The following is a 115,343-nucleotide window of genomic DNA, read 5'->3' on the forward strand; positions in this document are numbered from 1 at the left end:
ACAGGAGTCTGGACTTGACTCTAATGTTCGATTCAAAATATATATATATATAATGAATAAATCATAATACAAAAAACTCACCTCCAAACATTCGTTGTTTAGAAGTGAGTGAATTAAATTTTTATACAAATTGAGAAGTTAAGTTGTTGAAATCTTCTTCAGTTATATGAATATCTCGCTTAGATAATGCACTTTCATTTAGTTCTTCTATTTGAGATTCATATGACGGGGTTTCAGTGTCTTGATACACGATACCTTTTACTAAAGACTCATGATCTAAAACAGTCTTCATAGCTAATTGTTTATCAGACGTATCATAGCCTTCTATGTCATCTAAGCTTGTTAAATGTTCTTTAAACCAATCATACGTATTTACTTTGTTATAAGTTACACAAGGTGAAAAGACATTTACAAATGAAAAGCCATCATGATTAATCGCATCTTCAATGAGCTTAGTTAACGCTTTAATATCACTCGAGAACCCTTGGGCTACAAATGTTGCACCTGATGATAATGCTAATTCAAGTGGTGCAACATTCTTCTCAATATTACCTTTAGGCGTAGATTTTGTTATGAAACCTACTGCAGATGATGGAGAGGTTTGCCCTTTAGTTAAGCCATAAATTTGATTATCCATAACAATATACGTCATGTTCATATTACGTCTTAATGCATGAATAGTATGTCCCATACCAATAGCGTATCCATCACCATCACCACCAGAGGCAATGACAGTTAAATCCTTGTTCGCCATTTTAACCCCTTGTGCTAGTGGTAATGCGCGTCCATGTATACCATGTACGCCGTATGAATTAATATAACCAGATAATCGGCCTGAACAGCCAATACCAGTAATGATTGCTACTTCCTCAGGCTCTAATCCGACGTTGGCAGCTGCTTTTTGAATAGCTGCTTGAACTGAGAAATCGCCACAACCTGGACACCAATTTGGCTTCACATTATTACGAAAATCTTTAAATGTAGCCAATTATACCAACTCCTTAATTTCACTTACTACTTCTTGCCCTTTAGATTCAATTTCATGAGGTAAGAAAGGTGTACCATCATATTTAGTTTGATTAATCAATTTATCTTGAATTGTTGTATTCATTTTAAGGATATTTGAAAGTTGTCCTTGATAATTATGTTCAACAACAATGACTTTAGATGCTTTATTAATAGCTGATTGAATAACATCTTTCGGCATAGGATGAAGTTGACGAATCTGCATAGTATTCACTTTTAAACCTTGCGCATTAAGTCTTTCAGCACCTTCTTGAATCGCACCTTTACTAGATATAAATCCAATAAATAAAATATCGGCTTCTTCGTGTTGTTCATTTAATTCAACTGGTTTTTCAATTAATAGATTTGCTGTTTTACGCATTCTCTTGTCCATTTGTTGACGTCTATTTTCAGCCGCTTCACTTGGTTTACCTTCTTCATTGTGTTCTACGCCAGTTACATGATGTATACCGCCTTTAACTCCAGGTATAGGTCTAGGTGATACACCATTTCCTGTTAACGCATATCTTCTAAAGTATTGTTTGTCATCCTCTTCACGTTCAATATCAGATTGCAATAATTCGCCTCGTTGAATGTGAATTTTATTATAATCAAGATGTTCAACCGTTTGTTTACCTAATGATAATTGTAAATCACTCAATACGATTACTGGACATTGATATGCTTCAGCTAAGTTAAACGCTTCAATCGTTAAATAAAAAGCATCTTCAGCATCGGTAGGCGCTACTACAATCTTTGGTATATCCCCATGCGTACCATAAATCATTTGCATTAGATCAGATTGTTCTTGTTTAGTTGGTAAACCCGTTGATGGTCCACCACGTTGTGTATTAATAATTACTAATGGTGTTTCCGTCATACCTGAAAGGCCTATAGCTTCCATCATAAGTGAAAGACCTGGTCCTGCACTGGCAGTAAATGCTCTAACACCTGCATAATTAGCACCAATTGCCATATTAGCTGCAGCAATTTCGTCTTCAGTTTGTACTACTGTACCGCCTACTTTAGGTACGTTCGCAATCATATATTCCATTATTTCAGATGCAGGTGTAATTGGATAGGCAGCCATGAAACGAGAGCCCGCTGAAATAGCACCTAACCCTATTGCATCATTACCAATCATATATAAATGAGGATCTTTATCCGTTGGTTGCAATTTAAAATCTAACTGTAAATCATTTATTTGTGCTTTCATCAATGCATAACCTTGATTTAAAGCTTCAATATTCATTGCTACAACGTTTTCACCTTTTTTAGTAAACATATTTGTTATAAGCGTTTCGAATGTAGTTGTATCTAAATCCATGATGGCACACGTTGCACCAACAGCAACCATATTCTTCATAAGTGCAGTACCTAGTTCTTTAGCTGTGCTAGTAAATGGTAATTCAATAAGTTGAGCACGACACGCTTCAGGTTTCGTCGGTTTCGCCTTTGCATCAGCAATAATAATACTATCTTCACGCATTTCATGATGGTTCAATTCAATTGTTTCTTGGTCAAAAGCCACCAAAATATCCAAATCATCACTAATTGCATGTACAGGTGTAGTGGATACTCTAATTTTATTATTAGTGTGTCCGCCTTTAATACGGCTTGAGAAATGTCTATATCCGTATAAATAATAACCTTTACGGTTCATCGCTGTGGCAAAAATTTCTCCTGTCGATTCGATACCTTCACCTTGTTGTCCGCCCACTTTCCATGATATTTGTGATTTCATATCATATGCCTCCTGTGGAATTAATTCATAATAAATCATAACAAAAATAACCACCGTCTTACTATGACAACAGTGGCAATTATTTAAATTCATACTAATGGACTATATCCAATCGTCTATGAATGGTTTCAAATTATTTATTAAAAGGATGATCGTCGTTGATGAGTATTCTTTCAATATGCTTAGTTTTTCCTTCTTTATCTAAATCTATAATAACACCTGAAAGAACACTTCTGCCATCATTCGGCACAACATGACGTTGTGGCAAGCTTGTGATAAATCGTTCAATGACTTCATCACGATTAATTCCGAGTATTCCGTCATAATACCCTGTCATACCTACATCTGTGATATAACCCGTACCATTAGGAAGCACACGTTCATCCGATGTTTGAATATGTGTATGCGTTCCAACTACCGCACTGACTCTACCATCTAAATACCATCCCATTGCGTTTTTTTCTGATGTCGTTTCCGCGTGGAAATCTACAAAAATGTAATTCGTTTCTTTTTTAGCTTCTTCAATTAGTTGATCAGCTTTTTTAAAAGGGTCATCTATATCTTGCATAAATGAACGTCCTTGTAAATTTATAATCGCTAATTTAATATCATTAATTTGAATAAATCTCATACCTACACCAGGTGCTTCACTAGGAAAATTTGCTGGTCTAACCATTCTATTTGCATTATCAATAAAATCATAAATTTCACGTTGTCCATATGTATGATTGCCCATTGTCATGAAATCTACACCATCTCTTAATAATTGCTTATACAATTTTTCAGTTAAACCTTTACCATGTGCTGCATTTTCAGCATTAACGATACTTACAGTTGGTCTATAAGATTGTTTAATTTTAGGTAAATATTCAGCAATCGCATTTCTTCCAACTTTTCCTACGATATCGCCAATAAATAATATTCTCATTGAATGTTCATCCTCTCATAAAAATAGTTTAATTCATATAGGGCTATAATAAAAGAGGATATTCTCACTCTTTTTAAATTAGATATCTATTTACTTTAGCATGTATACAACATATGTTAAGATAGATTTAACAAAAATAATAGGAGTTGTAAAATTTACATGTCAATTAATATTGATCCAGAGAAGTTTGCAGAATTAGTGGTAAAATCTAATCCGTCTAAATCAGAAGATGCAGAAGACATTGCTAAAGAAAGTCTTGAATTATACATCAATGCTTATCGTTTAGCGGAAAGATACTCAAATATTGCTACTAATTGTTATGATACAGCAGAAATTATTTCTGAATTGAAAAAAACTGATTTACAACTTAAATAATTTATTAAATCATCAATTAAGTAAAACACAAAAATATTTTAAGTTTACATTTAACAATTATTATAAGCGATTGAATTTTAAGTGTTAAGTTGTTCATTTACATTAATGTTCAATCATTGGCTCGGAGTGAGATAAAGAAATTTATCTTGCTCCTTTTTATTTCTTAAAATTGAAGTATGACAAATGGTCATTTAATTTTCAAGTTCTCCCTTTCATATATTAAAGTTCACCTGATACTTCTTTTACGGTATGGCCTCATTTTTAACTATTAAATGACACTTTAAAGGCATAAAAAAACAGATCCAAAAATTGGATCTGTTAAAAATTATTTCGCATACTCTACTGCTCTTGTCTCTCTTACAACTGTCACTTTGATGTGACCAGGATATTGTAGTTCATCTTCAATTTGTGATTTAATGTCTCTAGCCAACCTGTGTGACTTCAAGTCGTCTATTTCCTCAGGTGATACAATGACTCTTATTTCTCGACCTGCTTGGATTGCGAATGCTTTTTCAACACCATCATAACCTTCAGAAAGTGTTTCTAAACGTTCCAATCTACGAATATAATTCTCTAATGTCTCTTTACGTGCACCTGGTCTTGCTGCAGATAATGCATCAGCAGCTGCTACCAAAATAGATATGATTGACGTAGGTTCTACATCACCGTGATGTGAATGAATTGCATTAATGACAGTGTCATTTTCTGCATATTTCTTAGCTAGTTCAACACCAATTTCTACGTGACTTCCTTCAACTTCATGATCGATGGCTTTACCTACATCATGAAGCAATCCAGCACGTTTGGCTAAGCTGACATCTTCCCCTAGTTCAGCAGCTAACATTCCTGATAAATGCGCTACTTCAATTGAATGTTTTAAGACGTTTTGACCATAGCTTGTTCTATAATTAAGACGACCTAAAACTTTAACTAAGTCTGGGTGCATGTTATGAACATTAATTTCAAATGTGGCTTGTTCACCAGCATCTCTTATAATGTCATCTACTTCTTTTCTAGCTTTATCAACCATTTCTTCTATTCTGCCTGGATGGATACGTCCATCTGAGACTAAATTAACTAATGCAGTACGCGCGATTTCACGTCTAATTGGATCAAAACCAGATAAAATGACTGCTTCTGGTGTATCATCAATGATTAAATCAATACCTGTTAATGTTTCTAAAGTTCTAATATTTCTACCTTCTCTACCAATTATGCGACCTTTCATCTCATCATTTGGTAAATTAACTACTGAAACTGTTGATTCTGTCGTATGATCAGCAGCTAAACGTTGTACGGTAGTAGCCAATAATTCTTTTGCTTTTTTATCAACTTTTTCTTTAGCTTCTTTTTCTTTTTCTTTAACAAGTACAGCAATATCTTGTGACAGTTCTTGTTCAACCCTTTGAAGTTGTTCATTTACAGCTTCTTCTTGAGTGAGACCGGAGATGCGTTCTAATTCTTGTTCATGCTTCATTATTAATGTCTGAACACTACTCTCTTTTGCATCTACTTGTTGTTGTCTTTCTTCAAGTTTAGATTCTTTTTGTTCTAAAATCTCATCTTTTTTATCAAGAAGATCAGATTTTCGATCTAAATTTTCCTCTTTTTGAAGAAGTCGGGCTTCTTGTCTTTGAAGCTCACCACGTCTTTCACGTAGTTCTGATTCAGTTTGTTCTCTTATGATTTGGTTTTCTTCTTTTGCCTCTAATAATTTTTCTTTTTTGATATTATCAGCTTCTTTTTGACCTTGCTTAATAATATCATCAGCAGTTTGTCTAGCTTGTAATTGCTTTTGATGCAATAAATTTCGGGCTACAATATACCCCACAACAACCCCTAGAATAATCCCCAGCAAAATGAGTAGGAGGTTTAATAAATTCACATAAACACCTCCTTTTTCTAGGTATTTGCTTTGTATATCAAAATCTCTTCATGATTTTTATGAATGTATAATAATTATACATATCAATTGTACGTTTATTAACTTGTTAGTGTCAAGATATGAAATTCCACTGGTGTGGTGTTCATTCATTCCAAGCCCCGATCCCCACCTTGCTTTGCTTGTTGAATTTCTTGGTGTGATTTCTTGTGTTGGGTCATATACAACCGGGATATCTATTTAATTGAATTCATTTTATTTAAGTGTTTGCTAAATTCAATGCCATACAGCAAATTGCTATCACTATTTATAACGCTTTCTCAAACTATGTATTCATTGAAAGTTCTATTTTTATATAACAAAAAAGTCTACTACATTTTCACTGATACACTACTTCTGTTGACACTTTTTTCATTGTCCATAACGAAAATAGCTTATCAAATGTAGAAGACTCTTTTCATGTTTCAAGCAACTATTTAAATGAATCGTTTTGTTTACTCATACGTTTCAAGTAAATTAATATACATGTGTTTAATTCAAAATTAAAGTTTTAAACGCTATTCTTCATCAAATAATGTTTGAGGGGCATCTTCTTCTTTATCCTCAACATCACCATCAAAAATACCAAGTTTTTCTCGTAATTTACGATCAATTTCTTCTTTAACTTGTGGATTTTCTTTAAGATACGTTTTTACATTTTCTTTACCTTGACCCATGCGATCACCGTTATAAGAATACCATGCACCTGATTTATCTACGATATCATTTTCAACACCAAGATCAATCAGTTCACCTTCTTTAGAGATACCTTGACCATACATGATGTCTACTTCAGCAACTCTAAATGGAGGTGCAACTTTATTTTTTACGACTTTAATCTTAGTTCTATTACCAACAATTTCTTGTCCTTGTTTTAACTGTTCAGCACGACGAACTTCTAAACGTACAGAGCTATAGAATTTTAACGCACGTCCACCTGGTGTAGTTTCAGGGTTACCAAACATAACACCAACTTTTTCACGTATTTGGTTAATGAATATAGCCGTAGTATTCGATTTCGAAATGGCACCAGATAATTTACGTAGTGCTTGTGACATTAAACGGGCTTGAAGTCCCACATGTGTATCACCCATCTCACCTTCAATTTCTGCTTTAGGTGTTAATGCTGCAACAGAGTCAACTACTACTATATCTACTGCACCACTTCGAACAAAAGCTTCGGCAATTTCTAAACCTTGTTCACCATGGTCTGGTTGTGATAGATATAAATTATCAATATCTACACCTAGTGCTTCAGCATATACTGGATCCAATGCGTGTTCGGCATCGATGAATGCAGCAACGCCACCATTCTTCTGTACTTCAGCAATAGCATGTAAAGCTACTGTAGTTTTACCAGAACTTTCTGGACCATAAATCTCAATGATTCTACCTTTAGGATAACCTCCTACACCAAGTGCATTATCTAAAGTAACTGAGCCACTTGATACACTTGAAACACGACGTCCTTTGTTGTCGCCTAGTTTCATAACGGCACCTTTACCGAAAGATTTTTCCATATTTTTTATAACTGTATCTAAAGCTTTTTGACGATCATTATCCAAAGCGAAACCTCCTATTAATGAGTTAATCCTCGTATTAATATCTTAACTAATACTATACATTCATTTGAATCTAATTACAAGTTTTTTGCGAATATTTGTTCGCTTTTATTGAAGTGTCTTATCACAAAATCGAACAAATGTACTCAATAAGCGCTCATATTTTCAAAAAGAAACATTATTTAAACCAATTTAATAATTTTATCATGGCATAATTTTGACTTCTGTTTTGTAATATATTTCGTTTTAACGGCATTTTAAATGTTTCAAATTTAAATATACGTTCATCGCTATACCCAAGATAAACTTGCTCTTGATCATGTAATAACGCTATACCCAATTTAGTTTTATATAAATCTTTTACATATTGTGTTGCGTATTTAAGTTTATCTTCAATATTATCTATCTCAGAGATAAAGACACGTGAATCTGGTAATTGTCCCTCTAGAAGATGATTGGTATCATAATTTTTTAATCGTGTGTACAGTGCGCCATTAGTCACACCATCATATAGACTAAAGCGTGTATCCATAGCATTCATTAGTGCTTGTTCAATTACAATATCATCTGAACCATAATAATATTTACCAATTCTATCAAGAATTGCATTCTTAGTAGGTTCAATTAAGTTTTTACACTCATTTTTCGTATCGGCATTGGCAGTCAATCTTATATATACTTCATGCGTACCAGCTAATGGTGCGATGGTTGGGTTATCTTGATGATCAATTAAATCCATTAATTCAGTTTCAACTTTAGATTCTCCAATTCCAGCAAATCTCAATTGTTCTGAAAAAATAACGCTATCATCATCCATTAAACAAGGTAATAATTCATTTTTGGCCATTGGTTTCATTTCACTTGGCGGACCAGGTAACAAAATAACTTTCTTATCTTCTATTTCCACTAACATACCTGGTGCCATTCCATAGTGATTTTGTAATACTTTAGCACCTTCAATAACTAACGCTTGTTGTTTATTATTCGGCGTCATTTCTTGACCTTGTTCTTTAAAATAATTTTCTATATATTCTAATGCTGTAGCATCAGTTACTAGATTTTTACCAAGCACTTTTGCAACAGTATGCTTTGTTAAATCGTCTTTCGTAGGTCCTAATCCTCCAGTGAACACAATTGTGTCATATCGTTTTAACCCGTTTTTAATCACACGTTCTAATCTTTGCGGATTGTCTCCAATAACCGTATGTTCAACGACACTTTTTCCAATACTGTTAAATAATCTTGATAAATATTGTCCATTTGTATTGGCAATTTGACCCAATAAAAGTTCTGAACCTACAGCAATAATTGAAATATTCATGTTCATTTCTCCCTATAGTGATAATTCTTACACGACATCTATTATTATAATGCATCGAATGACGCTTATTCTAAAATTTGAACTTAAAAAACCAAGAATAACTAGGAATAGCGTTGTCTTTCTATTCACTAGTATTCTTGGTTATATTTTCACTAATTTAATGTTTAAAAACATCTCTACCTTTATAAAAGTATTCAATTCCAGATAAAATCGTAAATAAAACACCAATATAAAGTAATACTTGACCTATTTGAATGCCTATCCAAGTTGCTAATAAATCACCCATTAAAATCCAGATAATTGCAACCATAGTCACAGCAGTTTTAATTTTGCCTAATTGTCCTGCCGCACTTACAAAACCTTGCTCAATTTGTAATAATCGTAATCCTGTAACTGCAAATTCACGTGCGATAATAATAATGGCTACGACAGAATTCGTAAGTCCTAATTGGACCATAACAATTAATGCACTTGAAACAAGTAATTTGTCAGCTAAAGGATCTAAAAATTTACCCATATTCGTTACAAGTTGCCATTTTCTAGCTAAGTATCCATCAAGAAAGTCACTTAAAGAAGCTACAATAAAAATAATTGCAGCAATAAGTTGCTCAATGCGAATGTCAAATCCACCTAAAATAGATACATTGCCAAATCCAAAGTTCACTAGAGCAAATAAAATAAAAACTGGAATTAATATTACCCTAAAAATCGTGATTTGATTTGGTATATTCATGTTAAAGCCTCATTTCTAATTTTATCTCTTACTTTATAATAGTAACACAGCTAAGACCCATAAGATAAACGTAATTACAATGATACCGCCAATTAATATCATTAATTGTAGAGGTTCTTTATCTTTAGTGCGATATGTAGGTGCTTCATCGTTATGGTATCTGTTCAGAAGTTCATTTAATTGATGTTGACTATCCGGTATTTCCTCACGATGCGCTTGTATCAATTGATATGAATCTATATTTACTACACTCGCATAACGGCGAATAAATCCCTCTGCATAGTCCACTTTTGCTAATTCATCAAAGCGGTTTTCTTCGATTAATTTAAGCGTATCACGTTTAATTTGAGTACGCTCTTCTAACTCTGCTAAAGTCATACCTAACCTTTCGCGTCTACCTTTCAATGTTTCACCAATTGTCTTCACTTTCAAAAGCCTCCACAACCACTATTCAAAAAATCCAAAACCTCCGCCAAACATGTCTTCTCCAAAGTCTAGCGAATTTTTACTTTTAACTGTTTGTTGCTTCATTTGATCATATTCAATTTCTTGATTTTCATTCTCTCTCAATTCAATAATATAATCAAAATCATCCATGCTATAGTTCCCTGATTCTACAAATAAATCAGGATGTTCAACCACCTTAATTGATGGTAATGTCATGACTTCACGAACTAATTCTTGATGCTTAGGATTTGATTCTCTAGCAGTGACAGCGCCATCAATAATATAGACATGATTTGAATCATATTCCCCTTTAATAAGTGAACTGCGAACAGTTTGCTTAATTAAAGTAGAGCTTATAAATAACCAACGTTTATGAGCACATACGCTTCCAGCTACTATAGATTCTGTTTTTCCTACACGTGGCATCCCTCTGATACCAATCAACTTATGACCTTCCTCTTTGAAAAGTTCAGCCAAAAAATCAACTAATAATCCTAAATCTTCACGTTCAAAACGAAATGTCTTTTTATCATCAGCATCTTGTTCAATATAACGTCCATGCCTTACAGCTAATCTATCACGCAATTCAGGTACTCTTAATTTGGTTATTTCTATTTCACTCAGTTCATTGATTATATGTTCAAAGCGATTAACTTTTTCGAGACTATCTGTTTTAATTAACAAACCTCGTCGGCCTTGATCTACCCCATTAATCGTAACAATACTTATGCCTAACATGCCAAGTAAACTTGAAATATCACCTAGTAACCCTGCTCGGTTAACCGTGATTTCATACTCAAGATACCATTCTTTTTTTTCGGCTACTGTCATCAATATCCGCCCCTTGTTTTAAATGGTAACCTACCATTGGAATATTAAAAATTAGTAATCATATTATAGCATTTAGAACTTAATACAAACACTAATTTTTTCATTCTGCGTTTTCAATCTGTCTCAAATTAGATATACCAAGCACCATTGACTTTTTGAATTGTTCCAGTAACACTTTTTGCAAGTGGACTCCACAAATAAGCACATGTATGAGCAATTTCATCAGGAGTTATCATTCGCTGTTGTGGTAACTCTGCTAAAATAGACGACATATCTTCTGAATTAAATGATTGTGCCATATTACCACTTACAAAACCAGGCGTAACTGCATTGACAGTGACATTCGTCATTGCTAATTCCTGGCTTAGCGCTTTAACAAAGCCAATTTGAGCACTCTTCATTGTAGAATAAATGGTCTCCATACTTGCACCTGTTTCCCCCCAAATGGACGAAATAACAATAATTCGACCAAATTCACTATGACGTATTGTATCTATAAAATAACGACAACATCGAATTAATTGCTTAACATGAATATTGTAGCTATGATCAATATCTTCATCAGACATATCTTGTAATAAGCCGTACAAAGCTGTACCACTACTATAAATCAAGCAATCAATATGTTTCACATGGCCAAAAGTTTCTTCCAAATCAATATCTTGTGATAAATCAGCTTGTATAAATTCAACAGCTTCTCCTTCATACTTAGCTTGTAACGTACTTATATCAGATTGAAAATATTGAACAATGACTTCGTTACCTTCCTCTAATAACCGTTCTACAATTGCTGTACCAATACTTCCTGAGCCACCAAGTACTAATGCTCTCATTAAGATTTAAGCTCCAAACGACTATCAACCATATTATCAATATTTAAAAACTTAGATGCTGTTTCATTAATACTATCTAATGTTATATTCTCAATAATATCTAACATATCGAACACACTGACACCCTCAAAATATAATTTAGCATATTGATTCGCTATATATTCAGGAGAATTTAAACTTGAAATATATTCACCAATAAATTGTTTTTTCAATAAATCAAATGCTTCTTGGTCTTTCAATTTACCGCGATGCATGTTGAGTTCATTTAATAACACTTCTTTCAACTTATTTGGATGTTGTGTCGCACTCGTAATGATTGAGAAACAATAGGTAGGTTCGAGCACAAATTGATAGCCAAATGATTCATCAATCAAATCTTCATTCAATAATGTTTGATAGAAATCCGTTTCTTCACCAAATACTAATTCGAAAAATAGCGTCATTTCTAAATCATGTTGTACATATTGTTGTGGCGATGCCTTAGTTGGTTCATTTTTAAATCCTAACATTAACCTAGGTGACTGTAGCTTCATTTCTTCAGTTACAAATGGTGTTATCACTTTAGTTGGCTCATCAATAGTTGCTCTTTCAATTTTAGGTTGATTCGTTTTATCTCTTTTATTTTCATGCGTTTCAACAATATCGCGTATATTTTCTGGATTCACATCGCCAACTACAAATAACACCATATTCGATGGATGATAAAATGTTTCATAACATAGATATAAGTCATCTTTTGTAATATTATAGATACTCTCTACGCTACCAGCTATATCCACTTTAATTGGATGATTTTGATACATCGCACGTAGCGTATTAAACATAATTTTATAGCCAGGTTGTTCTTGATACATTTTTATTTCTTCAGCGATAATCCCTTTTTCTTTATCAACCGTTTCCTTCGAAAAGAATGGTGTCTCTACCATTTCTAATAATCTTAGAATATTACTTTCAACATTATCTGTGGCACTGAATAAATAACTAGTACGATCAAAACTAGTAAATGCATTGACTTGCGCATTATCACTTGCAAATGCAGTAAATAAATCTTCAGTGTCATCTTTTTCAAATAATTTATGCTCTAAAAAGTGAGCGACGCCATCTGGTACAGTTACAAACGCATCTTGATTATGTGGTTTAAAAGTATTGTCTAGAGAGCCAAATTGAGTCGTATACGTTACGAATGTTTTTTGAAACCCTTTTTTTGGAATAACGAATAAACGTAACCCATTAGCTAATTCATGTTCAAATACACGCTCATCAATGAGTTCATAATATGTTTCTTTCATTAAGAATGACCACCCTTCGTAAGTGCATAAATTGTATCAAGTTTAGCTTTATTGGCCATAGTTACCACATCTTCTTTAGTAACTTTTTGGATGTGATTAATATAGTTTTCATCTGTTTGCAAACGTTCTAAAAGTAACTGATTTTGCATAACTTCGATAATACTTTTAGGTCGATCGGCAATCTCATGTCTATGGGAGATGATAATTTTTTTGGCGAGTTCTAATTTATTTTCGTCAAATTCACCACGTTTAAATTTATCAAACTCTTCCAAAATTGTATCTTTAGCAAGTTCAAATTTATCTGCTGATACACCACTTAATACAAAGAGATAACCATTTTTACCATCTAATTGTGAATGGATTGAATAGGCTAGACTTTGTTTTTCACGTACTTCATTAAATAAAACGGATGATGGGTCCCCACCAAACATCGTATTTAATACTACTAATGCATAATAATCTTGTGCCCCAAAACGCGTTGGAAAGCGATAGCCCATATTTAATTTTGCTTGGTCCACTTCATCCTCTTCAACAATATATTGTGGTTCTGAGTTTGAATCCATTAAATACGGTTCATTAGATTGCGTCATTTCAAATGGTTTAATTATAAATTTCGACTTAATTAATTGCTTAACTTCTTGTTCATCTACATTGCCAACAACATAAACCGAACATTGATCATTGTTAATCATATTTTGATATGTATGATATAAGCTTTTAGGTGTAATTGTATTTATTTTCTCAATTTGTCCTGTCGCTAAATAGCGATACGGTTCATCTTTAAACATGTATTTTAATAAATTTAAAAATGAATATTGCGCCTTATTATCGATAATAGCTTCAATTTTTTTAGTTAGTAGAGATTTTTCTTGATTGACAAATGTTTCATTAAACGCACTATTTTCAATGAGTGGTTGATTGATTACTTCATATAAGACATTCAATCCTTTTTCAAAAAGTGGTGTTGAATCTTTGAGGTAACGTTCATTAACAATTTCTAATGAGATAGTGATCACATGTTTATCTTTAAATTTAGAAACAAAACTATGTATGTAAGCACCATATAATTCTGACAGTTGTTTACTAAACGCTTTATCAGTTGGCCATTTTTGTGTAGCACGAACTAATAATTTACTAAGTAAAGATCGTGCTGTGATGGTTTCGTAATCTAAAGGTGCCATAAATTTGAAAGTAATCATAGTTGTCTTAAATTTATCTGTAGGTAACACATCGATATGTATGTGTTGATCTTGATTGATTTGTTGTTCTAACATTCATCCACACTCCTTAATATCAAATCTATATTTTTGTACGTGTCAGTTTAAATTTAACTAAACTGCTCTTCACATAATTTAAAGAATATAAAATAGGTTTACCCAATTCATCATAATGTACAACCTTTAATAACATTAAACCTTCATGTGGAGAAGCGTTCAGAATATCAGAAATATGTGGCTCATAACTAATTGCTTCAACTTCTGTTTCAGCAGAAGCAACTTTATGACCGGTATTCGTCTCAATTGCATTTAGCATGGAACCATCACTGATTTGATAATCAGTACAGGTAAGATAATCTTTTGAAATTTTATCTAAACAATAAATAACTGGCTGATGATTTGCAGTGCGTAGACGCTCAATAATTGTAATTGGTTGTTTATCTTCAATGCCTAACATTTGTGCATCTAATATGGAGGCAGGTTGTTCCTCTAAACTCAAATATTCAGTTCCTGAGTGGTAACCTGCTTCTTGAATCATATCGTTTATGCTGAATAATTTATTTAATGGATAGAAGAAGGGGTGTAATGACTTTACACTTGGTCCTTCTTCAAAGTTATCAGTCAAAACTTGTTCAGTAATAAGTTCACCAATTGCATCATAGACATCGTCTGTTTTCACATTCAATTCTCTGGCAATAGATAAATTGCTAGGTAGTTTATCACCAGGTTTTAAAGATTGTTCTTTAATTTGCTTTAGAATATACTCCTTAACTTTAAAAGCTGCATTTATCTCTGTCATCATTTACACCTCTTCATCATCTAAATTTACTAATACTTGTCTTGGTTTACTACCTTTTTGTGGTCCGATAACTTGGTTTCGTTCTAAATCATCCATTAATCTAGAAGCACGATTATAGCCAATTCTAAATTGTCGTTGTAATAGCGACGTACTTGCTTTTTGTTGCTCAATAACAAATATATAGGCATCATCATACAGAGCATCTTCACTCTTCATTTCTGATTTGTCTACAGGTGCATCTGGTTCCATTTCTTTCACGTAATTCGCTTTTTGTTGTTCAACCACATAATTAACAACATCTTGAACTTCTTGGTCACTTAAGAAAGCACCTTGTACACGCGTTTGAGATGACTCTCCATTACCTACATAGAGCATATCACCTTTGCCGAGTAACTTTTCGGCTCCACCAGAGCCAATAATTGTTCTAGAATCAGTTTGAGAACTTACGGCAAATGCAATACGTGAAGGAATATTATTTTTAATGATACCAGTAATTACATCTACAGATGGTCTTTGTGTTGCAACGATTAAATGAATGCCTGCTGCTCTGGCCATTTGAGTAATACGTTGAATGGCATTCTCAACTTCTTTACCTGCAACCATCATCAAATCAGCTAATTCATCTACAATAACTACGATATATGGTAATTCTGCTTGTTTCTCATCGAGTTCTTCATTTTGACGACGTATAAATTTATTATACCCTTCAATGTTACGTGTAGACGAATGTTGGAATAAATCATAGCGTCGTTCCATTTCTGCCACTACCTTTTCTAAGGCTTGAGAGGCTTTATGTGGATTGGTCACTACTGGTATTAATAAATGTGGCACCCCATTATACACATTTAATTCTACCATCTTAGGGTCAATCAACATGAGCTTGACCTCATGTGGTTTAGCGTTTAATAGAATACTAGTTATAATACCGTTAATACATACAGACTTACCGCTACCTGTTGAACCGGCAACAAGAAGGTGTGGCATTTCATTTAATTGAATTGTAATTGGTTCACCAGAAATATCTCTACCAAGACCTACTTCTAATTTGTTACTTGCTGGAAATTTAGATTCAAGCACTTCCTTAAGGGTAACTAATGAAATCTTATCATTTGGCACTTCAATGCCTACTGCTGAACGTCCAGGTATTGGCGCTTCAATACGTACATCTTTTGCTGCTAATGCAAGTGCAATATCATTATGTAAGTTCACAATTTTGCTTACTTTAACGCCTTGAGCAGGTTGAATTTCATATTGTGTTACGGCTGGCCCAATTTTAATCTGTTTCACTTTAGCATTAACACCAAAGTTTTTCATTGTAGATTCAAGTATTTGGCCTTTACGTTGAACTTCAGCCTTAGAAGTTGTTTGTTGTTTAGCTGGCTGATTAAGTAATGATAATGGCGGAATGTGATATGCAGCATTAGCCTCTTCTCCCGCTTCAGAAATTGAACCGTTCATTTGATGATCATCATTAGAAGCTGAATCTGACTTTGTATTATGGCGTTGATGCTTTTCGTTATTTTGATTTACTTCTTTAGCATGATCTTCGTTATTAATACCAAATTGTCTTTTCTTGCGCTTGTTAACAGGAGGTTGCTTATTTTCTTGCGACTCACTATGACCATAAATAGGAATGTCTTCCGGTTCTGGATTAACTTCTGGAAAATCACTTACATCTTTAATTTGCTCTGACTCAAGTTGTTCTTGCTCAAATTCATTTTGTCTTTGACGCTCACGCTCTACTTCTTTTTCACGTTGGCGCGCTTCTTTTTTGAGTTTATTTTGTGCTCTTTTTTCTTTCAAATTAGATGACGCACTTTGACTCGAATTTTTCATTTTATCAATTAAAGATTTGACAACATCTCTATGTCTAAGTTTAAGCAATAGTATAATACTTGAACTTAATAAGATTAATGTGAGGATGATGACACCTGCAATGGAAATAAGTGGAATAAATATTTTAAGTAAATAGAATCCTATTAAACCCCCACCGAAATTTGGAAAATGACTATGTTCATAAGCCTTATAGACATAAGATAGAACTGGTTCTCTTTGAGATACCGCCCCTTTTTGAAAATGGTAAATAATTTGTGTTGTAATCAATAACACAAATTGTAGCGATATCAATCCGAAAGTACGTCTTGTCTTAGGGAATTGCTTTTGCATTGCTATATAAACCGTAATTAAACTGAGTAATATGTATGTTAAATAGCGACTCATTCCAAACAAATAATTGAAAAAGCTATCTATCATTCGACCCACAATGCCTAATTGGAACATTCCTAAAATCGACAAAATGACTATTATGATTGCAATAACATAGCGTAAAGAACTGTCCTTCTTCTGTTGCTTTTTTTTAGTCGATTTACGGGTTGTTGCGCCCTTTTTACGGGTTGTAGTTTTTTTCTTAGTTTGTGGCAAAATCGTACACCTTCTTTATTTCTCACTTAGTAACTCTTTGTAAAACATCTAATTCTCATTTTTCCGATATGTATTATTAATATTATTAAAAGTACGAAAGAGGTTGGAACAATACATACCACATTTAGACTCAAAGCGTCATAAAATAAAGTGAATAATTAAGGCTATTCTCAAACGTTGCCTTTAAAATTATTACACAACTGTGATGTTGTCCCGACCTCTTTTTGATTGTATATATCTTATATTTCAGAAATAACTGGTATAATCATTGGACGACGTTTCGTACTTTCAAATAACAATTTACTGATTTGATCTCGCATATTTTGTTTAATGTCAGACCATTCAATACGTTTTTCTTGAAGACCTGCTTCAACAATTTCACGAACCTTTTCTTCTGCTTCCTTCATTAATTCTTCACTCTCACGGACATATACAAATCCACGTGATTGAATTTCTGGACCAGCAGCAATTCGTCTGTTTTTCGGATCCAATGTAACAACTGCGATAAAAATACCGTCTTCTGCAAGTAAATGACGATCTCTTAAAACGATATTACCAACATCTCCTACACCGATACCATCGATGAGAATATTGCCAGAATTAACTTTTTCGTTTAATACCATGTCTTTACCGTCGTAGTGTATAACGTCACCTTTTTCAACTAAGAAAATTTTCTCCGGTGCTACGCCAGTTTCATTAGCTAATTTAGCATGTGCAATCTGCATTTTAAATTCACCTTGAACAGGGATAAAGTATTCAGGTTTCATGATATTAATCATCATTTTTAATTCTTCCATGCAACCATGACTAGATGCATGAATTTTTTTATTATTAGGAATAATATATGCACCTGCACGCACTAATTCATTTAATGTATCAGCAATAATTACTTCCATATTCGCTGATGCAGTAATCGCTAAATATACAGAATCTCCTTCTTCGATATTCATAATTTTATGCTTATGTTGCGCCATTTGACTCAATGCCTCGATAGGTTCGCCTTCCATACCAGTAGCTATAATTACTACTTCGTTTTTAGGGTAATTTCCTACTTCATTAATTGGAATTAGTAAGTCTTTAGGAATATCAAAATATCCCATTTTACGTGCAATATTAAAAGAACTTTCTAATGAACGACCTAAAAATGAAACTTTACGGTTCAATTTACTTGCTGTATTTAATACTTGTTGAATTCTAATAAAATTAGAAGCATAACAAGACACAATTAAACGACCTTTCACTTTCGCAAACGCATCATAAATATGCGATTCAATTACATTTTCAGGTGTATTATAGCCTGGTTTCTCAGCTTCTGTAGAATCACTAATTAATGCGAAGACACCCTCTTCACCAATTTCAGCCATACGTTTGATATCAGGTGCATAGTGTCCTTGTAAACTTTGGTCAAATTTAAATTCACCAGTATATACGATAGAACCGTATGACGTGTGAATACAAATACCTAAACTATCAGGAATACTATGTGTAGTATTAAAGAACGTAATATTAACATTTTTAAATCGCATAACTGAATCGTGATTAACTGTATAATAACGAACTTTCTTCTTAACGTTACGAGACTTCATATTTTCTTTAACAAGCGCTAACGTTAATTTAGAACCATACACAGGTGCATCAATTTGTTCTAAAATATAGCTAACCGCACCGATAGCATGTTCATGACCATGGCTTAAAAAGATTCCTTTTAATTTATCTTTATTATCAATGACATATTGGATGTCAGGAATAACGATATCTACACCTAACATTTCATCTTCTGGGAACATTAACCCCGCATCTAACATAAACATTTCATCGTCTACTTCAACGATATACATATTTTTTGCGATTTCGCCCACACCACCAAGTGGAATGATACGAATATCGTCATTCTTTTTTTTCACTAAACTCAAAATGTTACCTCCTATTATAAAAATCCCCGTCCATATAAACTCATAATTTATTATAATTTAATTTATGTTGGATGTACACTATTAAAGTGTTTCTCAGGGCATTATAGTCATGATTGAATTTAGTATTTAATAAAAAATAAGGATTGATTTATTAAATCGCGCAAAACAAAAGAAAGTGGGACAGAATTTTTCTTCAATTCGTGTCCCACCCCCGTATGGATGACTAGAACAGAGAAAAACTTGATCTAAATGCCTTCTCAGTTCTGTCAGCTACTTTGAATTTGCAAAATAGCATTATTATATTTTTTTATATCCTAGACGCTCATACTAGTAAAATAACAGGTATTGACTAAGTTAAAAATGCGTTTCTAACAAGCACTTTACTGTTTATTTATTTTCATCTAATACTTTGTGAGATGCGTTAACGCGACCTTGTTTATCAATTTCAGTAATTTTAACTTCGATTGTATCTCCAATACTCAATACATCTTCTACTTTATTAATGCGTTCTTTTGAAATTTGAGAAATGTGTAGTAACGCATCTTTACCAGCAAATAATTCAACAAATGCTCCATATTTTTCAATACGTTTAACTTTTGCGTTATAAACTTGACCTACTTCAGCCTCACGTTTAATTTCTTCAATAATTTCACGCGCACGATTGATCATGTCTTGATCAACTGCACCAATAAAGATTGTACCATCTTGCTCAATGTCTAATTTAACACCAGTTTCATCGATGATTTCGTTAATTTTCTTACCACCTGGTCCAATAACGTCTCTAATCTTTTCAGGTTTAATATGCATGATTTCCACTTTAGGTGCATAAGCACTTAGTTCTTTACGTGGTTGATCAATCGTTTGTAGCATGTGATCCATAATTGCCAAACGACCTTGTCTAGCTTGCTCTAAAGCCTCTTCAATGACTTCACGTGTTAAACCGTCAATTTTAATATCCATTTGAATCGCAGTGATACCATCTTTCGTACCAGCCACTTTGAAATCCATATCGCCTAAGGCATCTTCCATGCCTTGAATATCTGTAAGTATTGTATAACTATCTTCTCGTGTTACTAACCCCATAGCTATACCAGCAACAGGTGCTTTAATTGGCACACCTGCATCCATTAAAGCTAATGTTGAACCACAAATAGATGCTTGTGATGATGAACCATTAGATTCTAATACTTCACTTACAATACGAACAGTATATGGGAATTCAGATGTATCTGGAATAATGTATTTTAATGCTCTTTCACCTAAAGCACCATGTCCAATTTCTCGACGACCTGGTGCTCTCACTGGACCAGTTTCACCTACTGAGAAATTAGGGAAATTATAATGATGCATGAAACGTTTTTCTTGTTCTGGTCCTAAACCATCAATTAATTGATAATCGCCTAAGGCACCCAATGTGAGCACAGATAAAGCTTGAGTTTGTCCACGTGTGAACAGCCCTGAACCATGTGCACGTGGTAATAATCCAACTTCTGATTCAAGCGGTCGAATTTCATCTGGTTTTCGTCCATCTGGTCTAATCTTTTCATCAGCGATAAGACGACGCACTTCTTCTTTAACTAAATCATTTAAAATTGCATAAACTTCATCAATTAACAATTCATTCTCAGGATCTGCTTCGTCAATAAATTCAGTTGCAATCTCAGCTTTTAACGTGTCTAAATTTTCATCACGTTGTTGCTTATCAAAAGTTAAAACAGTTTCTTTTAGACCCTTTTCTTCAGTTAATGCTTTAACTCTTGATACTAATGCTTCATCACGTTCTATAGGCACGAATTCTTTCTTAACTGGTTGAATGTGTGCTATCACTTCTTCTTGGAATGCTACTAAACGTTTGATTTCGTCATGACCAAAGAAGATGGCTTCTAACATTTCTTTCTCAGTTATTTCGCTTGCACCAGCTTCTACCATGTTTACTGCATCTTTATGACCAGCAACTTCTAAATCTAGGCGCGAAACTTCTTTCTCTGCGACAGTAGGATTAATGACATATTTACCATCTACATAACCTACATTCACACCAGCAATTGGTCCTTGGAATGGGATATCTGAAACACTTAATGCCATTGAAGAACCTATCATTGCTGCCATTTCTGGTGAACAATCTGGGTCTGCACTAAGCACCGTGTTCATAATTTGAACATCATGACGGTATCCTTTTGGGAATAGTGGTCGAATCGGTCTATCGATTAGACGTGCTGTTAATGTTGCTTCATCTCCTGGACGACCTTCACGTTTTTTAAATCCTCCTGGAATTTTACCAGCAGCATACATTTTTTCTTCATAGTTAACTGTTAATGGGAAAAAGTCACCATCACGTGGTTCTTTAGATGCAACAGCAGTTGATAATACGACAGTATCTCCGTAGCGTACTAGCACTGCACCATTAGCTTGTTTAGCTAGTTGCCCTGTCTCAATCGTTAACGATCTTCCAGCCCACTCAGTTTTAAATACTTTTTTTTCTTGAGACATTATGAATCTCCTCTCTGAAATCTATTAACTACATCATATCATTTATTTTTAAAATTTTATATTAGTGTTTAATATTAAACGATAAAAAAAGGAAAGTACCAAACTAAATGGTGCTTTCCTCTTAATATATTAGAATTAACGACGAATACCTAATGATTTAATTAATTCACGGTAACGTTGAATATCTTTACTACGTAAGTAGTTTAATAAGTGACGACGACGACCTACCATTTTTAATAATCCACGACGTGAATGGTGATCTTTTTTGTGTTCACGTAAATGTTCGTTTAATGCAGCGATTTCTGCAGTTAAAACAGCGATTTGTACTTCTGGTGAACCAGTGTCAGTTTCGTGCACGCGATATTCTTTGATAATTTCGTTTTTACGTTCTTGTGTAATTGCCATAATTAAATTCCTCCTAAAATTTGTATACACCTTAATCTGAGCTAGGCGTCGGAGTCTCAACCCGCCAAGATAAAGGAATAATAGTAGTGAATTCCATTTCTTAGAACTCAACTTTAGATATTATACGATACATCATCACCAAAATCAACCGATAGTAGGTATTTAGCTTTTTCTTTATCATTGTTCATTTGTTCAACTAAAGGATCGATACCATCGAATTTCACTTCTGGTCTCAAGTAATGATGCCAATATACTATGACACGCTCACCATATATATTGTCATTAAAATCAAAAATGTTAACTTCAATTACTACTTCAGCTTTTGATGGGTCATGGAAAGTAGGTTTCACACCAACATTAGCGACACCACGATAGATTTTATTTTCGGCACCAATTGCCATACTTACAGCGTAAACACCTTTTTTAGGTAATACATAGTCATCACTTGGTTGAACATTTGCGGTTGGGAATCCAATAGTACGACCTCGTTTTTCCCCTTGTACTACTGTCCCTTTAATTCTGTAAAGATAACCTAATTGCTCATTGGCTTTTTTTAAATTACCTTCTTTCAAAGCTTCCCTAATCGCTGTAGTAGAAATTTTTTCGGTTTCCATCTCTTGTTTACCAACAATGGTTGTGCTAAATTCATCCATTTCATTTAATACAGACATGTTACCTTTTCCGAATTTACCATATGTAAAATCAAATCCAGCAACTACTTCTTGCACATGATTATTAATAATATAATCTTGGACAAATTCTTCTGCGGTTACACTCGCAAAACGTGATGAAAAATTGATTACAATACAATAATCTACATCATGTTGTTCAATCATCTCAAGTTTATCTGAAAGTGGTGTTAAATAGTCCGTACGTTTACGTTCTGGATTTAACACGACAGAAGGGTGAGGATCAAATGTTGTAACTGCCTTTTTTAGATTTTTCGCTGCAGCACGCTCATCCAATGCTTCGAACACTTTATGATGACCACGATGCATGCCATCAAAAAAGCCAAATGCCATCGCAACGTCTTCTTTTATCAATTGATCTTCTTGAATTGGATGGGTTACTTCTATCACTTTCATAACTTTTGACTCCTTTAATTAAATACTTTTTTAGGTTTTATTTCATATTTTTTATCTGGATGTTGAACATAAATTGCCATTACTTTCTGAGTTTCAGAATCAACAAAAACTAATTGTTCGTCAATGATTTGATTAAAAAGTCTTTTATTAAACTTTTGTCCATTTAATATTCTTTTTTTCATATTCTCATCAGAAATGTTGATTTTTGGCAAACTTTTCAAACCATATTCTATAGGAAAAATTTGCGATTGTAATGCGTCTTGCTCATGTAATTGAGAAATTTGCTCTAATGTGAGACTATTCTCAACATCAAAACCACCTGAATTCGTTCGTGTTAATAAAGACATGTGTGCCGGATAACCTAATTGTTTACCGATGTCCGTAGCGAGTGTACGAATATAAGTTCCTTTACCACATTTCACCTTAATATTAAAATGACATTTTTTATCTTCAAATTGGAGATCAGATGTACGCTCAATCAAATCAATTTTCACTTGACGCACTGGCCTTTCAACTGTTTCACCATTTCTTGCGTATTCATATAATTTTTTCCCATTGACTTTAACAGATGAATACATGGGTGGAATTTGTTCTATAAGACCTTCAAAAGTTTTCAAAACGTCATCTATGTCGGTTGTATTAATCTCATCTTCAAGAACCTCAACTTTATCTATAACTTCACCCGTCTGGTCTTCAGTAGTAGTACTTTCTCCTAATGTAATAGTAGCATGATAGGATTTACCCATGTCCATGACATAATCACTTACACGCGTTGCAGGACCAATACATATAGGCAATACACCTGACACTTCAGGATCTAAGGTTCCAGTATGACCAATCTTCTTAGTTTTTAAAATCTTTCTTAGTTTGAAGACGACATCATGACTCGTCAATCCACGTTCTTTATAAACGGGTAAAATACCGTTATACATTTTTTCACGTCCTTCATTTTAACTACCTCTATGTATCATAACTTATCTGACTGAATATGTGTTATGAAAATTAATTGTCATAACTTAAATTGACTTAGCAAATCACACTTTTCACATACCATCAATATTCCCTTGAAACTCAAAATGAGACGGGAGTGGAACATCATTCGATTTGAATTTATTGTCCCACCCCCGTATAAGCGACGATTATTTTGAATAGCTTAAAAATTAGTGTTTACTCTATTTCTCGTTCAATTTGTGTTTGTAATGGCAATAAAATAACTAAGTTTATTGCTATAACTTAGTTAATAGATAATTATCTATCTTGCTTATGCAAATCTTGAATCATTTTCTCAATTTTATTACCATACTCAATTGATTCATCATATTCAAAGAATAATTCTGGAATAATTCGTAGTCTCATTCTTGAACCTAATTCAGATTTAATGAATCCTTTTGCTTTATCTAATGCTTTGAATGTATCATTAACCTCTTTTTCACTACCTAACACAGTAAGGTACACTTTAGCTTGTGATAAGTCGTTTGTTAATTCAACATCCGTAATTGTGATAAAGCCCACTCTAGGATCTTTAACTTTATTATTTACGATATCCATAATTTCTTTCTTCATTTGTTCGCCCACGCGTTCTGCTCTCATGTTACTCATGGATATTTCACCTCTTTAAAAAATTTGTCTTTTTATTATACCCTTATAACTATGCTCGTAAAGACATAGAAACTAAATTTATCATAAAAATTTATTCATTATTTCATTATATCTTATTGGCGCTAAAAACAAAATTTCTAATGTTCTTTTTCAATTGAAATCGTTGTGTTTTTGCTTCCTTTAATATCTTTTAATCGTTTTTGACCATAAATTTTCTCAAATTTATCATAAAGTGGATTCTTCCAAGTGTGGCCTTCAAAATCTTTATATTCAGAAACAATAAACTTATATGTTTCAATATCTTTATCATCTTTTAAATTAAATATTTCTTTCTTACTATCTTCATGGCCGGTCAAATTAATTTCTTCATCTATGTAATTGTTAATATAAGATTCACCACTAAGAGCCATAGCAAACTCAGGTTTAACCGGCAAGCCGTTTTTATCCCATGCTGCTACTGCTACAGTCACTTCTTTAATATCTTTATTACTCTCATTTACTATAATTGGATTTAATTGATCAAACGCGCGTACATATCCATCATTAGTGTCTTTATCAATAAATTTTACTGTCCCGACGTGCACATCTTGATTATTTAATTTTTTATCAAGTGATGTTGCATTATATGAAGTTAACATTCCACCTTCTTTTCCAGCTTTTACAGAACTACATCCTGATAATAGTATAACCCCACTCAAGCAACAGCCTATTGTTAAATTTGCAATTTTTTTCATAGTTTTCCCCTTTGAAATCTCAAAATTTTTATTTTTTATAATGAATATATAATATCAAAATTTTCATTTTGATTATTATATAACTTTTTCTTTTTTGTTTACTTTTTTATCTTAAAATATAAATAGATAAGAAAGTTTTAAAGTGATTTTTCTATTTTGAGATTTGAGAACTTAGATTTTGTCTATGCATAAAGAAGCATTTTGTCGAGACTGTTTTTCAGGAGCATTAACTTCATGAAAATAAGCACACTAGTACTTAAGTAATTAAATCTAAATGATAATGAAATGTCGTTGAACGCGAGCTCCAATATAAAAAATCTTGAAAAGAGATTTCACAAACTAAACAAATTGGGCAAGCGCGCCTATCATACGAGGTATTGTAAAATGAAAAAGCCAGTAAATGAATTTATAAAAACTCATTTACTGGCTATTTTGCTATTTTGATGAAATTATGTCACAGACTCAGTCCACTTCATAACTCATCGTTTTATCTTTCGATTTCAACCATCTCGAATGCTTCGATAATGTCGCCTTCTTTAATATCATTGAATTTTTCAATTGTGATACCACATTCATAACCTTGGGCTACTTCTTTAGCATCATCTTTGAAACGTTTCAATGTGTCTAATTCACCTTCGAATAACACAATACCGTCTCTAATAATACGTACACCTGCGTTACGAGTAATCTTACCTTCAGTAACATAACTACCTGCAATTGTACCAACTTTAGACACTTTGAATGTTTGACGTACTTCAGCTTGTCCGATGACTTGTTCTTCAAATTCAGGATCAAGTAAACCTTTCATAGCTGATTCAATTTCTTCAATAACGTTATAAATAACACGATGAAGTCTCATATCAACATTTTCAGCTTCTGCAGCACGTTTAGCACCTGCGTCAGGACGCACATTGAAACCAATGATAATACCATTTGACGCATTAGCTAATGTAACGTCTGATTCATTAATTGCACCAACTGCTGTATGAATAATGCGCACGTTAACGCCTTCAACATCAATCTTCATAAGAGAAGCTGCAAGTGCTTCAACTGAACCTTGAACGTCACCTTTGATAATAACATTAAGGTCTTTCATTTCACCTTGTTTCATTTGTTCGAATAAATTATCTAATGATACATTTTTGCTTTCTTGACGTTGTTGAATAACGCTAGCTTCATGGCGCGCTTCACCAATACGACGCGCTTGTTTCTCATCTTTGAAGACAACAAAGCGGTCTCCGGCTAACGGTACATCATTAATTCCTGTAATTTCAACAGGCGTAGAAGGACCAGCTGATTTAATTCTTTGGCCCAAATCATTAACCATTGCACGAATTCGTCCAAATGTATTACCTACTACGATAGAATCTCCAACGTTTAAAGTACCATTTTGAACTAATAATGAAGCGGCAGGACCACGAGATTTATCTAATTCTGCTTCAATTACTGTACCAATCGCTTGTTTATTAGGATTTGCTTTTAATTCTTGTACTTCAGCAACTAAACCAATCATTTCTAATAAATCATCAATACCGTCACCACTTAATGCTGAAAGTGGAACAAAGATTGTTTCACCGCCCCAATCTTCAGGAATTAAACCATATTCTGTTAATTCTTGCATTACACGATCAGGGTTTGCAGTTGGTTTATCAATTTTATTCACTGCTACAATTGTAGGAACATTAGCTTCTTTAGCATGGTTAATTGCCTCAATTGTTTGTGGCATTACACCATCATCGGCTGCAACAACTAGAATTGTGATGTCTGTTACTTGCGCACCACGCGCACGCATTGTAGTAAATGCAGCGTGTCCTGGCGTATCAAGGAATGTGATTTTTTTGCCTGCATTTTCAATTTGATAAGCACCGATATGTTGTGTGATACCACCTGCTTCTCCTGCTGTTACTTTAGTGTGGCGAATTGAATCAAGTAATGTTGTTTTACCATGGTCAACGTGTCCCATAATAGTAACTACCGCTGGACGTTCAATTGCATCAGGATCATCTTCTTCTTCATCAAAATAAATTGATAAATCTTCTTCGTTCACTACGACTTCTTTCTCTAGTTCAACACCATAATCGTCGGCAATTAATTCTAATGTTTCTTCATCTAACGCTTGGTTAATATTAGCAACAATACCTAATAAGAATAACTTTTTAATAATTCCTGATGATTCAATATTAAGTTTATCAGCTAATTCGCCAACTGTGATACCTTCTTCATATGTGATTTTAGAAGGCATTTCTTTTGGTTCTGCTGCCGGCTTGTTATTTTTGTTACCTTTATTATTTTTGTTGTTCTTGTTATTCTTGTTGTTTTTATTATTTTTGTTATTGCCTTTGTTATTGTTATTTTTGTTGTTATGATTGCCTTTTTGATTCGCGTTACCTTTGTTGTTTTGTTTATTATTTTTATTATTGTTATTGTTTTGTTGTTTTTGGTGATTATTTTGAGTGTTTTGTTTCGTATCATTACCACTTTCTTGTGGTTTAAACTTTTTATCAAGCGATTTAATTTGATCGTCCTCTAACGCTTGCATATGGTTAGAAACTTCAACATTCATACTTTTTAACTCATCTATAATCTCTTTACTCTTAACATTTAATTCTTTCGCATATTCGTAAATTCTTTTTTTACTCATATAATCACTCCTTACAATATTCATCTATCATCGACGTAAGCTTAGACGCAAACCCAGAGTCTATCACTCCTATGTTTACACGTTCCGACTTACCTAAAGATTGTCCTAATTCTGCTCTTGTACTAAAAATCCTAAATGGGACATGATACGTTTCACATTTATTTTTTATATTTTTCAAAGTGTTTTCTGAGGCATCCGATGCCATGATAACAAGTTTAATATTATTTTTCTTAATCTCAGTAAGCAATACAGATTCGCCAGATTTCACTTTACGCGCTCTCATTGCTAAACCTAAAAAATTTAAAATTTGTTCTTTATTCATTTAGGAATCTCTTCTCTATAAATCAAACGTATAATTTCTTTATAAACAGGGTCTAGCTTTGCAGAATCTGCATTGAAATATCTTTCAAGTACGCCCTTTTCTTGAGCTGCTTCTACACTGTGTACATCTTTTGAAACATAAGCGCCTCTACCTTGTTGTTTGCCAGTACCATCAGCAAAAATGTCGCCTTCTTTGTTAATAACAACGCGAATCATATCTTTCTTGGGACGCATTTCATTTGTAATAATACATTTGCGCATTGGAATCTTTTTCTTCTTCACTTAATCACTCACCCCAATTATTTGCTTATACGTCTTTGTCTTCACTGTCTACTTCATCAATATTTTCAGAAGGTTGATCGATTTCTGCTGCTAATTCTGCAGTAGTTAAATTCGATTCTTCTAAATCAACATCATCAATTTCAATATCTTCATCATTAGAATCAGATAAAACAATATCATCTGCTAATGCTTCTGATTCAATCACAGGATAAATTCCCGCTTCGCGCGCATCAGTTTCAGATTTAATGTCAATTTTCCATCCAGTCAATTTCGCAGCTAATCGTGCATTTTGACCTCTTTTACCAATAGCTAATGATAATTGATAGTCAGGAACAACAACAACAGTAGATTGATTTTCTTCGTCAACGATAACTTCTAATACTTGTGAAGGACTTAAAGCATTACGTACAAATACTTTTGGATTTTCATTCCATTGAACAATATCAATTTTTTCTCCACCAAGTTCTTCAACTACAGCTTCAACACGTGCACCTTTAGCACCTACACATGCGCCTACTGCATCAATGTCTGGATTATCAGAATAAACACTAATCTTAGAACGATCACCGGCTTCACGAGCTACTGATTTTACAATCACTGTACCATCATAAATTTCAGGTACTTCTTGTTCAAATAAACGTTTTAATAAGCCAGGATGACTTCTAGAAACATAAATTTGTGGTCCTTTAGTTGTTTGTTCTACTTTGTTAACATAAACTTTGATGCGTTCATTAGGAATATATTTTTCATTCGGACTTCTTTCAGCTTCAGATAAAACCGCTTCAATTCTACCTAAATTTACATATACATAACGATGATCAACTCGGTCGATAACACCTGTTAAAATATCGTCTTCTTTGTCAATAAATTCAGTGTATAAAATTTCTCTTTCCGCATCACGTAATCGTTGCATTACAGCTTGTTTAGCTGCTTGTGCACCAACACGGCCAAAATCTTTTGGTGTAACATCTTCTTCGTAAATATCGCCAACTTCATAAGCTGGATTTTTAACGAATGCAGTACTTAAATCTACTTCATCTCTATCATCAAATACTTCTTCGACAACATCTTTACGTGCAATAACTTTAAATGTACCTTCATCCATATTTAACTCTACACGTACGTTTCTAGCACTATCATAGTTCTTTTTATATGCAGTAATTAAAGCTGCTTCAATCGCATCAATTAATACTTCTCTTGGAATTTTCTTTTCTTTTTCTAAATATTCAGTTGCTAATAAAAGTTCATTACTTGCCACAATTATCCCTCCTCATCACGTTAAATCATAACAGCGTGACGTGCTTTTGCAATTTTATTTCTTGGTATTTCAATTTGTTTTGTTTTAGCTTTTTCTTTAACTTCCATCGTAATTACATCATCATTAACAGCTTTTAAAATACCGAGCCATTCTTTACCGCCTTCAATTGGCGCATATAATGATACAAACACTGGTTTTTCAATTGCATTTTGATAATCTTTTTCTTTTTTTATTGGACGTTCTGCACCTGGTGATGCAACGTCTAAGTAGTACATTTCTGGAATTGGATCATTTTCATCCATTACTTCGCTGATTTTTTCAGAGGCAAGTGTGCAATCATTTAAATCGACACCGCCGTCTTTATCAATTGAGATTCTTAAGAAATGATCTTTCCCCTCTTTAGTGTATTCAACTTCTACTAATTCAAAATTCAATTCGTCTAAAACAGGAGTTATGATTGTTTCTACTTCCTCAGTGATTTTACTCATACAGGCCTCCTTTTTCGGCAAATAGAAAAGAGCGGGTATATGCCCACTCTTTCTGCCTGAGTCTAATTTTTTACGCACAATAAGTATATCACACTTTAATTCCTTAAACAAATGTCTACTCACTGTGTCAATAGGAATATCGAAATGAAATCAAATGTTCACAACATAAGTTCGTTTACATATCAAAGATAGATAACTGTGCTTTGTCAGGTAGGTCAGGTAACGAACCTAAATCATCAAGGTACTCGATGATTTTTTGAGATAATCCAGCTTTCTTATTTAAATCTTCTTTAGATAAGAAAGGACCATCTTCTCGTGCTTCTACAATACGTTTAGCAACGTTCTCTCCAAGTCCAGGCACAGAAATAAATGGCGGGATTAACGTATCCCCTTCAATAATAAAGTCAAATGCCTGACTTTTCTCGAGACTAATCGGTTGCATACGGAACCCACGATGCGCCATTTCGTTCATGATTTCTAACACAGTAAGCACATCTTTCTCTTTTTTACCGAGGTCCATGTATCTTGAATACATATCTTTCACTGTATTCTTAATACTTTCTTTATCTTTAATCATCGTAATCAAATCAAAGTCTGAAGCACGAATTGTAAAGTATGCTGCATAATAATAAAGTGGATGATGCACTTTAAAGTATGCAATTCTCACTGCCATTAATACATATGCAGCCGCATGGGCTTTAGGGAACATGTATTTAATTTTCAAGCAAGAATCTAAATACCAGTCTGGTACATCATTCTCTTTCATAGCGTCTATCATTTCATCAGTTAACCCTTTACCTTTACGCACTGACTCCATCGTTTTGAAGGCCATAGAGGGTTCTAATCCTGCATACATTAAATAAACCATTATATCGTCACGACAGCCTATAACGCTTGATAAATCACAAATACCTGTTCGGATTAATTCTTGTGCATTACCTAACCATACATCGGTACCATGAGATAATCCTGAGATTTGAACTAATTCTGAAAACGTCGTTGGCTTAGTATCTTCCAGCATTTGTCGAACAAACCCTGTTCCGAATTCAGGCACACCAAATGTCCCTGTCTTACAAAGAATATCTTCTTCAGTTACACCCAATGATTCCGGACTACTAAAGATTTGCATCGTTTCTTTATCATCGACCGGAATGGTCTTTGGATCTATACCTGATAAATCTTGTAGCATACGAATCATTGTAGGGTCATCGTGTCCAAGTATATCTAGTTTCAACACATTATCGTGGATAGAATGGAAGTCGAAATGTGTCGTCATCCAAGAAGCACTTTGATCATCTGCTGGAAATTGGATTGGCGTAAAATCATAAATGTCCATATAATCTGGAACAACAATAATACCACCAGGGTGTTGGCCGGTTGTACGTTTGACACCTGTACATCCTTTAACAAGGCGATCGATTTCAGCACCACGTTTATGGATACCTTGATCATTTAAATAGCCTTTAACATAACCGAACGCTGTCTTTTCAGCAACAGTACCTATTGTTCCAGCACGGAATACCTTGTCTTCTCCGAACAGCACTTTAGTGTAGTTATGTGCGTTAGGTTGATATTCACCACTAAAGTTCAAGTCAATATCAGGCACTTTATCCCCTTTAAATCCTAAGAAAGTTTCGAACGGAATATCTTGTCCTTCTTTGATAAGATCGGCACCACAAGTACTACATTTTTTATCAGGTAAATCAAATCCTGAACCTACAGAACCATCATCAAAGAACTCACTTGTTTTACAATTAGGGCAAATGTAGTGAGGTGGAAGCGGATTAACTTCAGTAATTTCTGTCATCGTCGCCACAAAACTTGAGCCTACCGAACCACGTGAACCTACTAAATAGCCATCATCCAATGATTTTTTCACAAGACGTTGAGAGATTAAATAAATAACTGAGAATCCATTACCGATAATACTTGCAAGTTCTTTTTCAAGTCGATCAATTACAATTTGTGGTAAATCCTCACCATATAATTTTTTAGCATTTGTATAGCTTAATTCACGTATCTCTTCATTCGCACCATCCATGCGTGGTGTAAATAGCTGATCTTTAATCGGAATAACTTTATCTATTCGGTCTGCTAAGTCATTGGTGTTTTTAACTACAATTTCGTATGCTTTTTCTTCACCTAAGAAGTGGAACTCATCTAGCATCTCATCTGTCGTTCTAAAATGTGCTTCAGGTAATGTTGAGCGATTTAGAGGATTACCGGGTTGTGAGGCAATCAATATTTTACGTGCAATGGCATCATGCTCATATAAATAATGTGCGTTACCTGTTGCTAAAACAGGAATACCAGTACTTTCTCCAGCTTTCAAAATACGGTCATAGATTTCGTATAGTGTTTCTGTATCTCTAATCAGCTCTCTATCAATCAGATCTTGATAAAGTTTTGGTGGTTGGACTTCAATAAAGTCATAATACTTAGCAATTTTTTCAACTTCCGACTGATCTCTTTGCATAACAGCTGTGAATAATTCACCTTCATCACATGCAGTTCCTACCAAGATACCTTCACGATATTCATTTAATAATGATCGTGGAATTCTTGGTGTACGATAATAATATTTAACTAAAGAAGCACTTACAATCTTAAATAAGTTTTTTAGACCTTCTTGTGTTTGAACAATTAATGTTACATGTGTTGGTCGTGCACGTTTATATGCATCTTCATTCGATAGTTTTTGGTTGATGTCTTTGTGATTTGTTACGCCTAATTCTTTCATTTGTTGGACCATTTTAATGAAAATATATGCCGTAGCTTCAGTATCATAAATGGCTCTATGGTGCTGAGTTAGTTCTACACCATATTTTTTAGCTAAAAAGTTTAAACCGTGTTTACCATATTCAGTATTAATCGTACGTGATAATTCTAATGTATCAATGACACCATTCGTTGATGGGCCAAACCCAAGTCTTTCATATCCTGTGTCGATGAAGCCCATATCGAATGATGCATTATGCGCTACAAATATAGCGTCGCCAACCCACGTTTTAAATTCTGTTAGTACTTCATCAATTTCAGGCGCATCTGTTAACATATCATCAGTAATATGCGTTAAATTTATAATCGTTTCTGATAATTTCTCATGTGGATTACTGAAACGTTCAAATTTATCAATAATTTCTCCATCTTTTACTTTAACAGCAGCCAATTCTATAATTTGGTCATATTGGTTTGACAGTCCTGTCGTTTCAACATCAAACACGACATATGTAGCTTCTTTAAGATCTCGGTCTGTAGGTTTATAAGCAATAGGTACTCCATCGTCTACAAGCATACCTTCCATACCATAAATCATTTTGATGCCGTTTTTTTCAGCTGCGCCATGCGCATCGGGAAATGCTTGCACGACATTATGGTCAGTAACTGCTATCGCTTTATGTCCCCATTTAGCAGCTTGATCAACATACGCACTTATATTAGGAATGCCATCCATTTGGCTCATTGATGTATGCAAATGAAATTCTACTCGTTTTTCTTCTGCTTTATCTTGCTTTGGCGCCTTTTTGATTTCTTCAATATCAGACATCATCATAACCAAATCTCTGACAAATGTGTCTTCTTCAATACGTCCTTGAGCACGAACCCATTTACCAACACTAAGTGCCTTAAAGTGATCTAAATCGTCTTTATTTTTTCGTGTAAACATTTTAAGCACTAAAGAGTCCGTATAGTCTGTCACTTTTAATTCAACAATGTGACGGCCACTCTTCAATTCTTTAAGGTTAATATCAAATATAACACCCTCAATTGCAACTTTGAATTCTTCTTCAACAATTGACTCAATAGGTTTAATATTTTCAATTTGTATTGGTTTACCAATTTGGCATTTTTCAACATTGCTTTCGTTATTATCTTGTTGTTTCGCTTTCTCAGCTTTCATTTTTTCGATTTTTTCGGTAGCTTCACGCGCACTCTTCTCATCTTCTTCTTGAATATGCGCTTCTAGTGAGGCTAAATCATCATAAGAACTTGAGTCATCTGTTTCAAATACGACTTTATCTATATCAAAACCACATTTACGAAATGCTTTTACTAAGCTACCATTACACACTTTATCAAAGTGATTTCTTTCGATGTCATTTGAGGTCATTACTTTGAGCACGTTACCTGACATAATTAAACGTTTCTGTTTAAGTTGACCTTTCACTTTAGGCGATAATGCAGTGTGTTCAATACAATGACCAAAATATTTAATGGCATGTTCATCTTGGTTACTTGTATCTTGAATTGTAAAATGCCAATCGACTTTGGCAATGTCTTTAAATTCTTCAGTAATTGCATTTGTAAAAATTAAATAATCTTCGTGTGATAGAAAATATGGCAATGTAATTTGAAATTCCCACGTTCTATTTTTATTTGACACATCCACTCGCGTTAATTCACCTTGTTCAATAATTGTTTGATCAAGTTGATTGGAAACTTTAATTTGGTCCGCAAGTACTTTAAATTTTTCTTGATTCGTCATTGCCATGACAGATAACCACCCTTATATTTAACTCTTTTCTCAATTTTGTTTTAACGTAAAGTGTTATGTTCTAACTACAAACTTGATATCTATTATACTACTTTGAGTGATGCATTTCATTTGCTGCGTTTAATTCTTTTAATAAAAAAGAGGCTTAGACAACTATGAAATTGTCCTAACCTCATTTCGATAAGTGCATTGATTGCTATATTAACTCAGCAATGACTAAGACACTTAAATCATACGTCTAAGCGTTCACCATATTATAATTGACTGTATAATGTGGCGATATAGTCATTTAAATCATTTATATGAACATCTTCACTCTCACCAGTTTGACGCACTTTGACTTCAACGATACCATCACTTGCATTTTTACCTACGACAATTCGTATAGGTAAACCAATTAAATCTGCATCGTTGAATTTAACGCCTGCACGATCTTTACGGTCATCATAAAGTACATCATATTGTTGTTGCAATGTTTCATACAATTGATTACCTAATTCAAGTTGTTCATCTTTTTTAGGATTTATTGTTATTAAGTGTAAATCAAACGGTGTTACTGATTTTGGCCAAATAATACCATTTTCATCATTATTTTGTTCGACAATAGCACTTAATGCTCTTGATACACCAATACCGTAACATCCCATGATTAATGGTTTAGCTTTACCTTGATTATCTAAGAATGTTGCGTTCATTGCTTCTGAGTATTTTGTTCCCAATTTGAATACTTGACCAACTTCAATACCTTCAGCAAATTTTGCTTCACCAGAGCCATCACTTAATGGTTCACCTTCTAAGATAAAGCGGAAATCACCATATTCATCAACATTAAAGTCGCGTCCAATATTGGCATTTACATAATGGTAGCCATTTTCATTTGCACCTACAACTAAATTATTTAAATCCTTAACAAAATTATCAGCGTAAATTTTAATTTCTTTATCATGAATTGGTCCTAATGATCCTGGACTTGCACTTAATAAATTAATAATTTCATCTTCAGTTGCCATCTCAACATGATCTGTTCCGAAGTACGCTTTAACTTTGACATCATTTAACTCATGGTGACCTCTGATTAAGAACATGATAAATTCACCATCAATTTTGAATATCATCGTTTTCACAATTTCATCCACTGGACGATTTAAAAAGTCTGCTAATTCTTGAGCAGTTTTAACATTAGGTGTTTCAATCTTTTCAAGTGCTGCAACTTCAGTATGTTTTTCATTTGGATAATATGCAACTTCAGCTTTTTCAATGTTAGCTGCATAATCACTATGTTCACTATAAACAATCGTATCTTCACCAATTTCACTTAGCGCCATAAATTCATGTGTATGATTACCGCCAATTGCACCTGAATCTGCAACTACTGGACGTGCATTAATACCAACGCGTTTGAATATACGACCGTAAGCGTTGTACATATCTTGATACGTATCATCAAGTGATGCTTCATCAGCATGGAATGAATAAGCATCTTTCATAATAAACTCTCTACCACGTAATAACCCGAAACGTGGACGCTTTTCATCACGGAATTTAGACTGAATTTGGAATAAAGTTAATGGTAATTGTTTATATGACTTAAGTTCATCTCTCACGATAGAAGTGACTACTTCCTCATGCGTTGGTCCTAGTGCAAATTCACGACCATTACGGTCTTTTAATCGCATAAGTTCTGGACCATATGCACCCCAACGACCTGACTCTTCCCAAAGTTCTGCTTGTTGAAGCGCAGGCATTAAAATTTCAACAGCATCTATACGTTCCATTTCTTCACGAATAATTTTAGAAATATTATTTAAGACACGAGAAGCGAGTGGCAAATAGCTATAAATACCACTTGTGCTTTGTTTAATTAACCCTGCTTTTAATAATAATTGATGACTTAATGCTTCTGCTTCAGCAGGTACATCTCTCATTGTTGGAATGAAAACTTTTGATTGTTTCATCACTTACTCCTCCTTAATTTATAAGAAATAACGTTGTATGTCGTTCCAAGTTACTAGAACCATGATAATTAAGACAAATATAGCACCAGCTGCTATTATCATTGTTTCAGCTTTCTTATTCACTGGTCTTCTAAAGATGGCTTCATAAAGTACGAATAAGATTCGACCACCATCTAGTGCTGGGATTGGTAACAAGTTCATTATACCTAAGTTAACACTTAACAGTGCAGTGTAATACGTTAATGCAATAACACCCTGTTTCACAACAGAATCGACATTATGATAAATACCCACTGGACCATTTAACATGTCAAATGAAAATTGACCAGTAAATATACTTGCAATCATTGTACCTACTGCTTTAAATATTAACGTACTCGCACTTACAAACTGATCAAACCCTAAAGCTATTGGTTTAATTAATGTATGTTCTTTTTCCGGCTGGAAACCTAAAATGTATGTCGTTTCAGAATTTAATTTCGTTTGTTTAATTACTTGTTTCTTAGGTGTTATATCAACTGACTTGATTTGATTATCTCTTTCAAATTTTATCGTTGTTTTGTTATCTTTAATTTTATTCGCAGCAGATTGTATATCATCAAAATCCTTTGTTTTATACGGACCTACTTGAACAATTTTATCCCCAGCTTTTAATCCTGCTTGTTGTGCAGGGTAGTTATCAGCTAATTGCGCTACTGAAGTAGTAGGTGTACCTTGGAAATAAGCTAATGCAATAAATAAAACCAAAGCCAATATAAAGTTAAACAAAGGTCCTGCAAATAATGTTAAAAATTTTGGTAATGGTTTCTTGTGTGCAAATTGGCGATGGCGTGGTGCAATTTGGATTAAGCTTCCATTTTCAACGAAATAGGCCGTCTCAGCAATGTTAAAGTGATGGCGCTCATTGTCATATGATGTAATACCTTCTATATATAAATCATCTTTAAAGTCACATTTTTTGACTTCGATTGCTTCTATTTTTTGGAATTTATGTTGATCATCTAAAATAATATGCGTAATTTCATCTTTATCATTAAGCTTAACTTTAACATTCATTCCTGGTTCAACTGGCGGTTCTTCTAAACCATCCCCAGCCATTCTTACATATCCACCGACTGGTAATAGACGGATTGTGTATAACGTTTCATTCTTTCGGAAACTAAAGATTTTGGGTCCCATACCTATCGCAAATTCAGGACACATTATTCCAGCACGCTTAGCAAAGAACATGTGACCATATTCATGTACTGTAACCAGTACACCAAACACGATTATAAATGAGACAATAGTGATTAAATAACTCACGTGTTACACCTCAATTAAATTAATTTTCTACTTTATTCATAAGAATGATGTAGATTATCTATGATTTAGTTAAATTATTCAAGAATTTTACTTTTAATAAAAGGAGTTAAGAATTACATCATCTACTATATCTAGTCAAATGTGCACTCAATAACTCCTCAATTATAGCACTATACATTTTTCATATATAAATAAAACATTAAAATCATACTACATTTGTATTAATAAAATGTTGAGTAATGGTAAAACAAACATAAAGCTATCAAAGCGGTCTAATATGCCGCCATGACCTGGTAAAATTCGTCCAGAATCTTTAACACCAAAATGACGTTTAAATCCTGATTCAACTAAATCACCTAGTTGACCAAAAATACTTAAGATGATTGTTACTAATAATAGTAACCAAATGTTTAAATTAAAATCAACAAACCATAACATAACAATTGGTACTATTAAACTACAAATTAAGCCACCAATAAAGCCTTCGATTGTTTTATTTGGACTGATCACTGGCCACAATTTATGTTTCCCCATTAAACGACCGAAAATATAAGCCCCTGTATCAGTTAACCATACCACTAAAAATGCATAAAGTATGTAATGTAAGCCATCTGAACGTGTTGCATAGAAATACATAAATCCAATGCCTACGTATGCAACTGACATCAGACAAAATGCTGCGTCCATAAAACTAAATCTATTCTTAGACAATACAGTATAACTTAATAAAATAAAACTCATTGCGATTAAACTTTTTAACTGAATATCACTAACCCAGTCGCCTGCTGATTGAGGCAACATAATAATGATTAATGCTAATGCACTAAAAATGCCAGGGACTGAAAGTAATTTAATCATATTCATATTTAAGAGTTCTTTTAAAGCAATTAAAGCGAGTAAGTACGCAAACAACATGAGTGTTGTTCCACCCATTAATAAAATTGGGAGAAATATTATCAAAGCAATAATTGCGGTTAAAGTTCTAACTTTCATACGCTACTCCTTACTTAACCCTCCAAAGCGTCTTTGGCGAGATTGATATATTTTTAAACATTTTTTAAATTCTTCACCGTCAAAGTCTGGCCATAATTTCTCATTGAATATAAATTCACTATAAGAAGACTGCCAAATAAGGAAATTACTAATACGTTGTTCGCCAGAAGTACGAATTAATAATTCAGGATCTGGGTATGAATGTGTCATTAAATGCTTGGTTATCATTGATTCGTCAATATCTTTACTGCCTTGACCGTTATGTTGAAGTTCATCATAAATTGATTTCATACTTTGTACAATTTCAGCACGTCCACCGTAATTAATAGCAAATATCAATTTTAAACCTGTATTATTTTTAGTTTTTTCTTTTGCGTGTTCAATCGCTTCTATCGTCGATTTAGGAACGGCTTCCAGAAATCCAATTGTTTCAATTTGAACATTTTTTTCAATGAGTTCTGGTAAGAATGTTTTCAAAAAATTTACAGGCAAATTCATGATATAATTTACTTCATTTTCAGGTCTAGACCAGTTTTCAGTTGAAAAAGCGTATAAGGTTAAGTATTTAATGCCCAAATCACTTGCTTCTCGCGTTACCGTTTTAATCGTTTGCATACCTTCATAGTGGCCTTTTATTCTAGGCATTTTACGCTTTTTGGCCCAACGTCCATTGCCATCCATGATAATCGCTACATGTTCAGGTAAATTATGTAAATCTAAATCATCGTTCTGACTGATTTTAGTCTTATTTCTTTTTATTAGCTTTTTAAACATGGTCTTTCCTCCGAGCCTGATCATCTCTATTATATTATATTAGTTATTTAAGAAATCATCTATCATTTTATCATACTCGATAATGGCATTGAATAAGCAAATGAAAAAACTGTACCAAAGTCTGAATTGGCACAGTTTAGACTAAAATAATTTATAGTAATGTATAAAGTACACTTTGAATACAACTTACACATTATTAAATGAATTAATTTATTGTCGAACTCATTAAACAGACATAATGTCTTTTTCTTTGTCTTCTACTAATTGATCAATTTCCTTAATAGAATTATCAGTCGCTTTTTGTACATCTTCTGTTTGACTTCTTAAGTCGTCTTCAGTAATGTCTCCATTTTTTTCATCTTTTTTCAATTGGTCGTTAATATCGCGACGAATGTTTCGAATTGAAACTTTCGCATCTTCACCAATTTTCTTAACATTTTTCACTAACTCTTTACGACGTTCTTCAGTTAAAGCAGGAACTGTGATACGAATAACTTCGCCATCACTTGTAGGATTTACACCTAAGTTCGCAGCGTTAATTGCTTTTTCGATATCAGCCACTGAAGTTTTATCATATGGAGAAATAACTAATAAACGTGCTTCTGGCACATTGATACTAGCTAATTGTTGAACTGGAGTTGGAGCTCCATAATAATCAACTGTTACGCCACTTAATAAATTTGAATTTGCTCTTCCAGCACTGATATTTGCTAATTCACGTGATAAATTATCAATAGATTTACTCATTCTAGCTTTAGTGTCTTGAATAATGTCACTCATACTAATTACACCTCTAATTATTTAGTTATTAATGTACCTATTTTCTCGCCCATAACTGCACGTTTAATATTTCCTTCTTCCATAATTGAGAATACATTTAATGGAATATTATTATCCATGCAGAATGATGAAGCTGTTGAATCCATCACTTGTAATCCTTCTTGTAACATTTGGATATGTGTTAAGTGATCATACTTAACCGCATTTTTATCTACTTTAGGGTCTGCTGAATATACACCATCAACATTATTTTTACCCATTAAAATAACATCGGCTTCGACTTCTGCTGCACGTAACGCTGCAGTTGTATCTGTAGAGAAGTAAGGATTACCAATACCTGCTGCGAAAATTACAACACGTTTCTTCTCTAAATGTCTAATAGCTCGTCGACGAATATAAGGTTCAGCTACTTGTTTCATTTCAATAGAAGTTAACACGCGAGTGTCACATTCTAATTGTTCTAAACTGTCTTGAAGTGCAAGAGCGTTCATAACTGTAGCAAGCATACCCATGTAATCTGCTGTACCACGGTCCATACCTAAGTCACTACCAGTTTTTCCTCTCCAAATATTACCGCCACCAACGATAACTGCGATTTCACAATCCATCTTAGCAACTTCAGCTACTTGCTGTGCTACACTTTTAATAATGATTGGATTAATACCAAAACCTTTGTCTCCTGCGAGTGCCTCACCACTAAGTTTTAATACTACACGTTTATATTTAGAAGTTTGCGCCATTGTTTTTTCCTCTCTATTGTAAAAATATGTAATATATACAAGTAAAGAAGACACTGACGCGCCTTCTAACATAAAGTATGACTTTATAATAGAAAACCTCAAAGGTGTCTTCTTTCTTGTAAATCCTGTCGACAGATTATTTCATTTGACCTTTAACTTCATCTGCGAAGTTTTCTTCACGTTTTTCCATACCTTCGCCTACTTCATAGCGAACGAAGTCAACAAGTTTACCACCTTTAGATTTTAAGAAAGCTTCAACTGTTTGATCTGGATCTTTAACAAAGTTTTGATCAACTGCACAAATTTCTTGAAGATATTTACGTAAACGACCTTCAACCATTTTTTCAACGATTTTTTCTGGTTTACCTTCATTTAATGCTTGTTGTTTTAATACTTCTTTTTCGTGGTTAATTTCTTCTTCTTTAACTTGTTCAGAAGAAACATATTTTGGATTGATAGCTGCGATGTGCATTGCTACATCTTTAGCAGCTTCTTCATCAGTAGAACCTTCAACTACAGTTAACACACCAATGCGTCCACCCATGTGTAAGTATGCACCAAATGCATCGTTATCAGATTTAGTTCTGATTTCGAAACGACGGATGCTTAATTTTTCACCGATTGTTGAGATTGCTTCTTTCATTCTTTCATCAACTGTTTTACCACTTGATAATTTAGTTTCTAATAAAGCATCTACTGTTTCAGCTTTGCTATCAAGAATTTGATTAGCAATTTCTTTAACTAATTCTTGGAAGCCTTCATTACGAGCTACGAAGTCAGTTTCAGAGTTGATTTCAACGATAGCAGCTTCGTTTCCTTTAACTTCAACATGTACTAAACCTTCAGCTGCAATACGGTCTGCTTTTTTAGCTGCTTTAGCGATACCTTTTTCACGTAAGTAATCAATCGCTTTATCGATGTCACCATCAGTTTCTGTTAGCGCTTTTTTACAATCCATCATACCAGCGCCAGTTCTTTCACGTAATTCTTTAACAAGTTTTGCTGAAATTGCCATTAATTATTCCTCCAATATTTCTAATTGTAATAATAGATGATACCTAAATATTACCATTAAAGTCACTATAATTTCCAATACTCTAGTTAACTTTAATTATTATTTTTTATTATTTGAAAAAAGGGCGATAAGCATTACATCTTATCACCCATTTAAACTATATCTTAGTTTGATTCAACAGTAGTATTTTCTTCAGTTGATTCTGCTTCTTGAGATTCTTCTTTTTCATCTAAATTGATGTTTTGCTCTGCAGCTACTTCATCGTTAGAAACACCTTGTTGACCTTCTAAGACAGCGTCAGCCATTTTACCAGTTAATAATTTAACGGCACGAATAGCGTCGTCGTTCGCTGGGATAACATAATCAATTTCATCTGGATCACAGTTAGTGTCAACAATACCAACGATTGGAATATTTAATTTACGTGCTTCAGCAATCGCGTTGCGCTCTTTACGAGGGTCAACTACGAATAATGCTTGAGGCATTGATTTCATATCACGAATACCGCCTAAGAATTTAATTAAACGGTCGTATTCTTTTTTAAGTTCAACAACTTCTTTTTTAGGTAAAACGTCGAATAAACCGTCTTCTTCCATTTTCTCGATTTCAGAAATACGTTTAATACGTTTAGAAATTGTTTTATAGTTAGTTAAAATTCCGCCTAACCATCTTTGGTTAACGTAGAATTGACCAGCACGTTCTGCTTCAGCTTTAACTGATTCTTGTGCTTGTTTTTTAGTACCAACGAATAAGACTCTACCGCCATCTTCTGATACTTGTTTGATGAAGTTATAAGCTTCTTCAACTTTTTTCACTGTTTTTTGTAAGTCAATGATATAGATACCATTTCTTTCAGTGAAGATATATTTTTTCATTTTTGGGTTCCAACGGCGTGTTTGGTGACCGAAGTGAACACCGGCTTCTAGTAATTGTTTCATTGAAATTACTGCCATTTTAAATTCCTCCTAGTGGTTATTTACCTCCATAATAAACTCATATAAAGACAATGATTGAATTGCACCCTCTACATGTGCGTTTATTATGTGTGTATTGGCTTTATAGCCGACAATAATAATATCATACTTTTAATTGCCGTGCAACGTTAATTTATTGAATACGTCAATACGTAACACTTTCGATATTTCGAGCAATTAAAAAACTGCTGCAGATACATGTTTTAGCCTCGCAGCAGTTAAACTTCAATTTATTAGAATAATTATGCTAATACTAATTATTTATTACGTTCTAATTCTTCAAGGAATTTTTCTTTTTTAACTTTAATAAAGGTACCTTTCATCCCTAAGGATCGTGATTCGATTACACCAGCACTTTCAAGTTTACGTAATGCGTTAACGATAACTGAACGTGTGATACCTACTCTATCTGCTACTTTAGAAGCAATAAGTAAGCCTTCATTACCACCTAATTCTTCAAAGATATGCTCAATAGCTTCTTTTTCTGAATAAGATAATGAATTAATTGCCATTGTAATAGCTGCTTTATCACGCGCTTCTTTTTCAACTTCATTATGCTTCTCACGTAAAATTTCCATTCCAATTACTGTAGCAGCATATTCACCTAATACTAAATCATTTTCGTTAAAGCCATCTTTAACACGACCAAGTACTAATGTACCTAATCTTTCTCCCCCACCAAGAATAGGGAATACAGTCGTACGACTATCGTTAAATAATTCTTTGTCTTCTGGAGGGAATACTGTTAATTCATTATTAATATCAATATTTGATTCAGTTTGTCTAACATCCATTAATAGTTCAGTATACTCACTAGGAATATGTTTACTTTCTAACATGTCATTGATTCTTTGACTCTTTAAAAGTTCATTTAAACTTGAACCTAAAATTTTGCCTCTACGTGAAACAATAAATACGTTCGTTACAGTAACGCTACTAATTGTTTGAGCCACGTCTTTAAAGTCAACGGCAATACCCTTATGTTTTTGTAATAGTGTATTTAATTCTCTAGTTTTAGATAATAAGCTCATAAAATTTCTCCTTTATTTATATTATAAAATAAATGCACTTAAATCTTTATTTGTTGAAATAGATTTCAACTTATCATCAACATATTGTGGTGTTATATCTACTACAGCATTTGGCATGCTAGGTGCCTCAAATGATAAATTTTCAAGCATTTTTTCTAGGATTGTGTGTAAACGACGCGCACCAATGTTATCAGTGTCTTGGTTTACTTGATAAGCCATTTCAGCTAATCTTGTAATCGCTTCCTCGGTAAAGTTCACAGTGACCTCTTCAGTTTGGAGTAGTGCCTCATATTGCTTAATTAGTGATAGTTTAGGTTCTGTTAATATTCTGTAGAAATCATCCACAGTTAAGCTTTCTAATTCTACTCTAATCGGGAAACGACCTTGCAATTCAGGTATTAAATCGCTAGGTTTAGATACGTGGAATGCCCCCGCACCAATAAATAGCATATGTTCAGTATTTACAGTACCATACTTAGTTTGAATCATGCTACCTTCTAAGATTGGCAAGATATCTCGTTGAACACCTTGTCTTGAAACATCTTGACCACTATTAGCATTATTCGTTGCTACTTTGTCAATTTCATCAATGAAGATAATACCCATTTGTTCTGCCAACTCTAATGCCTCTTGATTCGCCGTCTCTTGGTCTATTAACTCATCCGCGAAATCATCAGCTAAAATCTTACGTGCTGTTTTAACAGGCACTTCACGTTCAACCTTACGTTTAGGCATGAGTTGATTCATCATATCTTGCATTTGCTGATTTTGATTAGTACCTAGCATTCCAAGTGCACCTGGATCTTGTTCAACTTTAATTCTAACTTTCTCTTCTTCAAGTTTACCATCTAATAATTGTTTTTTGATTTCTGAACGCTTCGTTTTAATTTCTTCAGTTGGTGTTTCTTCTTCCTCATCATCATTATTACCAAAGTTTGGAATTGCGCCACCAAATAATGACTCTAATGGATTGTTGTTATTTGATGCTTTTTTCTTCATACTTGGCACTAATAATTTAACTAATTTTTCATTTGCTTTATTAAGCGCTTCATCTTTGACCAAGTCTTTCTTTTGATCTTTAACAAGTCTTACTGCCACATCCACTAAATCACGAACCATACTCTCAACATCTCGTCCAACGTAACCTACTTCAGTAAACTTAGTGGCCTCCACTTTGATAAATGGGGCGCCAACAACCTTAGCCATACGTCTAGCTATTTCCGTTTTACCAACACCAGTTGGACCAATCATTAAAATATTCTTAGGTGCGATTTCTTGCTTAGTTTCTTCGTCAAGCAAACTTCTTCTATAACGATTTCTTAACGCAATGGCAACTTTACGTTTAGCATCATCTTGCCCAACTATATATTCATTTAATTTAGATACGATATCTTTAGGTGTTAATTTTATACCATTTGCATCCATATCTTTTACCTCCAACCTAATATACGTCCATTTATATTCATTTCCATTTGTTTAACGTTAAAGTGTTTCCACTATAATATTATCATTAGTGAACACACAAATGTCAGATGCAACTTTCAAACTTTCATAAGCCATTTCTTTTGCTGACAAATGACTAGCATGGCGTTTCAATGCTCTTCCAGCACTTAATGCGTAGTTTCCACCTGAACCAATTGCAATTAAATCATCATCTGGTGCAATCACTTCTCCAGTTCCGCTCACCACTAATATTGCATCTTTGTCCATTACAATTAGCATTGCTTCCAATTGACGCAGTTGTTTATCCCCACGCCATTCTTGTGCTAGCTCAACAGCTGCACGTTCTAAGTTACCACTGAATTGTTGTAACTTTGTTTCGAATTTCTCGAACAATGTGAAAGCATCTGCAACACTTCCAGCAAATCCAGCAAGTACTTTCCCTTCGTATAATCTACGAACCTTACGTGCTGTTTGTTTCATAATGACTTGCTCACCAAGTGTCACTTGTCCATCACCAGCCATTGCCGCTTCACCATTGTGTCTAACAGCATAAATCGTTGTTGCATGTAATGATGTTTTACTCATTTATTTACTCTCCTTTTTCGCTCGAGGATGTGCATTTAAATACACTTTACGTAATTGTTGATTAGATACATGTGTATATCGTCCAGTGGTTGAAAGATTTACATGTCCTAATAAAGATTGTACCGTTCTCAAATCCGCTCCTTGATTAAGTAAGTGTGTTGCAAACGTATGTCTAAGTTTATGGGGATGAATTTCTGTCACTCCTGCTGTACGTTTTACAACATCATTTAATACATACCTAACGCCCCTTTCAGTTATAGGTGCGCCATTCATATTAACTAATAAATATGAATGTTTGGCATGTTGTATCGGTTTGAATTCACTTAAATATTGTTCAATACTTTGGCGACAAAATTCTCCAAACGGAACAAATCGCTCTTTGTTTCCCTTTCCTAGTACCTTGACACCAGGTAAAGACATATCAATATCTTTAAGTTGTATATTTACTAGTTCTGAAACACGTATACCAGTTGCATATAATAATTCTAAAATAACTCGATCTCGTAATCCCTTTTTAGAATCTTGAGCTACAGTTTTAAATAAAGCCTCCATCTCTTCTTCATAAAAAAACTGTGGTAAATAGTTTTCCTTCTTAGGATGAACCAGTTGAACAAAAGGATTGATGATTGTCTCATCTTGTGTCATCCAAAACTCATAGAAAGTTCTTAACGTTGAAATCTTCCTTGATACAGTAGTACGTTTCAAATTTTGCGAATATAAATAACTTAAATAATTTCGAGCATCTTTATATTCAAATTTTTTTAGGCTTAACAACTCTTGATCTAAAAAACGATTAAATTGTACTAAATCATCATGATATGATTTTAAAGTATGGTCGGAGAAATTCCTTTCAACTTTGAGCATATTTAAGAATGTAACTTGGATTTCTTCCACTTAAAAATCCCCTCCATCATATGCATTGTAGCATATAACATGAAAGGGACTAAAACAATTAGCTATAGAATTCAAAATCTTTTGAGAATTCTTTAAAACTTTGAATTGACACATTTTCTATCAATTATAAAGTTTATATTATTTTTAAAGTGTTTTCTTATAATTTTCTAAATATTCGAGTGCTCTATTTGCTTGTGCCTCGTAACGTTCTTTTTTATCTTTGATACGTTTTTCAAGTGATGGGAGTAAACCAAAATTAGCATTCATAGGTTGGAAATTCTTTTCATTTTTGGCATGTGAGATGTAATACGCCATACTACCTATCATTGTCTCTCTTGGGAATATTACTTCACCTTTATCTAATATTTTATGAGCTAGATTGATGCCAGCAACAAGGCCACTTGCTGCACTCTCAACATAGCCTTCAACACCTGTCATTTGACCTGCAAATTGAATTCGATTTTCTTTAATCAATTCATACTTTTCATTTAACACGTCAGGAGAGTTAATAAAAGTATTTCGATGCATGACACCATATCGAACGATATCAACATTTTCTAAACCAGGGATAAGGCGAATGACTTCTTTTTGAGCACCCCATTTTAAGTGTGTTTGGAAACCAACAATATTATATAGCGTGCCTGCAGCATCATCTTGTCTTAATTGAACAACAGCAAATGGACGTTTGCCTGTTTTTGGGTCTTCAAGTCCCACTGGTTTCATGGGTCCAAATAATAATGTTTTACGTCCGCGTTCAGCCATTACTTCAAAAGGCATACATCCTTCAAAGTATTTTTCTTTTTCGAATTCATTTGTTGGTGCAACCTCTGCTTCAAGTACTGCATCATAAAAGCGATTGAATTCTTCTTCTGTCATTGGACAATTAAGATAAGCTGCTTCACCTTTATCATAACGTGATTTCAAATACACTTTATCCATATCTATGGATTCTTTTTCTATTATTGGAGCGGCAGCATCATAAAAATAAAGTTGATCTTTACCAGTAATGTCTACGATTTCTTTAGCTAAATTTTCAGTAGTTAATGGGCCCGTAGCAATAATCGTATACCCTTCAGGAATACTATTTATTTCTTCATTAATTACTGTAACGTTTGGATGATTTCTTAAAGTTTCAGTAATGTAACCAGAAAAATCATGTCGATCAACTGCTAATGCACCACCAGCAGGCACTCTTGCTTTATCAGCAGCAGAAATAATTAACGAGTCTAATCGTCTCATTTCTTCTTTTAGTACACCTACACCATTTGTTAAAGCATTACCACGAAGTGAGTTAGAACATACTAGTTCTGCAAATTTATCAGTATGATGCGCTGGTGTTTGTTTAACAGGACGCATTTCAATCAAATTAACCTTGATTCCTCGTTGAGCTAATTGGTAAGCAGCTTCTGAACCAGCTAAGCCTGCGCCAACAATATTTACAGTTTGACTCATGGTTTTCCTCCTTTTAATTTCTATCTATTTTTGAACTTCTTCTTTGTAATCACAGTTAGAACATATAACTTGTGAGCTACGTCCTTTTTTATGTTCCATTAAGTAATGATTACACTTAGGACAATCACGGCCAACAGGTTTATCCCAAGAAATAAAATCACATTCGGGATAATTTGAGCAACCATAGAATAATCTATTTTTCTTAGATTTTCTTTCAACAACATCTCCATCTTTACATTTAGGACATGTAACACCAATCGTTTTAACAATCGCTTTCGTATTTCTACAATCTGGGAAGTTTGAACATGCCATGAATTTACCATAGCGTCCCATTTTAATTACCATAGGCGAACCACAAACTTCGCAATCTTCACCGGCTGGTTCATCTTTAATTTCAACTTTTTCCATTTCTTCCTCAGCACGTTCAACGTCTAATTTGAAACTTCCATAAAAGTTATCAATTACTTTTCTCCACCCGATATCTCCTTCAGCAATTTTATCCAATAATGTTTCCATATTAACCGTAAATTCCACATCAATAATTTCAGGGAAATAGTCCTTTACTTGTTCGTAAACGATTTCACCTAATTCTGTAGGAACAAATCGTTTGCTTTCAAGTTTGACGTAATTACGTTTTTGGATTGTATCAATAGTAGGTGCGTAAGTTGATGGTCTACCGATTTTTAGTTCTTCTAATGTTTTGACTAAACGTGCTTCTGTATATCGTGGCGGTGGTTGTGTGAAGTGTTGTGCTGGCTCAATTTGCGTCGCAGTTACTTCATCACCTTTACTTAAATTTGGTAATTTGTTTTCTTTTTCATTATCTTTATCGTCTTTGGCCTCAACATAAAGTGTCATGAAACCTTTAAATTTAATTGTTTGACCGTTCGCTCTAAATTTAATGTTATTTTGAGTAACATCTAAAGCAACCGTGTCTAGGATTGCTGGTGCCATTTGACTTGCCACAAAACGTTCCCAAATCAATTTATATAAACGATGCTGATCTCTCGTTAAGTACGATTTCATTTCATCAGGTGTGCGTAAAGTACTTGTTGGACGAATTGCCTCATGGGCATCTTGATCACCTTGTTTACCTTTCGCTGTTCGATTAGAAATATAATCTTTACCATACTTATCTTCAATATATTTTTTTGCTTCGTCTTTTGCTGTTTGTGAAATACGAGTAGAATCCGTTCGCATATATGTGATTAATCCAACTGTGCCTTGTCGTTTTAGATCGATACCTTCATATAATTGTTGTGCAAGCATCATTGTTTTTCTCGCTTTAAAATTCAACTTACGCGCTGCTTCTTGTTGTAATGTTGATGTTGTAAACGGATTAGCAGGATTTCTAGTTTTTTCCTTTTTATTCACATTTGTTATTTCAAACTTATCGCCGTCTAGTTCAGTTGTGATTTTTTCAATATCTTTTTTAGTTTTTAACTTAAATGGTTTGTTTTTATAATGAAGAAACTTAGCAGTAAATTTTGATTTTTTATATCTAAATTCACCTTCTATAGACCAATATTCTTCAGGCTTAAAGTTACGAATCTCATTTTCTCTATCGATAACTAATCTTAAAGCAACAGATTGAACACGTCCTGCTGAAAGTCCTTTTTTCACTTTCTTCCATAAAACTGGTGAAATGTTATAACCAACTAATCTATCTAAAATACGGCGTGCCTGTTGTGCATCTACTAAATTCATTTCAATGCCACGAGGGTGTTTGAAACTTTCTTTTACCGCATCTTTTGTAATTTCATTAAATACTACTCTGTTTTCTTTTGTATCATCAAGTTCTAAAATTTTTGATAAATGCCAAGCAATCGCTTCACCTTCACGGTCAGGGTCACTCGCAAGAAAGACATTTTTAGCTTTCTTAGCGTATTTTTTTAAATCTTTTACTACTGGACCTTTACCGCGAATTGTAATATATTTCGGTTCAAAATTATCTTCTACATCGACACCCATTTGACTTCTTGGTAAATCTCTAACGTGTCCCATAGAAGCTATCACTTTATACTTTTTACCTAAATATTTTTCAATGGTTTTAGCTTTTGCAGGCGACTCAACTATGACTAAATTATCTGCCAAAGTGAATTCCCCCTTGCTATTTCAATTACTAAAGATAAATGATAAACGGTCAATTTTGATTTTGTCAATGTTTAAATTCTATTTATGTGTTTTTTAAACTTATTTTAATAATATTTTTAGCTATATATTAGAAATAAATGTACATTATTTATACAATAAAACGGCTATATTTAAGAATGTTAATAATCACAAGTGATATCTTCTGCTTTAGTAACAATCATCGCTCCTTCTTGTGCACGTCTCAAATTCCCTTTCGTTAATGGGTTGAAAAGTGAGCCTGGCAGTACGTATACATTTCTATTTTGTTCTAGTGCACAATCAATAGTAATTTGACTACCACTCTTAACCCGAGCTTCAGTAATTAATACACCTTTAGAAAGACCACTTATCAATCGATTGCGTTGCGGAAAGTAATAGCGTCTAATACGGTCAAAGGGTGGATATTCACTTATGACTAATCCTTTTTCTTCAATTATATTGCGTAATTTTTGAGTTTCTTTGGGATAATGATGTAAATGGCCATAACCTAAGATAGCTATAGTTGGAAGATGGTATTTCAATGCGAATTGATGCGCCATACTATCGGCACCTTTCGCCAAACCAGAAATGATTGTTAAAGGAATATGCGTAAATTGTGGAAATAAGTATTGAATTGCTTTAGCAGAATACTGTGTTGCGCTTCTTGAGCCTACAACGCCTAATGTATTTAACGATGTTAGCAAGTTAATCTTACCGCGGTAAAATAATACAAATGGATAATCGTAAATTTCTTTTAATAGTTTAGGATAGTTCCCATGAAATATTGTTATAAAATTTATATTATATTGGTTAAGAAATGATAGAATATCTTTCTCGTCTAGATCATAGAATTTATTGTAACAATGGCCTTGGTGATATAGAGTGTCCCAGGTTTTAATTGTGCCAATTTGGTCATTATTAGAGTAGCTAAAAAAGTCAGGATACAATCTTAATAAATGATGAAGATGTTGTGTCGTATATCCCGCCCATATCAATTTCAAAAGTATCATATCGTTGTTAATCATGAAGTCGTCTCCTTTGATAACATTATAGAATAAATATGTCTTTGGCGCACATTTCAATTACAATACAATTTAGCACAAATATTCATTAACACTTAATGAGTAATTTCTACATTGAATTATGTAAACTATCCAATATAGATTAAAACAAATAAAATAATCTGAAACTTAAAAGTCTCAGATTATTTTGAAGTTATCAAGTTTCATGTGTCCGCAGACGAAACGTTCAAGTTAACGTTTATTTAGTTGTTCCCAATGAGTTTTCCTCATTTTCGGTATAGCTTGTATAAACATTTATTGACTGGCTTAATAAAATCTCCTACGTATTCCTCAATAAAGGCATTAAATCCTTTTTTAAACTGTTGCACACCATAATCTTCTGCTTCATTGCCAAAGTCACCAGTAATTCCATAAAAATTGTACCGATGAATACCTAGTTTTTTTGCGTGACATATCATATCCCATTGTAATCGATATGCCCCCATAAATTCATTATATTTAGGATTTGAGCCACTTGATAAATAATACATTTCATGCGCATTATGAATAAATAATGCCGCTGCTAAATCTAATAATGTACCATCTGTAATGATTAATTGTTCAGTTTTTACTATTTTGTTATAAAGGCTCTCTAGCTGTTGATTTAATTGGTGATATTTTGTTTTTGTCTTTTTTGAATTAGAATTCACTTTTAATGATTGTTTAATTTCAGTCATTTCCTCTTCTAATTCTATCGCATGTTGTTTTAATAGATTTATATACTTATTTAAATCAATATAAGCTAACTTTATACATGCTTTATCGCCATAAATTTCAAGCATTTGTTTGAAATAAGGTTCTTCTTGAAAATGAAAACCATGTTTTTCTTCAGCCATGTGAAACAGTCGATAAAATCTACTCGTTTCTTTAATTGATAAAGTTTTAATTTGTACACCCATTTCAATTGTCTTCATAATGTTACGTCTTGTTTGATATGACATGTCTTTTAATAATTGTTGTTCACTTTTATCTTTTAAATCTAATATAGAATGCCATCTTATTTGACTCATCGATGAATAACCAGTTGTAAAACCTTGATGTTGGTATCCTAATTTATGCATTACCTTAAACCACTGTTTATTGTTAAAGTGTTCTATAATCTCACCATCAGCACTTCTTATATTCTCCAAGACATAAGGATCAACGAGTATGAAAACACCTCTTCGCATACGTACATAATGCGTTAATTTTCTAAAGAAAAATTCAACTAACGCTAAATTAGTATAATCCATCACCGGTCCTCGATGGGTATAAAAATATTTAAACACCTTAAATATACGAGCATCAGTTAATAAACAGGCAGCAATAACAGTGTTATTTTCCTTCACTCCGACAAGGTGAGCACCTAAATGTCGTTCCTTACGATATATGTATAAATCATTTACCTGTGTATAATGTGAAAAATGATGACCTACGAATGTATTAAATTCTTCTATGCTAAGCTTTGTAAAAATCATATTTAAAACTCACTTCCAATCATTTATGATGGCCCTAATATAAGATACGTCTTCAGTACAAATCATAAATTCAAAGTGGTCTTATTATTAAATGTTGTCGTTTCATGTTGTTCTCTCCTATCATTTATACACTATAAATATAATATCGCTATTAAATAAAAAAACAAATAAATTTCTCGAAATTTATTATAAAAAGAGATGTATTTTAAAACAAAATAACTCCGTTCAAAGTATTTAGAAGTTATAATACTTTGAACGGAGTATAGTGAATCATTTATTGATTTACAATCTCATTATTTAATTGTTAATAATTCTTCATAGATACCAGCGTCTTTAGCTGCTTCGATTAATGTTGTACCGATTTCTGAAGGTGTATCAGCAGTTTTGACACCACAATCATTTAATGTTTTAATCTTTTCGGCTGCTGTACCTTTACCACCAGAGATGATTGCACCAGCGTGACCCATACGTTTGCCTGGAGGCGCTGTTTGACCGCCAATAAATCCAACAACTGGTTTATTCATATTAGCTTTAATCCATTCAGCAGCTTCTTCTTCAGCTGTACCACCGATTTCACCAATCATTACTACAGCTTTCGTGTCTTCATCTTCATTAAATGCTTTAAGCACGTCGATAAAGTTTGTACCATTGACTGGGTCGCCACCAATACCTACAGCTGTAGTTTGACCAATACCTTCTTCAGTCAATTGATGAACTGCTTCATATGTTAATGTACCAGAACGAGATACAACACCAACGTGACCTTTCTTATGAATATAGCCTGGCATAATACCAATTTTACATTCATCAGCAGTAATAACACCTGGACAGTTAGGTCCTACTAAACGTGTTTTTCTACCTTCTAAATAACGTTTAACTTTGACCATGTCTACAACAGGAATATGTTCAGTGATACAAATTACCATATCTAAATCTGCATCCGCAGCTTCTAAAATAGAGTCCGCAGCAAATGGCGCTGGAACATATACTACAGATACATTAGCACCTGTTTCTTCTTTAGCTTCAGCAACAGTGTTATAAACAGGCACGCCTTCAACCACTTGTCCACCTTTACCTGGTGTTACCCCTGCGACAATTTGTGTGCCATAATCAAGCATTTGTTTTGTATGGAAAAGGGCAGTAGACCCTGTAATACCTTGTACCATTACTTTAGTATTCTTATCTATAAATACACTCATCTTAGTGTTCCCATCCTTTCCTTACGCTTCTTTAACAAGCTTAACAATTTTTTGTGCACCTTCAGCCATTGTAGCTGCTGGTTCAATTGCTAAACCTGATTCATTTAAGATTTCTTTACCGCGTTCTACATTTGTTCCTTCTAAACGGACAACTAGTGGTAAAGTTAATTCAACTTCTTTAACTGCTGCCACAATACCTTCAGCGATAACATCACATTTCATGATTCCACCGAAGATGTTTACAAAGATACCTTTAACATTGTCGTCACCTAAGATGATTTTGAATGCTTCAGTAACTTTTTCTTTTGTAGCACCGCCCCCTACGTCTAGGAAGTTAGCTGGATTTCCACCAAAATGATTAATTGTATCCATTGTAGCCATAGCTAAACCAGCACCATTAACCATACAACCAATATCTCCATCTAATGCAATGTATGATAAGTCATATTTAGATGCTTCAATTTCTTTCGGATCTTCTTCTTCTAAGTCTCGTAATTCTTGAATATCTTTATGTCTAAATAATGCGTTATCATCGAAATTAATTTTAGCATCTAACGCTAAAACGTCACCGTCTCCAGTAGTAACTAATGGGTTAATTTCAACGATTGAGCAGTCTTTTTCAATAAATACATTGTATAGAGAAATTAAGAATTTCGCTGCTTTGTTAATTGATTCTTTTGGAATATTAATATTGAAAGCAATACGACGCGCTTGATATGGTGATAAACCAACAACTGGATCGATTGTTTCTTTGAATATTTTTTCTGGTGTTTTAGCAGCAACTTCTTCAATTTCAGTACCGCCTTCTTCTGAAGCCATTAAAGTAATGCGATCAGTTGCACGATCAATAACAAAACCTACGTAATATTCTTTTTGAATATCGCAACCTTGTTCAATGTACAAACGTTTTACTTCTTTACCTTCAGGACCAGTTTGATGTGTGACTAATTGCTTACCTAATAATTCATTGGCATAAGTTTCAACCTCAGATAATGATTTAGCAATTTTAACTCCACCTGCTTTACCTCTACCCCCAGCGTGGATTTGTGCTTTAACCACATAAACCTCAGTGTCTAATTCTTTTGCCTTCTCCACTGCTTCTTCAGCAGTAAATGCAACTCGTCCTTCTGGAACGGCTACGCCCATAGAACGAAATATTTCTTTACCTTGATACTCGTGGATATTCATCTTCCATCCTCCTACTTCTTAGGTTAAGTTCAGTTATAATTATAGAAAATGAAAGCGCTATTGTAAACTGAAAGTATTCTACTTTTTGCAATTAATTTAAAATTCAAATAATTACGTCATAGATTTGATTGGTTCGAAGCTGCGTCGATGATGAGGCGTAATGCCATAGCTATCTAAACCTTCTAAGTGTGCTTTCGTTCCATAACCAACATTTTTTTCAAATTCATAACCTGGATATTCCTCAGCAATTTCTCTCATCAAATCATCTCGATATTCTTTTGCCATTATACTCGCTGCAGCAATTGATACACTTTTAGCATCACCTTTAATAATCGATGTTTGAGGGATTTGAGTGTCTAAAGCCATTGCATCAATGAGTAAATGGTCTGGCTGATTTACCAGTTGGGTCAAAGCTCGATTCATTGCTATTTTGGTTGCATTATAAATATTGAATTCATCAATTTCTTCAGGACTTGCTATACCATAGGCATATTCAAGTACACCCTCTTTTAGTTGTGCATTTAGCACTCGTCTTTTAGTCGCCGATACTTTCTTAGAGTCATCTAAACCTAAATAGCGATGACCTTGATTTAATATAACCGCACACGCAACCACGGGTCCTGCAAGCGGACCGCGACCCACTTCGTCAATCCCACAGATTAATGTTTGAGGATTGGTAGCTAACAACGCATCCTCAAATTGATTCATTTGATAATAGTGGTCGACAATGTCTTGTTCTTTAAGCAGTTGTTTACGACGTCTTGATATAGCTTGATGTACACCTTTACGGGTGTCTTGGTTAAATTCATGCTGCTCTAATTCATCTAATGAATGTATGTCAGCTAATATACGTTTAATTTCATTTATTGTCTGTGTCATTTTCTAATTCACACTTCATTTCTGAATATAAGTCGAAACAATATGTCCCAATTTTAGCATTACGTACATCGTTAATGATAAGTTCAATAACCGCTTCATAATCGACTTCATTTCCTCTTTGTAGAAGACCGCGTCGACGACCAATCGCATCAAACCATTCTAATATTTCGGCATCTACAGGTACATCAATTTTATAATGCTGTTTAAATCCATCTAAATCATGATGAATTAAAAATTGTAGACCATAGATTGCAACTTCATCTAAATGTACGATGCTATCTTTAATCGCACCCGTTAGACTTAATTTCTTCCCAACCGTTTCATCTTCAAATTTAGGCCATAAGATACCAGGTGTATCTAACAATTGTAGCGACTGTCCTACTTTAATCCATTGTTGTTGTTTTGTCACACCAGGTTTATTACCAGTTTGAGCAATATTCTTTCTTGCTAATTTATTAATTAATGTCGATTTACCCACGTTAGGTATCCCCACAATCATAGCTCTAATGGCCCTTGGTTTAAGACCTTTAGCTTTCTCACGCTCAAACTTTTCTTTTGTTGCAGCAATCGCCGCAGTTTCGACGCCCTTTAAATTTTTACCATGTTTTGCATCGACTGCAACAGGATAATATCCTTTGTCTATAAAGAAACTTTCCCATTTCTGCATCTCATTTAAATTAGCCATATCTTTTTTATTGAGAATAACCACACGTGGTTTCTGTTTAATTACTTCATCAATCATTGGATTACGAGAACTATATGGAATTCGTGCATCAACTAATTCAAATACAACGTCTACTTTCTTCAGTTGTTCTGTAACTTCTCTTTTAGCTTTTGCCATATGTCCTGGATACCATTGTATTGCCATTGATTGTCACCTTACTTTCTTTATATTTTACTTTAACTTGTTGATTATAATTGAAATTATAAATAAGAGCCACTGTTTAATTGGTTCACCCTTTATTTTAGCATTCATCATTTAAAACGAGAAAGTGCAATAAAAGGAATCATGATAAAAAGCATAATTACTTTTATTCATATGAACTATCCCCTACAATTTAAATGTACTATTTTAATTTCAATCCGATTATTAGAGGTAAGTTATGAAGAAAATATTTATATATATAGGTATATTTTTTACTTTGTCACTCTTAGGACATAGCTATATTATTTACCGCTTCATTCATGACGGTATATTATTTACAGGGCCAAATGATGGTATTGAACAGATGGTACCGATTCAGATGTTTTTATTTGAAAAGTGGAGTCACGGTAACCTCTTTTATGCTTCTGATTTTGGATTAGGTGGAGACTTTTTCACTGATTTAAGTTATTACTTTTCAACGAACATACTATTTATTATCAATGTTCTATGTATCATACTATTAAAAACGATCATACATATAAACACACAAGGCTTACTATTTTGGATGGTAAATGCACTCGTTATCTCTATAATTAAAGCTGCAATTGCAATGTATTGTACCTATCTTTATAGCAAGTACTTATCACGTAATACGTGGATAAGTCTTATTATGGCGTTTTTATTTGTCATGTCGCCACTATATTATCGCTTTACAGTGTATTGGCCATTCTTTAGTGATGTCTTCATTTGGTTGCCGTTACTCCTGCTCTCGATTGAACGCGTGCTTCAAAAACAGAAATTGGGTCTTTTCATTGTTACAGTCACACTGATCATGATAAATAATTTCTATTTTGCATATTACCTTTGTCTAATAGGTGCAGGTTACATTCTTATTCGTATCATCTTTAGACATTCAAAAGATATTATTTCACGCGGTAAAGCGATAATATTATTTGTAATTAGTGCTATTTTAGGGTTAGGTAACAGTTTATTTATGTTTTTCCATGGTGTTCAAAGCTTCCTAAACAATCGTCGTGTCCCCTTCTCTGGAACGGTGGATACCTTTGAAAAGCTGAATATTAATACAAATATCTTCTTTGATAACTATTTAATTGTGTTACTCTTCTTAACAATTCAAGCGCTATTATGCTTTAAGCTTTATAAACATTACTACTATCGCTTATTCGCCATGTTAACACTAGTGTTTATCTTACTCAGCTTTGTGCCATTTATTGATCAGGTGTTTAATGGATTTTCCGCACCACAAAAACGCTGGCATTTTATACTTTCATTCAATTCAGCAATGTTAATTGGGTTATTCATGAAATATTTTAGAACATTAAAAATTAAAACTTACGTATTTAGTAATATTATTGCTGAACTCATCATTTTTGCCAGTGCGATTACGTATCATAAATTTGTAGCTTGGCTTATCCTTGTACCAATCGTTTCAATTATAGGTTTACTTATTTTAATTTTAAAAGACAGATATTACCGTATTAATTTAAGTTATATTTTTGGAATATCCATTCTCTTACTCAACATAATGGTTTCTTTCGTCTTTATTAAAAATCAAATTTATTTTAAAGATCATGAAGAACGTGCGAATACGTTTTATATTAACTCAAGTTTATATAGTTCAGATTTACAACGTTCTTTAGTCAATATAATGAATAACAGTAAAAGGGAAGATGAACGTATTGATTGGCGTGTAAATGAACAGGATAATACACCGATGTATCAACACTTTAAGGGATTGAGTTTGTATTCTAGCATCTTCCATCATAATATTCTAGATTACTATTACGATGCCCTTAAAATCAATCTTGCCGAAGAATCGTTAAGTCGCTATCAATCAACAAATGGTCGACAAAATATCGCAAGCCTTTTCTCCGTACGCTATATGATGTTGAAAGATTACCAAGGCAATTTGCCTGCTTATTTTAAAAAAATTAAAACAAGTGGACAATACACTATATATGAAAATTCACTTAACTTACCAAGCGTAAAAGTAACAAATAACATCTATCATTCTAAATCTTTAAACACAGCTATCGATCGAGAACATGCAATGTTGAACGGTGTCGTAATGGATAATAAAGGTACGTCTTATAAATCATCGTCGCCGAATTTATTATCGAAAGTCGATATCCAACATCAGAATATTAAACTTAATGGTAAACATCGCTATAAAGTTACCGGTGAACAAGGTGGCACAATAAAACTACATTTACCGAAACATTTACGTGATAAATACGATGACTTTTATTTAACTATGAAGATTAAGCGAGGCAATCCTGATAGTAATTACACAGTTGCGATTAATAATTATGCTAATCATCGCTTGTTTAACAACTCTACTTATCGTACAGGGGTAGATACGCAACTTTATCGAGCACAACCAGATAAAAATGGTGATATTACGATAACCCTTTCACCTGATGGCGAATTTTATATCGATTTACAACAATTAAATGGTGAGAATTATGATACGCTTAAAAAGGCACATCGGGATGCTCATTTTAGTGCTGGTTATAAGGATATTAAAAATGGTGTTCAAGTCAATCTTAATCATCATGATGGTGGTATTGCTGCCATTAATATTCCTTACCGTAAAGGTATGCATGCGTACGTAGATGGTGCACCTGCCAAAGTTCAGAAAGTTAATTATATGATGACTGGTGTTTCAGTCAATAAAAATGCTAAGCAGATTGTCATCAAATATCAACCACCTTACTGGAATACTATGATTATCACATCACTCATAAGCATGCTTTTAAGTGCTATATTTATTAAAAATGGTAATTTAAAAAAACGAAAGATGAGGAAGTAAATTGATTAAAAAAATATGGTCGAAACCCTTATGGACATTTGGTTTTATTTTTATCATAGCTAATATCGTAACACTAACGATTTATTATCCGTTTATACGCGATTATCTTAAAGATGGTGTAGTGTTTAGTGGATCTGGCGATGGCTTTAGACAAATGATGCCATTTCAATTATATTTATATGAACATTACACACACTTAAAAGGATTTTACGATCACTCATTTGGACTGGGTGGGGATTATGTAAAAGGTTTAGCTTACTATTATTCCTTATCCCCCATCATGTGGGTTAATTTTATTTTTGTATGGATTGGCGAGCAATTATTTCATTGGCAACCGCACAATATCCGCTTTTGGCCAACAAACCAACTCATTGTAGCTTATGTCCGTACGATAATCACTTTTATTTGTGCATTTTATTATTTTAGATATTTAAGATTAAAATCTGTACCTCTATTAATAGCAACACTACTATATGGTGCATCAACAGTCGTATTATATTACAATTTCACATGGTCATTTTATGGCGACCTATTAATTGTATTACCATTATCTTTATGGGGAATGGAACGCTTTTTCCAACGTAAGAAGATTGGTTTGTTTATTTTTGCAGTAGCGATTACACTCTTTTCAAATTTCTATTTTACTTATTATCAAGCCATTGTGTTAGGTATTTATTTCATTTTGCGAGTTGTGTTTCAATATCGCTATGATATCGTATCACGCTGGCAAAAATGTTACTTATTAATTATTGGTGCTATGTTTGCGCTTTTATCAAGTATATTAGGATTTTACACTGGTGTATCATCATTCTTAAATAATGATCGTCAACAAAATTCAGAATTTAATATTTCTTTGTTTACTGATTTAACCAAAAATAATTATTACATATTTTCAAATGGTTTCTATGTCACAATTTCACTTGTCGCACTCGTGGCATTGTTAACGCCAAAATTATACAAACACTACTACTATAAAGTTTTTGCGATTATAACTTGGTTCTTACTTATTGGTTCATTATCACAATACTTTGATAGTGCTTTTAACGGTTTCTCTTTACCGCAACGTCGCTGGGTTTATTTCTTAGTGTTATCTACAAGTGGACTTATTGCGTTATATATTCATCATTTATCTGAAATAACAATGAAACGATATTTATTTGCTGCTATACCTGTATTTATTGCAGGATTGTGCCGATACATCATTGCCGATGATTTTGTGGATTGGATGCCTATAGCATTATTTATCATCATTGTATTAGGTTTAATCATTTATCGTAAATCTCTACTTAAGCAACCAATAATCATGTTATCGTTGATTGTGCTCTTTTTCGGTCAGCAAATTGTAATGACACATGATTCAAGACAAAGAACAATAGATCCATATGCAACGACAATCCATACTTTAAATGATCCATCATACTTTGATGACACAATTGCCAAAAAAATCGATACGATCACACAGCATCAAAATGACCCATTTCATCGTATCGATTATATGTCAGCATACGCACTAAATTCACCATTTATTTATCACTATAATGGTATATCGCTATATTCTAGCATTTTTGATGGCGATATATTGAAATATTATGATAAATTAATGCAAATCAATATGCCTGTGGATAAAAATAGCACGTATCGCTTTTTGGGAAATCGAGCGAACTTAGCTGCGCTATGGAATGTTCAAGATCGTTTACGTCATCCTGAAGATCAAAATATGCCCTACGGATTTAAAAAGAAAGATACCATTTTGAATGGTAAAGATACACTCATCCACTCCGAAAATACGATTGACTACCCAGCAGCTCATGTGACGAATCGAATTTATAATTCTAATGATTTAAAGTCACCATTAGATCGTGAACAAGCAATGTTAAAAGGCATCGTGTTAAATGGTCAGCCAGAGAAAGCGAATACTTCATTTAAATCAAATCAAAACTTGTTAGACAAAGCGAACATGTCGACAAATGATTCAACATGGCACAATCACAACCATCTTACTGTGCATAAGGATAATGGAGGTGTTACGTTATCTTTACCTAAATCAGTCGCTAATCAATATAAAGATATGTATGTGGAAATGGATGTCGAATTGCTGTCGCCTGACAAAGCGCATTCAGTCGGTGTAAACGAATATTCACAAAGCCGAAATAAACTAAGTTATAAATATCGACGTTTTGTCACTCCTGTTACAATGCGCGTAAAAGCATCTAATAAACTTAATATTCAACTATCTAAAGGTCATTATCGTTTATCTGTTAAAGGCATCTATGGTGAAGATTACAGTACTTTACAAAAAGCATCTAAAGACGTTACACCTGTGAAGGTTAAAAGCATGAGAAATGGTTATATTGTTCATAAACCCAAAAATGCATCAGGCTATGTTGTCCTACCAACTGTATATGTAAAAGGCATGCATGCACACGTAGATGGTAAAGATGTACCCGTACAACAAGTCAATGGTATTATGACGGCAATACCGGTAAATAAAGGCGATAAGGTGATTAAAGTCTCTTATACCCCGCCGCATTTTTATCTACTTACCATTTTAAGTATCATCGGCGTTATAGGTAGCGTACTATTTAGCTTATGGGTAAAAAGAAAACAATAAACTGAAATAAACAACTACGTCTAAGGTCAGACTTCAAAATTTTAAATACAATAAATAAAAGCTTCCAATCTCAACTTGAAAAAGAAGATGATTGGAAGCTTTGTTAGTAAGACAAACGTTGTAACTAACCTTTATCTTATTCATATACTCAATTTGCTGATTAACGAATTTCTTGGATTCTAGCAGCTTTACCACGTAAACTACGTAAGTAGTATAATTTAGCACGACGTACTTTACCACGACGTTTAACTTCGATTTTTTCGATTTTTGGAGTGTGTAATGGGAATGTACGTTCCACACCTACACCTGAAGAAATTTTACGAACTGTGAAAGTTTCAGAAATTCCTCCACCACGGCGTTTGATTACAACACCTTCGAAAACTTGGATACGTTCACGTGAACCCTCAACGATACGTACGTGTACACGTAAAGTGTCACCAGTACGGAATGTTGGTAAGTCTGTACGTAATTGTGATTTAGTAACTGCTTCGATTAACTTATGATTACTCATTGATATACTCTCCTTCAACCTATGTTCTTGCCTAGACATTCATATAGCAGCGGACCATAGTGATATTTAGTGTCTTTTCACACTTGATATATATTAGCATAATACTACTTGTTTTTCAATTGCTTTTTATAGCTTTCTATTATTTTTTTATCTTCTTCTGTTAGAGGATAATGATCAAGTAAGTCCGGTCGCTTATTAAACGTCCGAATTAATTTTTGTTCATGTCGCCATTGTTCGATATTTGCATGATTACCTGACAACAATACATCTGGAACAGTCATATCCTCAAATACTCTAGGACGTGTATATTGTGGAAACTCTAGAAGTCCATCTGAAAAAGAATCATCTTGATGTGACTGTTGATTACCTAATACGCCAGGAATTAATCGTACAATTGCATCTGTCATCGTCATGGCAGGCAATTCGCCTCCAGTTAACACATAATCTCCCATTGAAATTTCATCTGTCACAAGATGTTCTCTGATACGTTCATCATAACCTTCATAATGTCCGCAAATAAATACAATATGTTCTGCTTCACTTAGCTCTTGTGCAATACTTTGAGAGAATGGTCTACCTTGAGGGCACATTAAAATCACACGCGTCTGTTCAGTACGTTGCAAGTCTTTCATAGCATTGAAAACCGGCTCTGGTTTTAATACCATACCTTGCCCGCCACCAAATGGATAATCATCTACTTGATTATGTTTATTGATAGCGTAATCTCTGAAATTAATTGTATTTACACTAATAATTTCTTTATCTTGCGCTCGTTTTAAAATGGAGTGATTGAGTACGCCATCAAACATCTCTGGAAATAAAGTTAAATAGTCAATTTTCATTAGTCTAACAACCCTTCCATAGGTGTTATGTGGATGGTTTTATTTTCAATGTCAATGGCCTTAACAACATCAGCTATATAAGGAATTAGGTATTCTTTATCACCTTTAACGACCCAAACATCATTTGCGCCAGTTTCAAAAATATTGATGACTCGCCCAATAGGTGTCTCTTCATCATCAAACACGGTGCATCCTATAATATCTGAATAGTAAAACTCATTCTCTGCTAATTCAATATCTTCGTGATCGCGTTCTTGATATAAGAAGTCACCTTTATACTGTTCAACTTCATTAATGTTATTAATGTCTTTAAATTTAAGCATATGGAAACCTTTGTGTACACGATACGATGTGACCGTTAATTGAATTTCATTGTTATTATGTTTTACTGTTAATACTTCACCAGGTTGAAAACGCGTTTCTGTAAAGTCAGAATTCGATTTGACTTTGACTTCACCTTTAATACCGTGAGTGTTTACAATTTGACCCACTTCAACTTGCATAGTCGCACCTCTCTTAATACATTAATTTATTTCTTTCATATTAACATGAATATTTCAGTATTGAAAAAGGCGCCACGAAATGGCGCCTTAAGAAACTTTGTATTAAAGTTTAAGCTAAATTATTTAGCGTGTTTTTGTTCATCAAAAGTTTTTAAAATACCTTGTTTAGATAAGATATTATGAACTGTATCAGTTGGTTTAGCACCGTCTTTCAACCATTTTAATGCTAATTCTTCGTCAATTTTAACTTCTGGAGCATTAACACTAGCTGGGTTGTAAGTACCGATTTGTTCGATAATACGACCATCACGTGGTGAACGTGCGTCTGCAACTACGATACGATAGAATGGATTTCTTTTTGAACCTAAACGAGTTAAACGAATTTTAACTGCCATATATAAAACTCTCCTTTAAATCTTTTACTTTTTATTTTCTACAAGAAATAATATTAACAGTAACTTGATTATTTGTAAAGACTTTTTTCTTTACCTAAAGCCCCACTTCTAAATTTATTTAGTTAGTGGGACTTACGCACTAGCTTTAGCTAGGGTGTTCCTTTATCTAGGTTTATGAAATAAACCGTAGATTTGGTTATGGGAGTCAGATAGAATTTTAAATTCGTCCACCCCAGCTTGCTTAGCTTGTAGAATTTCTTAACGAAATTCTCTGTGCTGGGGCCCGCCCCCCCTCGCACAGTTGATTAGGTGCTTGAAATATTTTATTTCAAGTCCAATCAACCACTGCGTTAGAGCTTTAGCTCAGGCGAACCTTTAGCTGGGTTTATGAAATAAATCGACATAAAAATATCGAGCGCTTATCAAAAAGCGTCCGATATTTTTGAATCACTAAAATGGTAAGTTCATGCCTTTTAACATATTTTCCATTTGACTTCGTTTACCTTTTTTACCTTTACGACCAACACCACTAAATTGTTTCATCATTTTCTTCATATCATTAAATTGTTTCATTAAGCGATTCACTTCTTGTAATGAACGACCTGAACCTTTAGCAATACGTTTTTTTCTAGAAACATTTAAGACTGCTGGATTTTCTCTTTCACTTGGTGTCATAGACTGGATAATCGCCTTAATATGGTCAATTTGTTTTTCATCCATATTAAGCTTATCCATGCCTTTCATTTTGTTCATTCCAGGAATCATTTTCATAATATCATCAAGTGGGCCAAGGTTTTTAACTTGATCCAATTGTTCAAGAAAATCATCCAATGTAAATGTTGAATTACGCATTTTTTGTTCTAAGTCTTTAGCTTTTTCTTGGTCAACATCTTGTTGTGCCTTTTCGATAAGACTTAGTACATCGCCCATACCAAGTATACGAGAAGCCATTCGCTCTGGGTGGAAGAGTTCAAGTCCATCCATCTTCTCACTCATACCAACAAACTTAATTGGCTTTTGTGTTACTGAACGAATTGATAACGCTGCACCACCACGCGTATCGCCATCTAATTTAGTCAATGTAACGCCAGTCACATCTAATTGATCATCGAATGATTGTGCAACATTAACTGCGTCTTGACCAGTCATTGCATCCACAACCAACATAATTTCATTTGGTTTAGAAATTTCTTTAACTTCTTGTAATTCATTCATCAATGCTTCATCAATATGCAAACGACCTGCTGTATCAATGATTACAAAATCTAAATGTTCTTCTTTAGCATGCTTTAATGCGTTTTCCACGATTTGTTGTGGTTTGACTTGATCACCTTCACTATATACAGGCACATCAAGTTGTTTACCTACAGTTTGTAATTGATTAATTGCAGCTGGGCGATAAATATCTGCAGCTACTAACATAGGTTTTTTATTGTATTTCTTACGCATTAATAATGCTAATTTACCGGCAGTAGTCGTTTTACCTGCACCTTGTAAACCAACCATCATCACAACAGTTGGTGGCTTGTTCGCCATTTTAATCGTTGCGTTTTCGCCACCCATTAATTGTGTTAATTCGTCTTGTACAATTTTAATGACTTGTTGACCAGGTGTTAATGATTGCATTACATCTGATCCTAAGGCACGTTCTGACACAGTTTTCACAAATTCTTTAACTACTTTAAAGTTTACATCGGCTTCTAATAATGCTAATCGTACTTCTCTCATCATAGCTTTAATATCAGCTTCTGTGACTTTACCCTTACCACGCATTCTTTGCATCGTAGCTTGTAAGCGATCGGATAATCCTTCAAATGCCATACCAAATGCCCTCCTTTATATATCTGTTTATTCTAATTCTTCTAATTGATTAATATATTGTTCTAACGCTGTAGCATCATTTAAAGATTGTTTCATTGCTTCATAAATGTTACGACGTTGTTCGAATTTTTCATATAAATTCAACTTAGATTCATAATCTTCAACTAAATCGCCAGTTCTTCTTATATTATCATAAACTGCTTGTCTACTCACATCAAATGTCTCTGCAATTTCACTTAATGAATAGTCTTTTAAATAGAATAACTCTAAATAATTTCTTTGCTTATCAGTTAATAACGTTTGATAGAAATCAAACAAATAATTCATTCGTAATGTTTTAACTAAATCATTTTTCCCCATGTGGATGATCCTCGTTATTAAAATCTAATTCAGCAACTTCATCTGGAATATCTTCATTTTGTTCTATCATATCTGCAAATAATCCATAAACGTAGCTTTCTGGGTTAAATGGTTGCAAGTCGTCAAGTTTTTCACCTAAGCCTACATATTTAACTGGGATATGAAGTTCATTTCTAATTGCAAGCACAATACCACCTTTAGCCGTACCATCCAATTTAGTTAATACGATACCTGATACGTTTGTAACTTCTTTAAATGAACGTGCTTGAGATAGGGCGTTTTGGCCTGTTGTTGCATCTAAACACAATAAAGCTTCATGAGGTGCATCTGGTACAGCTCTGCTAATAACACGCTTCATTTTATCTAGTTCTTGCATTAAGTTTGATTTATTTTGTAAACGTCCTGCAGTATCACAAATTAAAATATCGACGCCTTTATTTTTAGCCGCATTGATTGCATCATAAACAACTGCTGCAGGGTCAGACCCCTCACTTTGGCGTATAACTTCAACACCTACTCGGTCACCCCACACTTGTAATTGATCAATAGCACCAGCTCTGAATGTATCTCCAGCTGCAAGCATTACTTTTTTGCCTTCCATTTTATATCTATGTGCAAGTTTACCGATAGTAGTTGTTTTACCTACGCCGTTTACACCAACCATTAAAATGACGTTTAATCGGCCATCTTCAAGATTCATAGCTTCAGATTGATCGTCTTCTTGATGGTATATTTCAACAATCTTTTCGACAATGACTTCACGTAAATCTTCCGTTTCCTTAATATTACGACGTTGTGCCTCCGTACGTAATTCTTCTGTTAATTGCATCACTGTGTTGAAACCAACGTCGGCAGTAATTAACATTTCTTCAAGTGCTTCGAAGAAATCTTCATCAACCGTTCTATAACGTGCGATTAAATTATTAAGTTGTTCTTGGAAGTTCTGACGTGATTTTTCAAGACCTGCTTTAAACTTAGCACCCATTTTTTGTGCTTCAATTTCTTCAAAATCTTCAATCGAGATTAAACCATCATCATCAAAATCTGCTTCACTTAACTTACGTGGTTTCTTCTTAGGTGCCGGTTGTGATATTTCTTCATTATCATCACGTGATGTGCTACTCTGCTCACTTTCATCTTGTGATACTTCTTGTTCTATATCTTCCGTTGATTTCGTAGAAAATTTATCTTTTAAACGTTTAAAGAAACTCATGCTTGTTCCTCCTTCATGACCTCATCAATAGTATTTAAGTTAACACTTACTAATTTTGAAACCCCTGATTCTTGCATTGTCACACCATACAAACGATCTGAATATTCCATTGTCCCTTTTCGATGCGTAATCACAATAAATTGTGTTTGCATTGATAACTCTTTTAGAAATTGTGCGTATCGAATGACATTTGCTTCATCAAGTGCCGCTTCTACTTCATCTAGTATAACAAATGGTGCAGATCGTACTTTCAAGATAGCAAATAGCAATGCGATTGCACTTAAGGCACGTTCACCACCACTTAACAACGACAAGTGTTGTAATTTTTTGCCTGGCGGTTGAACAATAATATCGACACCAGCTGATAAATAGTCATCATCTGTTAATTCTAATTTAGCATGTCCTCCACCAAATAACGACTGAAATACTGTCGTAAAATGAGATTGAACCTGTAAAAATGTCTCTTTAAAACGACCCTTTACTTCTTGATCCATCTCATTAATAATTTGCTCAAGTGTCTGTTTCGCTTCACGCAAGTCTGTGCGTTGTTCATCTAAGAAAGTATAGCGCTCATTTAACTCTTCAAATTGTTCAATCGCATTAATATTAACAGGGCCTAATTCATCGATTGACATTTTAGTTAATTTAACTTTCTTTCTTAGCGACTCAATTGGTGTTTCCGAGAAGAATTCATCTCTGGCACGTTCGACTGTTAATTGATATTCATCATTTAAATGATCAATGGCATGATGAATTAATACATCTAATTTTGATTGTTGCGCTTTGATATCCTGATAGAAACTTTCTATTGATAATAAATCTTGATGGCATTCTTGTAACTGTGCTTCATGTATTTCCACATCTTCATTGACATCTACACGTTGCTTTTTCAAATCTTTTAATTGATTAGTAATCGATTGTCGTGAATTTTCCTTAGATTTAATCTCTTGTTGTAATTTATCAAATGCTTGTTCACCCATCATTTCGTCAGAATTAAAGAGTTTAATCTTGTCTTCAACGTTCGTTAACTGTTGATTAATCGTTGCAATCCGTTTATCTGTACGGGTTAATGCCCCTTTTTGCGCATGTATTCGTTCTTTAATAACTGCTAAATCAGAGCGTTTTTGGTTTAATTGCTGTTGTACTTGCGTAGTCGTCTCTTTACCTTCCTTAGATAATTGTGTATAACGTTCAATGTCCGTTTCAAGTTGTTTTAACTTACCTTGAATAATAGATAAACGTGCTTGCTTTTCATTTAAAGTTACACGACTATTTTCACTTTGGTAACCGTCATTCTTTTCAAACTCAAATTCTTCATGCTCATCTTTAATATGTGCTTCTTGTGTTTTAAGACGGTCTAATGCTAACGCTTCGTTATGTGATTGTTCTTTCACTTCATTATATTGTTGACTCAAATTAAAATACGTTTCACTTAACTGCTCGACGTCATCTTTTTGATTTTGCAATTGTTTTTCAAAATCTTTAGTTTGCGATTCATAATTTTTTAATTGGTCACGCATTGTAGTGAGTTCATCTTTTTGTGATAAAATGCTCTTCGTCTTACGCGCACCACCACCAGTCATAGAACCTCCAGGATTGACAATATCGCCTTCTAAAGTAACGATACGTGCTTTATATTGAATCGCTCTCGCCAGTTCATTAGCATGCTTTAGATTATCTACAATAATAGTCGTACCAATTAAATTTTCAACTACGGCTTGATATTGCGCATTCACTGTTATTGCATCAGAAGCAACATTAATATAACCAGCTGTACTTTCAGCAATTTGACGAATATGATGAGATAGCTGTCTTGATTTAATGACATTTAATGGCAAGAATGTTGCTCTACCAAGTCCTTTTTGCTTTAAGAATTGGATTGCTTGGCGACCATCTTTTTCGTTGTCAACGATGATATGTTGCAATGAAGCGCCTAATGCGGTCTCAATTGCCTGTGTCAATTCTGATGGTACAGAAATCACTTCTGCAACTGCACCATGAATACCTTGTAAGCTATCATTTTTAGCTTTTAACACATGCTTAACGCCATTAAAGAAGTACGTATAGTCTTCCTCTTGTGTTTCCAAACTTTCAATTCGAGCTCTCATTTTATCCGTATAACGATATGCTTGATACAATTTATCTTCGTATTCAGTTTGAATTTGTTTCGCTTTTGATAATTGTTGCTCAATACGACTTATTTGGTCTTCTAAATTGCTCAATTGTTTAACTGTAGCTTGATGATGTTGTTCTGTAGAAGCAATTTCGCTTTGTAACGCCTTGAGTTGATTAAATGCTTCAACTAAACGTGAATCTAAGCGTGATTTCTTAGCTTCATTTTCTTTAATGGTATGCTCTAAGAAACGAATGTCATTATTGACATCTGATTGTTCAGACATTAATTCATAGTATTCATTTTTAATAGATTCGAGCTTTTCATCATGTTGTTCATCAGAAACGTAAAGTTGTGATTCTAGTTCATGAATATCATTATTTAACGTTTTCTGCTTTTCTTTTAACGTCTCAATTTGTTGCGTAATCTCATTTTTTTCATCTTGAGCGTTCTTTAATTCGTGATTTAAATTATCTAATTCTTCTTCAAAGCGCGCATTCGTTTCTGATTGATTACGTTTTCTTTCTTCTAAGACATTTAATTGACCTGTAAACTTCTCATATGCTTCTGTAGCTTTAATCAAATCATAATTCAATTGTTCAATGTCATTATCAATATGTTGACGTTGAGACTTTTGTTTTTGAATATATTGATTTATTTGTGCTTGTTTCGCCTCTTTATCTGCTTGTTGGCTTTTTAGGTCATTAAGTTTGACGTCTAATTCACGATTATCTTCCGAATACTGATCGATATCATGTACAGTAACAATGACATCGCTTTGTTTCATTTCTTCAGAGAGTTTCAAATATTCTTTTGCGCTGGACGCTTCTGCTTTTAATGGTTCTACGCGCCCTTCCAAGTCATATAAGATATCTTCAACTCGTGTAAGATTGTCTTCTGTTTGGTCTAATTTTTGTAGTGATTCAGCTTTTCGTTTTTTGTATTTTAATACACCAGCAGATTCTTCAAGAATTTGACGTCGATCAATCGGTTTGGCATTTAAAATTTCATCAACTCTACCTTGAGATATAATGCTAAATGCTTCTTTTCCCAAACCAGAATCCAAAAACAATTCAGTAATATCTCTTAAGCGTGCTTTATCATTATTAAGATAATATTCACTCTCACCACTGCGGTACAAGCGACGCGTTACAACAATATCATCTGAATCAACTTGTAATTTTCTGGCTTTATTATCAAGTTTCAATTGTACTTCTGCATAATTCTGAGCATTTCGATGTTCAGCTCCTGAAAAGATAATATCTTCCATTTTAGAGCCACGTAATGATTTTGCGGACTGTTCACCTAATACCCATTTGATAGCATCGGTAATGTTACTCTTGCCGCTACCATTAGGCCCAACTATTGCTGTCACACCTTTATCAAATTGAACATCTGTGTGATCTGCAAATGATTTAAAACCTATGGCATCAATTGATTTTAAATACACCATACTATTCTCCTTGCTAATCATTCCACTCATTCTAGTTGAGAGGAGGACAATATTTTAAAGATGATTGGTCATCTTAAACACTGCTATTATTCTTAAGTTCTGAGTAAGCACGCTCTGCTGCTTTTTGTTCAGATTCTTTTTTAGTTTTACCTTGACCTGTTGCAACTGCATGATTTTCCAAAATAACTTCCGATGTAAATAAACGGTGATGCGCTGGGCCTTCTTCCTTAATTAATCGATAAGTTACATCTCCACGATTTTGACTGTGAACATACTCTTGAAATTGTGTTTTAAAGTCGACAACACCAACTAATTCATCATCCTCTACATATGGGAAAATGACTTTCTCAGCAAATTGCCATACGACATCTAATCCTTGATCGAGATATAAAGCCCCAACAAAGGCTTCAAATGCGTCAGACACAAGTGAAGGGCGCGTTCTTCCACCCGTTTTTTCTTCACCTTTACCTAATAGGATGAGTTGATTTAGCTCGATTTTATTAGCAAATATTACAAGTGAGGGCTCACATACAATTGTTGCACGCATTTTTGTTAAGTTACCTTCAGGAAGATCAGGATGTTTATCAAAAAGGTAGCGTGATACCGTCAATTCTAATACCGCATCGCCTAAAAATTCGAGTCGCTCATTATGCGCTAAACGATCCATATTAAAGTCATTGATAAAACTTGAATGAGAAAATGCTTGTTGATATAACTCGATATTTGAATATGTAAATCCTAATTCATTCATTTTCTTCGCAAACTGTTGTTGAAAATCATTAACCATTTCTATTTTTTTTGGATTAGTCACATTAGAACCTCCCATATATTTATGCTTTGTTTGATTCTTAAGAAAAAAATCTGAGCCATCTTGTAGACGACTCAGATGTAAGTTTTTTATTTTTCAAGACTATTGATGTATTTAACTGCATCACCAACAGTGTTGATTTTTTCAGCTTCTTCATCAGGAATTTCAGTACCAAATTCGTCTTCTAATTCCATCACTAATTCAGCGATATCAAGTGAGTCAGCGCCTAAATCATCTTTGAAAGATGCGTCTTCAGTTACTTTGTCAGCATCTACACCTAAACGGTCAACGATGATATCTTTTACTTTATCGAAGTTTTCCACGTCGATTCACCTCCTTTGAAAGTGTCTATCCATAGACTATTATATTTTCCCATTTTAATGGGTAAAATACAAGCATTTCTTAAATACTCATTATAAATAGTATTTTGTTTAACAAAGCGATTTCTCATCAAAGTGTTATCGAAATAAAACTTATTTCAACTAACCAACTTTAGATGATTACATGTACATACCACCATTAACATGAATGGTTTGGCCAGTAATGTATTTTGCTCTATCAGATGCTAAAAATGCAACTGTATTCGCTATATCTGTATCTTGACCAAATCGAGATAATGGAATTTGTTCTAACATTTGTGCTTTTAATTCATCACTAAGTGCATCTGTCATATCTGAAACGATAAATCCTGGTGCTACAGCATTTACAGTAATACCACGTGATGCAAGTTCACGTGCACTTGATTTAGTTAATCCTTCTATACCTGCTTTCGTAGCGACATAGTTTGCTTGACCTGGATTACCCATTGCACCAACAATACTTGATAAGTTAATAATTGCACCACCACGTTGACGAAGCATTTGTGGCGTCGCCTTTTGATTGCAATTGAAAGTGCCTTTTAAGTTTGTATTAATTACATCATCCCATTCATGCTCTTTCATACGCATTAACAAATTATCACGCGTGATACCAGCATTATTTACAAGTACATCTAATGAACCAAATTGACTAACGACTTCTTTAATCATCGCTTTAACTTCGTCGCCTTCAGCTACATTAGCTTGAATTGCAAAACTTTCAACGCCTTTTGCTTTAATTTCAGACACAACCGCTTCAGCCTTTTCTTTATTACCAGCATAGTTAACAGCTACATTGAAACCATCTTCAGCTAATTGTAAAGCGATACTACGACCTATACCTCTTGAAGCACCAGTTACTAATGCATTTTTATTCGTCATGATTATTCCAACCTTTCACATCTTCTAATGTTTGAATTGATGTTAATTTAACATCACGATTGATTTTCTTAATTAAACCGGATAACACTTTGCCTGGACCAATTTCTATAAAATGATCGACACCTTGCTCAATTAACCATTCTGCAGAATTAATAAATTCAACTGGTGAATATAACTGCTTAATCATATTTTGCTTAATAGTTGTTGCGTCCGTTTCACCTTGCGCATTCACATTTTGCACAATAGGGAATGCTGCATCATGCCACTCAAATTGATTTATATACGACTCGAAGTCTTTTTCAATCACTTGCATCATTGACGAATGGAATGGGCCAGAAACCGCTAAAGGTAAAACACGTTTAGCGCCTAATGATTTACCTTCTTCAACTAATTTATCAATGAGTGGTTTATGACCTGACACTACAATTTGTCCAGGACAGTTAATATTTGCAGGTTCAATCAGTTCTTCAGATGTTGATAAGTCTTTGCAAATTTTATCTACTTCTTCATAGCTTAACCCTAATACAGCCGCCATACTACCTACACCGTTTGGAAAGGCTTGAGCCATGAGTTGACCACGTTTACGAACAATCTTAACTGCATCCTCAAACTTTAATACGCCTGCAGCGACTAAACTAGAGTATTCACCTAGACTATGTCCCATCGTGTAGTCAGCATTAAGTTGATTTAAGGCACGATATAAGGCGATGCTATGTGTTAATAAAGCTGGTTGTGTATGTTCAGTTTCGCCTAATTTGTTGTCACTATCCGTAAACATCGTTTCTAATAAATCGAAGTCTACGGCTTCTTGTGCTATGTTTAGAATCTCTGTTGCTTTTGTGTCTTCATTATATAAATCGCTAGCCATACCTACTTTTTGTGCACCTTGACCTGGGAAAATAATTGCTACTTTACTCATCCTTTTCACCTACCGTCTCTCTCATAATTTCGACAATTTTCTCATCACCGGCAATTTTAGCTTGTCGGATTGCAGAATAAAACGCGCGCGTATTAGAACCACCATGTGCTTTAACAACTGTACCATCTAGACCTAATAATACCGAACCTCCGTATTCTGCATAATCCATTTTTTTAGTAAAGGTGTCTAAGTCCTTTTTTAACACTAATGCTGCAAGTTTGTTTTTTAAACTTCCTAAGAATATCTCTTTCAACATTTTACCAATTGATTTTGCAGTACCTTCGATATTTTTTAACACCATATTTCCAGTGTAGCCATCAGTTACAACAACGTCAGTGTTACCTTCCATTAATGTTTTAGCTTCAATGTTACCATCAAAATTGAAGCTTTGATCATCTTTTAGTAATTGATATGCTTTTTTAGTCAAAGCATTACCTTTAGCTGGTTCTGTACCGATGTTTAATAATGAGACCTTAGGATTTTGAATGCCTCGAATTTTTTTAGCGTAGATATTACCAAGTTGCGCGTACTGTAATAAATGTTCAGGTTTTGCATCAGCATTGGCACCAACATCTAAAAATACAAAACCTTTACCATCAATTGTTGGTAATGTTACTACAAGGGCTGGTCTGGCAACACCTTTAATACGTCCGACGATAAACAATCCAGCTGACATAAGCGCGCCTGTATTACCTGCAGAAACACATCCGTCCGCTTCGCCATTTTTCACTGCTTCAGCCATTCTGACCATTGAGCTATCTTTTTTACGTTTAATCGCTCTCACTGGTTCGTCTTCCATCTCTATTTTTTCAGAACAATGTCTAAATTCAATTCGTTCATGATTGAGTGTATATTGGTTTTTATCTCCAAATAAAATTATTTCTAAATCTTTAAAATCATTTACTGCTTTTTCAACAGCCTCTAACACGATACCAGGCGCGTCATCTCCGCCCATCATATCAATAGCAATCTTAACCATGTTATTCATCCTCGCTTATATAAAACATTTTAAACGTTCCTTTAAACACCAATGTATCTCTTACATATGAATTCACTTCAATAATATAATGCTGCGATGTTTTATTAACAACGCGTGCTTCAGCTCTTACAGTGTCATCCAGTTTTACTTTCTCGATAAAAGCGACATTACTTTCTTGTGTTAATACGGTTGATTTATGTATTAGAGCGACACAAAGCGAATTCGCTTGAGCAAATAAAACATGACCTCGTGCAATCTGTGTCTTTGCAAAGACTGATTCTTCAGTGATTTCAATGAGTGATTGTGCAGTTATGTCTGGTTCAACTTGAATTAAATCTCCAACCACTTCATTTGCTTCAAGCGCACGAATTTGTTCATAGTTCTGCTCAGCTACTAATTTAATACGCTTACGTAGTTCTGGAATATTTAGATTTGTTCTATCTAAACGTATCGTTTGAATACTTACTTCAAACTGTTCACATAATTCACTATCCGTAATAAAGGGGTTTTGCTCAATTGCTTTTTGAATCGCCTCACGACGTTCTGCTTTTTTTAATTTCATATATATCCCCCTTTAAATGCGAAATTAGTACCAAGTCTTAAACATTCCTCACATATCATAACACTTTCCGTTTAATAAGCTCAACAAATATCATAGTGCTATATTTTACTTTTTAAAAATAATTACCTTTAAACACTAATCAAAACTCATATGTAGTAAATTCTGATCAATAAAATCACGTAAATGTTGATATGCTTCTGTAAAGAATTCTCCCGATTGAATCAACTCTGCCGCTTCATTTCGAGCGACTTCAAGCATTCGATAATCTTCCACAATATTCGCTACCATGAAATCCGGTAAACCACTTTGTTTAACGCCGAAGAAATCTCCGGGTCCACGCATTTCTAAATCGCGTTCACTCAACTCAAAACCATCCGTTGTTTGCGTCATTATAGTCATTCGTTCTATTCCTGTTTCCGTCTTAGGTGACGCAATAAGTACGCAATAACTTTGATGTTCGCTTCGTCCAACACGACCTCTTAACTGATGTAAAGTAGATAGTCCAAATCGATCTGCATCATAAATCATCATAAACGTTGCGTTCGGTACATTAACACCAACTTCTACTACAGTTGTAGAGACAAGAATGTCTATATCATGTTGACTAAAACGCGTCATCACTTCATCTTTTTCTTCAGCAGACATTTTGCCATGTAATAAACCGACGCTCCCCTCTCCATAGTAGGCTTGAAGTGAGTCGTACAACTCAACTACATTTTGTACATCATCTAAATGTTCCGAACTTTCAATGAGCGGACAAATCACATAAGCTTGACGACCTTTTTTAAGTTCAGCTGTCATTTGAGACAGCACTTGTTCGTATTGCTCGTGTTTTGCCCAGTTCGTAATAATCGGTTTACGTCCTTTGGGTAACTGTTTAATAGATGAAACATCCATTTCACCAAATACTGAAATAGCTAGCGTTCTAGGAATCGGTGTTGCTGTCATGAAGAGGACGTTCGTCATCACTCCTTTTTCTCTTAACAGTTGACGTTGATTGACCCCAAAACGGTGTTGTTCATCGGTAATAACAAGTCCTACATTTTGAAATGCTACATCATCTTGTATAAGCGCATGTGTGCCTATTAGACAATCAATGGTGCCATTCTCTAATTGTTCTAAGAGGACTTTTCTTTTTTTACCTTTAACGGATCCAGTTAATAATGCGACGTTCATATAGTCTCCAAATAACTCAGCTAAACTATTTGCATGTTGCTCTGCTAGAATTTCAGTAGGAACCATTAGCGCAGATTGATATCCAGCTGTTTTTAACGCATACATACATATAGCTGCAACAACTGTCTTCCCTGAACCTACATCACCTTGCAATAGTCGATGCATGCGAATCGGTGCTTTCAAATCTCTAAAGATTTCGTTCACACTCTTTTTTTGCGCATCCGTTAACTCAAAAGGTAACGTTTCTATAAACGCTTTTACCTTTTGGATGTCGTAGTTGATTTCAATGGCTTCGTCCGATGTCTTCTCTAAACGATTCAACCATTGCATTCGTAATTCAAACATGAATAATTCGGTAAAGGCATACGTCCGTCTAGCACGTAATAAGTCATGGCGATCTTTAGGATGGTGCAGTGCATGTATGGTATCAGATAAAGATTCTAATTTATACTTCTGTCTTAATTCATCTGTCAACCATTCATGTATCGTAACATCATCTAACGTTTGATAAATCATATCTCGCATTTGCTTTTGTTTAATGCCCTCTTTGATACGATACACAGGTTCTAATTTAACTTCAGATGCATCTTGAGACTGTGCATTAAAGAACATACGATTTCCGTTAATTTCTTGTTTCGCACGATTCCATTTTCCTTTAACAGTTACCGTTCCATGAAGTTCAATTTTCTTTTTTAAGTAAGGTTGATTAAAGAAGACACATTTAACTGCGATATTGTCCACCATCAAATGGACTGTTAACTTCGATTTATTTCTACCGAAAAAGGCAACCGTCGGCATAGAATAAACTTCTCCAACAACTGTCACTGTAGATTGATCTTCAGCCATATTTAAGTCTACAACTGTATTATCTTCATAGCGACTCGGCAAATAAAGCATCAAGTCTTCTACCGTATTAATATTGAGTTCTTGCAATAAAGCAATTCGTTTTGGTCCTAGCCCTTTAATCTTTTGAAGCGGATATGGACTTTCTATTAAATTGACTTTAGACATAACTTCTCACCTAGTATTTATCATATTAATATTTATTTTATCATGATTAAGCAGAATAATTGATTGTTAAACCTTTGATATTTAAAAAGGCGGGAGTGGGACAGAATTCTTTTTGAATTCGTCGTCCCACCCCCAGCTTGATTTAAGCGTCTTCTCAGTACAGTCAGCTACTGCGAATTTGCAAAATAGCTTTATTATATTATTTATGTATTATATTATTTATGTCCAAGCCTCACTCTAATTCACTGAACGATACATGTTTAACGTTCACATGCCCATCCATCTTTATCGCGGTCAAACTTTGTTTGATAAGCAGGATGACCCTTTTTCACTCCATTTGGATATTTCTTTCTCAATAAAGTGCAATTTTTATAATTTTCTGTTGATTGCTTTTTCGTTGTCTTTGAAGTTGACGACGTTGATGTTTTCGGTTTAGTTGATGATTTTACAGATGCTTTTGCAGATGATGTTTGACCCGTCTTAGCTTTCGTGTTCGACGTTGTTGTAGACCATATATTTAGCTTTTCAGCTTGTGCTTTGGATTGGCTTACCTTTAACATTTGTTCAAATGTATTGTTCGGCGGATAGATATAAGTCACTCTAGCTAATCCTTGTCTGACAACCGCTTCATTAACCATTCTACCATCTGCATAAACGTATGCTAAATAACGACCATATTTATCTGTTCGTTGACCACGATCAAATTGAACTTGTACCGTACGCGCATTAGCCAACATTCGTGTTGTAAATTGACTAGCCTCCGGACCATATTTTTGAACAGGCTTTCGTGGATCCTTAGTTTCAGGTGTATCAATCAACAATAATCTAAAGGTTGATTTCTTCCCTTTATAAAGTAATTGAACAGTGTCTCCATCAATACCTTTAACAAATTTAACTTTCTCTTTAGTAAGTGCACTACTTTGTGCATTAACTCTATTGAGTGGCATTGCTATAAGTGTAGATGATGTTGTGATTAAAATCACCAAAGCTGTAACTGCAATTGGTTTCTTTTTAAAAAGCATGAATATAAAACATATGATACTAAGACCAATAACTACTAAAAGTATATTTCCCATGTGCATACTCCTATTGTTTAATATACATATATTTTATACTAATACATATTAAAAATACTATTAAAATTTTAATATTTTAACATTTGTATTTTTTGTAAGCATTAAACACATGTAGATATGAACTATTTTATGTTTTAAACGGTATACCTATCGTCATGATAAGTATGGTTTTAAATGAAACTTCAAATTATATGAATGAAATGTTTGTTCAGAATGTCCGCTGAAGAATCAATGTATAAACTTCCATTCAAAAACAAATAAAATAATAATGAAGCATTATAACTGGGAGTATTTTAAATACCAAATTAACAAAAAGCTTTCAGAACTAGAAACGAAAATCATCTACAGTCAAAGGAAATTTGATGTGGTGCTGACTTTTGGATTTATGAAGGCAATTTTGGGTCTTGCTCGAATGTCTGTATGAGGGATAAATAAAGTCAAAAGAGAACTTGGTTTTGTATGAATCACACTTAATATAAGAAAGGTAACAACTCAACGAGCTGAAAATAATCACAAAAATTATAAAAAAAGACAATTTCTATATTATTTCAATAGAAATTGTCTTAATTTACTCATCCAGGAACTTTATGTCCCGGATCCTTCATAGCTTTTCAATTGATATTTATTCGACTGAGAATAAATATTGATAGATAGGTTGGCCACCGTCATGTTCTTCTACTTCAACGTCTGGATATTCACTTTCAACCCACGCTACTAATTTATCTGATGTTTCAGTATTTGCATCCTCACCAGCGATAATAGTTAAGATTTCACTTTCTTCATTTAACATCGCTTTAAGTAAACCTGTGATTGTCGCAAATTCATCATCATTACTTGTCACAATTTTACTTTCAGATAATCCCATGAATTCGCCTTTTTTAATCTCTACGCCATCAATTTTAGTGTCACGAACAGCAAATGTTACTGAGCCTGATTTTACACTATCTAAAGCGGTTGTCATATGAGATTGATTATCTTCAAGTGATGATGACGGATCGTATTGGAACAAGGCCGCAATACCTTGTGGAATAGATGTTGTAGGAATTACAACTGTATCTGCTTCAACTAAAGTTGCAGCTTGATCACTCGACATTCTTATATTTTTATTATTTGGTAAAATAATGGCACGTTTACATTGAGATTGTTCAATAACCTTTACAATGTCTTCAGTAGATGGATTCATTGTTTGTCCACCGCTTATAATATGTGTCGCACCCATAGATGTAAATAATTCTGAAATGCCATCACCCATAGAAATAGCAATAATTGCTGTTTCAACTGTTTTTGATTCTTCTTGTTGGTCTGCATGATGATTTTGCTTTTCTTTTCTAATGACTTCACGATGTTGTTCACGCATATTTTCAACTTTTAATTTAATAAGCTCACCATACTCTTGACCATAGTTAAACACATCACCTGGTGTTTCAGTATGTACATGGACTTTTACAATTTCATCGTCATTAATAACGAGTAATGAATCACCAAAATGACTCATATCTGTTCTAAATGTTTGCTCATCAAATTCTCTTTTATCTTTTCCAAAACGTACCATCATTTCAGTACAATAGCCATACTTAATGTCTTCAGTGTTAATTACGCCATGGAAGTCATGCTCTTCATGCACTAGCTCTTCTGTGTTTAATTTTTCTTTTTTCACTTCAATCGTTTGGCCTGTTAAACCTTTTAAGAAACCTTCATAAACACATAATAGCCCTTTACCACCACTATCAACTACGCCAACTTCTTTTAATACAGCAAGTAAATTGGGTGTATTATTTAATGACTTTTCAGCTTCTGCAATTGTATATTCCATAACTTCAACACAATCATCTGTTTCTTCAGCTTTATTAACCGCTGCCTTGGCTGCATCTTTAGCAACAGTTAAGATTGTCCCTTCGACTGGTTTCATTACAGCTTTATAAGCAGTGTCAACACCTGCTTGGAAACTACTAGCAAGTTGTTGTGCATTAATTTCATTTTCCGTTTCAATATTTTTACAGAATCCTCTAAATAATTGAGAAAGAATTACACCTGAGTTACCTCGAGCACCCATAAGTAATCCTTTAGAGAATGTCTTCCCTAATTCACCAATACTTTGAGATAAATTATTTTCAACTTCCTCACGTCCAGAAGTAATTGTAAGATTCATATTAGTACCTGTATCACCATCTGGCACAGGGTATACATTTAAAGAATCTACTAAATCTGCATTATTAGATAAATTTTGTGCCCCTTGTATTATCATATCGGCAAATAATTTACCATTAATTTTGCTAATCATCCTGCTAAGTCCTCCTATACCTACTTGCCCTTATTATTAAGTCTTACACCTTGTACAAATATATTAATTGAATTCACTTTTACATTGAGTGAGTTTTCTAGTGTGTATTTTACTGATGATTGTACATTATTAGCTACTTCTGAGATTTTAACACCGTAGCTAACGATAATATACATATCTATATCAATGACACCATTGTTTTCTTTGACTTCGATGCCTCTAGCATAATTTTCATGTCCTAAAATTTCGGCAATACCATCTCGCACTTGTTGTCTAGATGCCATACCAACAATACCATAACTTTCAACAGCTTTACTGCCTACTACTGAAGCAATGACTTCATTTGAGATATCGATTTTACCATAATCATTTGAGATTTCTATTGTCATCTTTATATTCCTCCTGAATTTTGTTTAAAAATGACGAAACTATAAACATTTACAATTAAATTCATTGTAGAAATTAACCGATTCTTCCATAAATAAGTCTTTATAACCTAATTAAATGTACTACATAACTCCTCAGCTTACAATTATACCATAAATTATAAAATTCAAAACATTTTTAGAGAAATACCCTTTAATTTCATTGCTTTAAAAATTTATATATGGTATCTTATTTAAGTATATAAGTAGTCAAGTGTATTTATATTTATTAAAGGAGGTACTTTGATGGGTAAACAATGTTACGTAACAGGTCGTAAAGCATCGACTGGTAATAATCGTTCACACGCTTTAAATGCGAATAAACGCAGATTTAATGCTAACCTTCAAAAAGTTAGAATTTTAGTTGACGGAAAACCTAAAAAAGTTTGGGTTTCTGCTCGTGCTTTAAAATCTGGTAAAGTTACTAGAGTTTAATAAATATAATGCACTAAAAAATGCCTTCATATGTGGTGAAGGCATTTTTTATGTTCTTTTTTAACTTGCATCCTTACTTCTCATTTGAAGTACTTGTCCGTTATGTAAGATGATTTCCGCGACAACTTCTTTTACTTCATTAGATAATGTAAGTGTCGATCCTTTTTCTAGAAGTTGCTTATTCAAATTATATTTAAAGCCCTTCAATGATAAAACCACATTTTCAGTTACTGGAATAAATGATACATATGGGAAATGAAGTGATTTTTGAATTTGATGGGTACCTTGTTTCAATAATTTAATTTCATTTTGATCATCTTCCACAATAATTGAAATATTTCGTTCTATATACTTTGGTTTTTGCAATATTTGCATGACACCCATAAAATGATCTAACCTACCACCAGTTGCGCCATAAATATGTATTTGCGTAAAGCCTCTATGAACAGCTTCTTCTACACCTAATGCTAAATCCGTATCATCTTTTTCAGCTTTGACCGGCTTAATATTCAACTGATGTTTGAGTTGGTGACGTTCTTCATCTGAAACAGAATCAAAGTCACCAATTGAGAACGTCGGTGTGATGGCATGGTTAACAAGAATCAGTGTTCCTCTATCAATACCACCCCAATGTTCATGCTTTTGAGTACTCAATACTTGTGGAGGTAAATGTCGGTCACTACATAATAAATTGATTCGCATAATAAAATCAGCCTTTCAGTAATTGTGTCACATTGCTATAATCCTTTTGATTAAAGAAATAAGAACCTGTAACAAACATAGTTGCCCCATTATCAGCACATAATTGGATAGTTTCATCATTGATGCCACCATCAACTTCAATATCAAAATTTAAATTTAAAGATTGTCTTAAATCTCTAAGTGACTTCACTTTTGATGCACATGCTTCAATAAATGATTGACCACCGAAACCTGGATTGACTGTCATCACTAATACATAATCTACAATCTCAAGAACTGGTAATAATACTTCAACTGGTGTACCAGGATTAATGACAACGCCAGCTTTTTTACCAGCATTCTTAATCATTTGAAGCGCTCTATGAATATGTTGCGTAGACTCGACGTGCACGGATATCATGTCAGCACCGTGTTCAGCAAAGGTGTTAATATACTGCTCAGGTTGCTCAATCATTAAGTGAACATCAATTGGTAATTGAGTAGCAGTTCGAATTGAATCAAGAATTGGCAAACCAATCGAAATATTTGGTACAAATTGACCGTCCATCACATCAAAGTGTAAACCATCAACTTGTGCTTTTTCTAAAGCTTTAATTTCATCTTCTAAATTTAAAAAATCAGCGGATAAAAGTGATGGATAGATTTTTTTCATTAATATCTTACCTTTCTATTTGAAATTTCATTAAATAATTGAATGTAATGATCATAGCGGAATTGTGCTAAATGACCACTCTCCAATTGTTGCTTAACATGACAATGAGGTTCTTTAATATGATTACAGTTTCTAAATTTGCATGCCTCGCCATAGTGATTAATATCTATAAAATAGTGTTTCAATTCATCTTTTTCAATATGATCAAAATCTAATGCACTAAAGCCTGGTGTATCTGCAATAAAACCAGATTCCCTTTCGAATAATTCTACATGTCTCGTTGTATGTTTACCACGGTTAAGGGATTTTGATATATCATTGGTTTCTAAATTTAATTCTGGTTTAAACGCATTTATAAATGTCGACTTACCGACACCTGATTGACCACTTAGTACAATAAGTCCTTTCGGCCAAGAAGCGACTACTTCCTGTTTAGACGTATCTTTGCCAACAAATTGAGTATTGTAGCCAATAGTTTCATAAATGTTTAACCATTCATTAATTTTTTTAATGTCATCATCAGACGCTAAATCCTTTTTAGTCACTAGTATACTCGGTTCTAAATCATATGAGTGCGCAATAACTAGAAAACGATCTAACAATTGTGTTGAGAAATCTGGTTCTACAGCGCTCATCACGATGATTAAGCCGTCAATATTACTAACTGGTGGTCGTTTCAATGCATTATGACGATCGTGAACATGATGAATGTAACCTTCATTGGTATTTTGAATTTCAAAATCAACAATGTCCCCTACAATTGGTGAAAACTTCTTTTTTCTGAAAAGACCACGTGGTTTAGTATCATATAAAGTTCCATCTACATCTACTTGATATACACCACTAATTAATTTAATAATACGTCCAGTTTCCAAAATGACACCTCTTAATCATTATTTATATTTCACTATTATAGCAAAACCTTAGAGAATATTATATCCAGAACATATTTGTTTAAAGTCAATGTTATCAAAGCGAGTTCGATTTATGTTTACATAATATTTTTATAGTTCGATATAAAAATTAAAAAACCTTTTAGTGAATGTTTGATCGCTTTCATTCACTAAAAGGTTGAATTTTAATATTCTATATCTTTATCTGCAATAATATCGCCATCTACTCTAATGGTGTAACCCGCGTCAGATCCTTCTTCAATTTTAAGCGGAATCGTGATCGTTCTATCACCTTTTATACTAAACGTTTGACTCGCAGATGCGCCACTATTGTCTTTATCTCTTATATAAACTTGAACTTTTTGACTTTCATCGTCTCCCGTATATGGGATATGATATGTTTCGGTGTAATTTTTAACTTTCTTAGCGTCGTCGTCCTTATCTTTACTAGAATCATTAGATTTTTCGTCTTCTTTATCTTCGTCTTTAGAAGTTGATTTTCCTTTCGAAACAATCAGTTGAACTGTACTTCCTTCATCAATTTCTGTATTTTTTGGACTTTGTGAAATAATATTATCCTTTTTCTCATTATTACTTGATTCAGTCGTTATTTGTACTTTAAGACCATTTTTTTCAAGTTCTTTCTGAGCAGTTTCAACATTTTTATGTTCATAATTTTTCACGTATACTTTTTTAACACCTAAAGACTCAGTTAACGTGATTTGGTGATCATTCACACGAACATAACTATCCGGATTAACACTTTGTTTGGCAATAGCACCTTTAGGTATTTGATTATTGTATTCTTGATTCACTGTTACATGATCAAGTTTAAATTGTTTTAATTTATCAAGTGCATCAGCTTTTTTCATTCCTATAACATTCGGCATTTTAGCACGTTCCGGTCCTTTTGAAAGCACGATATCAACTTTTTCATGTTGATTCACTCTTTCACCTTGTTTCGGTTTTGTCTCGATGATTTTATTTTCTGGATAGTCATCACTATAGTCTCTAGAAATATTGCCAATTTCTAAATGAGATTGGCGTAATATTTTTTCTGCTTCTTTTTCAGTTTTACCCTTAAGATCTGGCATTTCTGAATACTTACTGCCAAACATGCCCATCGCAATAAACCCAAATAAACTTACGACTAATAACAGTAAAATCAACGCAATAGCAAATTTTTTCTTTTTAGAACGCTTTTTCTTTGGTGGCTCGTAAATTTGCGCCTCGTTAGTTTGGAAATGGTGCTCATTGACAATAGGTATTTGCATGGTTTGAGCGATTTGTTTCTGCTCATTTTCTTCCTTTATTTTACTTCTGATATCTTGTCTATCAATGGCAACGGTATTTGTATCATCTTCTTCAATTGAATGCTTTTTTTCATTAGCACGACTAGATACAAGGACACTACTTAAGTCTTCTTTCATATCATTGACACTTTGATAACGATCCGTTGCTTTCTTTTCTGTTGCTCTAAGGACAACGTTACTTAAGGATTGAGGTATATCAGATCTTAACTCGGTTACATTAGGTACGGAATCCTGAATATGTTTTATCGCTATACTAACAGCTGTTTCGCCATTAAAAGGGGGTTCCCCAACTAACATTTCAAAAAGTACAATACCTATGGAATAAATATCTGTCGCTTCATTCGTAGTTTCACCTTTGGCTTGTTCTGGTGAAAGGTATTGTACAGTACCGAGCACATGGTTTGTTTGCGTCATAGATGTTTCACTTAAAGCTTTGGCAATTCCAAAATCGAAAATTTTAAGTGTCTTATTCTTATCAATTAAGATATTTTGAGGTTTAATATCTCTATGTATGATAAGTTTATCATGCGCTTGCGCCACACCTTTTAAAATTTGATTGGTAAAATCAATTGCTGTATCAATACTTAAAGGGCCATGACTATGTATGTATTCAGATAAAGTAGGTCCATCTATATATTCCATGATTAAAAAGAAGCACTCTTCATCTTCTTGAACATCATACACTTCAACAATGTTTTCATGTGAGAGTTGCGTTGCATTATTGACTTCTCGCTCGAAACGTTTCATTGTTTCTTCTTTTTCATTCTGAGGAATTGAGATTGCTTTAATCGCCACTTCACGATTTAAAATGGTATCTTCAGCTAAGTAAACGGTACTCATTCCTCCGCCACCAAGCTTATCCACTATCTTATATCGTTCACTAACTAACTTTCCAATCATAGATGATCACCTTCAATAGTTGCTATTAAAACACTAATATTGTCTTTAGAATCATGGTTTAGTGCTAATTGAATAAGCTGTTCACCATGTTCTTCTAATGATAACGACGTATTGAACGCTTCAAGAATACGTTCACTTCTGACATAATCTGTTAAACCATCAGAATTCAACATTAAAAAGTCATAATAATTAAATCGTTTCGTAAATATATCTGGACTTACACGTTTATCTGTTCCCATCACTTTAGTAATAATATTACGTTGTGGGTGTGTGAATGCTTCCTCTTCAGTAATTTGACCTGACATAACTAAATGGTTAACAAATGAATGATCATACGTGATTTGTTCGATTTCTCTAGAATTAATAAGATATGCTCTAGAGTCCCCTATATTTGCCACAACCAAGTGCTTATCGAATACAAGGGCACAAACACATGTTGTACCCATACCCTTATACGATTCATTTGTTTGAGCGTATTCAAATAGCTCACGATTAATCTCTTTTAAATTGAAACGCAACCAAGTTTCGGCTTGTTCATACTCAATAAAATTTTCAGCTTCAAAACGTTTTTGAAGCTCATACGTAACAAACTGACTTGCAATTTCCCCCGCTTTATGACCACCCATACCATCGCATAGTACTAATAATTGTTGGTGAGTTTGGTTATAAAAAATACCTCCTGCATCTTCATTTTTATTTCTATGTTGTCCAGTATCTGTGAAAAATTGTGCGTTTAGCATTGTGATTACCTCGTTTCTACTTGTCGTTCCTTCGCTCTTAATTGTCCACATGCCGCGTCAATATCTGATCCTTGTTCTCTTCTAATTGTAGCATTTATGCCCAATCGTTTTAATTCTTTTTCAAATTTGAAAATATCATCTTTAGGTGTTTTAACGTAATTACGTTCTGGAACATGGTTTACTGGTATTAAGTTAACATGACAGTTTAGATCTTTAATAAGATGCGCTAAATCACGTGCATGCTCTAATTGGTCATTGACGCCACCAAATAATCCATATTCAAATGTCACACGACGATTTGTTTTTTCTTGATAATATTGAATTGCTTCCATTAATTTATCTACGTGGTAAGCTCTGTTAATTGGCATTAATTTAGAACGAATGTCATCTTTGGCTGCATGCAAACTTACGGCAAAGTTAATTTGAATATCTTCTTCAGCAAAATCATAAATACGTGGAATAATACCTGATGTTGACGCTGTTATATGACGTGCACCGATATTTAAACTATTGTCATCATTAACGATACGTAAGAAATCCATCATTTCATCATAGTTCTCAAATGGTTCGCCAATTCCCATAATTACAATTTGAGATACACGTTCATCTGTCGCATCTAATGCTTTTTGAACTGTTAAAACTTGTGAAACAATTTCTCCTGCTTCTAAGTTACGTTTTAAGCCACCTAATGTAGAAGCACAGAACGTACAACCGATACGACATCCAACCTGAGTCGTTACGCAAACTGAATTACCATAGTCATGGCGCATTAATACGGTTTCAATTGTATAACCATCTTGTAATTCAAATAGGAATTTTATTGTCCCATCTTTACTTTCTTGTTTTACAACAGTCGTTAAAGTGGTCATAGCAAAGTTATCTTTTAGCACTTGACGAAGATCTTTGGATAAATTCGTCATTTCATCAATACTATCTACACGTTTTTGATATAGCCATTCAAATATTTGCTTAGCTCTAAATTTTTGTTGGCCATGGTCTACTAACCATTCTTGCATTTCATCATATCTAAGTGAATAAATCGACTGTTTATCAAAGTCAGGCAAGAATTTATTTTTCTTCTTTTTTTCAGTAGTTATCATCTTAACTTTCCTTTCTTTTTATTTTTGTGATGAAAAAGCCATCTGAATTAAAATCTTGGGGTAAAATCTGTATTGTTTTGACTAGTTCACCGCTAACAGGATGTGTCATTAATTCAAATTCAAAGTCTTTATTATTTTTTAAGAAGGTATAAATCACATTTTCATTTTCGAGTTGTTCAATCGTACACGTTGAGTAGACTAGAGTCCCACCAGGTTTCAAGTTTTCTTTAACATTGTCTAATATCTGTAACTGTAATTCAACCAAGTCTTGAATATCTTGCTTTGTTTGAACATATTTAATTTCTGGCTTATGTCGTAATACGCCTAAACCACTACATGGTGCATCAACAAGTATTTTGTCATATACATCTTTATATGGTTTTGTTGCATCATGATCAAATGCTTTAATGTTCTTAAGTTGTAATTTTCCAATATTTTCTTTAATTAAACCAATTTTATGCTTATGAATATCTGTCGCATCTACATGACCACTTGATGCTAATAATTCTGCAATATGACACGCTTTGCCACCTGGTGCACTACATGCATCCAAAATAACATCATTGTCTTCGACACCCATTAAATATCCTACAAACATTGAACTCTTATCTTGAATTGAAATATTTCCATTTTTAAAATTGTCGGATTCAATTATTGGACGTCCTTTTAAATGTAAGCAATAAGGAATCTGTTCATCCACTACAACGTCATATCCCTCTGCTTGTAACCCTGAAACGACATCTTCAACTTTATTTTTACTTGTATTGACACGCACAGTACTTGCAGTTTGTTCCATAAATGAAGCTGCTATTTCACGTGTGGTCTCAACGCCATAATGCGTAATCCAATGCTCTATAATCCACTTTGGAATACTATATTCAATCGCCATACGCTGCTTTTCATTTTTAATGGTCGCTAAACTTGGACATTCACTTCTAAAAATTGTTCTCAATATAGCGTTAACAACATTACCATTATGAGGACCACCACGACGTTTCGCAATATTAACTGCCTCATTTATAATGGCGTGATTAGGCACTTTATCTAAATAAATATATTGATACAAACTCATCAATAATAATTGTCTGACCCAACTTTTAATTTTCGTTTTTACAAAAGGTCTAAGATAAAAATCCAGCGTCATTTTCCGTTTTACAGTTCCATACACGAGTTCAGTGTACAAAGGTTTATCAATACTAGACACGTCCCCGGTAGAAAGTACCTCATTGATTCTTAGGTTACTGTACGCATAATCATTAAAGATTTCTTGAATTGTTTGAAATGCTAATTCTCTTACTGTTTGTGTCATTTTAATAATTTCCCAACTAGCGATTCTTGAACACCGCTTAAATAATTTGCTGCTAGCATACGTTTTTTACCAGCTAATTGAATATCAGTTAAGGCAACTGCATCATCAGAGCCTGTAGCAACTATAATCGCTTTTTTAGTCGTTTCGACGATTTCCCCTGGTTGTCCATTTTTATTATGCACGATATGTGCAGCATACAATTTCAAGTTTGTATCATCCATCGTAGTATAGCCAACAGGCCATGGTGATAATCCACGTATATGATTATGAATATCTTCAGCAGTCATTGTCCAATCAATACGTTCATCTTCTCTACTAATATTTGAAGCGAATGTGGCTTGCGTATCATCTTGAGGCGTACTATCATTTGTACCATTGATAATTGCTGGTAATGTTTCTTTCAATAGATCTGCGCCTAATATACTAAGCTTATCATGCATCGTGCCTACATTATCATCATCTTCTATATCAATTGCTTTTTGTGAAATAATATTGCCAGCATCTAACTTTTTAACCATATACATAATTGTTATACCAGTTTGTGCCTCACCATCAATAATTGCTTGATGTATGGGCGCACCACCACGGTATTTAGGTAACAGTGATGCATGGACATTAATAGCGCCTAATTTAGGTAATTGTAGTAATGTCTCAGGCAATAATTGACCAAATGCAGCAGTGACAATTAAATCAGGTTCTAATTGTAACAGTTGTGCCAATTCGTCAGATTGCGCTAATTTTTCTGGTTGATATACAGGTAAATGGTGTTCTTCAGCCACTCGTTTAACAGGTGGTGGTGTTAATACACGTTTACGTCCCACTGGTCTATCAGGTTGCGTTACGACTGCGATAACGTCGTGTTCTTCTATTAACATTTCTAATACCTTAGTTGAAAAATCAGGTGTTCCCATAAATATCACTTTAGTCATTTTCAAAATACGCCTCCACTTCTTCATCAGTTAATAAATGCTGTGCACGCTTAGTAAATGATATACCGTTTAATTGGTCAACGATGTGTAAAATCATTCTCGCTATATCATCATAAGCGGTTAATTCTATCGTATTACCTTCTAAATCATTGGCTTCTACAGTTATCATTTTACTTCGTTCGACTTCCCCGTAAATACCTGGTGTGTTTACTGAACCTTCAAGATCTATAACTTTATCTTTAGACTCCGTTTTAATTATAGGATTGATGAGTTGTAGCAATCCTTCAAGTTCCATATCAATGATAGCTACTTGCTTACTAATACCAATTTGAGGTGCGCAAAGCGCTGATGCCTCATTAGCATATAATGTATCTTCTATATCTAATAACAAATCTTTTAATGAAGCATCAAATGTTGTTATGCGTTCCGCTTGTTTCGTTAATACAGGATGCGTTGACTGGACTAATTTTTGTATCGCCATTTATTTTGCTCCTCCTGAAAAAATTCATCATACAATTATAACTTAATTCACTTTGAATTGCGACCTTAGTCTGAAATTTATCCATTCCAGCTACTATTAATTGCTTTTATTTTTCAGTCTATTAAAATAAAAGTAACTTAACTTATCATCACTTGCACAATTAAAGGAGGTGCCAACATGGAAGTAAATAAAATTATTTATATTGTTTTAGCTATATTTTTAGGTGGTTTCGGTGTCCATAAATTCTATGCCGGTAAAACAATGTCTGGTCTTTTACACTTATTATTCTGTTGGACAGGTATTCCACATATCATTGCAATCATTAGTGCTATTCTTACACTATTTAGACCAGCAGATGAAAACGGTAATGTTGTCATGTAAAAACTAATATTTACAAAAGAAAGAGTTACGTAAGTTAGGTCTTTAAACCTAATAACTACGTAACTCTTTTTATTTACATTAATACTTGCGGATTGATATCTATTTTTAATGCAAGTTTGTCTTTAAGATAGGCCTCATGATAATAATCATCTAAATATTGTAGTGCTTTTAACAATTCCGGTTCACGCTTGTATTTCACTAAAATTTGAAATCGATGTTCGTTGTTAATACGTGCAATTGCAGCTGGTGATGGGCCTAACACTAACGCACGATCTGTGAGATGCTGCAGTAAGATTTGATGTATATGTTTGGATGCTTCCATCACTTTCTTCATATTTTTATGCGAAATCGTAAAATTGATTAGAAAATAATAAGGTGGATACTTGCCCATTTTTCTATATTCCATTTCTTTATGATAGAAAGTTAAATAATCATTTTTTTGAACATCTTCGATTGCATAATGGTCAGGATTGTAAGTTTGAATAATGACGCTACCTGGCTTTTCATGTCGCCCTGCTCTTCCAGCCACTTGTGTTAACAGTTGATATGTCCGCTCACTCGCACGAAAATCAGGTAGATTCAACATAGTATCAGCATTTAAAACGCCTACTAAGGTGATATTTGGATAATCTAACCCTTTTGCAATCATTTGTGTGCCTAATAAAATATCGCCTTTTCCTTGTTCAAATTCGGATAGCAATTTTTCATGCGCACCTTTTCTAGAAGTAGTATCTACATCCATTCGTATAATACGTGCACCTTCAAATTCTTGTTGTAATATTTCTTCCACACGTTGTGTACCCGTGCCTACTTGGCGAATATGAGAACTTTCACAATTAGGACATTTATTTGGAGGTACTTCATGGTAACCGCAATAATGACACTTCAATTGATCTGTTGACTTGTGGTACGTTAATGAAATATCACAATGTGGACATTGAGGCACATAACCGCAATCTCGGCATAACATAAATGATGCATAGCCACGACGATTAAGAAATAAAACGATTTGTTCATTTTTACGTAAGCGCTCTTCAATTGCTTCTCTTAATTCGTTAGAAAACATTGAACGATTTCCCGCACTCAATTCTTCGCGCATATCAACTATATCTATCGATGGTAATGCTTGTTGATTCACTCTAGTAGGTAACGACAGTAACTGATACACGCCTTTTTCAGCTCGTGCGTATGATTCAAGGCTTGGTGTTGCACTTCCTAATACTAAAGGACATTGATGATATTGACTTCTCCATTCAGCGATATCTCTAGCATGATACCGTGGATAATCTTCTTGCTTATATGTTGATTCATGTTCCTCGTCAATAATAATTATGCCTAAATTTTTGAATGGTGCGAAGATACTTGATCGTGCACCAACACTGACACGTGCTCTACCGTCTCTAATCTTTTGCCATTCATCGTAGCGTTCTCCATTAGATAGACCAGAGTGTAGCACCGCTACGTCATCACCAAATCGGCGTTTAAATCGTAAGACCATTTGTGGAGTTAAAGCAATTTCAGGCACTAACATCATTGCTTCTTTACCTTCATTGAGCACTTCTTCGATTGTCTGTAAGTAAACTTCTGTTTTACCTGAACCTGTCACACCATGTAATAAGAATGTACGTTGCGCTTTATTATCGATTTTGTCTTTAATCTGTTGAAAAGCAACACGCTGTTCTGAAGTAAGTTCCCGCTTCTCTTCACGTTCAAATATACGATGTGCAAACGGATCACGTTCTACTTCGGCATCATATTTCTCAATATAACCCTTCTTAACTAACCCATCTATACTTGATTTCGAGAATCCCATCTCTTCCATATCTTTTAGAAATACTGTATTATGCTGTTCATCTAATAGATAGGCATACACGTCATACTGCTTTATTTTCTTCTCAAGTTTAGCTAAGACCTCATCTGGATGATAACCTTCTACGATACGTACCGCTCTCTGTGTTTTCTTTTTTACATTTTGAGATAATATTGTAACTTCTTTCACTGCGCCCATTTTTAACAATTTGTTTAAAACAGGTAGATGATTATTCTTTTGCGCTTCTTTATACTTATATTGACCCGTAGCATCAAAGTATTCAAGCAATTGATCATCGATATCATTATATTTCACAACTTCAAAGACTTTCGTATACTTTGCTTTAATTGCACTGGGCAACATTACTTCAAGTACTGAAATGCGCTTGGATACATGATAGTGGCTAATCCATTCACTCAATTGAATCAATTCAGAGGTTAATTCAGGTTTCATATCTTGAATTTCTTTGATTACTTTTAATTTCTCAATATTAATATCATCACTAGGTTCATTTTCAATAGCCATGACATATCCTTGAATTGTACGCGGACCGAATGGAACAACCACCCTAACCCCTACCTGAATAAAAGCCTCTAAATGCTCTGGTATCAAATAATCAAATTTAAAGTCCACACTCTTAGAAGGAATATCTACGATTACCTTCGCAATCATTATTGCCACCTAGTTTCTAATTCATCTAAAATTTGTTCAGCTAATTGAACCTTTTTGCCTCTCTTAATATTAATCATTTCATTAGTTTTAAAATGCATGGTTAATTCATTATCATCTGATTTAAAACCAATCGTTTTGTCACCTACATTATTCGAAATAATCACATCAGCATTTTTTCGTTTTAATTTATCTTGCGCATAGGCTTCGATATTTTGCGTTTCAGCAGCGAAACCTACTAAATATTGATGTGCTTTATGTTCACCTAAATATTTTAGAATATCTTTAGTTCGTTTAAAGGTAACGGCTAAGTCGCCATCTTGTTTCTTCATTTTATGATCTAATACTTCAATCGGGGTATAATCAGAGACAGCTGCCGCTTTAAATACAATGTCTTGCTGATCAAAACGTGTCGTTACTGCCTCAAACATGTCTTCCGCACTTTCAATATGCACAACGTTTACACCAATAGGATCTACTAATTGCGTTGGTCCTGTCACTAACGTAACGTGTGCGCCTCTTTTTTGTAGCGCTTCAGCTAGCGCGTAACCCATTTTCCCTGAAGAACGATTGGATACGTAACGAACAGGATCAATCACTTCTACAGTTGGCCCAGCTGTGACTAATGCATGTTTACCTTTAAATGAACTATGTGCCTTTACCTTTTGCGAATGGAAAAAGTCGTTGATAACTTTAACAATTTGTAATGGTTCTTCCATTCTTCCTTTTGCTACATAACCACACGCTAAATAACCATCCCCAGGTTCAATAAAGCGATAGCCATCTTGTGCTAATACGTTAATATTGTGCTGTGTACGCTTATTCTCATACATATGTACATTCATTGCCGGAGCAATAAAGGTAGGTGTCTCAGTTGCTAACAACGTAGATGTCAGTATATCATCTGCAATACCCACACTCAATTTCGCAATCACATTTGCAGTTGCAGGCGCAATGATAATCGCATCTGCCCAATCACCCAATGCGACATGTTGAATTTCTTGTGGGTTTTCTTCTTTAAATGTATTGGTATAGACTGGGTTTCTACTAATTGCTTGAAAAGCAAGTGGTGTAACAAATTCTTGCGCATGTTCAGATAACATTACGCGTACATCGTAACCAGCTTGTGTTAATTTACTCGTTAAATCTATAGCTTTATATGCTGCAATACCACCTGTAACAGCTAGCAAAATGTGTTTCATAATCGTATTTCTCCCTTTTACTATATCGATTATTAATCATAATTTATATTAAATTTATTATACACAAATTAAAGGTGTAATTAAAAAGACACATCTTATTGAAGAAGCGTAATACTCAAATCAATAAGATGTGCATATGGATAAATTAATTTCATTTGGTTTTACATAGTGAATTCGTCAGAAACGACTGGTGTAATTTTACCGCTAGCAATTTCTTCTAATGCTTCACCAACTGGTTTAGCTGAATGATATCCACTTAATAAAGCTGTTTCAGGTCTTTCATCTAATTCACGTGCACGCTTAGCTGCAGTCGTAGCAATTAAATACTTAGAATTGATTTTCGATTGTAACTGGTTTAATGGTGGGTTTAACATTATTTTTTGGCCTCCAATAACATTTTTCTATATATAGCTTCAACACGTTCGCGTTTTAAGTGTTCTGCTTCAACAATTGATTGAATACGATCTTTCGCTAAATGGACTTCATCGTTGACTACAACGTAATCATAAAGATTCATCATCTCTACTTCTTTACGTGCTTCATTTACTCTGCTTTGAATCTTCTCATCTGACTCAGTGCCACGTCCAACTAATCGTTCTTTCAAATGGTCTAAGCTAGGTGGTGCAAGGAAGATAAATAATGCATCTGGAAATTTCTTTCTTACTTGTTTAGCACCTTCTACTTCAATTTCTAAAAATACATCATGTCCAGCAGCCATAGTATCTTTAACATATTGAACAGGCGTACCATAGTAATTCCCAACGTATTCAGCATATTCAATAAATTGATCTTCCTGAATTAAAGCTTCAAATTCTTCTTTCGTCTTAAAAAAGTAATCTACACCATCAACTTCGCCTTCACGCATATTACGTGTCGTCATTGAAATAGAGTACTTATATGATGTAGTTGGATCATCAAATATCTCTTTGCGTACAGTTCCTTTACCTACTCCTGAAGGACCTGAAAGAACAATTAGTAATCCTTTTTCATTATCCATGCCTTACGACCTCTCTAAGCTATTCTTCTATTATTTAAATATAATATCATATTGTAGTGAAAATTGTATAGAGTATGTAACATAAACTTAAATCATGACGCTATCTTTTTACCATGTTACAATATACTGAATGATTAAATTGAAGGTGGAAATTATTTATGGCATATGATGGCTTATTCACTAAAAAAATAGTTGAATCACTACAGTTTATAGTATCTGGTCGAATTCATAAGATTAATCAACCAGAAAATGATACGATTCTTATGGTTGTACGCCAAAATCGCAAAAATCATCAACTATTACTATCCATACACCCTAGTTTCTCAAGAATGCATATCACAACGAAGAAGTATGATAACCCATTTGAACCACCAATGTTCGCACGCGTATTTAGAAAACATTTAGAAGGTGGCATTATTAAATCAGTACGTCAAATCGGTAATGACCGCCGTATTGAAATCGATGTTGAAAGTAAAGATGAAATTGGGGATACCATTTATCGCACCGTTATTTTAGAAATTATGGGTAAACATAGCAATTTATTACTTGTCGATGAAAATTATAAAATTATTGAAGGATTTAAACATTTAACCCCGAATACAAATCAGTATCGTACGGTTATGCCGGGTTTTAAATATGAAGCACCACCAACACAAAATAAATTAAATCCATTTGACGTTTCTGGGGATGAAGCTTTAAAATATGTAGATTTTAATAGTGGTAAACTTGCAAAGCAGTTATTGAACACGTTTGAAGGCTTTAGTCCACTGATTACTAATGAAATTGTCAATCGCTATCAATTTATGACAACAGACACACTACCTAAAGCTTATGATGAGGTTATCGCTCAAACGTTACAAACACCTGTACCTGTTTTCCATAAAAATCATGAAACTGGTAAAGAAGATTTTTACTTCATGAAATTAGAACAATTTCATGATGATATGGTTGAATATGCATCCTTACATGAATTGTTAGATCGGTATTATGATGCCCGCGGAGAACGCGAACGTGTCAAACAACGCGCAAATGATTTAGTACGCTTTGTTCAACAGCAATCTCAAAAATATCAACATAAATTGAGCAAACTGATTACGGAGTATGAAAGTGCTAAAGATAAAGATAAACAGCAACTATACGGTGAACTCATTACTGCTAATATTTACCGCATTAAGCAAGGCGATGATGCTGTAACTGTTCTCAATTACTATACAAATGAAGACATTACGATTCCATTAAACCCTACTAAATCACCGTCAGTTAATGCACAATATTATTACAAGCAATATAATCGAATGAAAACACGTGAACGCGAATTAAATCATCAAATTCAATTAACGCGCGAGAACATCGATTACTTTGCAAATATCGAACAACAACTCGACCATATTACGGTTGATGAGATAGATGATATTCGTGATGAACTCGCAGAACAAGGATTTATGAAACAACGTAAAAACGTTAAAAAGAAAAAGAATGATAAAATTCAACTTCAAACCTATCTTTCTACAGATGGGGATACAATACTGGTAGGCAAAAATAATAAACAAAATGATTATTTAACAAATCGTAAAGCTCAAAAGTCACATATTTGGTTCCATACAAAAGATATTCCAGGATCTCATGTCGTTATTCTTAATGATGCACCAAGTGAACAAACGATTAAAGAAGCTGCTATGTTAGCTGGTTATTTCTCAAAAGCCGGAAATTCTGGACAAATTCCTGTAGACTATACAGAAATTAGAAATGTTCACAAACCTTCTGGTGCTAAACCAGGATTTGTAACGTATGATAATCAAAAAACATTATTTGCAACGCCAGATTATGACAAAATTCAAAGCATGAAAGTTAAATAAGCTGCATCGCACAGTCACTAAAATGATGAAACAATATTTAAAAAAGGGATTAGAACCGAACGCACAACTACATTCAGTTCTAATCCCATGTTTTATTTTTCAGGTAATGCGAGTTGAAAACTAACCCCAAATTTATCTTGTACCCATGCAAATTCACGGAATGGTGGCATCGCAGTTTTAGGCATTAATATTGCGCCTTCTTTCTTCAAACCACTGAATAGTCGTTCCATTTCCATCGCGTTATCAACCGTAATATATAAAGAAATTGACGGATTCATGGGCAAATTCTCACCATTATCCGCATCAATTGCCATAAATACTTGCCCATTTAGCGTAAATATAGAATGTTGTACTGTGCCTGGCACACCCGGTCCATCCTCTCCATATTTAACCATAGTTAAAATTTCACTATTATCGAACAGACTCGTATATAAATTAATTGCTTCTTCTGCTTGATTATTAAACATTAGAAATGTTGTTATTTTAGGTATTTCCACATTGATTCCCCTCTCTTTATCTTTAATACTTATTTTAAACTAATCTATATCATTTTGAAAAAATTTAAATATATAATTTCGTTAATCTAAATTTTTGACTTATTCTATTTTCAAGTTAAAATTAAAATAAAGTTCAATTGGAGGCTTTCAATTATGATGCATCTTGTTATACCTATTTTATGTATGCTTATTGTTTTACTTATCGGATGGGTGCTTATTAAAATTTTTATTCGCTAAGCGTTATGTATTATATTTCTAAACATATAAAACGTGGTATAGATATGAGAACATTTCATCTATTACTTTAGATGATTGTGCGCGCCTATACCACGTTTTTTTAATCGATTTTACCCTTTTGTCTAAGCGATTGCTTAGCCTTTTTAAAGAGGTCACTTGTATGTACAAATGAGTCCATGTTTACTTTAGATTGATTTTTACTTATTTCTTTAATGCTATTATCAATCGACATTGCGTTGTCTGGGGATTTGAAGTCTTCATCTCTATATAAGAATTCATTAACGTGCTTCATATTATTATAGAAGCGATTCGCTTCACTATCCGTCATATTAATCAATCCCCCTTTTGACATAGCATATTACAAGTTGTCTCTCCATTCAACTAAAGTTTGTATATCATGCTCAGAAATTTTACCTTCTTCACGTGCAACTTCAATTAACTCATTATAGTTACTTAATGTGTAGTAAGGGACATTGATATCATTAAACATGTCATCTGCTTTCTTTAAGCCATAAGTGAAAATGGCTACTACACCTACGACATTGGCCCCGGCTTCTTTTAATGCTTCAACTGCAGTAATTGAAGATCCACCTGTTGAGATTAAATCTTCGACAACGACGACGTTCTTGCCTTTGCTTAAAGCGCCTTCAATTTGGTTTTGTTTTCCATGGCTTTTGCTTTTCGAACGAACATAATTCATTGGTAAATTTAATTTCTCAGAGATATACGCTGCATGCGGAATACCTGCTGTTGCTGTACCAGATATAATATCTACATCACCGAATTGTTCAATAATCAACTGGCTCAATCCATCACGGATGGCACTTCGTACTTCTGGATAGCCTAATGTTACACGATTATCACAGTATATCGGAGATTTAATTCCTGAACTCCATGTATATAGGTCGTTTGGAGATAATGTTACTGCTTCGATATCTAATAAAGATTTTGCTATTTCTTTTGCCATATTAACTTAACCAACTTTCTTTAATAGTGTGATAACTTTCTACAGGATTCTCACTTTGCGTGATTGGTCGTCCAACTACAATATGTGTTGCCCCTAATTGTTTAGCGTCTTCAGGTGTAGTGATTCGCTTTTGATCATCTACAGCTGCCCCTTGTGGTCTAATTCCAGGTGTTACTTTTAAAAAGTCTGAACCTAATTCATTTGTTAATAATTCTGCTTCTAATGGAGAGCATACAACACCATCTAAACCTGCTTGTTGCGTTAATGTCGCATAGTTTAATACGGCTTCTTCGATTGTTGTTTGAATGTTTTGCTCATTACGCAACATTTCTTCAGTTGTAGATGTTAATTGTGTAACAGCAATAATCTTTGTATCATTACTAAATTTGTGCAATCCCCTTACTGCAGCTTTCATCATGGCTGTACCACCAGCTGCATGCACATTAACTAAATCGACATCTAACTTTCCTAAGCCTTCCATTGCTTTTTCAACTGTGTTTGGAATATCATGTAGCTTCAAATCTAAGAAAATATCATGACCACGTGATTTAATAGATTTAATGAACTCTGGCCCTGCTTGATAGAAGAGTTCCATTCCGATTTTCACGAAAAGTGGTTCATCAAATTGATCTAAAAATGTATTCACTTTTTCTGCGGATTCGAAATCTAATGCTATGATAGGTAAATCTTTCATATTATAACTCCTTTGAAAATGAACGACGCGGTCGCAGTCGTCTGACTAAGGAAATCCTGACTACATACAACCTTGTCGTTCTTGAATTGTCATATTACATCGTTCTCATTGAAAATGTCATACTTTCAATCACATTTGTTAAAGCATTCGCAGTATCTAATGATGTTAAACATGGCACACCATTTTCTACTGTTGTACGACGAATTTGGAAACCGTCTCTTTCTACTTCTTTACCCTTAGTCATGGTATTAATGACAATTTGTACTTCACCATTTTGGATACGTGTTAATAAATCATCATCGCCACCAATTTTACCTACAACTTCAACTGGAATATGATGTTCTTCTAATTTTTGTGCCGTTCCTTGAGTAGCTAAAATCTTATATCCTACCTCATTTAAACGGTGAGCAATTTTTACAATTTCCTCTTTATCTTTATCACTTACTGTCATAAGTACAGTACCATGATCTTTAACTTCTACACCACTACCCGTTAATCCTTTATAAAGTGCTTTTTCTAAAGTTAGATCTTTACCCATCACTTCACCGGTAGATTTCATTTCTGGTCCTAAAGTCACATCGACATTTTTCAATTTATTAAAACTGAAGACAGGTGCTTTCACATAGACACCTTCTGAATATGGTTGGATGCCTTGCTTATAGCCTAACGCTTTAAGCTGTGTTCCCATTATAGCTTGCATCGCAAGTTGTGCCATTTGAATATCTGTGATTTTACTTAAGAATGGTACCGTTCGACTTGCACGAGGGTTTACTTCTAGTACGTAAACACCATCATGTGCGATCACAAATTGGATATTAATCAAGCCTACGATATTAAGCCCTTTAGCTAATTTAATTGTGTAGTCTTCTAACGTATTAATATCTTCTTGGCTTAAAGTTTGGGGCGGATAAACAGCAATTGAGTCACCACTATGAACACCTGCACGTTCGATGTGTTCCATGATACCAGGAATGATGACTGTTTCACCGTCTGATATCGCATCAACCTCTATCTCCTTACCAGTTAAATATCTATCTACCAATACTGGATGTTCTGGGCTCGCTTTAACAGCTTGTTCCATGTAGTTTTCTAATTCAACGTCGCTATTCACTATTTCCATAGCACGACCACCGAGTACATATGATGGTCTCACCACAACCGGGTAGCCAATTTCACGGGCATTTTCAAGTGCTTCTTTTGGAGAAGTCGCAGTTTTACCTTTAGGTTGAGGTACATTAATGGTATGCAGTAAGGCTTCGAACTCTTTTCTATCTTCGGCACGATTTAAATCTTCTAAAGACGTTCCTAATATTTGAACCCCATGTTTAGCTAATTTATCCGCTAAGTTAATTGCCGTTTGGCCACCAAATTGCACGACTACGCCTTTAGGTTGTTCTAAATTGATGATATTCATTACATCTTCTTCAGTTAATGGTTCGAAGTATAATTTATCTGATATTGAAAAGTCAGTCGATACTGTTTCAGGATTATTATTCACGATAATTGCTTCGTATCCGGCATTTTGAATTGCCCATACTGCATGTACAGTAGCATAGTCAAATTCCACCCCTTGCCCAATTCGAATTGGACCTGATCCAAGTACCAAGATTTTTTCTTTATCTGTCACGATGGATTCATTTTCAGTCTCATAAGTGCCATAGTAATAGGGTGTTGTTGACTCAAATTCCGCAGCACAAGTGTCAACCATTTTGTATACAGGTTTAATGCCGTTTTCTTGGCGCAATTGATAAACTTCTGCTTCAGTCATACCGAATCGATGTGCAATCACTCTGTCACTAAAGCCATAGTCTTTAGCATATTTAAGGTAGTCTAAATCTCCAGGGTGTGCTTTCAACTCATGTTCGATATTAATAATATTTTGGAATTTATTTAAGAAGAAATAATCAATTTGCGTCATATTATGTATTTCTTCAAGCGTCGTACCACGTCTAATTGCTTCACCTATAAAGAAGAGTCTTTCATCATCTTGATGACTGATGCGTTCCTTAATATAATCTAAATCAAAACTTTCTCCATTTGGTAAGCCTAAATGGTGTACACCATATTCAAGTGAACGTATTGCTTTCAATAACGATTCTTCATATGTACGTCCGATAGCCATTACTTCACCAGTAGCTTTCATTTGAGTACCTAATTCACGTTCGCCTTTTTCAAATTTATCAAATGGGAATCTTGGTATCTTTGAAATAACGTAATCTAATGTTGGTTCAAAGGCAGCATATGATGTCCCTGTGACAGGGTTAAGCATCTCATCTAATGTTAATCCTACTGCTATTTTTGCCGCTAATTTTGCAATTGGGTATCCAGTTGCTTTAGATGCAAGCGCTGATGATCGTGATACACGTGGATTTACCTCTATAATATAGTAATTGAATGAGTGTGGGTCTAATGCAAGTTGGACGTTACATCCACCTTCAATACCTAATGCTCTAATTACTTTTAAAGATACATCACGCAACATTTGATATTCAACATCTGATAACGTTTGACTCGGCGCTACTACGATAGAGTCTCCAGTATGAATACCCACTGGGTCGATATTTTCCATATTACAAACAACAATTGCATTGTCATTTTTATCTCGCATTACTTCATATTCAATTTCTTTGTAGCCCGCGATAGATTTTTCAATTAAACATTGTGTCGCTGGACTGTAATGTAGTCCATTGCTCACTACTTCTTTTAATTCATCATCATTGTAGCAAATACCACCACCAGTACCTCCCATTGTAAAGGCAGGACGAACAATGAGTGGATAGCCTACTTCGTCTTTAAACGCAAATGCTTGTTCAACAGTATTTACAATATCACTTTCAGGGACAGGTACATTTAAATCATTCATTAATGATCTAAATAATTCTCTATCTTCTGCTTGTTGAATTGACTTTAATTCCGTACCTAGTAATTTCACATTATTTGCTTCAAGTACACCACTATCATGTAATTGAATTGCCATATTCAAACCTGTTTGACCACCTAATGTTGGTAACAGTGCATCAGGCTGTTCTTTACGAATAATACGTGCAATAAAGTCATGTGTTAACGGTTCGATATAAACTTTATCTGCAATTTCTTTATCTGTCATAATCGTTGCTGGGTTAGAGTTGACTAATATGACACGGTAGCCTTCTTCTTTTAAAGCAAGGCACGCTTGAGTACCTGCGTAATCAAATTCTGCAGCTTGTCCAATGATAATTGGACCTGATCCAATAACTAGAATCGTTTGTATATCGTCACGTTTAGGCATTTGCTGTTTGCTCCTTTTCTTTAAATTCTTTCATCATAGACATAAATTTATCGAATAAATAATTTGAATCGCTTGGGCCTGGTCGTGCTTCAGGATGATATTGCACCGAAAATGCTGGTAATGTCTTATGTCTTAATCCTTCAACCGTACCATCATTTAACGCAATATGTGTCACTTCTAAGTCAGTATGTGCCAATGACGCTTTATCAATAGCGTAACCATGGTTTTGACTTGTGATATCTACTTTTCCAGTTCGTAAATCTTTTACAGGGTGATTTGCACCACGATGACCGAACTTCATTTTAAATGACGTCGCACCTTGAGATAGCGCGAATAATTGATGTCCTAGGCATATACCGAAGAATGGAATTTTGCCTAAAATACCGTTAATCATATCCAATGCAACTTCTACCACATCTGGGTCACCAGGGCCATTAGATAACATCACGCCATCAGGTGACATAGCTAATATCTCTTCAGCCGATGTGTCATAAGGTACTACTGTCACATTGCACCCACGCAAATTTAATTCTCTTACAATGTTTTGCTTTTTACCAAAGTCTAACAAGACGACACTCAAATCAGATCCTGTAGAGACGTATGGTGTTTTAGTAGATACTGTTTCCACTTCATTTCGAGGTAACGTTGTATCTTGTAATGTACTGATTAGTGTGTCAATGTCCTCTCGATTATCAGTGAACCCTGCCTTGAGTACACCATGCTGTCTAATCTTACGAGTAATACTACGTGTATCTACGCCTGAGATACCAGGTATCTTGTATTGCACAAGCACATCGTGTAACGTTTTTTGATTTCTAAAGTTACTTGGATGAGTGCTTGCTTCTTTCACTACTACACCATTTAATGTTGGTGTTAGTGCTTCAAAGTCATCTCGGTTAATACCGTAATTACCAATTAATGGGTATGTGAATGTAATGATTTGACCAGTATATGAAGGGTCTGAGATTGTTTCTTGGTATCCTGTCATCGCTGTGTTGAATACGATTTCTCCAACTGATAAGTCGTTAGATCCCAATTGATATCCTTCATAATAAGTCCCATCTTCTAATACAAGATAGCGTCGCTCAAGCATTTATTTATCCTCCTTATATTTAACTTCGCCTTCTACCATAGTTAAAATTGGGTTACCATAAACTTTGTAACCAATAAAAGGTGTATTATCTGCTTTAGATAAGAAATCTTCAGCTTTGATTTCGCGTTCTTCTTCCAGATTAATCATTGTTAAATCAGCAAAGTGTCCTTCTTCCAATTTGCCATATGGTAAATCAAATACTTGCGCTGGTTTAACAGTTAAGTAATCCACTAATTGTTGCAATGACCAATCTCCATTTTTTACAAAATGCGTATATAGTAATGGGAATGCAGTTTCACTTCCTACAATACCGAAAGGTGCTTTAGTCATCGGTTGTGCTTTCTCTTCTTTCGCATGTGGTGCATGGTCAGTTGCAATACAATCTATCGTTCCATCTAATAACCCCTCTAATAAGGCTTCTCTATCTTCTTTACTTCTTAAAGGTGGATTCATTTTATAAATTGCATTATCACCTGGTACATCATCTTCAGTTAGTAATAAGTGATGTGGTGTGACTTCAGCTGTCACATGAATACCTGCTGCTTTAGCATCACGAATTGCTCTAACACTTTCTTTCGTTGAAACATGACATACATGATAATGACAATTTGCTGCTTCAGCTAGTAGCACATCTCTCGCGATTTGTACCGCTTCACAAATATTCGGAATGCCAGGTATACCTAACGCTTCGCTTCGTTTACCTTGGTGCATTGCACCACCATAAATTAAACTATTATCTTCGCAGTGTGCTACCACAGCTTTATTAACTTTAGCTGCTTGTTGCATTGCTTCATACATCATTGCTGATTCTTGTACACCTACGCCATCATCTGTGAACGCAAAAGCACCTTGCTTAGCTAGTGCTTCAAAATCAACATGTTCTTTTCCAGCTTGGCGTACGGTTATAGATGCATATGGTAATACACGTACTTGTGCGTTATCTTGAATTAATTGTTGTAAACGCTCCATATGTTCAACAGTGTCCGGTACTGGACGTGTATTTGGCATTGGACATACAGTTGTAAACCCACCACGAGCTGCAGCTTTCGTACCTGTTTCAATCGTTTCTTTATGTTCTCCACCTGGTTCACGTAAATGAACGTGAACATCAATTAAACCAGGTGCTACAAAATGTCCTTGTGCATCAATTACTTCAACACTTTCATCAACTTCAATATTATTGCTTATTTCTTTAATATGTTGACCGTCAATTAAAATAGATGTTTGCTTAAGTTCACCGTTATCTAAAATTTGAGCATTTTTGATTAATTTCAACGTTTACGCCTCTTTTCCTGATAATAGTTTATTGATTACTGACATTCTTAAATACATGCCATTTGTCATTTGTTTGAAAATTCGTGCCTTAGGTGCTTCCACTAATTCAGAATCAATTTCAACACCTCTATTAACTGGTGCAGGGTGCATAACAATTGCTTTATCTTTCAACTTATTATATCTATCCATTGTTAAACCGTATTGTTCATGGTAATCATTTGCCTCGAAGTTAGCTTCACCCGTTATACCATGGCGTTCATGTTGAACACGTAATAACATAACAATGTCTACTTGGTCGATAACATCATCAATTTGCACATATGGTGCATCTAAAGATTCATCAACCCATTCATCTGGACTTGAGAACATCACATTTGCGCCTAGTGATGTTAAGCTTATGAAATTACTTCTTGCTACACGTGAATTTTTAATATCACCACAGATCAAGATATTTAATCCTTCAAATGACCCATACTCTTCATAAATTGTCATGATATCTAATAAACTTTGTGTAGGGTGTTGACCACTACCATCACCAGCATTTGCAATTGGGATATTAAGATTTTCTAGTTCTTCATAATATGCATTTTGAGAATGTCTTATGACAAGTAAATCAACGCCGATGCTCTCAAGCGTTTTACATGTGTCGTACAGTGATTCTCCTTTTTGTACTGATGATGTACTTGTTTCAAAGTTAACTTCTTTAAGACCTAATTTTTGCTCTGCTACTTCAAAGCTACATTTAGTACGTGTTGAGTTTTCGAAGAATAAATTTGAAACAAACTTTCCTTCGAATTGTGGTAATGGTTGTTTTCCTGATTTATAATCACAAGCTGTTTGAATTAAATCGTAAATGTCCTCGTTAGATAAATGTTCCATAGATAATAAGTTATTCATAAAGCGCCTCCTGATAAATAATCCTTGTTAAATTAGTTTTTTGATTCCTGTTTTTCTTTTGGCAAAATTAAATTTAAGATAATACCTGAAAGTGCTGCGAGTGCCATACCTTCGATTTGAAGGTTTACACCTAAACCTTTTAAATTGATAAGTAAGTTACCAATACCTACAACTAAGATGACTGAAGCAATGACTAGGTTACGGTTGCTTGCGAAATCGATATTGCTCTCAACTAACATTCTGAGTCCGCTTGCTGCAATAATACCGAAGAGCAAGATGGATACGCCGCCCATTACCGGGGTAGGTATTGATGAAATCAACGCTGAGAACTTTCCAATGAATGATAAGACAATCGCGATGACCGCTGCGCCACCAATAACATAAACACTATAAATTTTTGTTATTGCGAGAACACCGATGTTTTCGCCGTATGTTGTACTTGGTGGACCACCAATAATACTTGCGAACATGGTTGACACACCATCACCGATAATTGAGCGATGTAAACCTGGATCCTCGAAGAAGTTTCTACCTACAATTTTATTGATTACCATTTGGTGACCGATATGCTCACTCACTGTTACGAACACGATTGGTAACATGACGAGTATTAAACCAAGGTGTATCGACGGTACATAATCTTTAAACGGTAAATAGATGTGAGGGAAGTCAATCCAATTTGCTTTCGCAATATTTGAAAAGTTTACTAATCCCATAAAGATTGAAACAATGTAGCCGACGATGATACCAATAAGTACCGGTATCAGTGATAAGAATCCTTTGAAGAACCCTTGGACAATAATGGTTACAAGTAATGTGATAAGTGCTACAACTAAATAGCTTAAGTTGTACCCTTTCATATCACCTGAATTCTCAAACATTGCCATATTAACTGCTGTTGGTGCTAGGCTTAAACCAATCACCATGATTACTGGCCCCACTACTACTGGTGGAAGTAAATGCATTAACCATCCTGTACCACTTATTTTGATTAGAATACCGATGATGACGTACATGACGCCACTAGCGAATAATGCGACCAACATATCGCCTAGACTGTGCGTACTCAATCCTGTAATAATTGGTGTGATAAATGCGAAGCTTGACCCTAAATATGCTGGAATCTTTGCTTTAGTAATTAGGATGTAAAGCAATGTTCCTATTCCTGATGCAAGTAAAGCAGCTGATATAGGTAAGCCAGTAAGGAATGGTACTAATACAGTAGAACCAAACATTGCAAATAGATGTTGCAAACTCAGTAATGCCCACTGTGCCGGTTGCGGTTTATCCTGTACATCTAACACCGGCTTAACGGTGCGTTCAAACATTTGTTCATTTTCCATTTTTTCTTCCTTTCATAAAAAAAGTCTCTTTAACATATAAATGTAAAGAGACTAAAAAATCGTATTTAGTAAGCAGATACGTTTTCATATCCAACGTGATCTGTACATACGTGACAAAGTATTCTGTTTTAGTGAGCACATTACTACTTATTTTGAAACTTTCATACTGACACTCACTATTGAATACTTTACCTTTTTCAGTCTCTCGTACTGATTTAAAAGGCCTTTATTCAATTATAACTGCGTTCTGTGAATCCTTTTCATTTAAGAACACAGAAACGGATTCTTCTTTAGCAGTTGGAATATTTTTTCCTACAAAATCGGCTCTGATAGGCAACTCACGATGTCCTCGATCTACAAGTGCAGCCAATCCAATTTTAATTGGTCGAGAATGTAATAGAATCGCATCTAGTGAAGCTCTAACAGTTCTACCAGTGTAAAGCACATCATCAATAATGATGACGACCTTGTTATTAATATCAGCATCAATATCTATTGCGTCTTGAGTGATTTTCTTGTTAGCAATTTCAATATCATCTCTAAAATGAGTAATATCAATTGTGCCTGTCGGAACTGCTTTTTGTTCAATTTGATTGATTTTGTCTTGAATACGTCGTGCTAAGTATTCGCCTCTCGTTTTGATACCGAGTAACACAAGATTTTCTGTACCTTTATTGTATTCTAGAATTTCGTGCGCCATACGCGTTACAGTACGTTGTATTGCAGCTTCATCCATGATGATACGTTCAGACATTATCTCACCTCTTAATATTAAAAAACCTCATGTCTTTAATCAAAGACATGAGGTTTAATTTATATACGGACATGTACGTTTATACGATACATGATAAAGTCATTCTCATTATACAATTCATCAATGTGCTCAATGAATGATTTTAAGAAAGTGTATAGAATTATACTCATTGTCTTTGAAGCCTCTCTGGACTTTCGTTTAAAGACATCGTTTTCTTTTTGAACTGTTATTAGCTTAATGCTTTTTGACTTATAAGTCAATGCAAATTTTAAAATTATCTGTGTTAAATAATACTTTTTATTAGATTAAATTCCATTTTAGACAATTGAATGATTAACTTAAGCTTCTCTTAAACGGATATCTTCTAATAATGTTTCAAATGCTTCAGGTAACTCCGCTTGTCGTTCAATGTATTCATGTGTGACTGGATGTTCAAACCCAATAACCCCTGCATGTAAAGCTTGACCCCCAATATCAAGTGTCTTTCTCGGACCATATTTAGGGTCTCCAACAAGAGGAAATCCTATATATTTCATATGCACACGGATTTGGTGTGTACGCCCTGTCTCTAATTGACACTCAATTAATGTATAATCTTTAAAATGTTCCAACACATTGAAATGTGTCACGGCTTCTTTACCATTATCAACAACATCCATAGATTGTCTATCTTTCTCATTTCTTCCTATTGGCGCATCGATTGTACCGTAATCATGTGGAATATTTCCATGTACTAATGCAGTATATTTTCGCTTAACAGATTTATCCATTAACTGTTCAACTAAACCACGATGCGCGATATCATTTTTCGCAACCATTAATAACCCTGATGTATCTTTATCGATACGATGTACGATACCAGGACGAATCTCACCATTAATACCAGATAAATCTTTAATTTGATACATTAATCCATTAACCAGTGTACCTGAATAATGACCTGGTGAAGGGTGAACTACCATACCTTTAGGTTTATATACAATCGCAACATCTTCATCTTCATAATAAATATCTAAGTTTAAATTTTCCGGCTGAATATCAGCTTCAACGACTTCCTTTTCAGTAACGATAATACTGTCATTTAATTTAACTTTATAATTAGATTTAATCACTTTGTCATTTACTGTTACTAAATCGTCTTTAATCCAATCTTGTATTTGACTTCTTGACCAGTCATTGTTGAATTCAGGTAATAATTTATCAATACGCTGTCCAACATAAGCTTGATCTTCTATTTTAAATTCATGTGTTTTCAAATTACAGCCTCCTACTCTTTCGAATTTGCATCTTTAAGTAAGGCAATGATGATGAATAATACACCTATTGTTAGACTTGAATCCGCAACATTAAATATTGGAAAATCATATCCGAAAATAGTCGTATCAACAAAATCAACTACTTCACCATTTACTAATCGATCAATAAAGTTACCTAATGCGCCTGCAAATAATAAACTAATTGCAACTTGCATAAACAGATTATACTTTGCTTCTTTAATATAAAATAATACAAGTACGACGAGAATTATAAGCGTAATAATATAAAAGAATCCCATTTTACCACTTAATATTCCCCACGCCGCACCGTTATTTCTATGTGATGTTATATTTAAAAAATTGGGAATAACCTCATACGAATCACCAATATTCATTGTTGTAGCTATTATACGTTTAGTTACTTGATCAATGATTAATATTGTGATTGCTACGATTAAAGATATCGTTATATAATATTTCTTTTTCATTCACGTGCCTCCATTCACACACTACACTTTGACAACACTCTACATTATAGCTTACTCCCATACATAAAAAAAGCTACAGTTACAAATAACTCATGAGAGGTGTAACTGTAGTTCACTATGCTGTTTCATTTTTATTTTCCTTTGGATGAATATAATTAAATTCGTCTACTTGATTGTCATGAACTGTTCTTTTTGTCACTTCATACGGTTTATTATAGTTCATATCAAATACTGTTAGCGACCCATCCTGGTGAACTTTATCTATATATGCTACATGACCATATTGACCTTTAGGATATTGCAAAATTGCGCCAACACTAGGTTCATTATTTACTGTATATCCTTCTTCATCAGCTTTGGCAGCCCAATACTTAGCATCACCCCATTTATTGCTAATCATATTACCATCTTGTCGTATTCTGTCAAACACGTAATACGTACACTGCCCCTTAGCATATAAATTGAATTTCATTGGATTCTTTTCCCAAAAATGAATTGTAGGTTGCGTCATATCTTGATTATCAATACCATCATATATTGCACCAACAGTGAAAAGTGCACTACCTAAAAACATTATAGCTATAAATTTCTTCATTTAATCACACTACTTCTATAAAATTAAATCTAAATTGAAGTCCGTCTGGACCCTTAACATCGATATGCGTTGTTTCAGGATAATAATAATCAATTAATGCGAGACCATATGTGATAGGATTCATAACGCGCTTTGTACTTGATAACCATTGATTAATTGCTAAATGATGATGATATTGATTTGAAGACATATAGAGTGAAAACTTATCCAAATATGCAGATGTTTCAAGCCCAAAATAGTTTAAATAATATGATTTGACTTCAGACATACGTATCGATTTAAGAGATACATTTCCAATTTTAGTTCCTTTAGGAATGCCTTGCCAAGTTTGATCTGTTACATGCGTTAATAATCGTGGAACATGAATTGCTTCAACATCCAATTTCACATATTTATTATCGTACACCCAGTCATCTATATCGTGATCGACATAAAACTTAAATGCATTTCCCTCTGGATCTTCAATAAAAAGAGAGGTACAGACACTTTGTTCTCCACCATTTACTGGAATTTCAAAATCTGTCATTTGTACAAGTAAATCTGCTAAATCTGCTATATTAGGAAGCAATATACCTATATAAAATAATCCGGCTTCAGATAACAGCGGTTCCCTACCATTTACAATTTCTTTTAAAGTTATAAAATGATTAGATTGACCAATCTCATATTGGACAGATTGGTGTGTTTCGGTAATCACTTCAAATCCTAATACCGTTTCATAAAATGGTCTTAAATTAGCTAAATTTCTCACATTTAACGTGATACCATTTACGAAATGTGCATGCTTGGAATGAAACATTGTAGCCTCCTAATATGACTGTAAATCAATTGCATCATTTTTATTGGATGCATTAATCACTTTGATGAAAATAATACTTTTTATTTTACCTTAAAATCTATCAAATTTTATCAGTCTTTGTATGTATATTGCAATTTATGTTTTTTTAGTTCGCTCTTATAAATACCGACTTCAAAATAAAGTATTTACATTTTACTTAGTTTCCTTTTTTAAAATATACGCTAATATATAATAAAGACAATTTCTATATTATTTTAATAGAAATTGTCTTTTTCAACTATATATACACTATAACTCGGACGTTCTTTTAAAACAAATTAACGTATGCATTATATCAATATGGATGATTTATGCTTTAATCAGATGATATATTTTTGATCCTAGATAAGCACCCACAATCGCACCTGTAGTCATCGCTACAGTACTGAATAGCTGATTATTGTATGATGATGCTTGTTTATCTTCTTCAGCACGTTTATTCATATGATTTACAAATAATTCCATAACTGTTTTATGAATATTAGCTTGTGTATATTTATAAACTACCCAAGGCAATGTCGGCTCATATTCTTGTAACGCAACGATTGCTTCATTCGTATCTAAAATACGTCTAAATTCAAATCGAGCATTGCCACCATTATTGGATAATGCTAAATTGCCACCTACGATTTTGTAAACAATCATATCCTCAGAAGAATCTTCCATATCACGTTCCATTTTTAAGATAAATTGATTCGTAAACGGCAGTGTAATATCAAATTTATTTTCATTTATAGTGCCATTGATTAAATGTAACGTAATATTGTTAATAAACGTTGCATATGTTTTAGCCACATCTTCCATTGAATAATTGGCCGGAATACTAAAACGTGATATTGCTCTTACATCTTTGATGCTTTCTTTTTTACTTTCACTTGATGATTTTTTGTTTTTATTTTGTTTTTGATTCATTTTATTTTCTTCATTTAGCGCTTGTTCTACACTTTCTTCATATGACATCTTACCAATAGATATATCAGGATGTGTGCGTTCTGGTTGTGGAATCATATCATGAACTAAACTATTCATAAGTGGGTAAACCATCTCTTTAGGCACCTGTGAAATAAGTTGTACCCAATATCGACTAACCCAAATAGGGATAATTGGTAAGTCAACGATTGGTAAACGTTTATTTAACACTACTGCCGTGCGTTGTATTAATTCCTTATAATTCATAATTTCTGGACCTGTAATATCAAAAGCCTCATTATGTTGTGGTGTACGTTTGACTAATAGTGCGAGTTTATCAATAACATCGTTGATTGAAACGGGCGCAATCATATGATATGCCCAACTAGGTAAGACCATTCCGGGTAAACGTTCAACTAAACGTTTTAAAATCGGGTAAGAACTTCCCTTTGCCCCAATAATTAAACCTGCTCGCAATGTGCTAACCGGTATGCCATAAGAGCCAAGAATTTTCTCACATTCTAAACGACTACGTAAATGCGCCGACAGCTTGTCTTCATTGGGAATTAAACCACTCATAAAAACAATATGTTTTACGCCTTGTTTTTTAGCAGCTCTCGCAAAATTATCCGCTAATAAGGCATCCATATCTTCAAAATTTGCTTGCGTCAATTTAGCATTAGGCATCATAGAATGAACAAGGTAAATTGCAGTATCTACCCCTTCCATAACCTTTGTGATTTCATCTAAATCAAATAAATCAGCAGCTTTCCAAGTGACATTCTGTTCATTTTCTTTATTTTTAGTGTTTCTTGAAATTGCTATAATTTCGTAATTCTCTTTTAATTGCGCTTTCAAGTGTCCACCAATATAGCCAGATGCACCTGTTAATAA

The 115,343-nt window shown here is 34.0% G+C and carries 98 protein-coding genes and 3 pseudogenes (1 of these 101 running past the window's edge); 7 read left to right on the forward strand and 94 right to left on the reverse strand.

The annotated features are described in order from the left end of the window. Window positions 1-121: 121 nt before the first annotated feature. The 3 genes from KA878_RS05200 to KA878_RS05210 form a co-directional block, all read right to left on the reverse strand. A complete protein-coding gene (locus KA878_RS05200) occupies window positions 122-988 on the reverse strand; it encodes a 2-oxoacid:ferredoxin oxidoreductase subunit beta (protein ID WP_053029345.1) in 867 nt (288 codons plus the stop codon). After that, window positions 989-2,749 (reverse strand): 2-oxoacid:acceptor oxidoreductase subunit alpha, encoded by a 1,761-nt coding sequence (locus KA878_RS05205; protein ID WP_070855548.1) that lies wholly within the window; start codon window positions 2,747-2,749, stop codon window positions 989-991. A 133-nt stretch (window positions 2,750-2,882) separates the two neighbouring features. Then, a complete protein-coding gene (locus KA878_RS05210) occupies window positions 2,883-3,677 on the reverse strand; it encodes a TIGR00282 family metallophosphoesterase (protein WP_053029343.1) in 795 nt (264 codons plus the stop codon). Between the two features lie 159 nt (window positions 3,678-3,836). On the opposite strand from KA878_RS05210, the gene KA878_RS05215 reads away from it, so the two are divergent. Next, a complete protein-coding gene (locus tag KA878_RS05215) occupies window positions 3,837-4,052 on the forward strand; it encodes a hypothetical protein (protein WP_053029342.1) in 216 nt (71 codons plus the stop codon). Window positions 4,053-4,377: 325 nt separating this feature from the next. Here the strand turns inward: KA878_RS05215 and rny are convergent, their stop codons facing one another. The 45 genes and pseudogenes from rny to ylqF all read right to left on the reverse strand — a co-directional run bounded on the left by rny (window position 4,378) and on the right by ylqF (window position 57,842). Beyond that, a complete protein-coding gene (gene rny, locus KA878_RS05220) occupies window positions 4,378-5,937 on the reverse strand; it encodes a ribonuclease Y (RefSeq protein ID WP_070855547.1) in 1,560 nt (519 codons plus the stop codon). A 554-nt stretch (window positions 5,938-6,491) separates the two neighbouring features. After that, on the reverse strand, window positions 6,492-7,538 hold the full coding sequence (gene recA / locus KA878_RS05225) for a recombinase RecA (RefSeq protein ID WP_053029340.1): 1,047 nt from the start codon (window positions 7,536-7,538) through the stop codon (window positions 6,492-6,494). Between the two features lie 175 nt (window positions 7,539-7,713). Beyond that, window positions 7,714-8,856: a CinA family nicotinamide mononucleotide deamidase-related protein gene (locus KA878_RS05230; protein WP_193839405.1), complete on the reverse strand. Its 1,143-nt coding sequence runs from the start codon at window positions 8,854-8,856 to the stop codon at window positions 7,714-7,716. 157 nt (window positions 8,857-9,013) lie between these two features. Beyond that, window positions 9,014-9,589 (reverse strand): CDP-diacylglycerol--glycerol-3-phosphate 3-phosphatidyltransferase, encoded by a 576-nt coding sequence (gene pgsA / locus KA878_RS05235; protein WP_193839406.1) that lies wholly within the window; start codon window positions 9,587-9,589, stop codon window positions 9,014-9,016. Between the two features lie 33 nt (window positions 9,590-9,622). Further along, the gene (locus KA878_RS05240) at window positions 9,623-10,015 is read right to left on the reverse strand and encodes a helix-turn-helix domain-containing protein (RefSeq protein ID WP_075109161.1); all 393 of its coding nucleotides are present in this window, start codon (window positions 10,013-10,015) and stop codon (window positions 9,623-9,625) included. A gap of 21 nt (window positions 10,016-10,036) precedes the next feature. Next, window positions 10,037-10,867 (reverse strand): YmfK family protein, encoded by an 831-nt coding sequence (locus tag KA878_RS05245; RefSeq protein ID WP_016930681.1) that lies wholly within the window; start codon window positions 10,865-10,867, stop codon window positions 10,037-10,039. Window positions 10,868-10,995: 128 nt separating this feature from the next. Next, entirely contained in the window at window positions 10,996-11,700 is a 705-nt protein-coding gene (gene ymfI / locus KA878_RS05250; RefSeq protein ID WP_193839407.1) for an elongation factor P 5-aminopentanone reductase, read from the reverse strand. Next, on the reverse strand, window positions 11,700-12,989 hold the full coding sequence (yfmH, locus tag KA878_RS05255; protein ID WP_075109163.1) for an EF-P 5-aminopentanol modification-associated protein YfmH: 1,290 nt from the start codon (window positions 12,987-12,989) through the stop codon (window positions 11,700-11,702). The genes ymfI and yfmH overlap by 1 nt, the downstream gene beginning before the upstream one ends. Further along, complete coding sequence (gene yfmF / locus KA878_RS05260; protein ID WP_193839408.1) at window positions 12,989-14,263, reverse strand: EF-P 5-aminopentanol modification-associated protein YfmF; 1,275 nt, start codon at window positions 14,261-14,263, stop codon at window positions 12,989-12,991. The genes yfmH and yfmF overlap by 1 nt, the downstream gene beginning before the upstream one ends. A gap of 25 nt (window positions 14,264-14,288) precedes the next feature. Beyond that, window positions 14,289-15,005 carry a GntR family transcriptional regulator gene (locus KA878_RS05265; protein ID WP_075109171.1) on the reverse strand — a complete coding sequence of 239 codons (717 nt, stop codon included), beginning with the start codon at window positions 15,003-15,005 and terminating at the stop codon, window positions 14,289-14,291. Window positions 15,006-15,008: 3 nt separating this feature from the next. Then, window positions 15,009-16,466 (reverse strand): annotated as a pseudogene (locus KA878_RS14650) (DNA translocase FtsK); the annotation flags it as partial. A 149-nt stretch (window positions 16,467-16,615) separates the two neighbouring features. Beyond that, a pseudogene (locus KA878_RS14655) lies at window positions 16,616-17,426 on the reverse strand (cell division protein FtsK); the annotation flags it as partial. Window positions 17,427-17,665: 239 nt separating this feature from the next. Beyond that, a complete protein-coding gene (gene rnjB, locus KA878_RS05275) occupies window positions 17,666-19,339 on the reverse strand; it encodes a ribonuclease J2 (RefSeq protein ID WP_053029332.1) in 1,674 nt (557 codons plus the stop codon). A gap of 387 nt (window positions 19,340-19,726) precedes the next feature. Next, window positions 19,727-21,829 carry a polyribonucleotide nucleotidyltransferase gene (pnp, locus tag KA878_RS05280; RefSeq protein WP_193839410.1) on the reverse strand — a complete coding sequence of 701 codons (2,103 nt, stop codon included), beginning with the start codon at window positions 21,827-21,829 and terminating at the stop codon, window positions 19,727-19,729. Window positions 21,830-21,964: 135 nt separating this feature from the next. After that, complete coding sequence (rpsO, locus tag KA878_RS05285; RefSeq protein ID WP_053018906.1) at window positions 21,965-22,234, reverse strand: 30S ribosomal protein S15; 270 nt, start codon at window positions 22,232-22,234, stop codon at window positions 21,965-21,967. A gap of 113 nt (window positions 22,235-22,347) precedes the next feature. Then, on the reverse strand, window positions 22,348-23,319 hold the full coding sequence (gene ribF, locus KA878_RS05290) for a riboflavin biosynthesis protein RibF (RefSeq protein ID WP_193839411.1): 972 nt from the start codon (window positions 23,317-23,319) through the stop codon (window positions 22,348-22,350). 14 nt (window positions 23,320-23,333) lie between these two features. Next, complete coding sequence (gene truB / locus KA878_RS05295; RefSeq protein WP_193839412.1) at window positions 23,334-24,251, reverse strand: tRNA pseudouridine(55) synthase TruB; 918 nt, start codon at window positions 24,249-24,251, stop codon at window positions 23,334-23,336. Between the two features lie 316 nt (window positions 24,252-24,567). Then, window positions 24,568-24,918 carry a 30S ribosome-binding factor RbfA gene (rbfA, locus tag KA878_RS05300; protein WP_053029328.1) on the reverse strand — a complete coding sequence of 117 codons (351 nt, stop codon included), beginning with the start codon at window positions 24,916-24,918 and terminating at the stop codon, window positions 24,568-24,570. A 137-nt stretch (window positions 24,919-25,055) separates the two neighbouring features. Further along, a complete protein-coding gene (locus KA878_RS05305; protein WP_193839413.1) occupies window positions 25,056-25,652 on the reverse strand; it encodes a DUF5780 domain-containing protein in 597 nt (198 codons plus the stop codon). 487 nt (window positions 25,653-26,139) lie between these two features. After that, window positions 26,140-28,293 (reverse strand): translation initiation factor IF-2, encoded by a 2,154-nt coding sequence (gene infB / locus KA878_RS05310; protein ID WP_193839414.1) that lies wholly within the window; start codon window positions 28,291-28,293, stop codon window positions 26,140-26,142. Window positions 28,294-28,297: 4 nt separating this feature from the next. Next, the gene (locus tag KA878_RS05315; protein WP_053029325.1) at window positions 28,298-28,615 is read right to left on the reverse strand and encodes a YlxQ family RNA-binding protein; all 318 of its coding nucleotides are present in this window, start codon (window positions 28,613-28,615) and stop codon (window positions 28,298-28,300) included. Next, complete coding sequence (rnpM, locus tag KA878_RS05320; protein ID WP_075108562.1) at window positions 28,612-28,896, reverse strand: RNase P modulator RnpM; 285 nt, start codon at window positions 28,894-28,896, stop codon at window positions 28,612-28,614. Before rnpM ends, KA878_RS05315 begins: the two co-directional genes overlap by 4 nt. A 25-nt stretch (window positions 28,897-28,921) precedes the next feature. Continuing rightward, complete coding sequence (gene nusA, locus KA878_RS05325) at window positions 28,922-30,154, reverse strand: transcription termination factor NusA (protein WP_193839415.1); 1,233 nt, start codon at window positions 30,152-30,154, stop codon at window positions 28,922-28,924. Window positions 30,155-30,174: 20 nt separating this feature from the next. Further along, complete coding sequence (gene rimP / locus KA878_RS05330; protein ID WP_193839416.1) at window positions 30,175-30,642, reverse strand: ribosome maturation factor RimP; 468 nt, start codon at window positions 30,640-30,642, stop codon at window positions 30,175-30,177. Window positions 30,643-30,817: 175 nt separating this feature from the next. After that, window positions 30,818-35,134, reverse strand: a complete 4,317-nt coding sequence (locus KA878_RS05335; protein ID WP_193839417.1) for a PolC-type DNA polymerase III — start codon at window positions 35,132-35,134, stop codon at window positions 30,818-30,820. A gap of 257 nt (window positions 35,135-35,391) precedes the next feature. Next, window positions 35,392-37,092 carry a proline--tRNA ligase gene (locus tag KA878_RS05340; RefSeq protein WP_193839418.1) on the reverse strand — a complete coding sequence of 567 codons (1,701 nt, stop codon included), beginning with the start codon at window positions 37,090-37,092 and terminating at the stop codon, window positions 35,392-35,394. An 18-nt stretch (window positions 37,093-37,110) separates the two neighbouring features. Next, on the reverse strand, window positions 37,111-38,397 hold the full coding sequence (gene rseP, locus KA878_RS05345; RefSeq protein ID WP_075108557.1) for an RIP metalloprotease RseP: 1,287 nt from the start codon (window positions 38,395-38,397) through the stop codon (window positions 37,111-37,113). A gap of 210 nt (window positions 38,398-38,607) precedes the next feature. Beyond that, on the reverse strand, window positions 38,608-39,390 hold the full coding sequence (locus KA878_RS05350; RefSeq protein WP_053029303.1) for a phosphatidate cytidylyltransferase: 783 nt from the start codon (window positions 39,388-39,390) through the stop codon (window positions 38,608-38,610). 3 nt (window positions 39,391-39,393) lie between these two features. Further along, window positions 39,394-40,164, reverse strand: coding sequence for an undecaprenyl pyrophosphate synthase (locus KA878_RS05355; RefSeq protein ID WP_075108556.1), 771 nt, complete (start codon window positions 40,162-40,164; stop codon window positions 39,394-39,396). Between the two features lie 225 nt (window positions 40,165-40,389). Next, window positions 40,390-40,944, reverse strand: coding sequence for a ribosome recycling factor (gene frr / locus KA878_RS05360; RefSeq protein WP_053029299.1), 555 nt, complete (start codon window positions 40,942-40,944; stop codon window positions 40,390-40,392). A gap of 17 nt (window positions 40,945-40,961) precedes the next feature. Then, window positions 40,962-41,684, reverse strand: a complete 723-nt coding sequence (gene pyrH, locus KA878_RS05365) for a UMP kinase (protein WP_053029298.1) — start codon at window positions 41,682-41,684, stop codon at window positions 40,962-40,964. Between the two features lie 136 nt (window positions 41,685-41,820). After that, window positions 41,821-42,699: a translation elongation factor Ts gene (tsf, locus tag KA878_RS05370; protein WP_053029296.1), complete on the reverse strand. Its 879-nt coding sequence runs from the start codon at window positions 42,697-42,699 to the stop codon at window positions 41,821-41,823. A 164-nt stretch (window positions 42,700-42,863) separates the two neighbouring features. Next, a complete protein-coding gene (gene rpsB / locus KA878_RS05375; RefSeq protein ID WP_011275944.1) occupies window positions 42,864-43,652 on the reverse strand; it encodes a 30S ribosomal protein S2 in 789 nt (262 codons plus the stop codon). Window positions 43,653-43,930: 278 nt separating this feature from the next. Then, on the reverse strand, window positions 43,931-44,704 hold the full coding sequence (gene codY / locus KA878_RS05380; RefSeq protein ID WP_193839419.1) for a GTP-sensing pleiotropic transcriptional regulator CodY: 774 nt from the start codon (window positions 44,702-44,704) through the stop codon (window positions 43,931-43,933). Between the two features lie 21 nt (window positions 44,705-44,725). Further along, window positions 44,726-46,129 carry an ATP-dependent protease ATPase subunit HslU gene (gene hslU, locus KA878_RS05385; protein ID WP_193839420.1) on the reverse strand — a complete coding sequence of 468 codons (1,404 nt, stop codon included), beginning with the start codon at window positions 46,127-46,129 and terminating at the stop codon, window positions 44,726-44,728. Window positions 46,130-46,186: 57 nt separating this feature from the next. Next, on the reverse strand, window positions 46,187-46,732 hold the full coding sequence (gene hslV, locus KA878_RS05390; protein WP_053029290.1) for an ATP-dependent protease subunit HslV: 546 nt from the start codon (window positions 46,730-46,732) through the stop codon (window positions 46,187-46,189). After that, window positions 46,733-47,596, reverse strand: a complete 864-nt coding sequence (gene xerC, locus KA878_RS05395) for a tyrosine recombinase XerC (RefSeq protein WP_228480623.1) — start codon at window positions 47,594-47,596, stop codon at window positions 46,733-46,735. Window positions 47,597-47,770: 174 nt separating this feature from the next. After that, complete coding sequence (gene trmFO, locus KA878_RS05400; protein WP_075108550.1) at window positions 47,771-49,078, reverse strand: FADH(2)-oxidizing methylenetetrahydrofolate--tRNA-(uracil(54)-C(5))-methyltransferase TrmFO; 1,308 nt, start codon at window positions 49,076-49,078, stop codon at window positions 47,771-47,773. A 24-nt stretch (window positions 49,079-49,102) separates the two neighbouring features. Then, entirely contained in the window at window positions 49,103-51,172 is a 2,070-nt protein-coding gene (gene topA / locus KA878_RS05405; protein WP_193839421.1) for a type I DNA topoisomerase, read from the reverse strand. A gap of 179 nt (window positions 51,173-51,351) precedes the next feature. Then, entirely contained in the window at window positions 51,352-52,215 is an 864-nt protein-coding gene (gene dprA / locus KA878_RS05410) for a DNA-processing protein DprA (protein ID WP_075108548.1), read from the reverse strand. A gap of 263 nt (window positions 52,216-52,478) precedes the next feature. Continuing rightward, the gene (locus KA878_RS05415; RefSeq protein WP_193839422.1) at window positions 52,479-53,708 is read right to left on the reverse strand and encodes an aminoacyltransferase; all 1,230 of its coding nucleotides are present in this window, start codon (window positions 53,706-53,708) and stop codon (window positions 52,479-52,481) included. Between the two features lie 293 nt (window positions 53,709-54,001). After that, window positions 54,002-54,907 (reverse strand): succinate--CoA ligase subunit alpha, encoded by a 906-nt coding sequence (gene sucD, locus KA878_RS05420; RefSeq protein WP_053029278.1) that lies wholly within the window; start codon window positions 54,905-54,907, stop codon window positions 54,002-54,004. Window positions 54,908-54,928: 21 nt separating this feature from the next. Next, complete coding sequence (gene sucC, locus KA878_RS05425) at window positions 54,929-56,095, reverse strand: ADP-forming succinate--CoA ligase subunit beta (RefSeq protein WP_053029276.1); 1,167 nt, start codon at window positions 56,093-56,095, stop codon at window positions 54,929-54,931. Between the two features lie 111 nt (window positions 56,096-56,206). After that, window positions 56,207-56,974 carry a ribonuclease HII gene (locus tag KA878_RS05430; RefSeq protein ID WP_193839423.1) on the reverse strand — a complete coding sequence of 256 codons (768 nt, stop codon included), beginning with the start codon at window positions 56,972-56,974 and terminating at the stop codon, window positions 56,207-56,209. Then, window positions 56,955-57,842, reverse strand: a complete 888-nt coding sequence (gene ylqF, locus KA878_RS05435) for a ribosome biogenesis GTPase YlqF (protein WP_193839424.1) — start codon at window positions 57,840-57,842, stop codon at window positions 56,955-56,957. Before ylqF ends, KA878_RS05430 begins: the two co-directional genes overlap by 20 nt. Window positions 57,843-58,077: 235 nt before the next feature. Here ylqF and KA878_RS05440 point away from each other — a divergent pair, with 235 nt between their 5' ends. Both KA878_RS05440 and KA878_RS05445 read left to right on the forward strand, forming a co-directional pair. Continuing rightward, window positions 58,078-60,672, forward strand: a complete 2,595-nt coding sequence (locus KA878_RS05440) for a YfhO family protein (RefSeq protein WP_193839425.1) — start codon at window positions 58,078-58,080, stop codon at window positions 60,670-60,672. Between the two features lies 1 nt (window position 60,673). Continuing rightward, the gene (locus KA878_RS05445) at window positions 60,674-63,283 is read left to right on the forward strand and encodes a YfhO family protein (protein WP_193839426.1); all 2,610 of its coding nucleotides are present in this window, start codon (window positions 60,674-60,676) and stop codon (window positions 63,281-63,283) included. Window positions 63,284-63,443: 160 nt separating this feature from the next. Here the strand turns inward: KA878_RS05445 and rplS are convergent, their stop codons facing one another. The 16 genes from rplS to KA878_RS05525 form a co-directional block, all read right to left on the reverse strand. Further along, entirely contained in the window at window positions 63,444-63,794 is a 351-nt protein-coding gene (gene rplS / locus KA878_RS05450) for a 50S ribosomal protein L19 (protein WP_002448843.1), read from the reverse strand. A 104-nt stretch (window positions 63,795-63,898) separates the two neighbouring features. Next, on the reverse strand, window positions 63,899-64,636 hold the full coding sequence (trmD, locus tag KA878_RS05455) for a tRNA (guanosine(37)-N1)-methyltransferase TrmD (RefSeq protein ID WP_107630040.1): 738 nt from the start codon (window positions 64,634-64,636) through the stop codon (window positions 63,899-63,901). Then, entirely contained in the window at window positions 64,636-65,139 is a 504-nt protein-coding gene (rimM, locus tag KA878_RS05460) for a ribosome maturation factor RimM (RefSeq protein ID WP_070855509.1), read from the reverse strand. The genes trmD and rimM overlap by 1 nt, the downstream gene beginning before the upstream one ends. Window positions 65,140-65,258: 119 nt before the next feature. Next, entirely contained in the window at window positions 65,259-65,534 is a 276-nt protein-coding gene (gene rpsP, locus KA878_RS05465) for a 30S ribosomal protein S16 (RefSeq protein WP_011275962.1), read from the reverse strand. A gap of 450 nt (window positions 65,535-65,984) precedes the next feature. After that, a complete protein-coding gene (gene ffh, locus KA878_RS05470; RefSeq protein WP_070855507.1) occupies window positions 65,985-67,355 on the reverse strand; it encodes a signal recognition particle protein in 1,371 nt (456 codons plus the stop codon). A 27-nt stretch (window positions 67,356-67,382) separates the two neighbouring features. Beyond that, entirely contained in the window at window positions 67,383-67,715 is a 333-nt protein-coding gene (locus KA878_RS05475; protein WP_053029260.1) for a putative DNA-binding protein, read from the reverse strand. Continuing rightward, on the reverse strand, window positions 67,702-68,928 hold the full coding sequence (ftsY, locus tag KA878_RS05480; RefSeq protein ID WP_193839427.1) for a signal recognition particle-docking protein FtsY: 1,227 nt from the start codon (window positions 68,926-68,928) through the stop codon (window positions 67,702-67,704). Before ftsY ends, KA878_RS05475 begins: the two co-directional genes overlap by 14 nt. Continuing rightward, a complete protein-coding gene (smc, locus tag KA878_RS05485) occupies window positions 68,925-72,494 on the reverse strand; it encodes a chromosome segregation protein SMC (protein WP_193839428.1) in 3,570 nt (1,189 codons plus the stop codon). The genes ftsY and smc overlap by 4 nt, the downstream gene beginning before the upstream one ends. 73 nt (window positions 72,495-72,567) lie before the next feature. After that, window positions 72,568-73,320, reverse strand: coding sequence for a ribonuclease III (gene rnc, locus KA878_RS05490; protein WP_228480599.1), 753 nt, complete (start codon window positions 73,318-73,320; stop codon window positions 72,568-72,570). Window positions 73,321-73,391: 71 nt separating this feature from the next. Further along, on the reverse strand, window positions 73,392-73,625 hold the full coding sequence (locus KA878_RS05495) for an acyl carrier protein (RefSeq protein ID WP_001830184.1): 234 nt from the start codon (window positions 73,623-73,625) through the stop codon (window positions 73,392-73,394). Window positions 73,626-73,802: 177 nt separating this feature from the next. Continuing rightward, window positions 73,803-74,540 (reverse strand): 3-oxoacyl-[acyl-carrier-protein] reductase, encoded by a 738-nt coding sequence (fabG, locus tag KA878_RS05500; RefSeq protein WP_210142074.1) that lies wholly within the window; start codon window positions 74,538-74,540, stop codon window positions 73,803-73,805. Beyond that, window positions 74,530-75,459, reverse strand: a complete 930-nt coding sequence (gene fabD, locus KA878_RS05505) for an ACP S-malonyltransferase (RefSeq protein ID WP_193839430.1) — start codon at window positions 75,457-75,459, stop codon at window positions 74,530-74,532. The genes fabG and fabD overlap by 11 nt, the downstream gene beginning before the upstream one ends. Further along, on the reverse strand, window positions 75,452-76,438 hold the full coding sequence (gene plsX / locus KA878_RS05510; RefSeq protein ID WP_193839431.1) for a phosphate acyltransferase PlsX: 987 nt from the start codon (window positions 76,436-76,438) through the stop codon (window positions 75,452-75,454). The genes fabD and plsX overlap by 8 nt, the downstream gene beginning before the upstream one ends. 1 nt (window position 76,439) lies before the next feature. Further along, a complete protein-coding gene (gene fapR / locus KA878_RS05515; RefSeq protein ID WP_075108534.1) occupies window positions 76,440-77,000 on the reverse strand; it encodes a transcription factor FapR in 561 nt (186 codons plus the stop codon). Window positions 77,001-77,135: 135 nt separating this feature from the next. Then, window positions 77,136-79,187, reverse strand: a complete 2,052-nt coding sequence (gene recG / locus KA878_RS05520) for an ATP-dependent DNA helicase RecG (RefSeq protein ID WP_193839432.1) — start codon at window positions 79,185-79,187, stop codon at window positions 77,136-77,138. Between the two features lie 260 nt (window positions 79,188-79,447). Further along, window positions 79,448-80,263 carry a thermonuclease family protein gene (locus KA878_RS05525; RefSeq protein WP_193839433.1) on the reverse strand — a complete coding sequence of 272 codons (816 nt, stop codon included), beginning with the start codon at window positions 80,261-80,263 and terminating at the stop codon, window positions 79,448-79,450. 127 nt (window positions 80,264-80,390) lie between these two features. On the opposite strand from KA878_RS05525, the pseudogene KA878_RS05530 reads away from it, so the two are divergent. Continuing rightward, window positions 80,391-80,910 (forward strand): annotated as a pseudogene (locus tag KA878_RS05530) (transposase); the annotation flags it as partial. Here the strand turns inward: KA878_RS05530 and fakA are convergent. Then, on the reverse strand, window positions 80,886-82,544 hold the full coding sequence (fakA, locus tag KA878_RS05535; RefSeq protein ID WP_193839434.1) for a fatty acid kinase catalytic subunit FakA: 1,659 nt from the start codon (window positions 82,542-82,544) through the stop codon (window positions 80,886-80,888). The pseudogene KA878_RS05530 and the gene fakA overlap by 25 nt on opposite strands. 20 nt (window positions 82,545-82,564) lie before the next feature. Continuing rightward, entirely contained in the window at window positions 82,565-82,933 is a 369-nt protein-coding gene (locus tag KA878_RS05540) for an Asp23/Gls24 family envelope stress response protein (protein ID WP_011275975.1), read from the reverse strand. A gap of 282 nt (window positions 82,934-83,215) precedes the next feature. Between KA878_RS05540 and rpmB the strand changes: the two genes are divergently transcribed. Then, a complete protein-coding gene (gene rpmB, locus KA878_RS05545; RefSeq protein WP_011275976.1) occupies window positions 83,216-83,404 on the forward strand; it encodes a 50S ribosomal protein L28 in 189 nt (62 codons plus the stop codon). Between the two features lie 60 nt (window positions 83,405-83,464). Here rpmB and KA878_RS05550 read toward each other — a convergent pair whose 3' ends face one another. From KA878_RS05550 to KA878_RS05590, 9 genes are all read right to left on the reverse strand, one after another. Beyond that, window positions 83,465-84,106 carry a thiamine diphosphokinase gene (locus tag KA878_RS05550; RefSeq protein ID WP_193839435.1) on the reverse strand — a complete coding sequence of 214 codons (642 nt, stop codon included), beginning with the start codon at window positions 84,104-84,106 and terminating at the stop codon, window positions 83,465-83,467. A gap of 7 nt (window positions 84,107-84,113) precedes the next feature. After that, the gene (gene rpe, locus KA878_RS05555) at window positions 84,114-84,758 is read right to left on the reverse strand and encodes a ribulose-phosphate 3-epimerase (RefSeq protein WP_075108528.1); all 645 of its coding nucleotides are present in this window, start codon (window positions 84,756-84,758) and stop codon (window positions 84,114-84,116) included. After that, on the reverse strand, window positions 84,758-85,633 hold the full coding sequence (gene rsgA, locus KA878_RS05560; RefSeq protein ID WP_193839436.1) for a ribosome small subunit-dependent GTPase A: 876 nt from the start codon (window positions 85,631-85,633) through the stop codon (window positions 84,758-84,760). Before rsgA ends, rpe begins: the two co-directional genes overlap by 1 nt. Window positions 85,634-85,836: 203 nt before the next feature. Continuing rightward, on the reverse strand, window positions 85,837-87,864 hold the full coding sequence (gene pknB / locus KA878_RS05565) for a Stk1 family PASTA domain-containing Ser/Thr kinase (RefSeq protein ID WP_193839437.1): 2,028 nt from the start codon (window positions 87,862-87,864) through the stop codon (window positions 85,837-85,839). After that, window positions 87,861-88,604 (reverse strand): Stp1/IreP family PP2C-type Ser/Thr phosphatase, encoded by a 744-nt coding sequence (locus KA878_RS05570; protein ID WP_193839904.1) that lies wholly within the window; start codon window positions 88,602-88,604, stop codon window positions 87,861-87,863. The genes pknB and KA878_RS05570 overlap by 4 nt, the downstream gene beginning before the upstream one ends. 5 nt (window positions 88,605-88,609) lie before the next feature. After that, window positions 88,610-89,704, reverse strand: a complete 1,095-nt coding sequence (rlmN, locus tag KA878_RS05575; RefSeq protein WP_210142075.1) for a dual-specificity RNA methyltransferase RlmN — start codon at window positions 89,702-89,704, stop codon at window positions 88,610-88,612. Between the two features lies 1 nt (window position 89,705). Continuing rightward, window positions 89,706-91,013 (reverse strand): 16S rRNA (cytosine(967)-C(5))-methyltransferase RsmB, encoded by a 1,308-nt coding sequence (rsmB, locus tag KA878_RS05580; protein WP_193839439.1) that lies wholly within the window; start codon window positions 91,011-91,013, stop codon window positions 89,706-89,708. Next, the gene (gene fmt, locus KA878_RS05585; protein WP_193839905.1) at window positions 91,010-91,942 is read right to left on the reverse strand and encodes a methionyl-tRNA formyltransferase; all 933 of its coding nucleotides are present in this window, start codon (window positions 91,940-91,942) and stop codon (window positions 91,010-91,012) included. The genes rsmB and fmt overlap by 4 nt, the downstream gene beginning before the upstream one ends. Continuing rightward, on the reverse strand, window positions 91,935-92,423 hold the full coding sequence (locus KA878_RS05590; RefSeq protein WP_193839440.1) for a peptide deformylase: 489 nt from the start codon (window positions 92,421-92,423) through the stop codon (window positions 91,935-91,937). The genes fmt and KA878_RS05590 overlap by 8 nt, the downstream gene beginning before the upstream one ends. Window positions 92,424-92,600: 177 nt before the next feature. Here KA878_RS05590 and KA878_RS05595 point away from each other — a divergent pair, with 177 nt between their 5' ends. Beyond that, the gene (locus KA878_RS05595; protein WP_053029220.1) at window positions 92,601-92,804 is read left to right on the forward strand and encodes a TM2 domain-containing protein; all 204 of its coding nucleotides are present in this window, start codon (window positions 92,601-92,603) and stop codon (window positions 92,802-92,804) included. Between the two features lie 73 nt (window positions 92,805-92,877). Here KA878_RS05595 and priA read toward each other — a convergent pair whose 3' ends face one another. From priA to gmk, 4 genes are all read right to left on the reverse strand, one after another. Beyond that, on the reverse strand, window positions 92,878-95,286 hold the full coding sequence (priA, locus tag KA878_RS05600; protein ID WP_193839441.1) for a primosomal protein N': 2,409 nt from the start codon (window positions 95,284-95,286) through the stop codon (window positions 92,878-92,880). Then, the gene (gene coaBC, locus KA878_RS05605) at window positions 95,286-96,485 is read right to left on the reverse strand and encodes a bifunctional phosphopantothenoylcysteine decarboxylase/phosphopantothenate--cysteine ligase CoaBC (protein ID WP_193839442.1); all 1,200 of its coding nucleotides are present in this window, start codon (window positions 96,483-96,485) and stop codon (window positions 95,286-95,288) included. Before coaBC ends, priA begins: the two co-directional genes overlap by 1 nt. A gap of 161 nt (window positions 96,486-96,646) precedes the next feature. Further along, window positions 96,647-96,859, reverse strand: a complete 213-nt coding sequence (gene rpoZ, locus KA878_RS05610) for a DNA-directed RNA polymerase subunit omega (protein WP_011275989.1) — start codon at window positions 96,857-96,859, stop codon at window positions 96,647-96,649. Continuing rightward, a complete protein-coding gene (gene gmk / locus KA878_RS05615) occupies window positions 96,859-97,482 on the reverse strand; it encodes a guanylate kinase (protein WP_053029214.1) in 624 nt (207 codons plus the stop codon). Before gmk ends, rpoZ begins: the two co-directional genes overlap by 1 nt. A gap of 158 nt (window positions 97,483-97,640) precedes the next feature. Here gmk and KA878_RS05620 point away from each other — a divergent pair, with 158 nt between their 5' ends. Beyond that, a complete protein-coding gene (locus KA878_RS05620; RefSeq protein WP_193839443.1) occupies window positions 97,641-99,338 on the forward strand; it encodes an Rqc2 family fibronectin-binding protein in 1,698 nt (565 codons plus the stop codon). 92 nt (window positions 99,339-99,430) lie between these two features. Here the strand turns inward: KA878_RS05620 and KA878_RS05625 are convergent, their stop codons facing one another. The 15 genes from KA878_RS05625 to KA878_RS05695 all read right to left on the reverse strand — a co-directional run. After that, window positions 99,431-99,835: a VOC family protein gene (locus KA878_RS05625; RefSeq protein ID WP_053029212.1), complete on the reverse strand. Its 405-nt coding sequence runs from the start codon at window positions 99,833-99,835 to the stop codon at window positions 99,431-99,433. Window positions 99,836-100,172: 337 nt separating this feature from the next. After that, window positions 100,173-100,400, reverse strand: coding sequence for a hypothetical protein (locus tag KA878_RS05630; protein WP_070855474.1), 228 nt, complete (start codon window positions 100,398-100,400; stop codon window positions 100,173-100,175). Between the two features lie 30 nt (window positions 100,401-100,430). Then, the gene (gene pyrE / locus KA878_RS05635; protein ID WP_070855472.1) at window positions 100,431-101,039 is read right to left on the reverse strand and encodes an orotate phosphoribosyltransferase; all 609 of its coding nucleotides are present in this window, start codon (window positions 101,037-101,039) and stop codon (window positions 100,431-100,433) included. 1 nt (window position 101,040) lies between these two features. Then, the gene (pyrF, locus tag KA878_RS05640; RefSeq protein ID WP_053029209.1) at window positions 101,041-101,733 is read right to left on the reverse strand and encodes an orotidine-5'-phosphate decarboxylase; all 693 of its coding nucleotides are present in this window, start codon (window positions 101,731-101,733) and stop codon (window positions 101,041-101,043) included. 94 nt (window positions 101,734-101,827) lie between these two features. Next, window positions 101,828-105,001, reverse strand: a complete 3,174-nt coding sequence (carB, locus tag KA878_RS05645; protein ID WP_193839444.1) for a carbamoyl-phosphate synthase large subunit — start codon at window positions 104,999-105,001, stop codon at window positions 101,828-101,830. Further along, window positions 104,994-106,094, reverse strand: a complete 1,101-nt coding sequence (locus KA878_RS05650) for a carbamoyl phosphate synthase small subunit (RefSeq protein WP_193839445.1) — start codon at window positions 106,092-106,094, stop codon at window positions 104,994-104,996. The genes carB and KA878_RS05650 overlap by 8 nt, the downstream gene beginning before the upstream one ends. Then, window positions 106,095-107,369: a dihydroorotase gene (locus KA878_RS05655; protein WP_196334688.1), complete on the reverse strand. Its 1,275-nt coding sequence runs from the start codon at window positions 107,367-107,369 to the stop codon at window positions 106,095-106,097. It abuts the gene before it with no gap. 3 nt (window positions 107,370-107,372) lie between these two features. Continuing rightward, the gene (locus KA878_RS05660) at window positions 107,373-108,266 is read right to left on the reverse strand and encodes an aspartate carbamoyltransferase catalytic subunit (protein ID WP_053029205.1); all 894 of its coding nucleotides are present in this window, start codon (window positions 108,264-108,266) and stop codon (window positions 107,373-107,375) included. A gap of 32 nt (window positions 108,267-108,298) precedes the next feature. Continuing rightward, on the reverse strand, window positions 108,299-109,609 hold the full coding sequence (locus tag KA878_RS05665) for a uracil-xanthine permease family protein (RefSeq protein ID WP_193839447.1): 1,311 nt from the start codon (window positions 109,607-109,609) through the stop codon (window positions 108,299-108,301). Between the two features lie 226 nt (window positions 109,610-109,835). Next, the gene (gene pyrR, locus KA878_RS05670; RefSeq protein WP_075108625.1) at window positions 109,836-110,363 is read right to left on the reverse strand and encodes a bifunctional pyr operon transcriptional regulator/uracil phosphoribosyltransferase PyrR; all 528 of its coding nucleotides are present in this window, start codon (window positions 110,361-110,363) and stop codon (window positions 109,836-109,838) included. 338 nt (window positions 110,364-110,701) lie between these two features. Then, on the reverse strand, window positions 110,702-111,619 hold the full coding sequence (locus tag KA878_RS05675; protein ID WP_075108624.1) for an RluA family pseudouridine synthase: 918 nt from the start codon (window positions 111,617-111,619) through the stop codon (window positions 110,702-110,704). An 11-nt stretch (window positions 111,620-111,630) separates the two neighbouring features. Next, a complete protein-coding gene (lspA, locus tag KA878_RS05680; protein WP_075108623.1) occupies window positions 111,631-112,107 on the reverse strand; it encodes a signal peptidase II in 477 nt (158 codons plus the stop codon). 115 nt (window positions 112,108-112,222) lie between these two features. Continuing rightward, complete coding sequence (locus KA878_RS05685; protein ID WP_075108622.1) at window positions 112,223-112,702, reverse strand: CHAP domain-containing protein; 480 nt, start codon at window positions 112,700-112,702, stop codon at window positions 112,223-112,225. 4 nt (window positions 112,703-112,706) lie between these two features. Beyond that, window positions 112,707-113,501 carry a VOC family protein gene (locus KA878_RS05690; protein ID WP_193839448.1) on the reverse strand — a complete coding sequence of 265 codons (795 nt, stop codon included), beginning with the start codon at window positions 113,499-113,501 and terminating at the stop codon, window positions 112,707-112,709. Window positions 113,502-113,849: 348 nt separating this feature from the next. Then, a protein-coding gene (locus tag KA878_RS05695; protein ID WP_193839449.1) for an NmrA family NAD(P)-binding protein crosses the window boundary here: on the reverse strand, window positions 113,850-115,343 show its 3' portion. 12 nt of this gene lie beyond the right edge of the window; 1,494 of the gene's 1,506 nt are visible here — the last part of the coding sequence; its start codon lies off the right edge, out of view — the gene reads right to left on this strand; the stop codon is at window positions 113,850-113,852.

Origin of the sequence: Staphylococcus sp. GDY8P57P, assembly GCF_017892585.1 — a bacterium.
Taxonomy (GTDB): Bacteria; Bacillota; Bacilli; order Staphylococcales; family Staphylococcaceae; genus Staphylococcus; species Staphylococcus borealis.

Bases quoted from the DNA above. Each gene is read 5' to 3' on its own strand.
- truB (WP_193839412.1), bottom strand. From the start codon at position 24,251: ATGTATAACGGTATTTTACCCGTTTATAAAGAACGTGGATTGACGAGT.
- KA878_RS05660 (WP_053029205.1), bottom strand. From the start codon at position 108,266: ATGAATAACTTATTATCTATGGAACATTTATCTAACGAGGACATTTAC.
- KA878_RS05350 (WP_053029303.1), bottom strand. From the start codon at position 39,390: ATGAAAGTTAGAACTTTAACCGCAATTATTGCTTTGATAATATTTCTC.
- dprA (WP_075108548.1), bottom strand. From the start codon at position 52,215: ATGATTAACAACGATATGATACTTTTGAAATTGATATGGGCGGGATAT.
- KA878_RS05210 (WP_053029343.1), bottom strand. From the start codon at position 3,677: ATGAGAATATTATTTATTGGCGATATCGTAGGAAAAGTTGGAAGAAAT.
- KA878_RS05230 (WP_193839405.1), bottom strand. From the start codon at position 8,856: ATGAATATTTCAATTATTGCTGTAGGTTCAGAACTTTTATTGGGTCAA.
- pyrE (WP_070855472.1), bottom strand. From the start codon at position 101,039: ATGGCAAAAGAAATAGCAAAATCTTTATTAGATATCGAAGCAGTAACA.
- codY (WP_193839419.1), bottom strand. From the start codon at position 44,704: ATGAGCTTATTATCTAAAACTAGAGAATTAAATACACTATTACAAAAA.
- rimM (WP_070855509.1), bottom strand. From the start codon at position 65,139: ATGCAAGTTGAAGTGGGTCAAATTGTAAACACTCACGGTATTAAAGGT.
- fmt (WP_193839905.1), bottom strand. From the start codon at position 91,942: ATGACTAAAGTGATATTTATGGGAACACCTGATTTTTCAACTAAGGTA.
- gmk (WP_053029214.1), bottom strand. From the start codon at position 97,482: ATGGATAATGAAAAAGGATTACTAATTGTTCTTTCAGGTCCTTCAGGA.
- KA878_RS05315 (WP_053029325.1), bottom strand. From the start codon at position 28,615: ATGAATAAAGAACAAATTTTAAATTTTTTAGGTTTAGCAATGAGAGCG.
- rplS (WP_002448843.1), bottom strand. From the start codon at position 63,794: ATGAGTAATCATAAGTTAATCGAAGCAGTTACTAAATCACAATTACGT.
- yfmF (WP_193839408.1), bottom strand. From the start codon at position 14,263: ATGTTAGAACAACAAATCAATCAAGATCAACACATACATATCGATGTG.
- KA878_RS05430 (WP_193839423.1), bottom strand. From the start codon at position 56,974: ATGACACAGACAATAAATGAAATTAAACGTATATTAGCTGACATACAT.
- rimP (WP_193839416.1), bottom strand. From the start codon at position 30,642: ATGAGTAAAATCACTGAGGAAGTAGAAACAATCATAACTCCTGTTTTA.
- KA878_RS05205 (WP_070855548.1), bottom strand. From the start codon at position 2,749: ATGAAATCACAAATATCATGGAAAGTGGGCGGACAACAAGGTGAAGGT.
- pknB (WP_193839437.1), bottom strand. From the start codon at position 87,864: ATGATTGGAAAGTTAGTTAGTGAACGATATAAGATAGTGGATAAGCTT.
- tsf (WP_053029296.1), bottom strand. From the start codon at position 42,699: ATGGCAATTTCAGCAAAACTTGTTAAAGAATTACGTGAAAGAACTGGC.
- recG (WP_193839432.1), bottom strand. From the start codon at position 79,187: ATGTCTAAAGTCAATTTAATAGAAAGTCCATATCCGCTTCAAAAGATT.
- coaBC (WP_193839442.1), bottom strand. From the start codon at position 96,485: ATGAAACACATTTTGCTAGCTGTTACAGGTGGTATTGCAGCATATAAA.
- KA878_RS05340 (WP_193839418.1), bottom strand. From the start codon at position 37,092: ATGAAACAATCAAAAGTTTTCATTCCAACAATGAGAGATGTACCTGCT.
- hslV (WP_053029290.1), bottom strand. From the start codon at position 46,732: ATGAGTAAAACATCATTACATGCAACAACGATTTATGCTGTTAGACAC.
- pyrF (WP_053029209.1), bottom strand. From the start codon at position 101,733: ATGAAAGATTTACCTATCATAGCATTAGATTTCGAATCCGCAGAAAAA.
- pyrR (WP_075108625.1), bottom strand. From the start codon at position 110,363: ATGTCTGAACGTATCATCATGGATGAAGCTGCAATACAACGTACTGTA.
- carB (WP_193839444.1), bottom strand. From the start codon at position 105,001: ATGCCTAAACGTGACGATATACAAACGATTCTAGTTATTGGATCAGGT.
- rpe (WP_075108528.1), bottom strand. From the start codon at position 84,758: ATGAAAAAAATCTATCCATCACTTTTATCCGCTGATTTTTTAAATTTA.
- rpmB (WP_011275976.1), top strand. From the start codon at position 83,216: ATGGGTAAACAATGTTACGTAACAGGTCGTAAAGCATCGACTGGTAAT.
- rpsB (WP_011275944.1), bottom strand. From the start codon at position 43,652: ATGGCAGTAATTTCAATGAAACAATTACTAGAAGCCGGTGTTCACTTC.
- KA878_RS05440 (WP_193839425.1), top strand. From the start codon at position 58,078: ATGAAGAAAATATTTATATATATAGGTATATTTTTTACTTTGTCACTC.
- rlmN (WP_210142075.1), bottom strand. From the start codon at position 89,704: ATGATAACTACTGAAAAAAAGAAGAAAAATAAATTCTTGCCTGACTTT.
- KA878_RS05665 (WP_193839447.1), bottom strand. From the start codon at position 109,609: ATGGAAAATGAACAAATGTTTGAACGCACCGTTAAGCCGGTGTTAGAT.
- trmFO (WP_075108550.1), bottom strand. From the start codon at position 49,078: ATGAGTCAAACTGTAAATATTGTTGGCGCAGGCTTAGCTGGTTCAGAA.
- yfmH (WP_075109163.1), bottom strand. From the start codon at position 12,989: ATGAAAGAAACATATTATGAACTCATTGATGAGCGTGTATTTGAACAT.
- KA878_RS05245 (WP_016930681.1), bottom strand. From the start codon at position 10,867: ATGACAGTAGCCGAAAAAAAAGAATGGTATCTTGAGTATGAAATCACG.
- ymfI (WP_193839407.1), bottom strand. From the start codon at position 11,700: ATGAGAGCATTAGTACTTGGTGGCTCAGGAAGTATTGGTACAGCAATT.
- KA878_RS05685 (WP_075108622.1), bottom strand. From the start codon at position 112,702: ATGAAGAAATTTATAGCTATAATGTTTTTAGGTAGTGCACTTTTCACT.
- pyrH (WP_053029298.1), bottom strand. From the start codon at position 41,684: ATGGCGCAAACTTCTAAATATAAACGTGTAGTATTAAAACTTAGTGGT.
- KA878_RS05265 (WP_075109171.1), bottom strand. From the start codon at position 15,005: ATGACAGAGATAAATGCAGCTTTTAAAGTTAAGGAGTATATTCTAAAG.
- pgsA (WP_193839406.1), bottom strand. From the start codon at position 9,589: ATGAATATACCAAATCAAATCACGATTTTTAGGGTAATATTAATTCCA.
- ylqF (WP_193839424.1), bottom strand. From the start codon at position 57,842: ATGGCAATACAATGGTATCCAGGACATATGGCAAAAGCTAAAAGAGAA.
- fakA (WP_193839434.1), bottom strand. From the start codon at position 82,544: ATGATTAGCAAAATTAATGGTAAATTATTTGCCGATATGATAATACAA.
- smc (WP_193839428.1), bottom strand. From the start codon at position 72,494: ATGGTGTATTTAAAATCAATTGATGCCATAGGTTTTAAATCATTTGCA.
- fapR (WP_075108534.1), bottom strand. From the start codon at position 77,000: ATGAAATTAAAAAAAGCAGAACGTCGTGAGGCGATTCAAAAAGCAATT.
- KA878_RS05595 (WP_053029220.1), top strand. From the start codon at position 92,601: ATGGAAGTAAATAAAATTATTTATATTGTTTTAGCTATATTTTTAGGT.
- KA878_RS05335 (WP_193839417.1), bottom strand. From the start codon at position 35,134: ATGGCAATGACGAATCAAGAAAAATTTAAAGTACTTGCGGACCAAATT.
- fabG (WP_210142074.1), bottom strand. From the start codon at position 74,540: ATGACGAATAAAAATGCATTAGTAACTGGTGCTTCAAGAGGTATAGGT.
- sucD (WP_053029278.1), bottom strand. From the start codon at position 54,907: ATGAGTGTATTTATAGATAAGAATACTAAAGTAATGGTACAAGGTATT.
- KA878_RS05355 (WP_075108556.1), bottom strand. From the start codon at position 40,164: ATGTTTAAAAAGCTAATAAAAAGAAATAAGACTAAAATCAGTCAGAAC.
- priA (WP_193839441.1), bottom strand. From the start codon at position 95,286: ATGATTGCGAAGGTAATCGTAGATATTCCTTCTAAGAGTGTGGACTTT.
- xerC (WP_228480623.1), bottom strand. From the start codon at position 47,596: ATGCTCAAAGTTGAAAGGAATTTCTCCGACCATACTTTAAAATCATAT.
- KA878_RS05525 (WP_193839433.1), bottom strand. From the start codon at position 80,263: ATGGGAAATATACTTTTAGTAGTTATTGGTCTTAGTATCATATGTTTT.
- plsX (WP_193839431.1), bottom strand. From the start codon at position 76,438: ATGGTTAAGATTGCTATTGATATGATGGGCGGAGATGACGCGCCTGGT.
- rpsO (WP_053018906.1), bottom strand. From the start codon at position 22,234: ATGGCAATTACACAAGAACGTAAAAACGAAATTATCAAAGAATATCGC.
- KA878_RS05475 (WP_053029260.1), bottom strand. From the start codon at position 67,715: ATGGGGAAAAATGATTTAGTTAAAACATTACGAATGAATTATTTGTTT.
- rsmB (WP_193839439.1), bottom strand. From the start codon at position 91,013: ATGACACAAACAGTAAGAGAATTAGCATTTCAAACAATTCAAGAAATC.
- ffh (WP_070855507.1), bottom strand. From the start codon at position 67,355: ATGGCATTTGAAGGATTATCCGATCGCTTACAAGCTACGATGCAAAGA.
- KA878_RS05570 (WP_193839904.1), bottom strand. From the start codon at position 88,604: ATGCTAAACGCACAATTTTTCACAGATACTGGACAACATAGAAATAAA.
- pnp (WP_193839410.1), bottom strand. From the start codon at position 21,829: ATGTCTCAAGAAAAAAAAGTATTTAAAACTGAGTGGGCTGGAAGATCG.
- trmD (WP_107630040.1), bottom strand. From the start codon at position 64,636: ATGAAAATTGACTATTTAACTTTATTTCCAGAGATGTTTGATGGCGTA.
- infB (WP_193839414.1), bottom strand. From the start codon at position 28,293: ATGAGTAAAAAAAGAATTTACGAATATGCGAAAGAATTAAATGTTAAG.
- hslU (WP_193839420.1), bottom strand. From the start codon at position 46,129: ATGGATGCAAATGGTATAAAATTAACACCTAAAGATATCGTATCTAAA.
- rpoZ (WP_011275989.1), bottom strand. From the start codon at position 96,859: ATGTTAAACCCACCATTAAACCAGTTACAATCGAAAATCAATTCTAAG.
- KA878_RS05550 (WP_193839435.1), bottom strand. From the start codon at position 84,106: ATGCGAATCAATTTATTATGTAGTGACCGACATTTACCTCCACAAGTA.
- KA878_RS05620 (WP_193839443.1), top strand. From the start codon at position 97,641: ATGGCATATGATGGCTTATTCACTAAAAAAATAGTTGAATCACTACAG.
- KA878_RS05590 (WP_193839440.1), bottom strand. From the start codon at position 92,423: ATGGCGATACAAAAATTAGTCCAGTCAACGCATCCTGTATTAACGAAA.
- rpsP (WP_011275962.1), bottom strand. From the start codon at position 65,534: ATGGCAGTTAAAATTCGTTTAACTCGTTTAGGTTCAAAAAGAAATCCA.
- KA878_RS05650 (WP_193839445.1), bottom strand. From the start codon at position 106,094: ATGCTTGAGCGACGCTATCTTGTATTAGAAGATGGGACTTATTATGAA.
- KA878_RS05215 (WP_053029342.1), top strand. From the start codon at position 3,837: ATGTCAATTAATATTGATCCAGAGAAGTTTGCAGAATTAGTGGTAAAA.
- rnc (WP_228480599.1), bottom strand. From the start codon at position 73,320: ATGGGAGGTTCTAATGTGACTAATCCAAAAAAAATAGAAATGGTTAAT.
- ribF (WP_193839411.1), bottom strand. From the start codon at position 23,319: ATGAAAGTGATAGAAGTAACCCATCCAATTCAAGAAGATCAATTGATA.
- sucC (WP_053029276.1), bottom strand. From the start codon at position 56,095: ATGAATATCCACGAGTATCAAGGTAAAGAAATATTTCGTTCTATGGGC.
- ftsY (WP_193839427.1), bottom strand. From the start codon at position 68,928: ATGAGTTTCTTTAAACGTTTAAAAGATAAATTTTCTACGAAATCAACG.
- KA878_RS05630 (WP_070855474.1), bottom strand. From the start codon at position 100,400: ATGACGGATAGTGAAGCGAATCGCTTCTATAATAATATGAAGCACGTT.
- KA878_RS05690 (WP_193839448.1), bottom strand. From the start codon at position 113,501: ATGTTTCATTCCAAGCATGCACATTTCGTAAATGGTATCACGTTAAAT.
- lspA (WP_075108623.1), bottom strand. From the start codon at position 112,107: ATGAAAAAGAAATATTATATAACGATATCTTTAATCGTAGCAATCACA.
- fabD (WP_193839430.1), bottom strand. From the start codon at position 75,459: ATGAGTAAAGTAGCAATTATTTTCCCAGGTCAAGGTGCACAAAAAGTA.
- KA878_RS05415 (WP_193839422.1), bottom strand. From the start codon at position 53,708: ATGATTTTTACAAAGCTTAGCATAGAAGAATTTAATACATTCGTAGGT.
- KA878_RS05305 (WP_193839413.1), bottom strand. From the start codon at position 25,652: ATGAAAAAAATTGCAAATTTAACAATAGGCTGTTGCTTGAGTGGGGTT.
- frr (WP_053029299.1), bottom strand. From the start codon at position 40,944: ATGAGTGACATTATTCAAGACACTAAAGCTAGAATGAGTAAATCTATT.
- rbfA (WP_053029328.1), bottom strand. From the start codon at position 24,918: ATGAGTAACATGAGAGCAGAACGCGTGGGCGAACAAATGAAGAAAGAA.
- KA878_RS05540 (WP_011275975.1), bottom strand. From the start codon at position 82,933: ATGACAATAGAAATCTCAAATGATTATGGTAAAATCGATATCTCAAAT.